General features: G+C 63.8%; 119 protein-coding genes, 1 tRNA gene and 1 pseudogene (1 of these 121 running past the window's edge). 49 read left to right on the plus strand and 72 right to left on the minus strand.

Annotated features, from left to right (window positions below; all coding sequences use genetic code 11):
- Positions 1-9 precede the first annotated feature (9 nt).
- From GIW57_RS05930 to otsA, 4 genes are all read left to right on the plus strand, one after another.
- Positions 10-2,442 carry a TonB-dependent receptor gene (locus GIW57_RS05930; protein ID WP_236509523.1) on the plus strand — a complete coding sequence of 811 codons (2,433 nt, stop codon included), beginning with the start codon at positions 10-12 and terminating at the stop codon, positions 2,440-2,442.
- Positions 2,443-2,562: 120 nt separating this feature from the next.
- Positions 2,563-3,321 (plus strand): trehalose-phosphatase, encoded by a 759-nt coding sequence (gene otsB, locus GIW57_RS05935; RefSeq protein WP_099820904.1) that lies wholly within the window; start codon positions 2,563-2,565, stop codon positions 3,319-3,321.
- 38 nt (positions 3,322-3,359) lie between these two features.
- Complete coding sequence (locus tag GIW57_RS05940) at positions 3,360-5,141, plus strand: glycoside hydrolase family 15 protein (RefSeq protein ID WP_236509448.1); 1,782 nt, start codon at positions 3,360-3,362, stop codon at positions 5,139-5,141.
- Positions 5,138-6,502, plus strand: a complete 1,365-nt coding sequence (gene otsA, locus GIW57_RS05945) for an alpha,alpha-trehalose-phosphate synthase (UDP-forming) (protein ID WP_180165720.1) — start codon at positions 5,138-5,140, stop codon at positions 6,500-6,502. Before GIW57_RS05940 ends, otsA begins: the two co-directional genes overlap by 4 nt.
- A 127-nt stretch (positions 6,503-6,629) precedes the next feature.
- On the opposite strand, the gene GIW57_RS05950 is transcribed toward otsA, so the two are convergent.
- From GIW57_RS05950 to rluD, 3 genes are read right to left on the minus strand one after another with little or no spacing between them, the layout of a single operon-like run.
- Entirely contained in the window at positions 6,630-7,055 is a 426-nt protein-coding gene (locus GIW57_RS05950) for a thiol-disulfide oxidoreductase DCC family protein (protein WP_236509450.1), read from the minus strand.
- On the minus strand, positions 7,055-7,822 hold the full coding sequence (pgeF, locus tag GIW57_RS05955) for a peptidoglycan editing factor PgeF (RefSeq protein WP_236509451.1): 768 nt from the start codon (positions 7,820-7,822) through the stop codon (positions 7,055-7,057). Before pgeF ends, GIW57_RS05950 begins: the two co-directional genes overlap by 1 nt.
- The gene (gene rluD, locus GIW57_RS05960; RefSeq protein ID WP_099820878.1) at positions 7,822-8,811 is read right to left on the minus strand and encodes a 23S rRNA pseudouridine(1911/1915/1917) synthase RluD; all 990 of its coding nucleotides are present in this window, start codon (positions 8,809-8,811) and stop codon (positions 7,822-7,824) included. Before rluD ends, pgeF begins: the two co-directional genes overlap by 1 nt.
- A gap of 113 nt (positions 8,812-8,924) precedes the next feature.
- On the opposite strand from rluD, the gene GIW57_RS05965 reads away from it, so the two are divergent.
- Both GIW57_RS05965 and GIW57_RS05970 read left to right on the plus strand, forming a co-directional pair.
- Entirely contained in the window at positions 8,925-9,809 is an 885-nt protein-coding gene (locus GIW57_RS05965; protein WP_099820877.1) for an outer membrane protein assembly factor BamD, read from the plus strand.
- Positions 9,810-9,961: 152 nt separating this feature from the next.
- Positions 9,962-11,161, plus strand: a complete 1,200-nt coding sequence (locus GIW57_RS05970) for a lipase family protein (RefSeq protein WP_236509453.1) — start codon at positions 9,962-9,964, stop codon at positions 11,159-11,161.
- A gap of 99 nt (positions 11,162-11,260) precedes the next feature.
- Here GIW57_RS05970 and GIW57_RS05975 read toward each other — a convergent pair whose 3' ends face one another.
- The 3 genes from GIW57_RS05975 to sucC all read right to left on the minus strand — a co-directional run bounded on the left by GIW57_RS05975 (position 11,261) and on the right by sucC (position 15,194).
- A complete protein-coding gene (locus GIW57_RS05975) occupies positions 11,261-12,895 on the minus strand; it encodes an NAD+ synthase (RefSeq protein ID WP_205406018.1) in 1,635 nt (544 codons plus the stop codon).
- 232 nt (positions 12,896-13,127) lie between these two features.
- Positions 13,128-14,003, minus strand: coding sequence for a succinate--CoA ligase subunit alpha (gene sucD, locus GIW57_RS05980; RefSeq protein ID WP_017356169.1), 876 nt, complete (start codon positions 14,001-14,003; stop codon positions 13,128-13,130).
- A gap of 21 nt (positions 14,004-14,024) precedes the next feature.
- A complete protein-coding gene (gene sucC / locus GIW57_RS05985) occupies positions 14,025-15,194 on the minus strand; it encodes an ADP-forming succinate--CoA ligase subunit beta (protein WP_025874298.1) in 1,170 nt (389 codons plus the stop codon).
- A gap of 377 nt (positions 15,195-15,571) precedes the next feature.
- On the opposite strand from sucC, the gene GIW57_RS05990 reads away from it, so the two are divergent.
- Together GIW57_RS05990 and GIW57_RS05995 are read left to right on the plus strand one after the other, a co-directional pair.
- Entirely contained in the window at positions 15,572-17,185 is a 1,614-nt protein-coding gene (locus GIW57_RS05990; RefSeq protein WP_229979552.1) for an ATP-binding protein, read from the plus strand.
- A gap of 54 nt (positions 17,186-17,239) precedes the next feature.
- Positions 17,240-18,613 carry a sigma-54 dependent transcriptional regulator gene (locus tag GIW57_RS05995; RefSeq protein WP_100460162.1) on the plus strand — a complete coding sequence of 458 codons (1,374 nt, stop codon included), beginning with the start codon at positions 17,240-17,242 and terminating at the stop codon, positions 18,611-18,613.
- Positions 18,614-18,717: 104 nt separating this feature from the next.
- Here the strand turns inward: GIW57_RS05995 and pilB are convergent, their stop codons facing one another.
- The 3 genes from pilB to GIW57_RS06010 all read right to left on the minus strand — a co-directional run bounded on the left by pilB (position 18,718) and on the right by GIW57_RS06010 (position 21,591).
- Complete coding sequence (gene pilB, locus GIW57_RS06000) at positions 18,718-20,445, minus strand: type IV-A pilus assembly ATPase PilB (protein WP_108265607.1); 1,728 nt, start codon at positions 20,443-20,445, stop codon at positions 18,718-18,720.
- Positions 20,446-20,663: 218 nt separating this feature from the next.
- Complete coding sequence (locus tag GIW57_RS06005; protein ID WP_236509524.1) at positions 20,664-21,071, minus strand: pilin; 408 nt, start codon at positions 21,069-21,071, stop codon at positions 20,664-20,666.
- A gap of 97 nt (positions 21,072-21,168) precedes the next feature.
- Positions 21,169-21,591 carry a pilin gene (locus GIW57_RS06010; RefSeq protein WP_236509455.1) on the minus strand — a complete coding sequence of 141 codons (423 nt, stop codon included), beginning with the start codon at positions 21,589-21,591 and terminating at the stop codon, positions 21,169-21,171.
- Positions 21,592-21,945: 354 nt separating this feature from the next.
- Here GIW57_RS06010 and GIW57_RS06015 point away from each other — a divergent pair, with 354 nt between their 5' ends.
- From GIW57_RS06015 to coaE, 3 genes are read left to right on the plus strand one after another with little or no spacing between them, the layout of a single operon-like run.
- Entirely contained in the window at positions 21,946-23,205 is a 1,260-nt protein-coding gene (locus GIW57_RS06015; RefSeq protein ID WP_236509462.1) for a type II secretion system F family protein, read from the plus strand.
- Positions 23,206-23,212: 7 nt separating this feature from the next.
- Positions 23,213-24,076 carry an A24 family peptidase gene (locus tag GIW57_RS06020; protein WP_089236602.1) on the plus strand — a complete coding sequence of 288 codons (864 nt, stop codon included), beginning with the start codon at positions 23,213-23,215 and terminating at the stop codon, positions 24,074-24,076.
- An 11-nt stretch (positions 24,077-24,087) separates the two neighbouring features.
- Positions 24,088-24,699, plus strand: coding sequence for a dephospho-CoA kinase (coaE, locus tag GIW57_RS06025; RefSeq protein ID WP_236509464.1), 612 nt, complete (start codon positions 24,088-24,090; stop codon positions 24,697-24,699).
- A gap of 146 nt (positions 24,700-24,845) precedes the next feature.
- Here coaE and GIW57_RS06030 read toward each other — a convergent pair whose 3' ends face one another.
- The 18 genes from GIW57_RS06030 to GIW57_RS06115 all read right to left on the minus strand — a co-directional run bounded on the left by GIW57_RS06030 (position 24,846) and on the right by GIW57_RS06115 (position 41,556).
- On the minus strand, positions 24,846-25,232 hold the full coding sequence (locus GIW57_RS06030) for a hypothetical protein (RefSeq protein ID WP_100553386.1): 387 nt from the start codon (positions 25,230-25,232) through the stop codon (positions 24,846-24,848).
- Between the two features lie 505 nt (positions 25,233-25,737).
- Positions 25,738-27,108 carry a HAMP domain-containing sensor histidine kinase gene (locus GIW57_RS06035; protein ID WP_100460170.1) on the minus strand — a complete coding sequence of 457 codons (1,371 nt, stop codon included), beginning with the start codon at positions 27,106-27,108 and terminating at the stop codon, positions 25,738-25,740.
- Entirely contained in the window at positions 27,071-27,748 is a 678-nt protein-coding gene (locus GIW57_RS06040) for a response regulator transcription factor (protein ID WP_025874286.1), read from the minus strand. Before GIW57_RS06040 ends, GIW57_RS06035 begins: the two co-directional genes overlap by 38 nt.
- A gap of 8 nt (positions 27,749-27,756) precedes the next feature.
- Positions 27,757-28,230: a hypothetical protein gene (locus tag GIW57_RS06045; protein ID WP_236509466.1), complete on the minus strand. Its 474-nt coding sequence runs from the start codon at positions 28,228-28,230 to the stop codon at positions 27,757-27,759.
- Between the two features lie 89 nt (positions 28,231-28,319).
- The gene (locus tag GIW57_RS06050) at positions 28,320-28,796 is read right to left on the minus strand and encodes a hypothetical protein (RefSeq protein ID WP_236509467.1); all 477 of its coding nucleotides are present in this window, start codon (positions 28,794-28,796) and stop codon (positions 28,320-28,322) included.
- 386 nt (positions 28,797-29,182) lie between these two features.
- Positions 29,183-29,428: a DUF2274 domain-containing protein gene (locus GIW57_RS06055; RefSeq protein ID WP_019043472.1), complete on the minus strand. Its 246-nt coding sequence runs from the start codon at positions 29,426-29,428 to the stop codon at positions 29,183-29,185.
- Positions 29,425-30,702 carry a TrbI/VirB10 family protein gene (locus GIW57_RS06060; protein ID WP_019043471.1) on the minus strand — a complete coding sequence of 426 codons (1,278 nt, stop codon included), beginning with the start codon at positions 30,700-30,702 and terminating at the stop codon, positions 29,425-29,427. The genes GIW57_RS06055 and GIW57_RS06060 overlap by 4 nt, the downstream gene beginning before the upstream one ends.
- A 2-nt stretch (positions 30,703-30,704) precedes the next feature.
- Positions 30,705-31,709, minus strand: a complete 1,005-nt coding sequence (trbG, locus tag GIW57_RS06065; RefSeq protein WP_023083099.1) for a P-type conjugative transfer protein TrbG — start codon at positions 31,707-31,709, stop codon at positions 30,705-30,707.
- The gene (gene trbF / locus GIW57_RS06070; RefSeq protein WP_019043469.1) at positions 31,706-32,410 is read right to left on the minus strand and encodes a conjugal transfer protein TrbF; all 705 of its coding nucleotides are present in this window, start codon (positions 32,408-32,410) and stop codon (positions 31,706-31,708) included. The genes trbG and trbF overlap by 4 nt, the downstream gene beginning before the upstream one ends.
- A gap of 17 nt (positions 32,411-32,427) precedes the next feature.
- Positions 32,428-33,816, minus strand: a complete 1,389-nt coding sequence (trbL, locus tag GIW57_RS06075) for a P-type conjugative transfer protein TrbL (RefSeq protein ID WP_019043468.1) — start codon at positions 33,814-33,816, stop codon at positions 32,428-32,430.
- Entirely contained in the window at positions 33,813-34,127 is a 315-nt protein-coding gene (locus GIW57_RS06080; RefSeq protein WP_023083100.1) for a hypothetical protein, read from the minus strand. Before GIW57_RS06080 ends, trbL begins: the two co-directional genes overlap by 4 nt.
- A 12-nt stretch (positions 34,128-34,139) precedes the next feature.
- Entirely contained in the window at positions 34,140-34,883 is a 744-nt protein-coding gene (trbJ, locus tag GIW57_RS06085) for a P-type conjugative transfer protein TrbJ (protein WP_023083101.1), read from the minus strand.
- Positions 34,880-37,330 (minus strand): conjugal transfer protein TrbE, encoded by a 2,451-nt coding sequence (trbE, locus tag GIW57_RS06090; protein WP_019043465.1) that lies wholly within the window; start codon positions 37,328-37,330, stop codon positions 34,880-34,882. Before trbE ends, trbJ begins: the two co-directional genes overlap by 4 nt.
- Before the next feature lie 12 nt (positions 37,331-37,342).
- Positions 37,343-37,612, minus strand: a complete 270-nt coding sequence (locus tag GIW57_RS06095) for a VirB3 family type IV secretion system protein (RefSeq protein ID WP_019043464.1) — start codon at positions 37,610-37,612, stop codon at positions 37,343-37,345.
- On the minus strand, positions 37,609-38,001 hold the full coding sequence (locus tag GIW57_RS06100; protein WP_019043463.1) for a TrbC/VirB2 family protein: 393 nt from the start codon (positions 37,999-38,001) through the stop codon (positions 37,609-37,611). The genes GIW57_RS06095 and GIW57_RS06100 overlap by 4 nt, the downstream gene beginning before the upstream one ends.
- On the minus strand, positions 37,998-39,068 hold the full coding sequence (gene trbB, locus GIW57_RS06105) for a P-type conjugative transfer ATPase TrbB (protein WP_019043462.1): 1,071 nt from the start codon (positions 39,066-39,068) through the stop codon (positions 37,998-38,000). Before trbB ends, GIW57_RS06100 begins: the two co-directional genes overlap by 4 nt.
- Positions 39,065-39,553 carry a CopG family transcriptional regulator gene (locus tag GIW57_RS06110; protein ID WP_024570448.1) on the minus strand — a complete coding sequence of 163 codons (489 nt, stop codon included), beginning with the start codon at positions 39,551-39,553 and terminating at the stop codon, positions 39,065-39,067. The genes trbB and GIW57_RS06110 overlap by 4 nt, the downstream gene beginning before the upstream one ends.
- Positions 39,550-41,556: a conjugal transfer protein TraG gene (locus GIW57_RS06115; RefSeq protein WP_019043460.1), complete on the minus strand. Its 2,007-nt coding sequence runs from the start codon at positions 41,554-41,556 to the stop codon at positions 39,550-39,552. Before GIW57_RS06115 ends, GIW57_RS06110 begins: the two co-directional genes overlap by 4 nt.
- Positions 41,557-41,591: 35 nt before the next feature.
- Here GIW57_RS06115 and GIW57_RS06120 point away from each other — a divergent pair, with 35 nt between their 5' ends.
- Positions 41,592-41,825, plus strand: coding sequence for a hypothetical protein (locus GIW57_RS06120; protein WP_127913711.1), 234 nt, complete (start codon positions 41,592-41,594; stop codon positions 41,823-41,825).
- Here GIW57_RS06120 and GIW57_RS06125 read toward each other — a convergent pair.
- The 13 genes from GIW57_RS06125 to GIW57_RS06185 form a co-directional block, all read right to left on the minus strand.
- Positions 41,792-42,058, minus strand: a complete 267-nt coding sequence (locus tag GIW57_RS06125; protein ID WP_024570447.1) for an EexN family lipoprotein — start codon at positions 42,056-42,058, stop codon at positions 41,792-41,794. The two genes, GIW57_RS06120 and GIW57_RS06125, sit on opposite strands and share 34 nt — an antisense overlap.
- Before the next feature lie 33 nt (positions 42,059-42,091).
- On the minus strand, positions 42,092-43,003 hold the full coding sequence (locus GIW57_RS06130; RefSeq protein WP_023083103.1) for a LysR substrate-binding domain-containing protein: 912 nt from the start codon (positions 43,001-43,003) through the stop codon (positions 42,092-42,094).
- 241 nt (positions 43,004-43,244) lie between these two features.
- Entirely contained in the window at positions 43,245-44,108 is an 864-nt protein-coding gene (locus GIW57_RS06135) for a universal stress protein (RefSeq protein ID WP_019043457.1), read from the minus strand.
- 14 nt (positions 44,109-44,122) lie between these two features.
- Positions 44,123-45,601, minus strand: a complete 1,479-nt coding sequence (locus GIW57_RS06140; RefSeq protein WP_019043456.1) for a SulP family inorganic anion transporter — start codon at positions 45,599-45,601, stop codon at positions 44,123-44,125.
- Between the two features lie 312 nt (positions 45,602-45,913).
- Positions 45,914-47,902, minus strand: coding sequence for a relaxase/mobilization nuclease and DUF3363 domain-containing protein (locus GIW57_RS06145; RefSeq protein ID WP_019043455.1), 1,989 nt, complete (start codon positions 47,900-47,902; stop codon positions 45,914-45,916).
- Positions 47,903-48,350: 448 nt separating this feature from the next.
- On the minus strand, positions 48,351-48,938 hold the full coding sequence (locus GIW57_RS06150; protein ID WP_019043454.1) for a S26 family signal peptidase: 588 nt from the start codon (positions 48,936-48,938) through the stop codon (positions 48,351-48,353).
- Positions 48,935-49,459: a DUF2840 domain-containing protein gene (locus GIW57_RS06155; RefSeq protein WP_019043453.1), complete on the minus strand. Its 525-nt coding sequence runs from the start codon at positions 49,457-49,459 to the stop codon at positions 48,935-48,937. The genes GIW57_RS06150 and GIW57_RS06155 overlap by 4 nt, the downstream gene beginning before the upstream one ends.
- The gene (locus GIW57_RS06160) at positions 49,456-49,725 is read right to left on the minus strand and encodes a hypothetical protein (protein WP_019043452.1); all 270 of its coding nucleotides are present in this window, start codon (positions 49,723-49,725) and stop codon (positions 49,456-49,458) included. The genes GIW57_RS06155 and GIW57_RS06160 overlap by 4 nt, the downstream gene beginning before the upstream one ends.
- Positions 49,722-50,360 carry a ParA family partition ATPase gene (gene parA, locus GIW57_RS06165; RefSeq protein WP_019043451.1) on the minus strand — a complete coding sequence of 213 codons (639 nt, stop codon included), beginning with the start codon at positions 50,358-50,360 and terminating at the stop codon, positions 49,722-49,724. Before parA ends, GIW57_RS06160 begins: the two co-directional genes overlap by 4 nt.
- 265 nt (positions 50,361-50,625) lie before the next feature.
- Positions 50,626-51,471, minus strand: a complete 846-nt coding sequence (locus tag GIW57_RS06170) for a replication initiator protein A (protein ID WP_019043450.1) — start codon at positions 51,469-51,471, stop codon at positions 50,626-50,628.
- 26 nt (positions 51,472-51,497) lie between these two features.
- Positions 51,498-51,788 carry a helix-turn-helix domain-containing protein gene (locus GIW57_RS06175; protein WP_024570164.1) on the minus strand — a complete coding sequence of 97 codons (291 nt, stop codon included), beginning with the start codon at positions 51,786-51,788 and terminating at the stop codon, positions 51,498-51,500.
- Between the two features lie 83 nt (positions 51,789-51,871).
- Entirely contained in the window at positions 51,872-52,621 is a 750-nt protein-coding gene (locus GIW57_RS06180) for a DUF2285 domain-containing protein (protein WP_019043448.1), read from the minus strand.
- Positions 52,622-52,963: 342 nt separating this feature from the next.
- Positions 52,964-53,311, minus strand: coding sequence for a DUF2958 domain-containing protein (locus GIW57_RS06185; RefSeq protein WP_019043447.1), 348 nt, complete (start codon positions 53,309-53,311; stop codon positions 52,964-52,966).
- 223 nt (positions 53,312-53,534) lie between these two features.
- On the opposite strand from GIW57_RS06185, the gene GIW57_RS06190 reads away from it, so the two are divergent.
- The 3 genes from GIW57_RS06190 (at position 53,535) to chrA (ending at position 55,631) form a co-directional block, all read left to right on the plus strand.
- On the plus strand, positions 53,535-53,828 hold the full coding sequence (locus GIW57_RS06190; RefSeq protein WP_024570163.1) for a helix-turn-helix transcriptional regulator: 294 nt from the start codon (positions 53,535-53,537) through the stop codon (positions 53,826-53,828).
- 274 nt (positions 53,829-54,102) lie between these two features.
- Complete coding sequence (locus tag GIW57_RS06195; RefSeq protein ID WP_019043445.1) at positions 54,103-54,405, plus strand: PadR family transcriptional regulator; 303 nt, start codon at positions 54,103-54,105, stop codon at positions 54,403-54,405.
- Positions 54,402-55,631: a chromate efflux transporter gene (gene chrA, locus GIW57_RS06200; RefSeq protein ID WP_019043444.1), complete on the plus strand. Its 1,230-nt coding sequence runs from the start codon at positions 54,402-54,404 to the stop codon at positions 55,629-55,631. Before GIW57_RS06195 ends, chrA begins: the two co-directional genes overlap by 4 nt.
- Before the next feature lie 58 nt (positions 55,632-55,689).
- On the opposite strand, the gene GIW57_RS06205 is transcribed toward chrA, so the two are convergent.
- Positions 55,690-56,646 carry an IS110 family transposase gene (locus GIW57_RS06205; RefSeq protein WP_024570162.1) on the minus strand — a complete coding sequence of 319 codons (957 nt, stop codon included), beginning with the start codon at positions 56,644-56,646 and terminating at the stop codon, positions 55,690-55,692.
- 409 nt (positions 56,647-57,055) lie between these two features.
- Here GIW57_RS06205 and GIW57_RS06210 point away from each other — a divergent pair, with 409 nt between their 5' ends.
- Positions 57,056-57,724: a hypothetical protein gene (locus tag GIW57_RS06210; RefSeq protein ID WP_019043442.1), complete on the plus strand. Its 669-nt coding sequence runs from the start codon at positions 57,056-57,058 to the stop codon at positions 57,722-57,724.
- A gap of 175 nt (positions 57,725-57,899) precedes the next feature.
- Here the strand turns inward: GIW57_RS06210 and GIW57_RS06215 are convergent.
- From GIW57_RS06215 to GIW57_RS06225, 3 genes and pseudogenes are all read right to left on the minus strand, one after another.
- Positions 57,900-58,105, minus strand: a pseudogene (locus GIW57_RS06215) (hypothetical protein).
- A 61-nt stretch (positions 58,106-58,166) separates the two neighbouring features.
- The gene (locus tag GIW57_RS06220; protein WP_019043441.1) at positions 58,167-60,215 is read right to left on the minus strand and encodes a ParB N-terminal domain-containing protein; all 2,049 of its coding nucleotides are present in this window, start codon (positions 60,213-60,215) and stop codon (positions 58,167-58,169) included.
- A 65-nt stretch (positions 60,216-60,280) separates the two neighbouring features.
- Positions 60,281-61,108, minus strand: a complete 828-nt coding sequence (locus GIW57_RS06225) for a DUF932 domain-containing protein (protein ID WP_024570161.1) — start codon at positions 61,106-61,108, stop codon at positions 60,281-60,283.
- Between the two features lie 300 nt (positions 61,109-61,408).
- Between GIW57_RS06225 and GIW57_RS06230 the strand changes: the two genes are divergently transcribed.
- The 4 genes from GIW57_RS06230 (at position 61,409) to GIW57_RS06245 (ending at position 65,679) form a co-directional block, all read left to right on the plus strand.
- On the plus strand, positions 61,409-62,215 hold the full coding sequence (locus GIW57_RS06230; protein WP_019043439.1) for a TIR domain-containing protein: 807 nt from the start codon (positions 61,409-61,411) through the stop codon (positions 62,213-62,215).
- 31 nt (positions 62,216-62,246) lie between these two features.
- Complete coding sequence (locus GIW57_RS06235) at positions 62,247-63,866, plus strand: CBASS cGAMP-activated phospholipase (protein WP_072270846.1); 1,620 nt, start codon at positions 62,247-62,249, stop codon at positions 63,864-63,866.
- Positions 63,867-63,946: 80 nt separating this feature from the next.
- Positions 63,947-65,089 (plus strand): toll/interleukin-1 receptor domain-containing protein, encoded by a 1,143-nt coding sequence (locus GIW57_RS06240; RefSeq protein WP_080375558.1) that lies wholly within the window; start codon positions 63,947-63,949, stop codon positions 65,087-65,089.
- A gap of 2 nt (positions 65,090-65,091) precedes the next feature.
- Complete coding sequence (locus GIW57_RS06245; RefSeq protein ID WP_019043436.1) at positions 65,092-65,679, plus strand: hypothetical protein; 588 nt, start codon at positions 65,092-65,094, stop codon at positions 65,677-65,679.
- A 74-nt stretch (positions 65,680-65,753) separates the two neighbouring features.
- Here GIW57_RS06245 and GIW57_RS06250 read toward each other — a convergent pair whose 3' ends face one another.
- The 9 genes from GIW57_RS06250 to GIW57_RS06290 all read right to left on the minus strand — a co-directional run bounded on the left by GIW57_RS06250 (position 65,754) and on the right by GIW57_RS06290 (position 73,092).
- A complete protein-coding gene (locus tag GIW57_RS06250) occupies positions 65,754-66,416 on the minus strand; it encodes a uracil-DNA glycosylase (RefSeq protein ID WP_060446450.1) in 663 nt (220 codons plus the stop codon).
- Positions 66,413-67,549: a nucleoside triphosphate pyrophosphohydrolase family protein gene (locus GIW57_RS06255; RefSeq protein WP_029158621.1), complete on the minus strand. Its 1,137-nt coding sequence runs from the start codon at positions 67,547-67,549 to the stop codon at positions 66,413-66,415. The genes GIW57_RS06250 and GIW57_RS06255 overlap by 4 nt, the downstream gene beginning before the upstream one ends.
- A 6-nt stretch (positions 67,550-67,555) precedes the next feature.
- Positions 67,556-68,182 (minus strand): hypothetical protein, encoded by a 627-nt coding sequence (locus GIW57_RS06260; protein WP_080375559.1) that lies wholly within the window; start codon positions 68,180-68,182, stop codon positions 67,556-67,558.
- On the minus strand, positions 68,182-68,631 hold the full coding sequence (locus GIW57_RS06265; RefSeq protein WP_236509469.1) for a TIR domain-containing protein: 450 nt from the start codon (positions 68,629-68,631) through the stop codon (positions 68,182-68,184). Before GIW57_RS06265 ends, GIW57_RS06260 begins: the two co-directional genes overlap by 1 nt.
- Positions 68,632-68,741: 110 nt before the next feature.
- Positions 68,742-69,047, minus strand: a complete 306-nt coding sequence (locus tag GIW57_RS06270; protein WP_019043431.1) for a DNA-binding transcriptional regulator — start codon at positions 69,045-69,047, stop codon at positions 68,742-68,744.
- Entirely contained in the window at positions 69,028-69,411 is a 384-nt protein-coding gene (locus GIW57_RS06275; protein WP_019043430.1) for a type II toxin-antitoxin system RelE/ParE family toxin, read from the minus strand. The genes GIW57_RS06270 and GIW57_RS06275 overlap by 20 nt, the downstream gene beginning before the upstream one ends.
- Positions 69,412-69,545: 134 nt before the next feature.
- Positions 69,546-70,751, minus strand: coding sequence for a site-specific integrase (locus GIW57_RS06280; protein WP_024570156.1), 1,206 nt, complete (start codon positions 70,749-70,751; stop codon positions 69,546-69,548).
- 340 nt (positions 70,752-71,091) lie between these two features.
- Positions 71,092-71,970 (minus strand): 30S ribosomal protein S6--L-glutamate ligase, encoded by an 879-nt coding sequence (gene rimK, locus GIW57_RS06285; RefSeq protein ID WP_236509471.1) that lies wholly within the window; start codon positions 71,968-71,970, stop codon positions 71,092-71,094.
- A 96-nt stretch (positions 71,971-72,066) separates the two neighbouring features.
- The gene (locus GIW57_RS06290) at positions 72,067-73,092 is read right to left on the minus strand and encodes a helix-turn-helix domain-containing protein (protein ID WP_100460174.1); all 1,026 of its coding nucleotides are present in this window, start codon (positions 73,090-73,092) and stop codon (positions 72,067-72,069) included.
- Between the two features lie 90 nt (positions 73,093-73,182).
- Here GIW57_RS06290 and GIW57_RS06295 point away from each other — a divergent pair, with 90 nt between their 5' ends.
- The 3 genes from GIW57_RS06295 to GIW57_RS23680 are packed head-to-tail and all read left to right on the plus strand — an operon-like array spanning position 73,183 to position 76,318.
- Positions 73,183-74,394 (plus strand): YbfB/YjiJ family MFS transporter, encoded by a 1,212-nt coding sequence (locus GIW57_RS06295; protein ID WP_236509473.1) that lies wholly within the window; start codon positions 73,183-73,185, stop codon positions 74,392-74,394.
- Positions 74,395-74,426: 32 nt separating this feature from the next.
- Positions 74,427-74,852 (plus strand): thioesterase family protein, encoded by a 426-nt coding sequence (locus GIW57_RS06300; RefSeq protein WP_100460176.1) that lies wholly within the window; start codon positions 74,427-74,429, stop codon positions 74,850-74,852.
- Positions 74,846-76,318, plus strand: coding sequence for an acyl-CoA dehydrogenase family protein (locus GIW57_RS23680; RefSeq protein ID WP_268927243.1), 1,473 nt, complete (start codon positions 74,846-74,848; stop codon positions 76,316-76,318). Before GIW57_RS06300 ends, GIW57_RS23680 begins: the two co-directional genes overlap by 7 nt.
- A 119-nt stretch (positions 76,319-76,437) precedes the next feature.
- Here GIW57_RS23680 and GIW57_RS06310 read toward each other — a convergent pair whose 3' ends face one another.
- Positions 76,438-76,818: a DUF805 domain-containing protein gene (locus GIW57_RS06310; protein ID WP_236509475.1), complete on the minus strand. Its 381-nt coding sequence runs from the start codon at positions 76,816-76,818 to the stop codon at positions 76,438-76,440.
- Between the two features lie 543 nt (positions 76,819-77,361).
- Between GIW57_RS06310 and GIW57_RS06315 the strand changes: the two genes are divergently transcribed.
- Positions 77,362-77,670 (plus strand): hypothetical protein, encoded by a 309-nt coding sequence (locus GIW57_RS06315; protein WP_093818767.1) that lies wholly within the window; start codon positions 77,362-77,364, stop codon positions 77,668-77,670.
- A gap of 27 nt (positions 77,671-77,697) precedes the next feature.
- On the plus strand, positions 77,698-78,411 hold the full coding sequence (locus GIW57_RS06320) for a hypothetical protein (protein WP_100460180.1): 714 nt from the start codon (positions 77,698-77,700) through the stop codon (positions 78,409-78,411).
- A 316-nt stretch (positions 78,412-78,727) separates the two neighbouring features.
- Here the strand turns inward: GIW57_RS06320 and GIW57_RS06325 are convergent, their stop codons facing one another.
- The 3 genes from GIW57_RS06325 to GIW57_RS06335 form a co-directional block, all read right to left on the minus strand.
- Positions 78,728-79,240, minus strand: a complete 513-nt coding sequence (locus GIW57_RS06325) for a hypothetical protein (RefSeq protein ID WP_236509526.1) — start codon at positions 79,238-79,240, stop codon at positions 78,728-78,730.
- A gap of 180 nt (positions 79,241-79,420) precedes the next feature.
- A complete protein-coding gene (locus tag GIW57_RS06330) occupies positions 79,421-79,594 on the minus strand; it encodes a hypothetical protein (protein ID WP_236509477.1) in 174 nt (57 codons plus the stop codon).
- Positions 79,595-79,975: 381 nt separating this feature from the next.
- Entirely contained in the window at positions 79,976-80,590 is a 615-nt protein-coding gene (locus GIW57_RS06335) for a hypothetical protein (RefSeq protein ID WP_021203823.1), read from the minus strand.
- Positions 80,591-80,652: 62 nt separating this feature from the next.
- Here GIW57_RS06335 and GIW57_RS06340 point away from each other — a divergent pair, with 62 nt between their 5' ends.
- Positions 80,653-80,943, plus strand: coding sequence for a hypothetical protein (locus tag GIW57_RS06340; protein ID WP_021203822.1), 291 nt, complete (start codon positions 80,653-80,655; stop codon positions 80,941-80,943).
- Here GIW57_RS06340 and GIW57_RS06345 read toward each other — a convergent pair.
- Entirely contained in the window at positions 80,925-81,374 is a 450-nt protein-coding gene (locus GIW57_RS06345; RefSeq protein ID WP_236509479.1) for a BLUF domain-containing protein, read from the minus strand. The two genes, GIW57_RS06340 and GIW57_RS06345, sit on opposite strands and share 19 nt — an antisense overlap.
- A gap of 443 nt (positions 81,375-81,817) precedes the next feature.
- Here GIW57_RS06345 and GIW57_RS06350 point away from each other — a divergent pair, with 443 nt between their 5' ends.
- A complete protein-coding gene (locus GIW57_RS06350; protein ID WP_236509481.1) occupies positions 81,818-82,483 on the plus strand; it encodes an SOS response-associated peptidase in 666 nt (221 codons plus the stop codon).
- A gap of 52 nt (positions 82,484-82,535) precedes the next feature.
- Here the strand turns inward: GIW57_RS06350 and GIW57_RS06355 are convergent, their stop codons facing one another.
- The 4 genes from GIW57_RS06355 to GIW57_RS06370 all read right to left on the minus strand — a co-directional run bounded on the left by GIW57_RS06355 (position 82,536) and on the right by GIW57_RS06370 (position 88,381).
- Entirely contained in the window at positions 82,536-83,219 is a 684-nt protein-coding gene (locus tag GIW57_RS06355) for a hypothetical protein (protein WP_236509482.1), read from the minus strand.
- 1 nt (position 83,220) lies between these two features.
- Positions 83,221-83,520: a hypothetical protein gene (locus GIW57_RS06360; protein WP_236509484.1), complete on the minus strand. Its 300-nt coding sequence runs from the start codon at positions 83,518-83,520 to the stop codon at positions 83,221-83,223.
- A 51-nt stretch (positions 83,521-83,571) separates the two neighbouring features.
- Positions 83,572-87,480 carry a hypothetical protein gene (locus tag GIW57_RS06365; protein ID WP_236509486.1) on the minus strand — a complete coding sequence of 1,303 codons (3,909 nt, stop codon included), beginning with the start codon at positions 87,478-87,480 and terminating at the stop codon, positions 83,572-83,574.
- A gap of 358 nt (positions 87,481-87,838) precedes the next feature.
- Positions 87,839-88,381, minus strand: coding sequence for a hypothetical protein (locus GIW57_RS06370; RefSeq protein WP_236509488.1), 543 nt, complete (start codon positions 88,379-88,381; stop codon positions 87,839-87,841).
- Between the two features lie 161 nt (positions 88,382-88,542).
- Between GIW57_RS06370 and GIW57_RS06375 the strand changes: the two genes are divergently transcribed.
- A complete protein-coding gene (locus GIW57_RS06375; protein ID WP_111187851.1) occupies positions 88,543-88,761 on the plus strand; it encodes a hypothetical protein in 219 nt (72 codons plus the stop codon).
- Here the strand turns inward: GIW57_RS06375 and GIW57_RS06380 are convergent.
- Positions 88,739-88,906, minus strand: coding sequence for a hypothetical protein (locus GIW57_RS06380; protein WP_180849099.1), 168 nt, complete (start codon positions 88,904-88,906; stop codon positions 88,739-88,741). The two genes, GIW57_RS06375 and GIW57_RS06380, sit on opposite strands and share 23 nt — an antisense overlap.
- Position 88,907: 1 nt before the next feature.
- Positions 88,908-89,369, minus strand: coding sequence for a YdaS family helix-turn-helix protein (locus tag GIW57_RS06385; protein ID WP_111187850.1), 462 nt, complete (start codon positions 89,367-89,369; stop codon positions 88,908-88,910).
- A 461-nt stretch (positions 89,370-89,830) separates the two neighbouring features.
- On the opposite strand from GIW57_RS06385, the gene GIW57_RS06390 reads away from it, so the two are divergent.
- The 6 genes from GIW57_RS06390 (at position 89,831) to GIW57_RS06415 (ending at position 91,878) form a co-directional block, all read left to right on the plus strand.
- On the plus strand, positions 89,831-90,262 hold the full coding sequence (locus GIW57_RS06390; protein ID WP_236509490.1) for a hypothetical protein: 432 nt from the start codon (positions 89,831-89,833) through the stop codon (positions 90,260-90,262).
- Between the two features lie 165 nt (positions 90,263-90,427).
- Positions 90,428-90,622, plus strand: a complete 195-nt coding sequence (locus GIW57_RS06395; protein WP_180849097.1) for a hypothetical protein — start codon at positions 90,428-90,430, stop codon at positions 90,620-90,622.
- Entirely contained in the window at positions 90,619-90,834 is a 216-nt protein-coding gene (locus GIW57_RS06400) for a hypothetical protein (protein ID WP_236509492.1), read from the plus strand. Before GIW57_RS06395 ends, GIW57_RS06400 begins: the two co-directional genes overlap by 4 nt.
- Positions 90,831-91,325 carry a hypothetical protein gene (locus GIW57_RS06405; RefSeq protein ID WP_180832849.1) on the plus strand — a complete coding sequence of 165 codons (495 nt, stop codon included), beginning with the start codon at positions 90,831-90,833 and terminating at the stop codon, positions 91,323-91,325. Before GIW57_RS06400 ends, GIW57_RS06405 begins: the two co-directional genes overlap by 4 nt.
- A complete protein-coding gene (locus GIW57_RS06410) occupies positions 91,322-91,651 on the plus strand; it encodes a hypothetical protein (protein ID WP_236509493.1) in 330 nt (109 codons plus the stop codon). The genes GIW57_RS06405 and GIW57_RS06410 overlap by 4 nt, the downstream gene beginning before the upstream one ends.
- Positions 91,652-91,701: 50 nt before the next feature.
- Positions 91,702-91,878, plus strand: coding sequence for a hypothetical protein (locus tag GIW57_RS06415; protein ID WP_236509496.1), 177 nt, complete (start codon positions 91,702-91,704; stop codon positions 91,876-91,878).
- A gap of 115 nt (positions 91,879-91,993) precedes the next feature.
- Here GIW57_RS06415 and GIW57_RS06420 read toward each other — a convergent pair whose 3' ends face one another.
- Positions 91,994-92,455, minus strand: coding sequence for a hypothetical protein (locus tag GIW57_RS06420; RefSeq protein WP_236509498.1), 462 nt, complete (start codon positions 92,453-92,455; stop codon positions 91,994-91,996).
- Positions 92,456-92,756: 301 nt separating this feature from the next.
- Here GIW57_RS06420 and GIW57_RS06425 point away from each other — a divergent pair, with 301 nt between their 5' ends.
- The 7 genes from GIW57_RS06425 (at position 92,757) to GIW57_RS06455 (ending at position 96,594) form a co-directional block, all read left to right on the plus strand.
- Positions 92,757-93,260, plus strand: coding sequence for a hypothetical protein (locus tag GIW57_RS06425; RefSeq protein ID WP_236509499.1), 504 nt, complete (start codon positions 92,757-92,759; stop codon positions 93,258-93,260).
- Positions 93,257-93,505, plus strand: a complete 249-nt coding sequence (locus GIW57_RS06430) for a hypothetical protein (RefSeq protein ID WP_236509501.1) — start codon at positions 93,257-93,259, stop codon at positions 93,503-93,505. The genes GIW57_RS06425 and GIW57_RS06430 overlap by 4 nt, the downstream gene beginning before the upstream one ends.
- Positions 93,502-94,086 carry a hypothetical protein gene (locus GIW57_RS06435; RefSeq protein WP_236509503.1) on the plus strand — a complete coding sequence of 195 codons (585 nt, stop codon included), beginning with the start codon at positions 93,502-93,504 and terminating at the stop codon, positions 94,084-94,086. Before GIW57_RS06430 ends, GIW57_RS06435 begins: the two co-directional genes overlap by 4 nt.
- Positions 94,083-94,376 (plus strand): hypothetical protein, encoded by a 294-nt coding sequence (locus GIW57_RS06440; RefSeq protein WP_236509505.1) that lies wholly within the window; start codon positions 94,083-94,085, stop codon positions 94,374-94,376. Before GIW57_RS06435 ends, GIW57_RS06440 begins: the two co-directional genes overlap by 4 nt.
- A 1-nt stretch (position 94,377) precedes the next feature.
- The gene (locus GIW57_RS06445; RefSeq protein WP_005418789.1) at positions 94,378-94,575 is read left to right on the plus strand and encodes a DUF4224 domain-containing protein; all 198 of its coding nucleotides are present in this window, start codon (positions 94,378-94,380) and stop codon (positions 94,573-94,575) included.
- 1 nt (position 94,576) lies between these two features.
- Positions 94,577-95,617, plus strand: coding sequence for a tyrosine-type recombinase/integrase (locus GIW57_RS06450; RefSeq protein ID WP_236509507.1), 1,041 nt, complete (start codon positions 94,577-94,579; stop codon positions 95,615-95,617).
- A gap of 119 nt (positions 95,618-95,736) precedes the next feature.
- The gene (locus tag GIW57_RS06455; RefSeq protein ID WP_236509509.1) at positions 95,737-96,594 is read left to right on the plus strand and encodes a DUF2971 domain-containing protein; all 858 of its coding nucleotides are present in this window, start codon (positions 95,737-95,739) and stop codon (positions 96,592-96,594) included.
- A gap of 59 nt (positions 96,595-96,653) precedes the next feature.
- On the opposite strand, the gene GIW57_RS06460 is transcribed toward GIW57_RS06455, so the two are convergent.
- Together GIW57_RS06460 and GIW57_RS06465 are read right to left on the minus strand one after the other, a co-directional pair.
- Positions 96,654-96,727 (minus strand) — tRNA-Gly (locus GIW57_RS06460).
- 106 nt (positions 96,728-96,833) lie between these two features.
- On the minus strand, positions 96,834-98,678 hold the full coding sequence (locus GIW57_RS06465) for an autotransporter domain-containing protein (protein ID WP_236509510.1): 1,845 nt from the start codon (positions 98,676-98,678) through the stop codon (positions 96,834-96,836).
- A gap of 206 nt (positions 98,679-98,884) precedes the next feature.
- On the opposite strand from GIW57_RS06465, the gene thiS reads away from it, so the two are divergent.
- The 4 genes from thiS (at position 98,885) to GIW57_RS06485 (ending at position 102,603) form a co-directional block, all read left to right on the plus strand.
- Positions 98,885-99,085 (plus strand): sulfur carrier protein ThiS, encoded by a 201-nt coding sequence (gene thiS, locus GIW57_RS06470; RefSeq protein ID WP_025874279.1) that lies wholly within the window; start codon positions 98,885-98,887, stop codon positions 99,083-99,085.
- A gap of 114 nt (positions 99,086-99,199) precedes the next feature.
- A complete protein-coding gene (locus tag GIW57_RS06475; RefSeq protein ID WP_089236612.1) occupies positions 99,200-99,994 on the plus strand; it encodes a thiazole synthase in 795 nt (264 codons plus the stop codon).
- Entirely contained in the window at positions 99,994-100,728 is a 735-nt protein-coding gene (gene trmB, locus GIW57_RS06480; RefSeq protein WP_089236613.1) for a tRNA (guanosine(46)-N7)-methyltransferase TrmB, read from the plus strand. The genes GIW57_RS06475 and trmB overlap by 1 nt, the downstream gene beginning before the upstream one ends.
- Before the next feature lie 27 nt (positions 100,729-100,755).
- The gene (locus GIW57_RS06485) at positions 100,756-102,603 is read left to right on the plus strand and encodes an SLC13 family permease (RefSeq protein ID WP_089236614.1); all 1,848 of its coding nucleotides are present in this window, start codon (positions 100,756-100,758) and stop codon (positions 102,601-102,603) included.
- Positions 102,604-102,964: 361 nt separating this feature from the next.
- Here GIW57_RS06485 and GIW57_RS06490 read toward each other — a convergent pair whose 3' ends face one another.
- A complete protein-coding gene (locus GIW57_RS06490) occupies positions 102,965-103,300 on the minus strand; it encodes a Rieske (2Fe-2S) protein (RefSeq protein ID WP_049469607.1) in 336 nt (111 codons plus the stop codon).
- Positions 103,301-103,478: 178 nt separating this feature from the next.
- Between GIW57_RS06490 and GIW57_RS06495 the strand changes: the two genes are divergently transcribed.
- The 4 genes from GIW57_RS06495 to GIW57_RS06510 all read left to right on the plus strand — a co-directional run bounded on the left by GIW57_RS06495 (position 103,479) and on the right by GIW57_RS06510 (position 106,671).
- Positions 103,479-103,760: a hypothetical protein gene (locus GIW57_RS06495; protein WP_089236615.1), complete on the plus strand. Its 282-nt coding sequence runs from the start codon at positions 103,479-103,481 to the stop codon at positions 103,758-103,760.
- A gap of 70 nt (positions 103,761-103,830) precedes the next feature.
- The gene (locus GIW57_RS06500) at positions 103,831-104,547 is read left to right on the plus strand and encodes a fumarylacetoacetate hydrolase family protein (RefSeq protein WP_236509512.1); all 717 of its coding nucleotides are present in this window, start codon (positions 103,831-103,833) and stop codon (positions 104,545-104,547) included.
- 56 nt (positions 104,548-104,603) lie between these two features.
- Positions 104,604-105,008, plus strand: coding sequence for a large-conductance mechanosensitive channel protein MscL (gene mscL / locus GIW57_RS06505; protein WP_006387613.1), 405 nt, complete (start codon positions 104,604-104,606; stop codon positions 105,006-105,008).
- Between the two features lie 241 nt (positions 105,009-105,249).
- Positions 105,250-106,671: a M28 family peptidase gene (locus GIW57_RS06510; RefSeq protein ID WP_236509514.1), complete on the plus strand. Its 1,422-nt coding sequence runs from the start codon at positions 105,250-105,252 to the stop codon at positions 106,669-106,671.
- 63 nt (positions 106,672-106,734) lie between these two features.
- Here the strand turns inward: GIW57_RS06510 and GIW57_RS06515 are convergent, their stop codons facing one another.
- From GIW57_RS06515 to GIW57_RS06530, 4 genes are all read right to left on the minus strand, one after another.
- The gene (locus GIW57_RS06515; protein WP_236509516.1) at positions 106,735-107,568 is read right to left on the minus strand and encodes a TrmH family RNA methyltransferase; all 834 of its coding nucleotides are present in this window, start codon (positions 107,566-107,568) and stop codon (positions 106,735-106,737) included.
- Positions 107,561-109,078: an alanine/glycine:cation symporter family protein gene (locus GIW57_RS06520; RefSeq protein ID WP_089236620.1), complete on the minus strand. Its 1,518-nt coding sequence runs from the start codon at positions 109,076-109,078 to the stop codon at positions 107,561-107,563. The genes GIW57_RS06515 and GIW57_RS06520 overlap by 8 nt, the downstream gene beginning before the upstream one ends.
- A gap of 180 nt (positions 109,079-109,258) precedes the next feature.
- Positions 109,259-109,798 (minus strand): GNAT family protein, encoded by a 540-nt coding sequence (locus GIW57_RS06525; protein ID WP_180165763.1) that lies wholly within the window; start codon positions 109,796-109,798, stop codon positions 109,259-109,261.
- Positions 109,791-110,243, minus strand: partial view of an efflux RND transporter permease subunit gene (locus GIW57_RS06530; RefSeq protein ID WP_236509518.1) — the 3' end only. It continues 2,673 nt past the right edge of the window; only the last 453 of its 3,126 coding nucleotides appear in the window; its start codon lies off the right edge, out of view — the gene reads right to left on this strand; its stop codon occupies positions 109,791-109,793. Before GIW57_RS06530 ends, GIW57_RS06525 begins: the two co-directional genes overlap by 8 nt.

The raw sequence follows: 110,243 nt of genomic DNA on the forward strand, positions 1-110,243 counted from the left end.
GGAGTCCGCATGTCCCCCCGCCTGTCCGCGTCGCCGCTCGGCCTCGCCATCGCGCTCGCCCTGTCCCCCGCCCTGGCTTCGGCCCAGGACGCCGCCACCAACCTGGACACGGTGATCGTCACCGGCACCCGCGCCGCCGACCGCACCGTGCTTGAATCCACTTCGCCGGTGGACGTGCTGACCGCCGAGGACATCCGCAAGGCCGGCGTGGTCAATGGCGAGCTCGGCAGCGCCCTGCAGGCCCTGCTGCCCTCGTTCAACTTCCCGCGCCAGTCCAACTCGGGCGGCGCCGACCACGTGCGCGCCGCGCAGCTGCGCGGACTGTCGCCGGACCAGGTGCTGGTGCTGATCAACGGCAAGCGCCGCCACCACACCGCGCTGGTCAACACCGACAGCAAGATCGGCAAGGGCACCACCCCGGTCGACTTCAATTCGATCCCGGTCAGCGCCATCAAGCGCATCGAAGTGCTGCGTGATGGTGCGGGTGCGCTGTACGGCTCCGATGCGGTGGCCGGCGTGATCAACGTGATCCTCGACAACGGTGGCGACGGTGGCGAGATCGAAGCCAGCTACGGCGCCAACCACACCGATCTCAAGCCGATCGGCCGCACCCTCACCGATGGCCAGACCGGCAACATCAGCGCCAAGGTCGGCACCTCGCTGGGCGAGGACGGCGGCTTCCTGCGCGTGGGCCTGGAGTACAAGAAGCGCAACGGCACCAACCGCGCCGGCTTCGACCAGATTCCGCCGTGGGACCAGACCGAGGCCAATCTTGCCCTGCAGGGCAAGCGCAACTACGTGCTCGGTGATGGCGCCAGCAAGGACATCAACCTGTGGCTGAACACCGAGATTCCGGTCGGCAAGACCGCGACGTTCTATGCGTTCGGCACGTTCAACCAGCGTGACACCGAAGGCGCGAACTACTTCCGCTACCCCGACGGCGATGCCAACTGGAAGCAGGTCTATCCCAATGGCTACCGGCCGATCTCCGAAGGCGAGAACCGCGACGTGCAGGCGGTGGCCGGCGTGCGCGGGCAGTGGGGCGAATGGGCTTACGACGGCAGCCTGGATTACGGCCAGAACGACTTCACCTACCGCCTGCGTGATTCGCTGAACGCCTCGCTGGGCCCGACCAGCCCGACCCGCTTCAAGACCGCCGACTACGAGTACGCGCAGACCGTTGGCAACTTCGATCTGAGCCGCGTGTTCTCCCAGTCCGACAGCATCAGCCACACCCTGGGCCTGGGCGCGGAAGCCCGCCACGAGCGCTACCAGACGCGTCCAGGCGACCCGGCCAGCTACGCCGCCGGCCTCTACACCGATCGTCCGACCGGCTCGCAGGCGGGCGGCGGCCTGACCCCGCAGGACGCGGCCACCCTGTCGCGTGATGTGGCCAGCGCCTACGCCAGCCTGTCCAGTCAGTTCGGCGAGAAATTCTCCACCGATCTGGCCGCGCGCTACGAGCACAGCGATGACTTCGGCGGCGAACTGACCGGCAAGCTCGGCCTGCGCTACGAGTTCACCCCTGCATTCGCCCTGCGCGGCGCGATCTCCAACAATTTCCGCGCACCGTCGCTGGCGCAGATCGGCTACGAATCCACCTCCACCGGCTACAACGCCGGTGGCCAGCTGGTGCAGGGCCGCCTGCTGTCGGTCAACAACCCCATCGCCCGTGGCCTGGGCGCGCAGGACCTGAAGCCGGAGAAGTCGCTGAACACCTCGCTCGGCTTCACCAGCCGCATCGGCGAGCACTTCGACCTGTCACTGGACTTCTTCCAGATCGACATCGATGACCGCATCGCACTGTCGGAGAGCATCACCGGCGATGCGCTGACCGACTACGTGGCCGCCAACTACGGCGTCAGCGGCCTGCAGAGCGCCAGCTTCTTCGTCAACGCCGCCGACACGCGCACCCGCGGTGCCGAGCTGGTGAGCAACTGGCGGCAGTCGCTGGGCGATGGCCAGCTGCTGCTGACCGGCACCTACGCCTACACCAAGACCACATTGAAGAACGTATTGGCCACGCCCGCGCAATTGCAGGCACTCGACCCGGACTACGTACTGTTCGGCATCGAAGAGACCAATACGCTGACCGATGCCACACCGCGCACCCGTGGCAGTTTCGCGGCCAGCTGGAGCAACGACCGCTGGTCGCTGAGCAGCCGGGTGAACCGCTACGGCAGCGCGACCCGCGTATTCAACTTCGGTGATGGCTACATTCCGCGCCAGACCTACCAGGCCGAGTGGCAGCTGGATGCGGAAGTGGAGTACCGCATCACGCCGCAGTGGAGCGTGGCCATCGGTGGGCAGAACCTGACCGACAACTACCCGGATCGCTCCAACGAGGACATCCACTACTTCGGCAACCTGCCCTACGACGTGCTGTCGCCGATCGGCAGCAACGGTGCGTATTACTACGGGCGCGTGCGTTACACGTTCTGATTGCTCTGGGTGTGATTGCCTTGGGTGGGTGCGGACCGTTGGTCCGCACAGCCGGCACGAACCACAGCCGTAGCCTGACCTCGACCCCACGTACACGCTGGCGCTGGCATGGTGGTCGCCATGGCTGAACCGCTCCCCCTGCGTCCGCCACCTCCATTGCTGGACGACGCCTGCGCGTTGTTCCTCGATGTGGACGGCACCCTGATCGAATTCGCTGCACGCCCCGACGCCGTGCAGCTTCTCCCCGATGTGCGTGAAGCCATCGGCCGCATCAGTGATCGACTGGAAGGTGCCGTGGCACTGGTCAGTGGTCGCCCGCTTGAACAGCTGGACCAGTTGTTCGCGCCACTCAAGCTTCCCGCCGCGGGCCTGCATGGCCACGAGCTGCGTGCACAGGACGGGCACGTCATACGCGATGAGCATGGCGACGACACCGCCGACTGGCTGCATGCCCTTCATCAACAAGCCATGCGTTTCGCCCATGGCCACCCCGGCGTACTGGTCGAGAACAAGGGCGTAGGCCTGGCCCTGCACTGGCGTGGTGCACCGCATGCAGCCAACGACGTGCGTGCCTTCGCCGACCGCCACATCCGCGGCCGTGCCAGCTACCGCCTGCAGCCGGGCGACCATGTCGTTGAATTCGTTCCGGTGGCTACCAACAAGGGCCGGGCCGTACGTCGGCTGATGCAGTACCTGCCGTTCCGTGGTCGTCTGCCGGTGTTCCTCGGTGATGACCTGACCGATGAATTCGGCTTCGATGCGGCCAACGGCCTGCACGGCTGGAGCGTGCTGATCGGCGAACGTGAACCCAGCGCGGCGGTGTTCGCGCTGCCCGACATACGCAGCGTGCACGCCTGGCTGCGTGAGAATGCGTATTGACCCCGGCCCCCACGGCCGCAACCGAGATGTACCGCGTGATGACCCAACCCGATCTTGATCTGGGCGTGGTCGGCAACGGCAGCTTCGGCGCCCTGGTCGACAAACACGCCCGTGTTGTCTGGAGTTGCCTGCCGACCTTCGACGGCGACCCGACCTTCTGTGCCCTGCTCAGCCCCAACCAGCAGACCGGCGGCGACTTCGCCATCGAGCTGGAGGACTTCGCCGACAGCGAACAGGAGTACCTCACCAACACCGCGATCCTGCGCACCGTGCTGCGCGATGCGCATGGCGGCGCGCTGGAAATCCTCGATTTCGCCCCGCGCTGGCGCCAGAACGATCGTTTCTACCGGCCAGTCAGCCTGATCCGCCAGGTGCGTCCGCTGTCCGGCAGCCCGCGTATCGTGATCCGCGCGCGTCCCCTGGCCGACTGGGGCGCACGCGTGCCCGAGTCCACCTGGGGCAGCAACCATGTGCGCTGGATCCTGCCCGAGCATGTGCTGCGCCTGACCACCGACGTTCCTGTGCGCTTCGTGCGTGATGGCCTGCCGTTCGTGCTCAACCACCCCATCCACCTGATCCTGGGGGTGGATGAATCGCTCAACCGCTCCATCAGCGGCTACGTGCAGGAAGCCTTCCAGCGCACCCGCGACTACTGGCGCGAATGGGTGCGTTACCTGTCCATTCCGCTGGAATGGCAGGACGCGGTGATCCGCAGTGCGATCACCCTCAAGCTCTGCCAGTACGAGGACAGTGGCGCGATAATCGCGGCGATGACCACCTCGATTCCGGAGGCGCCCGGCAGCGTGCGCAACTGGGACTACCGCTACTGCTGGCTGCGCGACGCCGCCTTCGTGGTGCGCGCGCTGAACCGTCTGGGCGCCACCCGCACGATGGAGCAGTTCCTCGGTTACATCTTCAACCTGGCCACCACCGACGGCACCCTGCAGCCGCTGTATGGCATCGGCTTCGAAGCCAAGCTGGATGAGGATGAAGTACCCAGCCTGTCCGGTTACCGCGGCATGGGCCCGGTGCGGCGCGGCAACCTGGCCTGGGTGCAGCGCCAGCACGATGTATACGGCAGCGTGGTGCTGGCCTCCACCCAGCTGTTCTTCGACCGCCGCCTGCAGGATCCCGGTGACAGCCATACCTTCGCACGGCTGGAACCGCTGGGCGAGCAGGCCTTCGCCCTGCACGACGTGCCCGACGCCGGCCTGTGGGAATTCCGCGGCCGCACCGAAGTGCACACCTACACCAGCGCGATGTGCTGGGCGGCGTGCGATCGCCTGTGCAAGATCGCCGTGCGCCTGAAGCGTGATGACCGCGCGCAGTACTGGCGCGAGCGTGCCGACACCATCCACGCACGCATCATGGAAAAATCCTGGAGCGAGGAGCTCGGCCACTTCACCGATACCTTCGATGGCCATCGCCTGGATGCCTCGTTGCTGCTGCTGGCCGACATCGGCTTCATCGACGCCAACGACGCACGCTTCGTCGCCACCGTCGAGGCCATCGGCCGCGACCTCAAGCATGGCAACGCGCTGTACCGCTACATCGCACCGGATGATTTCGGCGAGCCGGAAACCAGCTTCACCATCTGCACGTTCTGGTACATCGATGCGCTCGCCGCGATCGGCCGCATGGACGAAGCGCGCGAGATGTTCGAAGCGCTGTTGCAGCAACGCAATCATCTGGGCCTGCTGTCGGAGGACCTGGCCTTCGACGGTGGTGAAGCCTGGGGCAACTTCCCGCAGACCTACTCGCATGTCGGCCTGATCACCGCAGCGATGCGCCTGTCGCGGTCCTGGCAGGAGGCCTCGTGAGCCGTCTTGTCATTGTTTCCAACCGCGTTGCCGTCCCCGGCGAGAACCGCGCCGGCGGCCTCGCTGTCGGCCTGCTGGCGGCATTGAAGGAACGCGGCGGGCTGTGGTTCGGCTGGAGCGGCAAGAGCGTGCGCGAGGCCAGTGGCGCGCTGCACGAACAGCGCGACGGCGATATCCAGTACGTCACCATGGACCTGGCCAAGCGTGATGTGGACGGCTACTACAACGGCTTCGCCAATCGCACCCTGTGGCCCCTGCTGCACTTCCGCCTGGATCTGGTCGACTACGACCGCGGCACCCGCGAGACCTACCACAGGGTCAACGCGCTGTTCGCCGACAAGCTGGCGCCGCTGCTGCGCGAAGACGACATCGTCTGGATCCACGATTACCACCTGATTCCGCTCGGCGCGATGCTGCGCGAGCGCGGCATCGGCTGCCGCATCGGGTTCTTCCTGCACATCCCGATGCCCTCGGCCGATCTGCTGCAGGCGATGCCCGACCATCTGCGGCTGTTCTCGGCGCTGTATGCCTACGACCTGGTCGGCTTCCAGACCCAGCGCGATGCCGATCGCTTCCAGACCTACCTGCGCCTGTTCGGCGGCGGTCGGGTGCTTGACAACGGCAACCTCGAAGCACCCGGTGGACGTCACTTCCGCGCCGCGGCGTTCCCGATCGGCATCGACACCGAGCTGATCGCCCGCCAGGCCAGCACCGCCGCCAGCAAGGCGGCAGTGAAGAACCTGCGCAGCAGCCTGCGCGACCGCCAGCTCGCCATCGGCGTGGACCGCCTGGACTACTCCAAGGGCCTGCCCGAGCGTTTCCTTGGCTTCGAACGCTACCTGCAGCGCCATCCCGACCAGCGCGGCTCGCTCACCTACCTGCAGATCGCGCCGGTCTCGCGCGGCGATGTCACCGAGTACCGGCAACTGCGCAGCCAGCTGGAGCAGATCGCCGGCCACATCAACGGTGGCCACGCCGAGCCCGACTGGACCCCGCTGCGCTACGTCAACCAGAACTTCACCCACGCCACGCTGACCGGTTTCTACCGTGCCGCCGCTGTCGGCCTGGTCACCCCGTTGCGCGATGGCATGAACCTGGTCGCCAAGGAATACGTGGCCTCGCAGGACCCGGAAGATCCGGGCGTGCTGGTGCTGTCCCTGCTGGCCGGCGCCGCCGATGAACTGAAGCAGGCACTGCTGGTCAACCCGCACGATCTGGATGGTGTGGCCGATGCCATCGCCACCGCCGCGACGATGTCACTGCGCAAGCGCCAGGAACGCTGGCACGCGATGATGGAACACCTGCGCACGTACGACATCAACCACTGGCGCCGCAGCTACCTCGAGGCGCTGGAAGGCTGAGGCAAGCGCTCCTGTAGAGCCGAGCCATGCTCGGCTGGCTCTTCCGTGGAGTCGAGTGGAGCAATCGAGCATGGCTTGACTCTACAAAAGCCAGCCGAGCATGGCTCGGCTCTACAACAACAGGCGATCAATCGAGGAAGCGCGCGGCCTGTGCCGGCGTCGGCAGGAAGCAGGCGTCATGCCGCCCGAACCAGCGATAGCGGTTGCGCGCCAGCACGCGGTACGCACCATCGCGCCAGCGCCGTGGCAGCACGCGCAGCACGGCCGCCAAGCGCCAAGCACCGCCCAATGCCCGCAGAACGCGCAGGATCGCATCGGTATCGGTCCACGCGCCCTGCGCGTCCAACAGCAGGAACGAGGTCGGGTCGTGCGCGTCCAGGCCGTGCACCCGCAACAGCGCGCTGCCCTGCGCGCCCTGCATTGCCGCGAAGCGAAAGTGCTCCTGCCGGTCGAACCGCAGCAGAAAACGCACCCAGCGGCTGCACAGCGCGCAGACGCCGTCGAAGACGATCACGCCGCCAGGTTCTGCCCCCGCAACGCGATCGCTCCGCATCAGTCCATCCACACCAGCGTCGCCATCCGTCCGGTACGGCGGTCGCGGCGATGCGAGTACAGGTCTGCATCGGCCATGGTCGAGACCGTGCCGCCATGGATGTTGCCCAGCTCCATGCCCGCCGCCTGCAGGCGCTGTCGCGCCAGCGCGAACAGGTCCACTTTCCAGTGACCGGGGCGGGTCGCTACGAAGGCCGCCGCAGCGGCCGCGTCGTGGCCGACGAAGGCGTGGTACACCTCTTCGCCGATCTCGTAATCGGCCGGCCCCGCTGCCGGGCCCAGCCACGCGCGCAGCTGTGCCGGCGGCGTCTGCATGGCGGCCACGGTGGCCTCCAGCATGCCGTCGGCCAGGCCGCGCCAACCGGCATGGGCAGCGCCCACCTCGCTGCCATCGACGGCGGCGAACACCACCGGCAGGCAGTCTGCGGTGAGGATCGCCAGCACCACGCCAGGTACCGAGGTCACCGCGGCATCAGCCACCGGCTCGCTGGCTCCATCCACCGGCGGCGCGCCAAAGCGCAGCACGGTGCTGCTGTGCACCTGGCGCAGCCAATGCGGCGCCGACGGCAGTGCCAGCCCCTGCTGCAGCAACTGCCGGTTGTGCTCGACATTGGCCGGCGTGTCACCGTCGGCCGCGTGCCGGTTGCCCAGGTTGAACTGGGCGAACGGCTCCGGCGAGACGCCTGCGCCGTGCCGGCGCGTGGTCAGCGCATGCACACCCGGGGGCGTCGGCCAATCGGCCTGCAGCAGCGGCAGCGCGGTCGTCATTACCAGCGGTTCCGCTCGCGCTCGGCGAAGGCAGCGCTGTCTTCGCGCAGCACCTTCATCAGGTGCAGCATGTCGGCCGGCGCCGGCGCGGTATTGCGCACCGGCTCACCGCTGATCGGATGCACGAATTCCAGGGTCTCTGCATGCAGGGCCTGGCGCTTGAAGCCGCGCAGCGCGGCCACCAGCTCGTCGCTGGCACCCTTGGGCAGCTTCAGCGCACCGCCGTACAGCTGATCGCCCACGATCGGATGACGCAGGTGCGCCATGTGCACGCGGATCTGGTGGGTGCGCCCGGTTTCCAGGCGGCATTCCAGCGCGGTATGCGCGCGGAAGCGCTCGCGCAGGCGGTAATGGGTCACCGCTTCCTTGCCATCCTCGCGCACGCCCATCTTCAGGCGGTCGCGCGGGTGACGGTCGATCGGCGCATCGGCCGTACCACCGGCCACCAGCGCGCCCATCACCACGGCCAGGTACTGGCGGTGCACGTCACGGGCGGCCAACTGTTCGACCAGCGCGGTCTGCGCTTCCAGCGTGCGGGCCACGACCATCACGCCGCTGGTGTCCTTGTCCAGGCGATGCACGATGCCCGCGCGCGGCAGCACCGCCACCGACGGGTCGCGGTACAGCAGCGCATTGACCAGCGTGCCGCTGTGGTTGCCGGCACCGGGGTGCACGACCAGACCAACCGGCTTGTTGATCACCAGCAGGTGCTCGTCCTCGAACAGCACGTCCAGCGGGATGTCTTCCGGCTCGGCGGTGGTCTGGGTCTCCAGCACCACCTGCAGGGTGACCACCTCGCCACCGCGCAGTGCATCGCGCGGGCGCGCCTGCGCGCCGTCCAGCAGGACGTCGCCGGCCTTGATCCACTCGGTCAGGCGGGAGCGGGAGTATTCGGGGAACAGCTCGGCCACGACTGCGTCGAAACGACGGCCGGCGGAGGTGTCGGGGACAATGGCCTGGCGGGCCGATTCGGAGGGTTGTTCAGACATGGCAGGGGGCATCTTTGAAATTTTGGGGTCCCGGCGAGCCGGTTTCAGTCGCTGGACAGGACACTAGGCTATCATCGACCCTTCGTATTCCAGCCGCGTCCCGCATTGACCCCATGATCCGACGCTCCGTCCTGCTCTCCGCGCCCGTCCGCCTCACCGCCCTTCTGCTGGTGCTGGTCATCGTCGCCACCGGCTGCAACCGCGGCACCAAGGGCGATCGCCCTGATGAAGGCACCCCGGTCGAACAGCTCTACGAAAAGAGCCACAAGCTGATGCAAGGCGGCAACTGGAGCGGCGCTGAAGCCAGCTTCCGCCGTCTGGTGGCGCAGTATCCCTACGGCCCGTACACCGAGCAGGCGATGATCGAATCGGCCTATGCCCAGTACAAGGCCGGCAAGCACGATGACGCCGTGTCCAGCATCGACCGCTTCATCCGTACCTACCCGACCCACCGCAACATCGCGTACCTGTACTACCTGCGCGGCCTGGCCAACTCCAACCGCAATACGGTTTTCCTTCGTCGCGTATGGTCGCTGGACGCAAGCCGCCGCGATCTGTCCACGCCGCACCAGGCGTATTCAGACTTCAACATCGTGGTCGACCGCTACCCCAACAGCCGCTATGCCGCCGATGCGCGCCAGCGCATGCTGGTGCTGCGTGACGTATTCGCCCAGCACGAACTCGACAACGCGCTGTACTACATGCGCCGTGGCGCCTACGTCTCGGCCGCCGGCCGCGCCAACTACCTGCTGGAAACCTACCCGCAGAGCGCGTTCCAGAACGATGCCGTGGCGGTACTGGCTGACTCCTACACCCACCTGGGCAACAAGACCCTGGCCGACGACGCCCGCCGCGTCCTGCAGCTGAACCAGCCGGACCACCCGTGGCTGGAAGGCAAGTGGCCGAAGTACCCGTGGATGATCCGCAAGCTGAACCCGTTTGCCGGCGAGAAGTCCGCCGCCACCGGCCAGCGCAACGCGCGACTGGAAAAGAAGTAAGAAAAAAGGCCCCGCAAGGGGCCTTTTTTTGCCTGGCGTCATCGCTAGGAATTCTCCGAATCCGCGATCGCTGCGACGTCCGTCCCAGTCAGCGCGAAGGGCAGCTTCCAGACTGCGGCGCAAAGGCCATCCCGGCCTGCATGGAGCGCCACATGTCCTCATCGTCCCTGCGGTTCCGACCCCGCCCGACCCTGCTGGTCACGGCCCTGCTCGCTCTGGCCGCCAGCCCCGTTGCCGCCCTCGCGGCGCAGCCGGGCGACCTGCTCTCAGCCTCGCCCTACCGCGCCAGCTGGGTGCCCTCCAAGGCCGCCCAGGCCTACAAGCTGGCCTACCGCACCCCCGATCATCACGGTGGCCTGGCCCAGGCCACCGGGCTGGTCTACCTGCCCGCTGGGCCTGCGCCGGCAGGTGGCTGGCCGGTGGTGTCCTGGGCACACGGCACCCAGGGCATCGCCGACCACTGCGCGCCTTCGGTATCCGGCCCCTATCAGCCCGAGCGCGACGGCCGCTTCCTCGACCAGTTCCTGGGACAGGGCTATGCCGTCGTTGCCGCCGATTACCAAGGCCTGGGCAGCCCGGGTGACCATGCCTACCTGCACGTGCGTACCTCCGCGCGCAACGCCATCGATCTCATCAAGGCCGGCCGCCATTTCCTCGGCACTGCCACGCTGTCGCCGCGCTGGGTCTCCGTGGGCCACTCGCAGGGCGGCGCCGCCGCGCTCACTGCCGGCCATCTGGCACCGTCCTATGGGCCCTCGCTGCAGTACCGCGGCAGCTTCACCACCGGCACGCCCACGGCCGTCGAACTGACCGCGCTGGTCATGAAGCCCGACAACCGCACAGCCAATCCCGGTGCAGTCAACGCCTATCACGCCTACCTGCTCGATGGCCTGCTGCAGGTGGAGCCGCGCATCGCGCAGGTGCTCAGCGATGAAGGCCATGCTCGGGTCGCGCTGGCACGCCAGCAGTGCCTCGGCCCATTGGCTGCCACCCTGGAAGGCGCCAACACAGGAGAAATGTTCAGCGCGCCGCTGACCTCGGTACCGGGCATCTGGGCACTGCTGCATGACTACCTGGGCGTGCCACGGCGGGGCTTCAGCCAGCCGCTGATGCTGGGCCACGGCAGCCAGGACCGCGACGTGCCCTATCTGACCACCCTGCTGTATGCGGTCGGCCTGGCCCTGCGCGCCGAACCGGTGGCATTCCGCCGATACCCGGTCGACCATCGCGGCACACTCGACGCCGCGGCGGCCGATGGCCTGGCATTCGTTCGTGCGCGGCTGGGCAACGACTCCTTCAACGAGGCCGCTGAAACCGCAGGCCTGGAACAGCTGCTCAACGAAGCCCAGTAGATCCACGCCATGCGTGGATGGGCGGTACACGCGGTTGCCGGCCAGCGGCCGGCACTACCTATCGTTTGGTAGCGCCGGGCCATGCCCGGCGACCGCCCCTCAGCTCTTGTAGCCGTTGCTGATCGGGTAGCGGCGCTCACGCCCGAACGCGCGGCGCGAGACCTTCGGGCCCGGCGCGGCCTGGTGGCGCTTCCACTCGCTGATGCGCACCAGCCGCAGCACACGATCCACCACCGCTGGGTCATAGCCGGCAGCGACGATCTCCGTGCGCGATTGCTCCTGGTCGATGTAGCGATACAGGATGCCGTCCAGCACATCGTAGGCCGGCAGCGAGTCCTGGTCGGTCTGGTTCTCGCGCAGTTCGGCCGAGGGCGGGCGGCTGATCACTGCCGGCGGGATCACCGGTGCGCCACCCACCGTGTTGCGCCACTTGGACAGGCCGAACACCTCGGTCTTGTACAGATCCTTCAGCGGCGCGTAGCCGCCACACATGTCGCCATAGATCGTGGCGTAGCCCACCGCGTACTCGCTCTTGTTGCCGGTGGTCAGCAGCAGGCCGCCGAATTTATTGGCCAGCGCCATCAGGATCACGCCACGGCTGCGCGACTGCAGGTTCTCTTCGGTCACATCCGGCGTGGTGCCCTCGAACATCGGTGCCAGCGCCTGCATCAGGCCCTGGAATGCCGGCTCGATGGAAACGGCCTCCAGCTTCACGCCCAGTGCTTCGCACTGCTCGGCGGCCAGGTCGTTGGACATGCCAGCGGTATAGCGCGAGGGCAGGCGCACGGCGGTGACGTTCTCCGCGCCCAGCGCATCGACCGCCATCGCCAGCACGATCGCCGAGTCAATGCCGCCGGACAGACCCAGCCACACCTTCTTGAAGCCGTTCTTGCTGCAGTAGTCCTGGATGCCGCGGGTCACCGCGCGCCAGGCCAGCGCATCCATGCTTTCGTCGCCGTCGTCCATCCACACGTGCGGCATGAAGCGGCGCGTAGCGCCGTCGTACTCCACCACCAGCCACTGGTCGACGAAGGCGGCGGCGGCGGGGTGCACCGTGCCATCACCGTCGGCCACCACCGATGCACCATCGAACACCAGGGCATCCTGGCCGCCCACCACGTTGAGGTAGGCGATGGCCGCGCCGCTTTCGCGGGTACGTGCAGCCAGCACCGCATCGCGCTGGGCATGCTTGCCGCGCTCGTAGGGCGAAGCGTTGGGCACCACCACCAGCTGCGCACCGGCACGCACCGTATCGGCCAGCGGCTCGGCGAACCACAGGTCTTCGCAGATCAGCAGGCCCACCGGAATGCCATCAACCTCGAACACGCAGCTGCCACCGTCCGGGTCGACATCGAAGTAGCGGCGCTCGTCGAACACCGCGTAATTGGGCAGCTCGCGCTTGCGGTAGGTCTGCTCCACCAGGCCATCACGCAGCACGCTGGCCGCGTTGTAGACCACCGCACCGGCCGCCTGCGGCCAACCGACCACAGCAGTGATGCCACGGCACGCCGCGGCAATGCGGGTCATCGCCTGCTCGCACTCGTACAGGAAGCCCGGACGCAGCAGCAGGTCCTCCGGCGGATAGCCGCTGACCGCCAGCTCGGGGAACATCACCAGCCCGGCGCCGTACTCGTCGCGCGCCTGGCCGATCATCTCGATGATGCGCTCGGTGTTGCCGGCGACATCGCCAACCGGGAAGTCGAACTGCGCCATCGCGATGCGGATCGAAGCCATGAGGGTCCAGCCTGTGGTTGCAATGGGCACATTGTAACGCCGCGCCATCTGCGCGCCGGGCGCTCCCACTCCGTGGACAGGCCCTGCTCAGTAGATCCACGCCATGCGTGGATGGGGTTCAGCGGGTCGCCGATGTCCAGACGCAGAAAGGCCGCCCGGAGGCGGCCTTTCTGTTTGAAGCAGCCGAGCGTTGGCTCGGCTCTACAGAATCGTCTGCCGGAGGCAGTCGATCTTATTTCACCAGCTTGGCGATGGCAGCGCCCAGGTCGCCCGGCGAACGCACGGTGACGACGCCAGCAGCTTCCATTGCAGCAAACTTGCCTTCGGCAGTGCCCTTGCCGCCCGATGCGATCGCACCGGCGTGGCCCATGCGCTTGCCGGCCGGAGCCGAAGCACCGGCGATGAAACCGACGACCGGCTTCTTCACGTGGTTCTTGATGTACTCGGCACCGGCTTCTTCAGCGTCGCCGCCGATTTCGCCGACCATGATGATGCCTTCGGTCTGCGGGTCTTCGTTGAACAGCTTCAGGCAGTCGACGAAGTTCAGGCCGTTGATCGGGTCACCACCGATGCCGATGCAGGTGGACTGGCCCAGGCCGACTTCAGTGGTCTGCTTGACCGCTTCATAGGTCAGGGTGCCCGAACGCGACACGATGCCGATCTTGCCCGGCTTGTGGATGTGGCCCGGCATGATGCCGATCTTGCACTCACCCGGGGTGATGACGCCCGGGCAGTTCGGCCCGATCAGCACGGTGTCCGGATGCGAACGGGTCAGCACGTTCTTGACGCGCAGCATGTCCAGCACCGGGATGCCTTCGGTGATGCAGACGATGACCTTGATGCCGGCAGCAGCGGCTTCCAGGATCGCGTCAGCTGCGTACGGCGGCGGCACGTAGATGACCGAAGCGTTGGCGCCGGTGCTCTGCACGGCGTCGGCAACGGTGTTGAAGACCGGCAGGTCAATATGGGTGGTGCCACCCTTGCCCGGGGTCACGCCGCCAACAACCTGGGTGCCGTACTCGATCATCTGAGTGGCGTGGAAGGTGCCCTGCTGGCCGGTGAAGCCCTGCACGATCACCTTGGTGTTCTTATTGATCAAAACTGACATTGGATTTCCTTCGGTGTCGGATCAGGCGGCGTTCTTGACAGCTTCGACGACCTTCTTGGCACCGTCGTTGATGTTGTCGGCCGGGATGATGGCCATGCCGCTGTCACGCAGCAGCTGCTTGCCTTCTTCCACGTTGGTGCCTTCCAGGCGCACCACGACCGGAACCTTGACGCCCACTTCCTTCACAGCAGCGATGATGCCTTCGGCAATCATGTCGCAGCGGACGATGCCGCCGAAGATGTTGACGAAGATGCCTTCGACCTTGTCCGAGGACAGGATCAGCTTGAATGCTTCAATGACGCGCTGCTTGTTGGCACCGCCGCCCACGTCCAGGAAGTTCGCCGGCTCGCCGCCGTTGAGCTTGATGACGTCCATGGTGGCCATGGCCAGGCCTGCGCCGTTGACCATGCAGCCGATGTTGCCGTCCATGGTGACGTAGTTGATGTCCAGCTCCGAAGCGATCACTTCGGTCGGATCTTCCTGGGTCTTGTCGCGCATGGCGACCAGCGCCTTCTGACGGAACGCGGCGTTGTCGTCGCTGTCGAACTTGCCGTCCAGCGCGTACAGGTTGCCGTCGTCCAGGATGGCCAGCGGGTTGATTTCAACCAGCGCCAGGTCCTTTTCGTTGAACAGGCGGTACAGGTTCACCATGATGTTGGCGAACTGGCCGGCCTGCTTGGCGGTCAGGCCCAGCTTGAAGCCGAAATCACGACCGTGGTAACCCTGCACGCCTTCGACGAAGTCGACGTTCAGCGAGTGGATCAGCTCCGGGGTTTCAGCGGCGACCTGCTCGATCTCCACGCCGCCTTCCGAAGAAGCGATGTAGGTGATGGTCTTGGTGCCACGGTCAACCAGCACCGACAGGTACAGTTCCTTGACGATCTCGCCAGCGGTGGTCACCAGCACCAGGTTGACCGGCAGTTCAACGCCAGCGGTCTGGTAGGTGGCCATCTTGGTGCCGAGCATCTTGGCCGCAGCGGCCTTCACGTCGTCGGTGGTCTTGCAGAACTTGACGCCGCCAGCCTTGCCGCGGCCGCCAGCGTGGATCTGCGCCTTGACCATCCAGGGGCCCTGGCCCAGGGAGTTGGCAGCGGCAACAGCTTCGTCCGGGGTCGCAGCGACCTTGCCGGCCGGGACCGGGATGCCGTACTCGGCAAGCAGTTGTTTTGACTGGTATTCGTGGAAATTCATGCGTCACCGTGGGAATAGGAACGACCGCACGCAATTCCTCAGGGCCCCGGCGGGGCGCCGGCATGGACCGCGGCGGGCCCACTATTGTGGCCGAGCCAGCGCCGGGGCGCAAAGAAGTATGGACAAAAGGCCGGAACCGGCCAGATTTCCACGGTCATTCAGGCAGTTGCGGCACGGCTTGGACCACGCCCCCCGGGCCGGCAGCGGCCGATTGCGCAGCCCAGCCCGCTGCAGGCGCCCTATACTGGCCCCGTAAATTCGAGCCCACGGTGCCGGCAACCGGGCAGCGAGCAGATCCGACGATCGGGGGACGTCGGGCAGGTTCGGCCCACCGCCGGCATGATCCAGTTCCAGGCAGCCAGAAGGGGAGTTCCGGCGTGTCACCCAGTGCTTCATTGATCGACCGCATCGAATCGATACCGCGGCGAGAGCTGTATTTCTTTGCCCTGTACCGGGTGCTGATCGCCTCGGTCATCGCCGCCCTGCTGTACAGCCCGCTGTCGGCCATGGTCGGCGAAGCCCACCACCCTCGCCTGGCCAACAGCGTGGGCGCGGCTTACCTGCTGCTGTCGCTGTTGTGGCTGGTGATCGGCCGCAACGAGCGCTGGCTGCGGCAGATCGTGGTCGGCGGCGTGCTGCTGGACATCGTTGCCGCCAGCCTGCTGGCACATGCCCTGCCCGGCGCCAGCGCCGGCATCTCGATGTCGCTGCTGTTCAACATCGCCGCCGCTGCCACCCTGCTGCCGCTCAGCTGGGGCCTGCTGCTGGCGCTGGCCGCCAGCGTCGCCACGGCCGCCGAATACCTGTGGAAAGTGCTGGAAGGCGGCGATCCCACCCGCACCCTGGCCGAACTGGCGATGTTCGCCACCAGTTACCTGGCGCTGGCCTTCATCAGCTACCAGGTCGGCAACCGCGCACGCCGCAACCAGCAGTTGGCCAACCAGCGCGGCGACGAAGTGGCCAACCTGTTCCAGATCAACGAACTGATCATCCGCCGCATGCGTACCGGCGTGGTCGTGGTGGACGCCGACAACCGCATCACCCTGGCCAACGAAGCCGCCTCGATCCTGCTGGGCGACAGTGATGGCAACAGCGATTCCGGCCGCCTCGACCTGGCCAGCGTCGCCCCCGAACTTGCCCGACGCCTGCAACGGTGGCGCAACGGCTGGGCACAGGATGAAATGCCACTGCAGCTCAACCCCGACCAGCCGGAAGTGCAACCGCGCTTCGCCCGCCTGCTGGCCGGCAGCGACCTGGTGCTGGTGTTCCTGGATGATTCCAGCGTGGTCTCGCGGCGCGCCGAATCGCTCACCCTGTCGGCGATGGGGCGCTTCTCGGCCAGCCTCGCCCATGAAATCCGCAACCCGCTGGCGGCCATCAACTACGCTGTGCAGCTGCTCGAGGAAGGCACCGGCTTCAACGAGAGCGACCGCCGTCTGCTGCAGATCATCCACCAGCAGTGCCAACGCACCAACGGCATCGTTGAAAGCGTGCTGGGCCTGGCCCGGCGCGAACGCGCCAATCCGGAAAACGTCGACCTCGCCGCCTTCGTGCGCCGCTTCGTGCTGGAGTACAAGCAGGGGCAGACGCTGGAAACGGACAGCATCGAGCCGATCATCAACGACACCTCGGTGCCGGCCCAGGTCGACCCGCGACACCTGTACCAGGTGCTGACCGTGCTGGTGCACAACGCCCTGAAGTACGGCCGCATCGGCGAGCAACCCGCGCGCGTGCGGCTGCGCGTGGCCCAGCACGAACGCAGTGCGGTGATCGACGTGATGGATCGTGGCCCCGGTATTCCCGAGACCGTCGCCGCGCAGCTGTTCCGCCCCTTCTTCACCACCTCCGAGCACGGCACCGGTCTGGGCCTGTATATCGCCCGCGAACTGTGCCGGGCCAACCAGGCGCGGCTGGATTACATTCCCGTCCCCGCCGGCGGCTCCTGCTTCCGCCTGGTTCTGCCCGGCCCGCACACCCTGCTTCCACACTGATTCCGTGCGTCAAGCATTTGTCGCATTCCACCCCCTCGGCTATCTTTCCCACCCATGAACGAAACCCGCAGCGCCCTGGTCGTCGACGACGAACGCGATATCCGCGAACTGCTGGTGTTGACCCTCGGCCGCATGGGCCTGCGCATCAGCACCGCCGCCAACCTCGCCGAAGCCCGCGAGCTGCTGGCCAGCAATCCCTATGACCTGTGCATCACCGACATGCGCCTGCCCGACGGCAACGGCATCGAACTGGTCAGCGAGATCGCCCAGCATTACCCGCGCACGCCGGTGGCGATGATCACCGCCTTCGGCAGCATGGACCTGGCCGTGGAAGCGCTGAAAGCCGGTGCCTTCGATTTCGTCAGCAAGCCGGTGGACATCGCCGTGCTGCGCGGCCTGGTCAAACATGCGCTGGAACTCAACAACAGCGAACGCCCCGTTGCCGGCCCAGCTGCAGAACAGGCGGCGCGCCTGCTCGGCGAATCGCCGGCCATGGACGTGCTGCGCGCCACCATCGGCAAGGTCGCGCGCAGCCAGGCGCCGGTCTACATCCTGGGCGAGTCCGGGGTGGGCAAGGAACTGGTCGCACGCACCATCCACGCACAGGGTGCACGCGCGGCCGGGCCGTTCGTGCCGGTCAACTGTGGCGCCATCCCCACCGAGTTGATGGAGAGCGAGTTCTTCGGCCACCGCAAGGGCAGCTTCACCGGCGCCCACGCCGACAAGCCGGGGCTGTTCCAGGCCGCGCACGGCGGCACGCTGTTCCTGGATGAAGTGGCCGAGCTGCCGCTGCAGATGCAGGTGAAGCTGCTGCGTGCTATCCAGGAGAAATCGGTGCGCGCGGTTGGCGCGCCCAGCGAAGAACCGGTGGACGTGCGCATCCTCTCGGCCACCCACAAGGATCTGGCCGAGCTGGTCGAAGACGGGCGTTTCCGCCACGACCTGTACTACCGCATCAACGTCATCGAACTACGTGTGCCGCCGCTGCGCGAGCGCCGCCAGGACCTGCCTGCGCTGGCCGCATCGATCCTGGCGCGGCTGGCCCGCAGCCATGGCCGCGCCACCCCGCTGCTGGCGCCCTCGGCGCTGGACGCGCTGGCCCAGTATGGCTTCCCGGGAAATGTGCGCGAGCTGGAGAACATCCTGGAACGCGCGCTGGCGCTGGCCGAGGAAGACTGCATCGGTGCCGACGACCTGCGCCTGCCTCAGCACGCGCCGCGCTCACCGGGCAGTGCCGCCCATGCCGAAGCTGTGGTTGATCTGCACCCCGGCAGCGCCGCCCTGCCCTCGTACATCGAGCAGCTTGAGCGCAGTGCGATCCAGCGTGCGCTGGAAGAGAACCGCTGGAACAAGACCCGTACCGCCGCGCAGCTGGGCATCACCTTCCGCGCGCTGCGTTACAAGCTGAAGAAGCTGGGGATGGAATAGGTAGTGCCGGCCGCTGGCCGGCAACCTCATGCGCCGCGCATCCACGCATGGCGTGGATCTACTGGACGCTGACCGCCATCCACGCATGGCGTGGATCTACTGCATCAATCCTTGGTGACGCGGTTGATCTCGGCCAGGCTGGTCACGCCCGCGGCCGCCTTCTTCAGCGCCGACTGCCGCAGATCGTGCACACCGATCGCCTGCGCGGCCTCGGCAATCTGCAGCGCGTTACCGCCCGCCAGCACAATGGTGGCGATCTCGTCGGTCATCGGCATCACCTGGTAGATGCCGGTGCGGCCCTTGTAGCCTTCGGTGCATTCATCACAGCCAACGGCTTCATACAGCTCGATGCCCGCATCCAGCTGCGCCTGGGTGAAGCCCTCGGCCAGCAGCGCATGCTCCGGTAGCTTTGCAGGGCGCTTGCAGTTGCCGCATAGGCGGCGCGCCAGGCGCTGGGCGATCACCAGCGTCACCGAGCTGGTGATGTTGTACGGCGCGATGCCCATGTTCATCAGGCGCGCGATGGTCTGCGGCGCGTCGTTGGTATGCAGCGTGGACAGCACCATATGGCCGGTCTGCGCTGCCTTGATCGCGATCTCGGCGGTTTCCAGGTCGCGGATTTCGCCGACCATGATGATGTCCGGATCCTGTCGCAGGAACGAGCGCAGCGCGGCGGCAAAGGTCATGCCGCGCTTGTTGTTCTGCTGCACCTGGTTGACGCCGGGCAAACGGATTTCCACCGGATCTTCAGCGGTGGAAATGTTGCGGGTCTCGTCGTTGAGGATGCCCAGCGCGGTATACAGCGACACCGTCTTGCCCGAACCGGTCGGGCCGGTCACCAGCACCATGCCGTAAGGCTTGTGGATCGCGTCCAGGAACAGCTTCTGCTGGTCCGGCTCGTAACCCAACTTGTCGATGCCCAGCTTGGCCGCGCTGCCATCGAGGATACGCAGCACTACCTTTTCACCAAACAGCGTCGGCAGGGTACTGACGCGGAAGTCGATCTGCCGGGTCTTGGACAGGTTGAGCTTGATACGGCCATCCTGCGGCACGCGCTTCTCGGCGATATCCAGCTGCGCCATCACCTTCAGGCGCGCGGCAATGCGCTGGTTGAGCTTGTTCGGCGCGCGCGCGACCATCTTCAGCAGGCCGTCGATACGCAGGCGGACGCGGTAGTCGTCTTCGTAGGGCTCGAAGTGGATGTCCGACGCGCCCTTGCGGATGGCATCGACCAGCACCTTGTTTACGAACTTCACCACCGGGGTATCGTCGCCCTTGGCGTCGATGCCGCTGTCGGTGCTGGCCATGTCGTCGTCGCCACCGCCAACATCGAGGTTGGCCATGCCGTCCTCGTCGCCACCCAGCGCATCGCCCATGGTGTCGTGGCTGGCATGCCACTGCTCCAACGTGCGGCGGATCTGGTCCTCGTCTACCAGGATCGGTTCAACCACCAGATTGGTGTGGAACTTGATCTCATCCAGCGAGTGGGTGGGGTTGCTGGTGCCGACGAACAACTTGCCGCCGCGTTTGAACAGCGGCAGCACGTTGTGCTTGCGCAGCAGCTCCTCGCTGACCAGGCTCATCGCGTTCTGGCTGCTGTCGAACGTGGACACGTCGAACAGCGGCATGCCGAACTCAACCGCGTTGGCGGCCGCGAGCTGGGCAGCGCCGACCACCTTGTTCTGGGCGAACCAGGTTGGCAGCGGCTGGCGCGCAGCGGTAGCCTTGGCCATGGCGTCGCGGGCGGCGACCTCATCCAGCGCGCCGTCCTGGACCAGGCGGCGGGCCAGCCCGGTGATGCCGACGAGATTGGCGGTGGTAACGGCGGTCATATGAATCCTTGGCTCATGGGTCTGGCGGTGCAGTGCGCCCTCCGAAGGCGCAGCGCGGGGTAGCAGAACCTGTCGCGCCCCAACGGCCGACGGCATCGCCAATCCATGAGCAACGGCCCTGCCCGGCGCTTCTGCCCGGCAGGCACGATCCTGACTCCCCCGGGGATGATAGCCCCGTCAACGGTCCGCCGACATCCTATTGGCGGTCCGTAACTGAATCAGCAGCCAACTGGTCGGTAGCGCGCTTCGAAGGCGCTGCCGTCGCAGGTCCAGGTGCCATCGGCTGCGCGGCGGAGAATAAGATCTTTGCTAGCTACTTGCGGACCGCCCACAAGCGTACAAGTGATACTCGCAACGCCGTTGCCATCAAGCTCAGCGTGGACATCCGAACAGCGTGCAGAACTTTTGAGTCCAATATACTCAGCATCGACAAGAGTGCTATCTCGACTGTCCTGAACAACAGTTTCAACCATCGTTTTTCCTGGTCGAATGTCGGCAAACGCCGCCGCTAACTGTGATTTGGCGGTGTAGTCCTGATACATCGGCACAGCTATCGCGGCCAAGATTGCGATGATGGCCACGACAATGAGCAGCTCTATCAACGAAAAACCTTGAGCCTGTCGCATATGGAACACTCCCCAGTAGTTCCTTGAATAAGCCCCCCATGGCATCAAAAAAGAGGCCCCGACATGCGGGGCCTCCTTCTAGGCAAGGAAGGAACGATTAGGCTGTCTTGCCGGTGCAGCCAGTCGGAATGTACTTGGTCTCGGTCGAAGCGATATCAGTGCTGCAGGTCCAAGTGCCGTCGTCGGCACGCTTGACGCTGATCTTCTTACCCTTGATCTTGGTGTTCCCCTTCAGGGTGCACTCAATCGATCCGGTAGCGCTCAGCGCAGTGATCGGGGTAATCGTGCAACGTTCGGAATCCTTAAGGCCCAACTCTGCAATGTCGGCTACCGTAGTCTTGCCTTCGTTCAGGGCAACTTCGTACTGCGTCTTACCCGGGGTGATTTCGGCCAGACCGGCGGTGACCTGCGACTTGGCCACGTAGTCCTGGTACATCGGCAGGGCGATGGCGGCCAGGATGGCGATGATCGCAACGACGATCATCAGTTCGATAAGGGTGAAGCCCTTCTGGTTCTTCATTTGATACATCCCCAAGATAGTGGTGGTTGATTTCAGGGCACAAGATCGGTCTGGCCAGCGGCCAGCTGAGCGGGTCCTGCGCCCTGCGGGTGGATCAACGCAGGTTGCGTGCCAACCCCGGCACGCCTCCCCCTGGATTTCCCCGCGCCCATGATGGCAGCTATTTCACGGATGGGAACCCCCGGAGTACGAATCTGCGATGGACGCGGCAATGTGACGCAGTGCGTCACCTTTGGTCGGCACCCGGCACGAATTCGCATGATTGGCCCTCTGGCAACTGCCCAGACGGGCATGAACCCGCTACCATCAACGGCTAGATGCCCGCCTGGGGATGGTGGGTCTTGGGGAGCCGATATGTCTGTCAGTCGCAGTGCGATCAAGAAGGAGCCCGTGGCGCGTAGCACCACGGAGCTGCAGCCGTTTGTCTGGATGGGGACCGACAAGCGGGGCGTCAAGATGAAAGGCGAGCAGGTCGCAAAAAACGCGAGCCTGCTGAGAGCTGAGCTACGCCGCCAGGGTATCAACCCCGGCATGGTCAAGCCCAAGCCAAAACCATTGTTTGGTGCCGCCGGCAGCAGGATCACACCAAAGGACATTGCATTCTTCAGCCGGCAGATGGCCACCATGATGAAGTCAGGGGTCCCGATTGTTGGCGCCTTGGACATCATCGCCAGCGGGCATAAGAACCCGCGCATGAAGAAGATGGTGGATTCAGTCCGAACCGATATCGAGGGTGGCTCGTCGCTGTACGAGGCTGTCAGCAAACATCCGGTGCAGTTCGACGAGCTCTACCGCAATCTGGTCAAGGCAGGCGAAGGCGCCGGTGTACTGGAGACAGTGCTGGACACCGTCGCCACCTACAAAGAGAACATCGAGGCACTGAAGGGCAAGATCCGCAAGGCAATGTTCTATCCAGCCATGGTGCTAGCAGTTGCACTGATCGTCAGCGGGATTCTGCTGGTGTGGGTGGTTCCGCAGTTCGAGGATGTGTTCAAGGGTTTTGGCGCAGACCTGCCTGCCTTCACCCAGATGATCGTCAATCTGTCCCGCTTCATGGTTTCCTGGTGGTGGCTGATCCTGTTTGTGATCATAGGGTCCATCATTGGCTTCATTGCCACGTACAAAAGATCTCCCAAGCTGCAGCACAGCATGGACCGGCTGGTCCTGAAAGTGCCGGTGATCGGCCAGCTCATGCACAACAGCGCCATCGCCCGTTTTGCCCGCACGACTGCGGTCACATTCAAGGCAGGCGTTCCGCTGGTGGAAGCGCTGGGCATCGTCGCTGGTGCCACTGGCAATACGGTTTATGAAGAGGCCGTACTGCGCATGCGCGATGACGTCTCGGTGGGTTACCCGGTGAATGTCGCAATGAAGCAGCGCAACCTGTTCCCGCACATGGTCATCCAGATGACCAGCATCGGTGAAGAGGCGGGCGCGTTGGACGCCATGCTCTTCAAGGTCGCCGAGTACTATGAGCAGGAGGTCAACAATGCCGTTGATGCCCTGAGCAGCCTGCTGGAACCGTTCATCATGGTGATCATTGGTACCATCGTCGGCGGCATGGTCATCGGCATGTACCTACCCATCTTCAAACTTGCCGCCGTTGTCGGATAATTACTGAATGGCATTTCTCGACCAGCATCCCGGCCTCGGCTATCCCGCCGCGGCCGGCCTGGGACTGCTTCTGGGCAGCTTCCTGAACGTCGTCATCCTGCGCCTGCCCAAGCGGCTGGAATGGCAGTGGAAGCGCGATGCGCGCGAGGTGCTGGAAGAGCCGGACTTCTACGAGCCGCCCCCGCCGGGCATCGTGGTGGAGCCTTCGCACTGCCCACACTGCAAGCACAAGCTGGCCTGGTACGAGAACATCCCGCTGTTCAGCTGGATCATCCAGGGCGGCAAGTGCCGCCACTGCAAGGCGCCGATCTCCATCCAGTACCCGCTGGTGGAAGCGCTGACCGCAGTGATGGTGCTGGCCTGCGTGTGGCAGTTCGGCTTCGGCTGGCAGGGCTTCGGCGCGATCGTGCTGACCTGCTTCCTGATCGCCCTGTCCGGCATCGACCTGCGCACCCAGCTGCTACCGGATCAATTGACCCTGCCACTGATGTGGCTGGGGTTGATAGGCAGCATCGACAACCTGTACATGCCCGCCAAACCGGCCCTGCTCGGCGCCCTGCTGGGCTACCTGTCGCTGTGGTCGGTGTGGTGGCTGTTCAAGCAGCTGACCGGCAAGGAGGGCATGGGCCACGGCGATTTCAAGCTGTTGGCCGCACTGGGTGCCTGGTGTGGCATGAAGGGCATCCTGCCGATCATCCTGATGTCGTCGGTGCTGGGCGCCATCATCGGCTCGATCTGGCTGTACAGCCGTGGCCGTGACCGGGCGACGCCGATCCCGTTCGGTCCCTACCTGGCGCTGGCCGGCTGGCTGTTCTTCATGTGGGGCGAGCCGCTGTTGAACCAGTATCTGGTGATGAGCGGGCTGCGCTGAGGGGAGTCCCCATGAGCCGGTATGTGGTTGGCCTGACCGGCGGCATCGCCTCGGGCAAAAGTGAGGTCACCCGGCGCTTCGAGGCGCTGGGGATTGTCGTGGCCGATGCCGACCTGGCCGCGCGCGCCGTGGTGACGGTGGGCAGCCCTGCCCTGTCCCTGATTGCAGAGCGCTTCGGCGCGGACATGCTGCTGGCCGACGGCAGCCTGGACCGTGCCCGCCTGCGCGCCCACATCTTTGCAGACCCGGCCGAGCGGACGGCGCTGGAAGCGATCACCCACCCGGCCATCCGCCGTCTGATGCAGCAGCAGTGCAAGCAGGCCGCCAGCCCCTATGCGCTGGCGGCGATCCCGTTGTTGACCGAAGTGGGCGGCCGCCAGGCCTACCCGTGGCTGGACAGGGTGCTGCTGGTGGATGCGCCCGAGGCCGTACAGCACGCCCGCCTGATGCAGCGCGACGGCATCGACGCGGCCTTGGCTCACCAGATGATCGCCGCCCAGGCCACCCGCGCACAGCGTTTGGCGCTGGCTGATGATGTCGTCGTCAATGATGGGCATCCGGATGACCTGCAAGCGCAGGTGGAGCGGTTGCACCTGCGGTATCTGGGGTTGGCTGCCGGGTAGGCCGGCAGGTCTACCGGCTCCGCGCGGACAAGCATCCACGCATGGCGTGGATCTACTTCACCTGCACCGCCCGAACAGGCATCCACGCATGGCGTGGATCTACTTCACCTGCACCGCGCGAACAGGCATCCACGCATGGCGTGGATCTACTCCAGCTGCTGGCGGGCGTAGCGGGCCAGTTCGCGCGCGGCCAGCAACAGGCCTTCCACTACGTCCGGCGGCAGTTGCTGGCCTGCACTGCCCTGCACCCGGGCCGCTTCGGCGGCGTGCAGCATCTGGATCAACGCATTGAGACCAGCCAGGGTGCGGCTGAGGCTGGCCAGGGTTACCGCTTGCGTCGGGGTGAGACCCGCGCCCTGCCGGGTCTGGCCATCGGCGTTGTCGCGGCCATCCATGCGCGCCATCAGTGCCGGTAGCAGGTCGCTGGGTTCGGCCAGCACGTCTTCGATGCGTTCGGCGATGTCGGCCGGCAACTGGTCGGCGGATTCGCCGACCAGGCGGCGCAGGTTCGGGTAGGTGGTGCGTGTAGACATGGCAGTGCTCCTCGCAGACGGCAAGGCCACCCGCAGATGCGAGGTGGCGGACGGTGCGGGTTGGCGTACCGGATCACAACAATCAACAAAACACTCCGGCGGACTCTTCGAAGTCCCCACGCACCGCCCGCCAAAGCAAGGGCATCGCGATGCATTTTCCATGACGGCCTTCGGCGCATCAGAGGTTTGTTGATTGTTGGGTCGATTTCAGGACGCCAATCCCGGCCAGGGCGATGACCCCAGCCATGCCATCTCGCCAGCTGCATGCAATGCGGTCATGAGGCGAAAACGCCATGTGGGCCAACCGTCTGCGGAATCGTGCGGTGGGACACGCGCAGGACGCGGAGTGCGTCACGCAGGTGTCGTGCTGGGCCAGAGACGCCGCGCCTTCGCGAAAACTGCATTGGCGTTGCATGCGACATTTCGCGCCGAGTGGGAGATTTCGACGACGAATGGATTCGTGCCGACCAAGGTCGGCACCTACCAAAGCGGCAGCCAGAAGGTATTACAGCGGCTTCGGCGAGAACGTCAGCGTGGCGATTACGCCGCGGGCGCCGCCCGGGCGCACGCTTACCTGCCAGCCGTATAGATCGCACAGGCGGCTGACGATCGACAGGCCGATACCGCCGCCCTGCGAGTGGCCGGCATGGGTGCCGCGGTAGCCGCGCTGGAACAGCTTGGCGGCATCTTCCTCGCTCAGGCCCGGCCCGCTGTCGGTCACCGACACGGCGTTGGCACCCACATGTACGCGCACCTCGCCATCCTGCGAATACTTCACCGCATTGCCGATCAGGTTGCCCAGCGCCACCGACAACGCCGCTTCGGGGGCGTCGATGACCAGGTCGCGTTCGCCATCCAGATGCAGTTCCAGCGGCTTGCCACCCAGCTGCGCGCGATGCGCATCCAGCAGCTGTTCGGCCACACGAGCCACATTGCTGCTGCCCTGCCCGCGCTCGTTGCGCGACAGCAGCAACAGCGCGCCGATCAGATCGCTGCACTGCTGCTCGGCACGCTGGATGCGCTGCAGGCGCTGCAGCACCTTCTCGTCCAGGCCCGGGCGGGTCAGCAGCAGCTCGGTGGCGCCACGGATCACCGCCAGCGGCGTGCGCAGCTCATGGCTGACGTCTGCATTGAACTCACGGTCGCGCTGCACCACTTCGGTCAGCCGCGAAGAATAGTCATCCAGCGCCTGGGCCAGCTGCCCCACTTCGTCATCAGGGAAGCGCGGCGCCAAAGGTTCGGGATCGCTGGTGCCGCCACGGTACGCACGCAGGCGCGCGGCCAGATCCGAGACGGGCTTCATCACCTTGGACGCCGACCACCAGCCCAGCACCAGCGACAGCAGGCTGAACACCAGCACCGACAGGAACAGCGCGCGGTTGAGCTGCTGCCCACCGCGAACGCTGTCGGTCATGTCGTAGGCAAGAAACGCCCAGGCATCAGGGGTCTTGCGCACGGCCAGCTTGTAGGAATAGCGCTCGCCGCGCTCGTCCACACCGCCCATGTTGTACAGGCCGTCCTTGAACTCGTACCAGTCCGGCTCCTCCTCGCGCAGCGCCTCGAACTTGTCCGGCTTGATCAGGCGCGCGCGCATCTGCTGCACCGGCAGGTCGGGGTTGCGGTCCGGGCTTTCGTAGTAACGCCGCACGTACTCGCTGATGTTGCGGTTCATCACGTCTTCCACCAACTGGTTTTCCACCCGCATGCGGGCCCAGTTGGTGGCAAACGCGAACAGTGTCGTCAGGCAGAAGCCCAACAACACGAACGAGACGATGATGCGGCTGCGCAGGCGCCGCCGATAAGGCGTGCGCCGGCGCTCCCCCTTGCTTGCCACAGAATCAGGCTTCCGGCGTGGCGATGCGGTATCCGATGCCATGGCGGGTCTGGATCATCGGCACTTCAAAGGGCTTGTCCACCACGGCGCGCAGGCCATGGATGTGCACGCGCAGCGAATCGGAATCGGGCAGTTCTTCGCCCCAGACACGGGTTTCCAGTTCCTGCCGGGTGACCACGGCCGGGGCCGCTTCCATCAACGCCTGCAGGATCTTCAGCGCGGTCGGGTTGAGCTGCAGCAGCTTGCCCTGGCGGCGCACTTCCAGCGTGTCCAGGTTGTATTCCAGATCACCGGTTTCCAGCACGCGGGTCTGCACGCCCTTGCCGCGACGCGACAGGGCGTTCAGACGCACTTCCACTTCCTGCAGCGCGAACGGCTTGATCAGGTAGTCGTCAGCACCGGAATCGAAGCCGGCCAGTTTGTTGTCCAGCGAATCGCGCGCGGTCAACATCAGCACCGGGGTCTGCTTGCGTGCTTCGTTGCGAAGCTTGCGGCAGACCTCGATACCGTCCATGCCCGGCAGGTTGAGATCCAGGACAATCGCGTCGAACTCGTGCACGACAGCCAGATGCAACCCGGTCACTCCGTCGGCAGCGAAGTCCACGGTGTGGCCCCGGTCCTCCAGGTAGTCGCCCAGATTGGCCGCAATGTCGCTGTTGTCTTCGATTACCAGGATTCTCACTGTCACCTCTAATTGACGAATTTACCGACGCGCTGGGCCTGGCCCATGTCGCGCTGTGCCTTGTCCTTCTGCCGAGCACGCTCGGCGACGGTCATGCATTGCGTGGACGACATGTTGGAACCGATGGCCTTCTCACGTCGGCATATTAGACGACTATCTTCACGCGCCTGTGTCAAAACGGTGTTCACGACCTGCTGATCGTTGAAGACCTCAGTTCGTACCGATTCAGGCATCGCGTCCCTGGTTGGATACTGTTCGGCGGCGGTGCGGATGCGAACCAGGGTCTCACGGACCTTGCCGCGCTCTTCCTGGCGCAGCTCGGAATAGGTTTCGCCGTCGTTGAGTTCGATCTCGATGCGCTCTACCTGTTGCAGCAGCGGCTGGCCCGGCAGGAATACCTCTTCGGCACTCTTGGCCCCTGCCGAGGCAGTGACCAGGGCCAATGCCGAAACCAGAACCGCTGATATCACTGGATGCTTCATGACAAACGAATCCCTGTTTGAGGTGAACGCCGACTGTATGCGGATGCGCGCTCTGCCAGCAAGTGCTGGCAGGCAGGGTGCAGGTGGCCCTAAAGCTTGGAATCCGGGTTCAGATTGCTGTAGGTGCGCTGGTCATTGAGCAGGGCCTTGCCCTTCTCTTCGATACGGCGCCGCTGGGCGACGGTCAGGCAGCGGCTCTTGGGCATGTTGCTGCCCGTAGTGCGCTGGTACGAGCAGATCTGCCGACTGTCGTCGTGGGCGCGCGTCAGGATGCTGTTGACCCGCTCCTGATCGTTGAAAACGTCATTCTGCGCCTGCGGCGGCAGCTCCTGGACGGTATGCCGGTCGCCCATCCGCTGGGTGATCCGCGCCAGTGCCTGCTGGACCTGACTGCGGTCCTCGGCAGAGATTTCGTTGTAATCGCCCTGCTGCAGGGCTTTTTCGACCTGGCGGACCTGCTCGGCCACCGGACTCTGGCGGTCCATCTGCACAGCCGCCTTGTCCGGCTTGGCCAGTGCAACGCCAGGCAGGCACAGCAACAGCACGATCATCGTGGTGCGGTACATCGCCAACCTCCCGATCCTTCGGAACGAAGGCCCAACTCTACGAGTGTCCCCGCGCGCCCACAAGGGACCCTTGGCAGGGGGCACCGGCCATAAAAAATGGCCAGCGTCAAGCCTTTCGTGCAAAACACGGGAGGCTTGAAACCATATATGGGGCAATAGGTTAGCTCTGTTTTATGCCGCTTGCAGGGGATGCGGTGTTGTGGACTGGGGGCCACATAAGAGCCTGTAGAAAGCAAGCCGAGTCGCGTTGTAGCGATGGAGATTGCCAAGAACTGGCAGGCCTGCTCGGTCACTTTAGCCCATTCCCTCGCAGCCTATCCAGAACGAAGAACGCGCAGCGTTGGGCTGCGCGTTCGAGTGATGGTCAATCTGGTTCCGGTGCACCTTCAGCTTGGGTTCGGCGGCAAGGACTTGTTGGCGTTTCCTTTCCTGAATCCCCGATCCCCCGCCATGAACGCCTCCAGCATGTGCGGGATCAGCGTCGAGGCATCGACCGCCTCGCCATACGCCTGCGCATGCAGCGCGGCGTAGCGGTCGAGATCGGCTTTCAAGCTGGCCGAGCAAGCGAAGGTCAGCTTGACGCTTTCGGTCTTGGGCAGCGGCCCCAGCCGCAGTTTCCTGGTCGAGCTCATCGCGAAGTCCCCTTGTTGAAGAACAGCGGCTGATAGGGCCGCAGCACCAGATCGCGGTTCACGATGATGCGCACTGGCAAGCCGGGACGGCTGGTCAGCGTGGGTTGGATGTTGAGGTTGCGCCGGGTCACTTCCTGGCCGACTTGGTTCACCGTGTCCTGCAGGCTGTCGCGCCCGGCGATGATGACGCGATCACCGTCCTGGCGGTTCTCGGGTGCGGCCAGTTCGGCACCGACGCCCAGCAGCGTCGTCAGCACGGCACCGGCAAAAATCCGATCCCAATGCCAGTCCACGTCGTCTTCCAGACCGGCATAGCCCGCCGGGTCGGTGCCGATCAGGTTGTCGAGCGTGAGCGAAGACGTGTCCGGCAGGATGATGCGGTTCCACACCACCTGCACGCGGCTCTGGCCGTAGCTGACCTGGCTGTTGTACTTGCCCAGGATGCGCGAACCCTGCGGGATCAGCAGGAACTTGCCTGTGGCCGTGTCGTAGATCGGCTCCGTCACCGTGGCGATCACGTCGCCCGGCAGGTCTGACTTGATGCCCGTCACCAGCGCACCTGCGATCACCGTTCCTGCCATGACTTGGTACGGCGATGCGGGCATTTGCAGGTTGCCGGAGTTACGGGTTTCCCTAGAGCCGCCTGTCAGGAACGCCTCTTTCTGGTCTTGCCGGTTCTGCACGGCAGTCGGATCAGCAGGCTGGGCCGCCGTCGAGGCTGGGCCAGCGGCCAGCGGATCGAAAGCGGCATTGGCAGCGAAGCCTGCCGCGGCAGCGACCTGCGACTGCGCCACGGGCGCAGCCTGCGGGGAACCCGTGCGGAAGAACACCGATGAAGCTGCCGCTGCTTCTTCTTCCTTGCGTAGCGCATCGTTGGGGTCGTAGCCGGGCGCGGCATAGGTGGCGGCAACTGGCTGCTGCGAATTGACGATGGCTGGCCCTAAATCGCCCGGCAGCGGTGGCCCGAGCTCCGGCACGTCGGGCGGCAGCGCTGGCAGCTTGGAATAGTCCGTCGGCAGCGCATCCAGCCCTTCCGACTTGGACACGCGATCCACGTTGTACAGCTCGGTAGACTCGCTCGCGCTGCGTTGCTGCGGTTGCAGCGACCAGATCAGTGCGCCCATCAGGCCGACCGACAGCCCGCCGGAGAGGATGGCCAGCGTGCGCCGGTTCAGGCGCGTGACCGGGCGCGGTTGGGCGCGCAGCGCCACCGCCTCGGGTGCCACCTTGTCCGCCTGCGGCGCGTCAAGGTCGGGGGTATCGTCCTGGCTCATGCTCAGTTCCTCCCAGCAATGCCATCCGTGCGCTCGATGCGCACCACGTCGCCCTTGTCGGCCCCTAGGCGCAGTTCGGCCGCACCGAACAGCCGATCCACGATGTAGTACGGCGAGCGGAAGCGGTAGTTCACCAGTTGCCCATGGCCCTGCGCGCCGATGACAAACAGCGGCGGCAGCTCGCCCTGGGCGATGCCTGCAGGAAACTGGATATAGACCTTCTCGCCATCGTCGAAGGCGCGCAGCGGCTTCCACGGTGGATTGCTGCCGCTGATTGCATAGCGAAACCGGATGTTCTCCAGCGACAAGCCTGCATCGACCGGCGCGGCAGCGTTGGCGGCTTGGGCCTGGCGCTGCAAGGCCAGCATTCGATCCTTGGGATAGTCCCAGGACACGGACGCCATCCATGCCTTGTCGGTCGAAGTCAGTTCCAGCAGGTACGTCCTGCGGCTGGTGGTGATGACCAGATTGGTCTTCAACCCGGAACGGATAGGCTTGACCAGCACATTGACGCGCAGATCGGCCCCGCTGCCGCTGGAGGTGTCGCCCACGATCCAGCGCACGGTATCGCCCGCAGCGACCGTCACCAGTTCCTCGCCGGGCTGGAGCGCGATCACGGTCACGCGGCCCACGGACGCATAGACCTGATACAGCGCGCCGTCAGTGAAGGGCCAGACCTGGATCGCATTGACGTAGCCCTCACGGGTCGGCGCAATGCGCGCCTCGGCATTGGCACGCGAAACGCGCACCTTCTCGTCGGCAGGCTCCGGTGAAGCCGGGGTCGCATCAACGTCCGGCAGCGGTTTCAACTGTCCGGGCAATGCCAACGGTTCGGGCACTGCCACCACTTCGATGGGCGTGGGCGGCTCGGGCAATGGCTGAGCCTGCACCGGCTCATCGAGCGAGATCACCGGCGGCGGCTTGCCCTGCGTGGCGCAGCCCGCAAACAGGACAGTCGATGCCAGCAGGATCACCGGCAATGCGGTTTTACGGAAACGTGCATTCATGGTTTGGCTCCTTCAGAAGAATCCAGTTCACGGCTCCACGACAAGCCATTGACGTAGATGCCCAGCGGGTTGCGGCGCAGGCGTTCTTCGGTGCGCGGGGTCTGCTGCACGATGGACACCACCGCCGTCCATCGCTCCAGCCCGGTCGCCGCGCCATTGACGTAGCGGCGCTCTGTCCAGCGCACGTTGAACGACGCCTCGCTGGCGCGAACCACACTGGTGATCTGCACCGTCACCGATTCCTTGCCGATGCGGGCAAACGGGTCATTCACCCGCGCATAGTCGTTGAGCACCGCCGCGCCACGATCGGTGGTGTAGTCGTAAGCATCGAGCCAGTTCTGGCGCACGACGATGGGGTCAATGGACAGCGAGCGCACCAGCGTCACGAAGCGCGCGATGTGGTGTGCCGTCTGCGCATCGGTGGGCCGATACGGCGTGGCCGCTTCGCCCACGGTGCGCACCTGGCCGGACTGATCGACCTCGATGACATAGGGCGTGACGATGGATTGGGCCGAGCGCCACACCAGGCCGCCGGCCATCAGCAATGCGAGCACCAGGCAGCCGAAGGCCATCAGCCGCCAGTTCTTGGCCTGCACGCGGGCCGAGCCGATGCGCTCGTCCCACACCTGGGCAGCGGCTTGATACGGAGTGGCAGGCTGCGGCGTATCGGCATAGCGCACCTGCGGTCGTTTGAATCGCATGGAGTTCTCCTTGAAAGTCAGCTATCGGAATCCCGCAGGCTCGGGCCTTGGCCCGAACCGCCGCCGTCGCCACCGCGCAGCGTGTGCGCGGCCGTAGTGGTGGCCTGTATGAGTCGTTGGCGGCGTTGCAGGTTTTTGGCCCAACCGGGCTGCTCTTGTTTTTGCGCGTTGGCTGTGTTGCCAGCGGCATCGCCTGCGGCGGCTGGCCCCGCAGTGCCACCGCCTGAGCCGCCATCGGCACCAGAGCCTTGCCAGCCTGCTTTGAATGGCGCTGCAGCCTTGGCCGCTGCTGCCTTGATGCCAGCACCAGCGCGCTGGCCAGCGGCCTGTGCGCCGCCCTTGGCAACACTGCCCAGCCCGGCCATCGCGCCCTTGGCTCCGCCGCCCGCAGCGGCGGAACCGGCCTGGAAAGCCGACTTCGCGCTGCCAGCCGCCGAGGTTGCAGCCCGCGCACCAGACCCGGCGAGCTTGGCGGCAGCCGGTGCCATGCGCGCACCGGCCATCACAGCACCGCCCACGCCGGTGGCTGCGGCACCTACGGCAACCGCCGCGCCTGCGGCACCAATCGCAGCACCAGCCATCGCGCCTGCGCCAAGCTGCGGTGCACCGGATACCAGCCCGGTGGCAATGCCCGGCCCGAAGATCCCCAACGCCAGCAGCGTGAGCGAGGCCAGCATGATGACCACCGCATGGTCGATGGACGGCTCGGCCGGATGCACTTGGAACTCGGCAAACAGGCCCGAGCCGATGCCAACGATGACGGCCAGCACCAGCACCTTGATGCCCGAGGACACCACGTTGCCCAGCACCTTTTCGGCGAGGAACGAGGTCTTGTTCCACAAGGCGAAAGGCACCAGCACGAAGCCCGCCAGCGTGGTCAGCTTGAACTCGATCAACGTGATGAAAAGCTGGATCGCCAGCACGAAGAAGCACAGGATCACCACGGCCCAGGCCAGGAACATGACCACGATGGGCGTCATGTTCACGAACACCTCGGGGAAGCCCGCCATGTCGCTGATCTGCTCAAGAATCGGCGCTGCCGCGTCGATGCCGGTCTTGGCCAGGCGGCCCGGTTGCAGAAATTCGCCCATGCTCATCGTCGAGCCGCTGGCCGTTAGGCCCAGGCCCGCGAACGAGCGGAAGACGATGCTGGCCAGCCAGTTGAAGTTGTTGATGATGTAGGCGAAGGCGCCGACGTAAAGCACCTTGCGCAGCAGTTTTGCGATCAAGTCATCGCCCTGGCCGGTGGCGTGGCTCATCGCCCAGTACAGCCCAGCGATGGTCATGTCGATGACGATCAGCGTGGCGGTCAGGAACGCGACTTCGCCCTGCAGCAGCCCAAAGCCCGAGTCGATGTAGCGCGAGAAGGTAGCGAGGAATCGGTCGATCACTGTCACGTCATTCATGGCACGTCCCCCTCGAAGGGCATGGCGTCCTGGTCACTGATGGGTGTGTCGAAGCTCGGTGGGATCGGCGGCAGATCGGCCAGCGTGTGGAACTCGTCAGGCCCGGTTTCACCGGCGAAGAAGCGCCGCCGGAAGGCTTCAGCCGCAGCCAGGCAAGCGTCTTCGCCTGCCGTAGCCCGGTCGGCTGCACACTGCGCACGCAAAACCTTGAGCCGCGCGGGATTGGCAGCCAAGGCTGCGGCCAGGTCTTCGGTCGGCTGCTGGCTGCAAGCGACCAGCAGCACGGGCAGCAGCAAGGAAACGCATCGCATGGCCGTCTCCCGTCAGTTGCCGTAGAAATCCACGCGCTGCGGCGTGTATGGCGTGCCGTCGCCTAGGAAGCGGCGCGTCACTTCCCGGCCGCGTTCGACAGCCGCTGCTTGGCGTGCCAGTTCCAGCGCGGCGGCGCGTTCCTGCGTGATCTGGAGCTGCTGCGCCTGGATCGACTGCTTGGCCTGCAAGGCCAGAAGCTGATTGGTCGCCTGCATGGCTTGCAGTGCGCCGGTGGCGGACTGACTCTGGCTGACCAGGTCGGACAGCGCGCTTTCGTCTTGCGCCAGGTTCTGCGACACCTGCGCCTGCATCCGCATCGCGGTATGCAGGCCGTTCAAGGTGTTCTTCCAGCGTTCCTGCGCGTCGCGCAGCATCTGGTCGCCGCTGACGGTCGCGGCGTACTGCTCCGGGTACAGCCGGGCGAAGGTGGCATCCATGCTCTGCACGTCGTAGGCCAGGCCGCGAGCCTCGGCGATCAGCCGCTCGGTGGTCGCCAGCGTCGAGCGCAGGCGATTGACGATGTTGAAGTCCAGATTCGTCAGATTGCGCGCCTGGTTCATCAGCATCTGCGCTTCGTTCTGAAGCTGGTTGATCTGATTATTGATCTGCTCCAGCGTGCGCACGGCGGTCAGCGTGTTCTGCACGAAGTTGGACGGGTCGAACACCGTCAGCGCGGATGCAGGCTGCACGGCCAGCAGCGATGCCGACAGCACGGCGGCGAGCGAGACGGACCGCAAACGGGGTTGGGTTTTCATGGTGAAACCTCCTGGGGTTGAGAAGCGAGGAAGGACGCTGCCGCCGGCGAGGACGGCAGCAGATCAGCGGCCCAATCGAGGCCACGATGACGCAGCCAGGCACCGGCGAAGCCCGGTGTGCCTGCGTCCAGCAGCACGCGATCCATGTCGCGTTGGTCTTGCGGAGTGGATGCCCCGGCGAAGGCCAAAGTTGCTGGCCCCAGGTCGAGGTCGAACAGGCGATTGCCCAGGCGCGATTGGTAGTAGTAGTCACGCTTGGGCTGCGCGGTCGCCACGATCTCGATCTGGCGGCTGTTGAGGCCGAAGCCCTCGTAGATCGTGCGGATCTGAGGCTCGGTCGCCTGTGGGTTAGGGAGAAAAATCCGGCTGGCGCAGCTTTCGATCACTGCCGGTGCAATACTTGAATCCTTGATGTCGGCCAGCGACTGCGTGGCGAAGATGACGCTGACGTTCTTCTTGCGCAGCGTTTTGAGCCACTGGCGGATGCGGGCAGCGAACACCGGATCATCGAGGAACAGCCAGGCTTCATCGAGGATCAACAGCGTGGGCGCGCCGTCGAAGCGTTCATCGAAGCGGGCGAACAGGTAGCCCAGCACGGCCAGCACTGCCGCCTTGCTGTGCATCAGCTCTTCCATCTCGAAGCCCTGCACGCTGCCGGAACCCAGCCGATCAGAATCGGCGTCCAGCAGCTTGCCGTGGGCACCACCCAGCACATAGGGCGCGAGCGCCTGGCGCAGTGCGTTCGATTGCAGCAGCACCGAGAGGCCCGTCAGCGTGCGCTGCTCCACCGGCGCGCCGGCGAGGCTGCCGAGTGCCGACCAGATCGCGGCCTTCTCGTCCGGGCCAATGGAGACACCTTCATGCAGCAGGCGGCCTTCCACCCATTCGGCGGCCCAGGTGCGGTAGCCCTCCTGGTCGATGCGGGCCAATGGCTGGAAAGCAATCGCCCCGTCATTGCCTAGGTCGTAATGCTCGCCGCCCAGCCCGAGGATTGTGGCACGCATGGAGCGGCCCATATCGAAGGCGAAGATGCGCGAGCCGGGATAGCGGCGAAACTGCATCGCCAGCGTAGCGAGCAAGACCGACTTGCCCATGCCGGTCGGCCCGGCGACCAGCGTGTGGCCCACGTCGCCGATGTGCGTGACCAAGCGAAAAGGCGTCGCGCCATCGGTGCGGGTGACGATCAACGGCGGGCCATCCAGATGCGCGTTCTTCTCCGGCCCGGCCCACACCGCTGACAGCGGCATCATGTGCGCCAGGTTCAGCGTCGAGACGATGGGCTGACGCACGTTGGCATAGGCATTGCCAGGGATGGACGACAGCCAGGCATCGACTGCATTGAGGGTCTCGGGGATGGTCACGAAGCCCCGGCCCTGGATGACGCGCTCCACCATGCGCAGCTTCTCGTCGGCTACGGCCGGGTCGGCATCGAGCACCGTCACAGTGACGGTGAGGTAGCCGAAAGCGACTTGATCGCTGCCCAGTTCCTGCAAGGCGGCATCGGCGTCGGCCGCCTTATTGCTAGCATCGGTATCGACCAGCGGGCTTTCCTGCTGGAAGATCGTTTCGCGCAACAGCGCGACGACGTTCTTGCGTTTGGCAAACCACTGGCGGCGCAGGCGGCCGAGTTCTTTTTCCGCCTCAGCTTTGTCCAGGCACAAAAAGCGCGTGCTCCAGCGGTAGCCAAAGCCCAGGCGGTTGAGGTCGTCCAGAATCCCTGGCCACGTCGAAGTCGGAAAGCCTCGCACCGACACCACGCGCAGGTGCTGGTCGCCCAGCATGGGCGCCAGACCACCGACCAGGGCGCAGTCGGCCAACAGTGCGTCGATATGGAACGGCACGTCGGGCACACCGACGCGGTAGCGCCGCATGGACACCGTGGCGTGCAGGTAGCTCAGTGTCTGGCTGTCATCGAGCCAGGCGATTTCCGGCATCACGCCGTCGAGCAAGTCGAACACGCGATCCGTTTCCGCCACGAAGGCTTCCAGCCGCCCACGCCAGTCCACGCCATCGCCTGGCGGGTTCTCATAGAGCATTTTGGCGGCGCGGGCGCGGGACTCTTCTGGTGGAAGATAGGCAAGTGTGAAGTGATAGGCACTCTCAAAATGCTGGCCGGATTCCTCGAAGGCCGCGCGGCGTTCTTCATCCACCAGCCATGACAACGGCTCCGGGAATTCGGAGCGTGGATAGCCTGCTGCCGGGCGGCGCTCGGCTTCGATGAACAAGGCCCAGCCCGAACCAAGCCGGCGCAGTGCGTTGTTCAGCCGCGCTGATGTAGCTATTAGTTCGCCTTGCGTGGCGCTGTCCAGATCCGGCCCGCGAAAGCGTGCCGTGCGCTGGAACGAGCCATCCTTGTTCAGTACCACGCCCGTCGCGATCAGCCCGGCCCAAGGCAACCAGTCGGCCAAGAGCGCTGGCCGCTGGCGGTATTCGGCAAGGTTCAGCATGTCGGCTTCTCCCTATGCGTCCAGCAGCGGCTTGTGTTTGATGTGCCGGGCGAAGACCTGCATGAACTGCGGATCGACACGCGCCCCCCAAACCGCCAGCGAATGGCCGACGATCCACATCACCACGCCGGGAATCCACAGTTGCAGGCCCAGCCCGACGGCGGCGGCTAGCGTGCCGTTGGCGATCGCTACGGTGCGCGGCGCACCGCCCAGCAGGATCGGCTCGGTCAGTGAGCGATGCAGCGGCACTTCAAACCCCGGAAGATCGGTGGCCGTGCTCATACGACGGCCCCGCCGGAGAAGCTAAAGAACGACAGGAAGAAGCTCGAAGCCGCGAAGGCGATGGACAGGCCGAAGACGATCTGAATCAGCTTGCGGAAGCCACCGCTGGTATCACCGAAGGCCAGCGCCAGGCCCGTCGCAATAATGATGATGACCGCGACGATGCGAGCCACCGGCCCCTGGATCGACTCCAAAATGGATTGCAGCGGGCCTTCCCACGGCATCGAGGAACCGGCCGCCTGCGCGGTTCCGGCCAGGAACAGCAGCAGCGCTGCCAGCAGCAGCCCTTGCCGTGCGGGGCGGGCCAGGCTACGCAGTCGTGCCAGGCTGGACAGGTGGGAAAGCGGATTTACGGAAAAGCGGAAAGCAGGAACGTGCATCTGCGTCATGGCAGTTCTCCAGGTTGGTCAGGGATCGAGGAAGGCGCAGCGGCAGCGGCTGCAAGAGGAACCGGCGGAAGCTCGGAGAACGGTGCTTCCAGCGCATCCGCCAGGCGGTAGCCCTCGCCGTCGAAACCGACGACGCGAGAAATGGTTTCGACGTGGCGCTTGCGTCCACGGCCTGCGATGTGGATCACGACATTGACCGCCTCGGCGATCAGGGCGCGGGGCGGATGCACCGCCACTTCGAGGATCAGTTGTTCCAGGCGCAGCAGCGCACCCAAGGCGGAGCCGGCATGGATGGTGGCGATGCCACCGGGGTGGCCAGTGCCCCAGACCTTCACCAGATCCAGCGCTTCGCCGCCGCGCACTTCGCCGACGATCACGCGATCCGGGCGCAGCCGCATCGTGGCGCGCACCAGCTCTTGCATCGACACCACGCCTGCGCGGGTGCGCAGCGGCACATGGTCACGGGCAGCGCATTGCAGTTCGATGGTGTCTTCGAGCACCAGTACGCGGTCGCCGGTGGCGGCGATCTCGGCCAGCAAGGCATTGGCCAGCGTGGTCTTGCCGGTACTGGTGCCTCCGGCGATTAGGATGTTGTGCCGCTCGCGCACGGCGTGACGCAGAAACTCGGCCTGCCCAGCAGTCAGGATGCCTTCGGCCACATAGCGATCCAGACCGATGATGCTCACGGCACGCTTGCGCAGCGCAAAGGCCGGGCCAGGTGCAGCGGGCGGCAAGATGCCCTCGAAGCGTTCGCCCGTCTCCGGCAGCTCGGCAGTCAAGAGCGGTTGGCCGCGATGTACCTCCGCACCGACGTGGGCGGCCACCAGGCGGATGATGCGTTCGCCATCGGCCTCGGGCAGTTCGACGCCGAGCGGCGCACGGCCAGAGGACAGCCGATCCACCCACAATGTCCGGTCGGGGTTAAGCATCACCTCCACAACGTCCGGGTCTTCCAGCGCAGCAGCGATCACCGGCCCCATCGCCGTGCGCAGCATCTGGATGCGGCGATCCTGGGACGCCTCAGCGGATGAGCGTGGATCGGGCGGGGTCTGTGGAACGGCACTCATGACGCACGCTCCGCTGTGCGTTGATGGGCTTCGGCCAACGCCGCCGCGTCGTCCATGCGCATGCCGAACTCACGACCTTGGGGGTGCAGTTCTTCCACCACGTCGCGCACCAGGTTGCGGCCACGCATCAGGTGCCGACCCAACTGTTCGACGAACTGCTCGAAACGAGCCTTGCCCTGAGCGCGAGCCGCATCCTGATGGGCTTCGGGCACCGGCGTACTGACGGTCAGGTAGTAGCGGATGAACAGCGCCAGCGTTTCGATCTGGATGTTCTGGTCACGCTCCAGACGCTCGGCCTGCCGCGACAGACGATCCAGCCGCTTGGCGATGGCGGCCTCACGCTGGTCGCCAGCATCGGGCGACAGCCAGGACGCCAAGGCAGCGGCGACGATGCTGGACTTCGAGACGCCTTTCTTCGTGGCTAGCTCGTCCAGGCGCTTGGCGTGCTCGTGCTGAATGAACAGGTTCAATCGGTATTGGCTCATAGGTTGATTCCGTCGTTGGGGTCGAGAGAAGCCAGTCGCGCCGTGCGTTGCAGTGCGGGGTCGAGCTGGTCGGGAAGCACCGGGGGCATGTCGTCGTCATCGAGCAGCGACAGATCGCTGGTCGGGGCGTCCATCTCGGGGGCATAGGCGATGGCTTCCGACAGTTCGGGCTGGCGGCGTGGGCCGCCGTCGTCAGTCGAGCCCAAGGCCTCCAGGTCATCGGCGGATGCCGTGGCCGGTGCCGCAGGAACCGCGGGTATTGCCAGGCCGCTCCAATCGTCAGGTCGTGCAGGCGGTACATCGGCGTAGGGGCCAGCCGTTACTACAGGCGGGGGCAATACCCGTTGTTTGAAATTGGCGTCGGCGAAGTAGCGCAGCTTCTTCGCCTTGATCGGTGCGACGCTGGACACCATCACCACCGCTTCATCGGTCGGTAGTTGCATCACTTCGCCCGGCGTCAGCAGCGGACGTGCGGTTTCCTGGCGTGACACCATCAGGTGCCCCAGCCACGGTGCAAGCCGGTGGCCTGCGTAGTTGCGCTGGGCGCGCAACTCAGTGGCGGTGCCCAAAGTTTCTGAAATACGCTTGGCGGTTCGTTCGTCGTTGGTGGCGAAGGTCACGCGCACATGGCAGTTGTCCAGAATCGAATGGTTCTGCCCGTACGCCTTGTCGATCTGGTTGAGCGACTGCGCGATCAGAAAGCTGCGGATGCCGTAGCCCGCCATGAAGGCCAGCGCCGTCTCGAAGAAGTCCAGACGGCCAAGCGCCGGGAACTCATCGAGCATCAGCAGCAGCTTGTGCCGGCGCTCGATACCGTCACTGCCATCGAGCGATTCGGTGAGCCGCCGGCCGATCTGGTTGAGGATCAGCCGGATCAGCGGCTTGGTGCGCGAAATGTCGGAAGGCGGCACTACCAGATACAGCGATACCGGATACTCTGCTGCGATCAGGTCGCCGATGCGCCAGTCGCAGCGCGAAGTGACTTCCGCCACGGTCGGATCACGGTACAGACCAAGGAACGACATGGCGGTGGACAGCACGCCCGACCGCTCGTTGTCCGACTTGTTGAGCACTTCGCGGGCAGCGGATGCAACGACGGGATGCTGGGCACCGCCCAGGTGCTTGGTCGTCATCATCCGGTGCAAGGTCAGCTCGAACGGGCTGGCCGGATCACTGAGGAAGTTGGCGACGCCGCGCAGCGTCTTGTCTTCCCCCGCGTACAGCACATGCAGGATCGCCCCGACCAGCAGCGCGTGGCTGGTCTTTTCCCAGTGGTTGCGTTTCTCCAGCGCGCCTTCGGGATCGACCAGGATATCGGCGATGTTCTGCACGTCGCGTACCTCATGCGCGCCGCGCCTTACTTCCAGCAGCGGGTTGTAGGCCGCTGAACTGGCATCGGTCGGGTTGAACAGCAGGCAGTGGCTGAATCGACTGCGCCAGCCAGCGGTGATCTGCCAGTTCTCACCCTTTATGTCATGGATGACGGCGGATGCCGGCCAGGACAGCAGCGTCGGCACCACCAGGCCCACGCCCTTGCCGGAGCGCGTCGGCGCAAAGGTCAGGACGTGTTCCGGCCCTTCGTGCCGCAGGTAGTGGCCGTCATGCTGGCCGAGAAAGACGCCAGCAGGCTGCGTCAGCCCGGCCTTGCGAATGTCGGCGGCATCGGCCCAGCGGGCCGAGCCATAGGTCGTCACTTTGCGCGCCTGGCGCGAGCGCCACACCGACATGGCGATGGCGACCGCCACGGCCAGCAGGCCGCTGCTTGCCGCGATCATGCCGCCGGTGTCGAAGACCTGCGGCGCGTAGGCATCGAAGAAGAACCACCACTCGAAAAGCTTCCACGGGTAATAGACCGGCTTGCCGTGGAAGTCGAACCAGGGCGAGCCCAGGCGTAGTTGGTAGCCCAAGGCTGCGGCTGTCCATTGCGTGGCAACCCACACACCGGCGATCACGATGCCGAACACGGCGGCGATCTGCCCGAACAACACACCTTGAGCCTGCATACCTTGGCCTCCGATTTCTCCTGCGCTGATTCCCCGTGGAAAACGCGGCACGAAGGCGTGCCGCAGACGTCAGGATCGGTGTCGGTTCAGTGCCGGTCAAAGACCGTTATCGGCAGCAAGGTGATGCAGAAAGCATGGTTTCATGCAGGGACAAAGCCAATAAAAACGCCGCAGGCATGAGCGCGCTGCGGCGTGTTAAGAAAGAAAAACAGGATATGCGGCAAGCCGCCAACGGTCAGAACTTCGGCGGCGTTTCCGATGGCGTGTAAGGCACCTTGCCGTCGCCGAAGAAGCGCTTGTTCGTCGCTTCGGCCACCCGGTTGCACAGCACGTCGCCCATCGTCGGGCGCTCGGTCTTGCACTGGAGGCGCAGTTCCTTCAAGCGCTCGGGATCGGCGGCCAGCTCTTCGACGGTCGGCACAATAGCTTCCTGGTTCGACGGCTCGGATGGGCCGCAGGCGGTGATTGCAGCAACCAGCAAGAACGGGGCAATCAGCTTCAAAATCATGATCCGACATCCTCTCGCAGATAGGGTTTAAAACGTGGGTTTTTCCGTCCCTTCGGGAGAGTCGATTGCGTGGACGCGCTGTTTGAATCGTGTCACCGATTCGGTGAACTCGTCCTCGCGGTACAGCACATACGTAACGAGCATGGGAGTTCGCCCTGCCAGCGAACGGGCGACTACGCCGGGTTCGCGGCTACCTGTGATATGTGGCGCTCCGGCTAAACCCAAGGCAAAGCCTGCTGCCACTAGCGCCATCATTAGGTCGAAGGACGCAACACGTTCTGCAATCAGCGGTTCCAGGCCTGCTCGCTGAAGCATGCCGTCAACCTGCCGGGCATGCCCTTCGCAAATCGAAGGATCACAAAGCACTAGTGGATGACGCAGAACCTCTTCAAGCGGAATGCGCTTGTACCTGAGCAATGGATGCCGCGCAGGCACTGCCACCATTAACGCATCACGCCACGCCGCCTCGGCTACGATACCTTGGCCGACTTTGTTCCACTGCGCAAACCCAACATCGTATAGATCGTCATGTAGCCCCTTGATCTGTTGAGAAAGCGGCACCTCGAAAAGGCGCAAATCGACTTCGGGTTCCTCCTGCCGACATAGCGCGAGTAACGTCGGTAAACGTGAAGGCGTGATGCCGTCAGACAGAGCGATGCGCAGTTGCCCATGAAAGCCATTGGCCGCTGCCTTAACGCTATCGCGAGCCTGCTGTAAGGCCGTGAAGATGCGAGGAACATGCTCGAGGAAAAGCTTCCCTGCCCGTGTCAATCGAGTGCTGCGGCTAGTACGGATGAATAGCTGCTCGCCGACATCAGCTTCTAGTTCTTTAATGGTGCGCGATAACGGCGATTGCTCGATGTGTAGTTTTTCAGCGGCGCGTGCGAAGTGCAGTTCTTCTGCGACGGCCAAGAAGCAGCGTAGATGACGCAATTCCATAGGAATCTCCCTGTCCATAGGCGCGTGGCCACCGCTCACGCGCGCCTTTCAACAAACTCTCGTCATGAACCGCCAATGTGTTGAAAACTTCTAAAAGGACAGGTTGTTATCAGCGGGACAAATCGCCTTATGCAGCGCAGATCAACTAGTTCGCTTCAAACTTCCCATCCAGATGTATTGCCGGTTGACGGTGATCGGTTTGGCTCAAACCTGACAGCCAATTAGTGGCGTTGATCAAGACTTAACGCAGTAGAAGAATTGGAATGTGTGACGAACGCAGTAATTCAGCCGTCTTGCTTCCGAACAGAAGAGCGCGCAGTGGCGAGTGACTGAATGCACCCATAATGAGCAGGTCAATTTCCTGTTCTTTCACTGCCTTTTCGACCACTGCTCCGGCATCTCCGGGCACTAGCGAAGCGGTCACTTCAGAGCTCGCTCTCGACAGAGTTTGCTTCGCCCATTCAAGCGATTTGGCTTGACCGCCAAATTGATTTCCAGACATCAAAATTCTGATGGGCAAGCCTCGCAGCAAAGGGCTGCTGGACAACATCTCCATGCCACGCCGAATTGCAGTGCCGCCATCAAAAGCGATCATGACGCGCTCAGGAGGCTTGAATTCTTCACTTACAGTAAGAATCGGAAGCTTTAAAGCGCGAATAATGTTTTCGACGTGATGGCCTAGCTCATTTTCGTGCGTTCTGGCCCCTTTGCCTCTTCGCCCCAACGCCAGCAAACGCAAGCCTTGCGCTTGCTCAATTAACGTATCTTCCAGAGAACCGTGGCGCTGTCGCACATCGACACGGGCTGCACCTGCCAAGATTGCGCGTTCGCGCAGTCGGTTCAAAAACAACCGGCCTTGCTCCCTCGCGCTCTTGGCGTGTGCTTCATCTTCTGCAGACAGATGTGCCAACAGACTCTCTTGAGCGTCGATACCGATTGCGCCGCTGTGATCGTCATCCGTTGCCCGCTCGGGATGGCTGTCGATCACGTGCAGAAGCTCCAGCGGAGCATCAATACGGCGTGCCGCCCAGGCAGCGCAGTCGGCCACATGAACCGCGTAGCGTGATTGATCGACGCAAGCAAGCACTTTATTTTCGTTTTTCATGATTTGCTCTCCTCTTAGTGGCCTGCGAGCATGTCCGCTGCGCCGTCCTTGTCGTGAATCCCGAACTTGTCCACCATCGTGGCGCTGGCCTCGTTCAGGCCAGTCACCTCCACTTCCGTACCTTCTCGCCGGAATTTGATGACTACCTTGTCCAAGGCGCTAACCGCAGTGATATCCCAGAAATGGGCGCGGCCGACGTCAATTCGCACCTTTTCAATGGCTTCCTTGAAGTCGAATGAATTGACGAAGCGTTCGGCCGATGCAAAGAACACTTGGCCGGTAATGGTGTAAACGCGCATGCGGCCTTCGTCCTCCGTGTGCGAGGAGGCATGGAAGATCCGACCGACCTTTTGGGCGAAGAAAAATCCCGAGAGCAGCACACCAACCAGCACGCCTTTGGCCAGATCGTGGGTGCCCACTGTCATAGCGACAGTCGCGAGCATCACCACACTGGAGCTTTTAGGGTGCTCTCGCAAGTTACGGATCGAGGCCCAATTAAAGGTGCCGATGGACACCATGATCATCACAGCGACGAGTGCTGCCATTGGGATACGGGCCACCCAGTCACCGATAAAAACCACCATCAGCAGAAGAAATACGCCAGCGGCCAATGTGGAGAGACGGCCGCGGCCACCGGATTTCACATTGATGACCGACTGACCGATCATCGCGCAACCGGCCATTCCGCCAAGAAAGCCGCTCGCGATATTTGCGACGCCTTGACCTACGCATTCCCGGTTTTTGTTACTGCTCGTGTCGGTGAGGTCATCGACGATGGAAGCCGTCATCATGGATTCCAACAAACCCACTACGGCCAAAGTTGCAGATACTGGGAAGATGATCTGGAGTGTCTCCAAGCTCAACGGGACATCGGGCAGTAGGAACACCGGCAGGTTGTCGGGCAACTGCCCCATATCGCCTACTGTGCGAATGTCGAGGCCGAGTAAGATCGAGACGGCTGTCAGCACCACGATGGCGACAAGCGGCGACGGTATCGCCTTAGTAACGTAAGGGAAGAGGTAAATGATGCCCAGGCCTGCAACCGTCATGGCATAGACGTGCCAGCTTACGTTCGTCAGCTCCGGCAGTTGAGCCATGAAGATCAGAATGGCCAAGGCGTTTACGAAGCCAGTAATAACTGAGCGTGAAACAAATCTCATCAGCGTGCCCAGTTGCAGCCAGCCTGCGATGATCTGGAGTACACCGGTTAAGACGGTGGCAGCGAGCAGGTACTGCAGCCCGTGCTCTTTAACGAGGGTGACCATCAGCAATGCCATCGCGCCTGTGGCTGCCGAGATCATGCCAGGGCGACCGCCAGTGAAAGCTATCACTGTGGCTATGCAGAATGAGGCATACAGGCCGACCTTGGGATCAAGGCCTGCGATAATCGAGAAAGCGATTGCTTCAGGGATAAGGGCAAGCGCTACAACAACGCCTGCTAACAGGTCGCGTCGGACATTGGAGAACCAGTCCTGACGTAAGGATTTCATCATTGATCTATTCCGGTGCAGGCTCGGCCGCAGGCTGGAACGGGACTAGGCGCGAATGCCTCTTTCCGATCCCGGAATAGAGAACAGCCCAAGACTATGGGCTGGCAAACCACAGCCAGTCATACATACAGCCTCGTGCGAGCGAAGATTGAAATTAGGAAACGGCTCGCTGCGAGACTGATAGTTACACTGGTCGATACTCCAATAGTGTTGGCTGTGAATTTGAAAATTGCTCTTGAATTGTAACCTGTCTTTGCGCGTAGCGGCAAGTTGAGAGGCATGACGACCCCATAAAAGCCATCGTCGTGAGGTGGATCACTGGCTTAACCCGCGCTGCCGCGTGAAATGCCAAACCGCCGTATCGCCCCGGACTGTCGCAGCAAGTTGCTGTCCTAGTCGCCGCTCAATCACAGGCTTCCACGGCACCAAGTTGAACCCGATCCCGTCATCGAGCACCGCGTAGCGCCCGCTGGCAAGCATGACGGATCGGCGGTAGATACCTGCTACACGTTGCCCGTCTGTGGTCGGGCGGTGCTCCAGGCCGGTTTCGGCGGCAATGTCCTTGGCGACCTGCGCCAGTTCTCGATTGCGCAGCGTGCCCAGCAGATTCCGGGCGAGGATCACATGCTGTCCCCGCCGCTCGGCCAGCCCCTGTTCTTCAAGGAAGTCGGCGCGCTGCTGCATGGCTTGCTTGGCGTCACCGCCAAAGCCCGAGTCGCCCAGCCCCTTGCCGCCACCGATCAGTTGTTGGTCGAGCCAAGTGGCGCCAATCACGCGTGCCTGCCGCTCAATCGGCAGATGAGATTTCAGCTCTACGGCCACGCCGCCCAGCCGTTGCGAGTCGTACTGGCGGCCACGTTCGGCCAGGTCGTCCGGCACCCTCCATAAGCCATCGGCCACGCGCTCCACGATGCCGGCCCGGCGCAGGGCTTCCAGCCGGCGGACGTGGGCCGCGACGACCTCCTGCGGGTCGCGGCCGGGCTCAGCTCGGCCTTGCTCGATCGCCAGGTGATGATCGGTGCGGTAGAGGCCATCGCTCGCCAACGCGGCGATGTTCCTGTCGGCCGCCCGCACCACGGCGGAACCGCGTACCTCCACCACGGCTCCGGTGGGATAGTTCGCCAGCTCGTCGCGGGTGTTCAACGCGACGTAGTGGGCCTTGCCGTCCACGCCGTCGATGACCAGATAGCCGCGGTCGTGCAACTCGTCGGCCAGCCCCTTGGCGGCCACGCGGCCGATGACGGTGCGGCCGTCGTCGCCGGGCTCGAACACCGCCAGCTCGCGCGGCTGGCCGCTCATGGCCCGCTGCATGGTGCGGATGATGTCGCCGCGCTCGCCCAGGGCGCGCAAGGTCTTCTCGGCATCCGCATGGACGGCCCAGGTGCCGGGCTGCGTCTCGTCGGCCAGGCCCATGCGCTGCAAGCGTTGCAGGCGGCCGATCAACAGCAGGCGCTGGCGTTGCAGCTTTGGTTCATTGAAGCGTTCGATCTGCACCCGGCCATCCTCGCCGGCCTCGCGTTGCAGCGTGCAGTCGAGGCTCGTCCACCGCTCTTGTTCCACCTCGCGCTGCAAGGTCTGCTGGATCTCCAGTTCAGTGCGCGGCCCCAGCCATTCCGTCGCCAGCTCGGCGGCCCGGTGGCGGAAGCCGTGGGCGATGTAGTCGCCCGCGATGATGAGGTCTTTGCCGGTGTCGTCGCGTCCGCGCACGATCAGGTGGGTGTGCGGGTTGTCGGTGTTCCAGTGATCCACCGCCACCCAATCCAGCCGCGTGCCCAAGTCAGCTTCCATGCGGTTCACCAGATGCCGCGTGTAGGTGCGCAGGTCGTCCAGTTCGGCGCCATCCTCGGGCGAGACGATGAAGCGGAAATGGTGCCGGTCATCGGCACAGCGTTCCTTCAAGGCTTCAAGGTCGGCATCGTCGGCCTGCGCCCCGTAGGCCAGACCCGGCTCGCCATCGCGGCCCGCACCGTCGCGCTCGATGTAGCGCAGGTGCTTGGCGAGTGACTGCGGGCTGGCCCGTTGGTGATTGACCAGCAGCGTCTTGATGGTCACGCGCCGCGACATGGGCGTCAGCTTCGCCCCGGCGAAACGCGCCGCCGTGTGGCCGCGCCCCAGGCGCGAGCCGGGCCGCTGGCCTGCGCGCTGGCCGCCGGACACGGCGGAATGGCGTATCGAGGACTTGCCGCCGCTGGCCTTGCCCGCCTGCTTGAGCACCTTGGAAACGAAGCTCTGGCCCTGGCCCTTGCCCCGGTTCTTCGGGGCGCTGGGACGCACGCGGAAATCGTCGTCGCGGTGGTCGGTCATGGATGCGCTCCCCGCAAGCTACGGCGTGTCCTGTCGTGCAAAGCACGCGGACATGCCTGCGTTGGCGCGGGCCTCGCGCCCCACGCGGCACGGTGGCGAAGCCGCTCCGTGCCGCGCCACCCCCATGTGCAGACAGGCTTTGGGCGCGGCCCGGTGCCGCGTCCTTTTGTCTTGCCTTCCGCATTTGCCTCCCGCATCCGCTCCCGGCAATTGCGGCCCGGTGGCAAGGCTGCACCAGCAGCCAGCGCACCGGCGAACACGGCGATGGCCGCAGGCCAGCCGTGTTCGAGGCAAGACGCCTGCACGTGGGACGGCTGCGCCTGAGACAGCGCGAAGTGCGGTGCGAATGCACACGCACTGCATGCGCGACGACACGGCGACGAACAGCGGAACGACACGCCCGATGGCACGATGAGATGCATGGCGACGTACAGCGAATCGGCGGCCATCATGGGCGCGACTCCAGCCAAACCGGGCGCGCAACGCCGATCACGGCGGCTGCGCTGACCGGCCCGAAATACCGGCTGTCGAACGACGCCGGATTGGTCACGCTGAGCAGGAACAGCTCGCCAGGCTGAAGGCGACGGCACTGCTGCCAGGATGGCAGCGGCCGGCCCCAGCGATCGGCAGGCAGCACGGCGGCTGAAGGCACGCCGTCGATGCGGACTTTGCCGTCAGCGATACACACCTCTTGCGGCGCCATCGCGCCCACGCGCTTGAGCAACGGGATGCGCGTCGGCAGGTAGCCGCGATGCGCAGCGAGGGCGGCAGCCTCTGCGGGCATCGGCACCAGCACGATGCTGCCCACGGACAAAGGACGTGGCAGCGAGCTGGTGCGATGGTCGAGCGGATCGACGCGATACCAGCCGACCGCCACGCTGTCGGACGGGTTGTAGGTCAGGCGCGGCAGTGGATGCACGAAGGACGCCCAGGCCAGCGCAGCGAGGCCGCAGGCGGACAGGCCCGCCAGCATGAGGCGGGCGCGCAGGCGCGAGTGTGGATGCGTGAGAGCAGTGGGAACAGAAATCGTGGTCATGACAGCGCCCTCCCGGCCAGCCAGGCGGCGTGCCGCTCGGCGCTGTATTCGGGCAACGGCAAGCGCGCCGCGAGCCGGTTGCCCAGCGTGCGCCAGTACGCGGGCGAAGTGCCAGCAGGTGCGATGCTCAGCGCCTCAATGGCGTCGATGCGTGCCAGCACGGCACGCACCGATTGCTCACCCTCGACGTGCAGCAACAGGCGTGCGCCTGGTTGCACGCCGGGGATGCGCTGCGCGCCATCCATCGGCATGCAAGCCTGCATCACCATGAGCTGCCAGCGGATCGTGCCGTAGTCGTTGGCCTGCCAACGGATGCGGCATAGAACCGCGTTCGGTGTGAACACCGCGCAGCGGCGCCAGCGGTCGAACCGGATGATGCGAGCAGGATCACCGAAGCGCAGGTAGAGGTCGAAGCGTTGGTCGATGTATGCGAGCGCAACGCGCGTCAGCGGCACGCCGTCGGCCACGCCGACAGGCGGGATGGACGGCGGTGCCGAAGCCGTCGAGGCGGGTGTGTTCATGAGGACTTCTCCGGGAATTCCCGCTCCAGCAGCGCGCGCAACAGATCGGCCACCGTCACGCCTTGCGTGAAGGCCGATACCTTGATGCGCGCCCGCATGGCGGGCGTGATGTCGAGGGTCAGGCGGGCCGTGTAGAGGTCGCCTTTCTGGAGGTCATCGGCACTGCCCTGGCGAATCCACGCCTCGGCGTGCGGATTCGCGGGCGGACGCGCGCCGATGCCGATGCCGATGCGCTTGCCCGTGCGCTTGCTGGCAGGACTGCTCATGACGGCCACCGCAGCAGTTCATCGACCAGCGCAGTGATTTCGCGCGCGGCGGCGCTGTCTGGCGCCATCTCGCGCGCAAGCCGGCCAGCGGCCACACTGTCGGCGAACACGATGCGCTGATGCACTTCCGAGTGCAGCGCAGGAAGTGGCTGATCGGCCAGCGCGCCGCGTGCTTCACGCCCGATCACGGTGGTGCTTACGCGCCGGTTGATGACGAAGGCCGCGCGCAGCGCAGGCCGAAACACCTGCGCCTCGCGGATCAGCGCCACCATCTCGGCGCTGGCCCACAGGTCGTAAGGGCTGGGCTGCACCGGGATCAGCACGCGTTCGGCTGCCATCAGCGCGGAGCGCGCCAAGGCGGCGATGCGCGGTGGCCCGTCGATGATGACGTGATCAGCCCGCCTGGCGAGTTCTGGCGCCTCCTGGTGCAGCGTTTCGCGTGCAAGGCCCACGGCGCTGAACAGCCGTGGCAAACCTTGCTGGCTGCGGCGCTGCGTCCAGTCCAGTGCGGAGCCTTGCGGGTCGGCATCCAGCAGGATGACCGACTGCCCGCGCATCGCCAGCTCGCCGGCGATGTGGGTGGCGAGCGTGGTCTTGCCGACGCCGCCTTTCTGGTTGAGCAGCGCGACGATCATAGCCTGGCCCTCCCTGCTGGAGAGCCCGGCTGTCGCTGCTGGTTTTCGTGCCCTTCGCTCGCCGGTTGGGTGGTTGTCCACCGAGACGCGGCGCTTCTACTAAAAGTTAGAGAATTTAAGTTAGGGAAGTTAGGAGAGGCCGAAACCCGCGCCATCATTGGCTTGGCGGCCGATTTTGTTGCCTGATAGCACGAGGATTCGTTGCCTGATAGCACGATACCTCTGTTGCCTGATAGCACGAGTCCGTCCACAGGCTGCGCAGCAGTTATCCCCGTGCCGTGGACGGCACGGGCCGGAACGTCAGCAGCGGCGAGGCAATGCCCGAGACGTACTCGATGCCCAACTGGTAGCCAGGCAAGGCTTGCCGCGCCACCAGTGCCCGCAGGTCGGCGGCGAAGTCGTAGTACCGCGCCACGCTGCCCGACTTGCGGTACAGGTGCTGGAAGTCGAACTGCCAGCCGCCAGGCTGTCGCCCGCCGTGCTTGCGCACCAGTCGGTACAGCCACCGCTCGATCCCACCGGTCAGCCGGAAATACGCTGGGTCGATGGTCAGCACCAGCGCAGCATCCATGACGCCCGCGTAAAACCAGTCCGGCAGGATCAGCTCCAGCCCCAAGGGTGTGCCCTGGGCATCGGCCAGCTCCTTCCACTCGTTGATCCACGAGAAGCGGTGCAGCCGCCTTCCGGTTGTCTCCCGGATCGACGTGGCCACCGTGGTGGACTGCAGGCGATCCAAGGCCGCCTTGAGGCGCTGATAGTCGCGCAGCGACGTACCGCGCCCGATAAAGCGCAGGATCTCGTAGGGTGTGGCCTGCATCAGCCGCGACGGGCGCAAGCCCGCATCGCGCGCTTCCACGATCTGGCTGGCGGCCCAGATCAGAACGTCCGCATCCCAGATCGTGGCGATGCCATGCTCCTGCGTGCCCTCCACGCGGATCGTGATGCCGCTGGCGCGGAAGTCGATCGGCTCCGTGCGCCGCGACTTCGCCAGCGAGAAGAACGGAAAGGCCATCAGGTCCTGGCTGTCGCGCGGCGCCATGTCGCCCGGCAGGGCACGGAACAGATCGAGCTGCTCGCGTTCCTGCCGAACTTGCCCCAAGGGGCTGGACATGGCGATGGCCTCCGGCGCTCCAGCGGTCAGCGCGCACGGCTGTCCGCCGAGTGCTGCTCGGCGTATTCGGGATCGGACGTGCTCTCGAAGCTGCGCTCGGAAGCCCAGGCATCGAGGTCGGCCACGGCGTACATGACGCGCCGGCCGAACTTGCGGAACTTGGGGCCGCCACCCAGCACGCGCTGCTTTTCCAGCGTGCGCGGCGACAGCCGCAGGTAGTCGGCGGCCTCGTCGTTGGTCAGATAACGCTGCGGTTGCGCGGCAGCGGCCGGGGTGGTTGCGGGTGCGGCGGCAGGCCGCAAGGGAGCAGGACGCATGGTGAGAACCTCCATCGGTTGCAGGGCTCCGGCCACACAGCGCAACCGGATGGAGGCAGTCTCAGAAAACGAAGCTCTCCTGCTCAGGGTCGTTTTGCGTGGCCTTCAAAACGGCCCTTCTCAAGCGGCGCAAGCTGTGCTAGGCGTCGATAGCCGCCGCGCATCAGCGCATCGCCGCGCCGCACCAGGCGGCGCACCTTGGAGCGCAAGCCGCCATCGCTGTACCAACCGGCCGCGGTATCCGCGCCGAACAGGCCTTCAGCCACCTCGCGCAAGGACGCGCCCGCCAGGGTCGCATCGAGCGCCTGCAGGGTGTGCAGCTCCATCAACGCGGCAGGGGGCGGCCGGGGCCGAGCCATGGGTGCTGGCGTGTCAGGCACGTGGGTGGCCCCACGGCCACGGTAGGCATGGGCCACGGCCATGCCGTCCTCCAGGCCAGGCGCCAGCGCATAGCGCAGGCAATGGCCGGGGCTGCGCGCGATCAGCGCCAGTCCCTTGCCGTCATGCAACAGTTGCTTGTGGCCGGGAATACGCCAAAACGCGAACGGCTCGGCATCCGGTGGCGGATCGGCATCGGGGTGGAGTTGCACCACGGCCTCATGGCCGGGGAGCCAGGCCGGATGCGCGTCACGCGCATCCAGGGCTGGGTCTTCCAGCAGACGCATGCCCCAGCGATGCGCAGCATCGGGGCGGTGCGCACGGCGCAGCCAGTCGAGCTGGTAGTCAGGATGGCGGCGCAGGTATTCCCAGGCCAGCGCCAGCGTGTCTAGGCACAGCACGTAGAGGTAGGCGGCAGTCGGATACCAGTGCGCGAGGTGGTGCGGTTCGGCCATGACGCAAGCTCCCGTAGAGCAGGACGGCCGTCACCGGTTTCACACGCAAACGTCACCGCATCGAACTAGCATCCAATCGTGAATAAGCTGGTAGCTTAGTAACTTGCGTGTCAAGACGAAATGCATCCGATGGGTTGCATGGATCGTCTGAATGCGACGGTGGCGCGCGAGAACATGCGCGCCTCCTGCGATATCCACCGTGCCCGATGGCACGGCCGGCATCATGACCGTTTACGTCACGATGGCACCGATTTGGTGCAACAGTGCGGACTAAGACCTGACGGGTCTGGAGCAAGACCGAAATAGTCTCAATGCGCCCGGCTTGGCTTGGGCGCGAACGGCTCAATCGAGGATGGAACCATTCTCCTGAGCCAGCCGCAGGTACTCCGACAACGGGCGCACCGCCCGGAAATACCGGTCCCGCATCACGGGCTGTTTGCTCGGCCCGACGATGGATGTGAGGTCGGACAGCTTGATCTCGCACAGCTCGGGCATGCCGATCCCCAAGTCGATCAGGCCATGGGCCGTATCGCCGTCGGCGGGGTCGAGCGATACCAGCAGCCAGGTGGCGTGTGCGTCCGGCGTGAACAGCCGCACCACGGGCAGCGGGTCGATGGCCCGGCCAGCGGCGCGGGCCTGGCCGTGTTCCAGCAACAGCCTGCGCTCGTCCTCGGTGATGAGCTGGTTCATGGGCGTCCCCTCATTCGCACAAAACCGCCGAAGCGTGAAAGCGCAAAACCGCATCGGCGGGTTTGAGGAAAGACACGGATGCGGCTTTGCGCTTCTGTGAGAAGCCACAGATACGGATTTCCGTAAAAGCACGAAAGCGGCAGGCGAGCATAGTTGAACACTATAGATTGTAGTCCTATAGGGCGCAATCGGCTGTCATCTTGGATTTTGGGGAGATCCAAGGTTGGCAGCGAAACATACATTGTCGGAGGCACTAAAGACCATCAGGAAAGCGCGTGGATTGAGCCAGGAGGCGTTCTCCGACGTGTCCAGCCGCACCTACATGAGCACGCTGGAGCGCGACCTCAAAAGCCCCACCTTGAACAAGCTGGCCGAGCTGTGCGAGGTCATGGAGGTGCACCCGCTCACGCTGCTGACCCTGGCCTATGCCTGCGACGACCTGCAGCAGGCCGACCAGCTGCTGGCGCAGGTGCGCCAGGAGTTGGAGACTGTGGCGAAGAAGAGTGACACGCCATAGCGCGCGTCGGCGCTGGCATGGCCGATCCGGCGCCGCCGGTTCGAGGTATGCAGGGGCGCCAAGCCTGCGCGGCGGGGATAGCCCGCAGGGCTTTCCCCTGGAGGCAAACAAAGCGCGCAGCGCCGTTGGCGCGAAGACGTGAGCAACTGTCTTGAAAGTCAAGCCTCCCAAGCGCGCCCGAAGAGGCGCGCCTCTTCGGGGCATCTGCGTGCCGTGATAATATCGACTTTCGTTATCGTTATTCGATATGAAAGAGCAACCAACACCCCGCGCCATGGAGCACCACGACCTGCTGTCAGGGCTGATCCGCCTGCATGTGCTGCACCACGCGGCCGAGCAGGAGATCTATGGGCAATGGATGATCGACGAGTTAGCCCACCACGGCTACCGCCTGTCTCCTGGAACGCTGTACCCAATGCTGCACAAGATGGAGCGCGACGGATACCTCGTCTCCCGCCAAGAGCGTGAGGGGCGCACCGTGCGCAAGCTCTACACGATTACACCCAAGGGCAATGAAGGCTTGGCGCTGGCCAAGGAACGCATCCGAGAATTCACCGGGGAGGCGATGCACAGATGACAGATTCCACCAACACCTTGCAGCATGAGGCCGCAGCCGCACGTGGCTCACCCGTCGAAGTCTTCGGCGCCTTCCTCAAACTGGGACTGACCTCCTTCGGTGGACCGATCGCGCATCTGGGCTATTTCCGCTCGGAGTTTGTCGAGCGCCGCCGCTGGCTGGACGACCGCAGCTATTCCGATCTGGTCGCCCTGTGCCAGTTCCTGCCAGGGCCGGCCAGCAGCCAGGTGGGCATGGCGCTGGGGCTGGGCCGCGCGGGCTGGTTGGGGCTGCTGGCGGCCTGGGCGGGGTTTACCTTGCCGTCGGCGATTGCGCTGATCCTGTTCGCCTTTGGCATCGCCGAGTACCACGGGCTGGCCCAGTCCGGCTGGATCCATGGGCTCAAGGTGGTAGCCGTGGCCATCGTGGCGCAGGCCGTATGGGGCATGGCCAAGTCGTTGTGTCCTGACCGGCCCCGTGCCGCCCTGGCCATTCTGGCGGCACTGCTGACCATGATCATGCCCTCAGCCGCGGGACAGCTTGCCGCCATCGCGGCGGCGGGATTCCTGGGCTGGTGGAGATTGAAGATCGCGCAACCTGGCGGCGGCCAGGCCCACAGCTACCCGGTTTCGCGCAAGCTGGGCATCGTGGCGCTGCTGCTGTTCGCAGTGCCACTCGTCGGGCTGCCCCTGTGGGCCGCTGCCACGGGCTCGTCCACGGTCGCGCTGCTGGAAGGGGTGTACCGCTCTGGTGCGCTGGTCTTTGGCGGTGGGCACGTCGTGCTGCCGCTGCTGCAGGCCACCGTGGTGCCCAGTGGCATGGTCAGCAACGCTGACTTCCTCGCCGGCTACGGCGCGGCGCAGGCAGTGCCGGGACCGCTGTTCACGTTCTCGGCCTATCTCGGCGCGGTCGCCCACGGGCCGCTGCATGGCTGGATCGGCGGGCTGGCCCTGCTGGGCATCATTTTCCTCCCGGCCTTCTTCATGCTGGTCGGCGCGCTGCCGTTCTGGGAAGGGCTACGCCACCGCGCGGGTATCCAGACGGCCATGGCAGGCATCAATGCTGGCGTGGTCGGCATTCTGGTGTCGGCCCTGTACGACCCTATGTGGACCAGCGCCATCCACGGCAAGGCGGATTTTGGGCTGGCGCTGCTTGCGTTCGGGCTACTGACGGTGGGTCGCGTGCCTCCAGCGCTCGTGGTGCTGCTGGCCGGGCTGGCGGGCTGGGTCATGGCGATCGGTATCTGAAGCCAGTCGGCGCAGTGCGCAGGCCGGGCATGGTGACTACCGCCCACCATATAGAAAGTCACGCCGGAGCAGGCTGGTCATTCCATGGCCGCCCGGTTTTGACCATGGCATTCATGATGATCAGCAGCTTGCGCATGCAGGCCACGATGGCAACCTTCTTCGGCTTGCCAGCCGCCAGCAGGCGCTCATAGCAACGCCGTATCACGGCGTTGTGCCGCATGGCAACGATGGCGGCCATGTATAACGCGCTCCTGACCGTAGCCCTCCCGCCGCAAATGATGCGTTTACCGCGAGCCTGGCCTGAGTCCCGGTTCATCGGTGCGACACCTACCAGCGCGCAGATCTGCTTGGCCTTGAGCTGGCCAAGCTCCGGCAGCTCGGAAATCAGCGTCGCAGCCGTCGCCGGGCCAACTCCCTTGACACTCTTGAGCAATGTGGCCAGATCGGACTGGTATTGAGCCAGATGCTCCGCAATCCTTCGATCCAGCGCCTCAAGCTGCGTCGCGAGCATATCCATCAGTTCCGCAATATCTTGCACGACCTCCGGATGCGCCATGTGTTTGCGTTGGCGCTCGCTGACCAGCAAGCGTACCAACTGCCGCCGTCGAAGCACCAGTGCATGCAGGTGTTGTTGTACCTGGTCTGGCATCGGTTTGATGAAGCGATCTCGATCAGGACGCTGGTTCAGCACCTGCGCCAGTTCAGCCAGCATCCTGGCATCCACGCTGTCGGTCTTGACCAATCGCCCCATGGCCTTGGCGAAGTCCCGGGCCTGCCGAGGGTTGATGACAATGACAGCGAATCCCGCAGCTTGTAGAGCGCAAGCACAGGCCAGTTGGTACTGTCCAGTCGCCTCCATCACGATCAGCGAGACCGGATGGTTCTTCAACGCTGCGATCAGCGCTTGGTGCCCAGCACCATCGTTACTGAATATGGCCGTGGACTGCTCGTGCCCGATGGCTACATCCATGGTCTTCTTGGAGATGTCGATACCGACTGCAACTTGATTGGCCATGATCTCCGCGTCCCTTCCTTGCAAATGCGAACGGCGTTCACGCAACTGTTCGGGCTTTCAGAGATCGGGCGCGAGCATGCGCCCAGGACTCACGCACGGGCTCAAGTGGCACCGAGGGATGACGGGCTACATGCTGCGGCCAACCCCGAACCCTGGCAGGTCCGGGCGTGACGGCATTGCCGAACACGCACTTCAAAGATACAAGGGATCGAAGCCGAATGGCCGTGACAGCGAAGTCGGCACGGGGCGCAGCCCGAGAGCTTGGCGGCGCTAGCGTCGACACGCCAAAACCCAGCAAAACCTCCCCCATCCTTGGCGATCCACATGAATTAGACATAATTTGCACAAAACATCAATTTTATGCGAAACTCATCAACATCGCGCATAAATCAGGAAAGACGGTTCTATCATGGCATTTCGAGCAGACGAAGCGGCGCAAGCCGGGTACGAAGAAGTGGAGAAATACCTTGTCCTGCGCCCCCGGGATGCGGACGAATCTGAAAGAGCGCGAAGCAAGCAAGCGCTGCAGGACATCGTGGATGAACTCGGGCCGGTGGTTGACAGATACCCTTCATGGCACCCACTGGTGCGCAACCACGATAGCCGCCACCCCGTCACCACACCGAGTGATCGCTGCGGCTACAAAGGCCTCGACCACACGCGGTACTTCGCCAATGGATTCATCACCTGTCCCTATGGCGATGGTCAGGAGGTCTTGGACTCGGTTCTAGCCCTTCCTCGCCACCACGCTGCTTACATCACAGCGGAGAAGCTGGATGTGCAGTTCTACAACCCAGAAGCCACCCCGATACTGGTCAAGTGCAACTGGGAAGAGCCCTTACCGATGGACAAGATGATCCCGCTGTCCATCGCAGTGCCTTTGATCCTGGAGAAAGAGGTTCCGTGCTGGACCTGGTCCCAGGTCGCGGAGACATGGGAGTCGATGCGCTCGTATTTCCTGGGCGCCCCCCATGGCGCGCGATCGTCGCTGTTCGTGAGCCAGGAGACCGGACAGGGGATCAAGAAGGTTTGGGAAACGCTGATCTACACGGGGATGTTTGGCCCGATCAAGGTGTGATTGCGCCTTCGCGCCATCTGTATCAACGCGCCAACACCGCAGCCGGGCCTGCAAAGGCGGCGGCGTTCTGATTGGGCTGTCGGCTCTCAACACCGGGCGCGGCCACCGCCGCGCCCGGATTTTTGAAGTTCACCGCGCCCAGGGCGGAACGGCCTGGGCGCGGTGTCGACGACGGTTATTCCTTCGTCTCGATGATCCACCACACGGCCCGCGCCAAGGCACGGCCCGTGATGGGATGAATGTCCGTGAGGTCGGCGCGTGCCGTCCAACCCGAGGGCGGACGATAGCCGCGCACGTCGCCCTCGCCGTGCCAGCGGCGGGGCGCACGGTGCCGGGGGCGTAGATTGCCGCCATGCGCGGGCGGCTGGTGGTGTTGATGATGGGCATGGTTCGGCTCCCTGCGGCAAAGCGCCCCGGGCGGGGCGCTTGCCTTCGGCGTGGGTCAGGCGGTCAATGCCTCGGCAGGTTCATGCGTCACGGTGGCGGCTGCTTCCGCGCCGTCCTGCGCCGCATCCTGCAGGCCTTCCTCGGGCGCGTCTGCCGTCTTGAAGATGGCAGGCATCCAGCCCTTGCCGTTCACCAGCCGCTCGGCCTCACTGGCAATGTCGGCCTTCTTGAGCTTCGCCAGCCGGTTGACGCTCTCGGGCACCAACTCGCCCACGGCTTGCAGAATCGCTGCCTTCGGAACGTGCTTGAAGTAGCCTTCTGCGGTCGGCCTCCACCATGCGGCCATGTCGAGGCCCACAGCCTGCACCAGTTCCGCGCCCGGCTGCTGTACCGTGGCACGCGGCGTCACCACGTCCACGGTCGAAGCCACGCACACGGCCAGCAGCTTGACCAGTTCGCCTTGCTCCATCGCCAGCAGCGCGGCGAACAGTTCGGCGCTGTCGTCGGGCAGCTTGCCGCCCCACGCCTGCTGCAATTCGCGCAGCGCCACGGCGGCGGGTGAATCGGGCCAGTCCGGGGCCATGCCTTCCAGCCGGTCTTGCACCGTCAGGCGCACGCCCAGCGGTAGATCATGACCGTAGTAGCGGCCCTGCAAGAGGGTCTGCACCATGCCATGCACCAGCGCGGCCAGCGCCACCTGTGGATGCCGGGCTACCTCGATTTGCAGTGCAGCGGTGCGATGGGCGCTCAGGCGCTGAGCCAGTCGGTCGGAAATCGCTGCTGTCTTGGGCGCTTCGTCTTCCTCGCCTTCGTCATCGTTCGCGGCGTCCGGGTCGCTGAAGCCTTGGCGCAGCTTTTCGAGCGTGCGCAGCGCCTTAGCTTCGGCCTCGCGCAGCAGCCCGCGATGAATCACGACTTCGCCGTTGCGGTCGATGGTCACAATGGCACCGGCTGCGGCCTTCACGTTCGCGCCGTATCCCCGCAAGCCTTCTTCCAGCGCCTGCAACTGCTCGCCCAGGGCTTCGCCTTCCTCCTGCAAGGCGTCGGCCTTCTCCTCGTCCTCGGCATCCATCGCGGCGTCCACGGCTTCGCCAATGGCGCGCATTTTCTCTTGCAGCTTCTCGATGCGCTGTGCTTCGCGCTTGTTGGGTGCGCGCCGCTCCCTCGGCGCACGCTGAAAGGCGTGCAGGTCGGCATGGGTCATGCCGGGCGTGGCATCGGCCCAAGCCCAGCCCTCGGCCTTCACCTCGGCGGCGATGCCTGCCAGCTTGTCTTGCGCCAGCCGTTCCAGCAAGGCGGCGTCGCTCAGGTACACGCCCGCGTCATCCTCCGCGAACAGGTCACGGCGAACTCCGCCGCCTGCCTGCTCGTAGGCATCCAGCCCCACGAAGCGCACGAGCGGATGGCGGTAGGCGTCAATCTCGCGCTCGGTCAGGCGTTCGCGCAGCGCGGAGGGGCTGCGTTGCCACAGCGGCGCATCGTAGAACGCACGCTCCTGCGCGGCGTGATCGTCGGTGATGGAGAGCGCCATCAACTGATCGAGCGTCACGGCATCGGCCCTGTAGTCCGCCATCAGGCGCGGCGAGACGTTCGCCAGCTTCAAGCGGCGCTGCACCACCAGCGGCGTGACGGAAAAATCCGCTGCAATGTCTTCGATGGGGCGGCCTTCGGCCACCAATGCCGCAAACGCTTCAAACTGGTCTGCCGGATGCATGGCTTCGCGCTGCACGTTCTCGGTGAGGCTCGCGGTACGGGCCGTGCCATCGGCCACTTGCAGGCAAGGCACCTGCCAATCCTTGGCGATGCGGTGTTTCTTCGCCAGCAGCTTGAGGGCCGCAAGGCGGCGACCACCGGCCACCACCTCGTAATGCTCGCCATCGGCAGCGGGAATCACGATCAGGTTTTGCAGCAAGCCCACGCGCTGGATGCTCGCGGCCAGTTCGGGAATGGACATGCGCGGGGTCTTGCGCACGTTGCGGCCCGTGGGGCGCAGCACCAGCCGCGACAGGGGAACCAGAATCATGTGCTTGCTCGGGTCGGCGGCTTGCAGCACGTTGGCGCGGGTGTCGAGGGCTTGGGCTTCGGTGTAGGTAACGGCGTTCATGGTGAATCTCCAATCGAGTGAAACAAGGGAATGGAGGGGAACCGCCCCTCCGGCGGGGGAACGGTTCAGGCCTTGAGCTGACGCATGCCATCGGCCAGCAGCCACAGGGCGCGGTTCAGGCGAATGTCGGAATCGATGCCCTGCACGGGCCGGGTCCGCTGCCTGCGGCCATTGGCGGCGCGGCCAGCCAATCCGCCCTTGGTCAAGTTCTCCTGCGTGCGGTTGAACACGCTCCACAGGTCGGGGCGGCGGTCATCGAACCGGCGCGGCATCAGGATTTGCGATTCCGTGATGGGCGCGGGCTTGGTCGGGTCGTCGTACTTGAGGGCCAGCGCAGCGCGGGCGAACACTTCCGATTCCCCTGCATCCAGCGTGATGGCCTGCATGGATTCGCGCGATTCCTGCGCATGCTCGAAGCCACCTAGCACCTGATAGGCGCCCTCGATGACATGCCCGGCCACGTCGCCTTTGTGGGGCACGCGCACATCGCCCATGGTGTCGCCGCAGACAAGGCCATTGCTGCAAACGAAGCGGAACATGCCACCCAGTAATTGATAGCTGCTCGTGCCGTCGTGCGAGTTCAGCAGGATGATTTCATTGGCTTCGCGGGCGTTGATCTGGTTGGAGTGGCGCAGGCGCAGCATGTGTTTGGTGTGCTCGCGCCGGCCTTCGTTGCGCACGCGGGTTTGGCACACCATGAAGGGCTGGAAACCCTCCTTGCGAAGCTCGGTCAACACGGCGGCGGTGGGGATGTAGCTGTACCGCTCGGAACGGCTCTCATGCGGAGCGTCCGCGAAGATGGACGGGGCCACCCTGCGAATCTGGTCATCGGACAGCGGGGTTTCGCTGCGCAATGCGGGGGAGTGGTGAGCGAAGCGGGATGCGAGTTGCATGGTCTTTCTCCTGAGGCTGTTGAAGAAAACCGCACACCGGATTCCTAGATTCGGAGCCCAGCCTTTCGGCTGTTCGGTGCGGTCGGCACGAGGAACCCGGTTGGCCCTGTTGCCACCGTCTTTCCTGAGTTCATCGCCCGCGGCCAAAGGAGCGCGCGGACGGGGGCCGTCAAGGAAACAAGCGCAGGGTGGGTGCGGCCCGCAGGCGCAGCCGAGGACACGGCCCTGCGCGCCTTGACGGCCTACGGGAGCGGGCTACGGTCGCTGACAAGGTGATGGAGTCAGGGAGGACGGCTGGACATGGCAACGGCCCTCCCTGTGTGCCGACCGCACGGCAAGCGCAAGCGCGCAGGCCCGGATCTGGAAGCCGGGCCGGAGGCGTCAGCCAAGCGGAGCGAGGGAACGATGGAAGCCCGAAGGGGGCGAGACGCCGTGGCCGAAGGGTGCGGCGGCTCGATGCGCTACGCGCACGACAGCGCGACCGGCCATGTCCACTTGGCCGGGGATGCCCACGCAAGTCACCCCAAATTTCAACAAATGAAGATACTTGTTGTAAATTGTGACTTGGATGGAAATCGTATCTTTAGCCGCAAAGAAGCATCAGGAGAAAAAATGACGCGTAGAGCCTTTTACAGCTTTCACTACCAGCCAGACAACTGGAGAGCTGCCCAAGTCAGAAGCATGGGTGTTATAGATGGAAACAAGCCCGCTTCCGATAACGACTGGGAAGATGTGAAGGCAGGCGGAGATGATGCAATTCAAGAGTGGATTGATGAGCAATTAAAAGGAAAGACGGTTGCAATCATTCTTGTTGGAGAGAATACGGCTGGGAGAAAATGGATTAACTACGAAATAAAGAAAGCGTGGAAGGATAAGAAGGGGGTGCTTGGGATCTACATCCACAATCTCAAGGATAGCGACGGAGATCAAGCGGAAAAGGGAAGCAATCCATTTTCAAAATTCACTATAAATGGTGTCTCCATGGATGAAATCGTAAAAACTTACAATCCGCCATATTCCTCCAGTACTAATGTGTACAGTCACATCAAGGAAAACCTTGAGGACTGGATCGAAAAAGCCATTGAGATCAGGGGAAATTACTCGTAATTTAATCGTTCCAGCCAACCAGGTTTAACGCATGATTCCAAGACAACCTCTTGCAGGGGTGCGAATTCACCTCTCAGGATCTGCTCCAGATGAGCGGCAAGAAGAAATATGCTTGTTTGTGAAGGCACTAGCATCGCGAATATTTAGCGAGGGAGGTTCAGTGATTCATGGCAGTCACCCGTCCTTGTCTAAACCATTAGAAGATGCCGCGAGAGATTTTCTTCATGCGGGAGGTGAGGTAGGAGCCTTAACATTGGTTCGTGCTCAAAAATTTGCCGAAACAGATGAACAAATTGCAGAAATAGAAATCCAACGCCAATTCGCAGCGGTGCAAATAGTTCCCGCAGAAGCTGATGGAGTAAGCAATAGTGATTTAACTCCAATGCGAGACTGGATGGCCGAGCGATCGGATGCGGTTGTCTGCGTTGGAGGTAAGTGGTGGGACATAAATAAGGCCAAAGCAGGGGTCCCCACTGAGCTTGATGCGATGCTAGAACTCGGAAAGCCAGGTTTCGTTGTTGCAGGATTTGGGGGAGCAATTGCGGGTTATCTAAAGGACAACCCGAGCTTGCCTTCAAGATTGCAAAATGGACTATCTGAGAATGCAAACCGAGAAATTGCGAACGATACGTCTATCGAACGTATTGTAGAAACCATTGTCAATCAGCTAAAGCTTCTGCCGCTCGTGCGGCGCAGTGTTTCACGGGGGCGTAATTTTCGAATTCTTGCTCTTGATGGGGGAGGATTGCGAGGGACGTTTACTGCCGCCGTCTTGGCTAAGTGGGATGACATGCTCAGGAGTGGTGGCGGTAACAATCTAGTATCGCATTTCGATTTAGTGGCTGGCACATCGACAGGTGCAATACTCGCAATCGGGCTTGCCCTCGGAATAGCTCCGCGCGATATATTGAAATTCTACCAAGAGCAAGGACCGTTAATTTTCCCAAAAGATAGGAAGCTTCGACATTGGTTGAAATCCAAGCACGAATCTTCCACGCTCCGAGATTTACTGTGCAAAGTGTATGGTGATAGGAGAATAACTGATGCCTCATGCTGCAGGCTCGTTATTCCTACAGTAAGAGCCAAACATGGACAAGCTGAAGCTATTGTCACAGCCCATACCCCAGATAGAACAGCATTTCGAGATATCTCAGCGGTCGATGCCGCACTTGCATCTTCAGCTGCCCCTACATATTTTGACGAATCTGTCTGGGATGGGCCGGTTGCGCCTGAATCTTTTCTTGATGGTGGTGTTTGGGCGAACAATCCAATTCTCCCCGCACTGGCAGAAGCTGTTCGCTATCTAAAAATACCCTTGGATCGAATAGATGTTTTAAGTGTCGGCACAATGGGCAGTGAAAGCGATTTCACGGAGTCCCTTGGAAAAGGGAAAGCTGGATGGGCACCCAATAGTGCCGATCTCTTCTTTGCTGCCCAGGAGCATGGGGCACTAGTTTTGGCCGATGGTTTTTTAGGCCCAACACGCCATCTTCGGATTAATCAACAGACTCCGGTAGAAATTAAACTTGATGATGCAGAAGCGATTGAAGATATGGCCGTGCGGGGAAATGATGTAGGCAAGGATTCTTTTGTTTCCGTTCGATCTAGATTCTTGGATGGACTGTTGGCTCCAGAATGGCAACGGTATTAATTTGCCTGGAGGCCCACAGGAATCGTGCCTGAGTGGGATGCTTTCGCCCGATTTCTAAAAATTATTCGACTAAGGTAAACATGCCTTCTCTATATCAGCTTGCAATACTTGGGGCACCAAGTGCTGCTCAGATTTCTGAGCTTGAGAATATCGTGGCTCACGCCGTAGGCATGTTCAATCTGAGGCTGGGTCATGAGGTCGGATGGGATATTTGTCCCGAATCGTTCGAGCCGCCGCAGCAAAGATCAGCCGCCGCAGTTTTTTTTGGAGGTGAGAATGCTCCTATTGCCAATGTTGCAAAGCTGTTAGAGCGTGGCATCCCATTGCTGCCGGTGGCGTCGGATGTCAGTAGAGTCAGCGCAGAGATTCCTGCAATGTTGCAACCGCTCAACTGCCTAGCGTATGCAGCAGGTGGTGCACAACGCGTTGCGACCGCATTGCTGGAATGTGCAGGATTACTCCCTCGGCAGCGGCGGGTTTTTGTGAGCTACCGCCGAGGTGAAGCCCGAGAAGCTGCTTTGCAACTGTTTGACGCTTTGTCAGTTCGACTTTTCGACGTATTCCTCGACACGCACGGCATTCCACCTGCGGAGGACTTCCAGACCATGCTGTGGCATCGGCTCTGCGATTCTGATGTGCTCGTGATGCTCGACACGCCAGGTTATTTCGAAAGTCGCTGGACGAGCGCGGAGTTCGGACGCGCGTTGGCCAAGGGCATCAGCGTTCTTCGGGTCGGCTGGCCGGATGCCACACCTTCTGCGCGCACAGCTACTGCAAGCCGGGCAGAACTATTGCCCGAAGAAGTAGACCCGGGCACAGGGCGTCTGGCCGACGGGGCGGTAGAGCGCATCTGCTTGCAACTTGAGGAAGTCCGCAGTCAGAGCCATGCCGTGCGTTCCGTCAATCTTGTGAGCAATCTGCGAAATGCCATTCAAACGATCGGTGGTCAAGTAATCGGAGTGGGGAGTAACAGGGCCGTTCATATCCGACTGCCAGATGGTCGGGCAGTGGTGGTGTATCCCACGGTTGGTGTTCCTACATCGACAACACTGCATGAGGCCTCGACAAATTCACCTGATCAGTCAGTCGCCGTTGTCTACGATCACGTCGGCTTGCATCCTCGATGGCTAGGACATTTGGACTGGCTTGGCCAGTACATCCATTCCGCACGATGGGTCAAGTCGAGCGAGGCAGGTTGGCAATTTGCAGATTGGGTGGCTTGAGCATGAGCGCCATCTTCCTTTCGGCCAGCGTGCCGCTTGTTGGCCGAGGCACTTATCATGAAACGGCTAATCCGTTCCTTATCCAATGTGCAGTACGAGAGTTGGCAATGGCTGTGATTCGTCGGCACAAGATTGTCTGGGGCGGCCATCCTGCCATTACGCCGATGATCTGGACAATCTGTGAAGACTTGGGTGTGGACTACTCCCAGTCAGTGATCTTGTATCAGAGTAGATTCTTTGAGGACCGCTATCCCGAAGAGAACAAGCACTTCCAGAATGTCGTTTATACCGAAGCGATTCCCAATGAGCGGGAAGCGAGCCTGTTGATGATGCGCGAGCAAATGCTGTCACGTGAAGACTTAGTTGCGGCAGTATTCATCGGGGGCATGGAGGGCGTAGAGGCGGAGCACGAACTGTTCAGACACTTTCACCCAGCCGCCAAGGTATTGCCTGTCCCTTCACCGGGGGGAGCGGCGTTGAATCTCTCCAAGGATCGAGGCTACTTCGCCGATGGAGATCTTGCCGACGTGGACTTCGCTCGGCTCTTTCACACTCACCTCACGATGGCCATCGATGATAAGGGACGCTAGCCATATCCGCGACAATGTGATCAGCTGGCTCGCAGCATCGATTGCAACTGGTTAAAGAAACCGCCAACGCCCGTTCAAAAAAGTGATTGATTCCGTAGTGGGTATCCATAGAGTTCCGAAATTTGCTCCTGAAACTGTGTTTGGCCACCGTAACTCGGATGCCTCACACAAATAACGGGCACCGTATCCGTGATGCGATGAGCTGCTGCGGCAGCGTCATTTCCTATGGCAACGATGCGGGATGGCTGCAATAGGTCAATAAGTTGCTGCAGCAATTCTTCGCCCGCACGTCTTTCACGAGCATTGTGCTGCCGGTTGGTAAACGGATCACCCGATTCGTGCGGATGAAGTGGGAAGACGTTCCAAAGGAAGATACGAGCATCAATGTGCTCCAGCATGTTCCATATGACTGCAGCAGTTCGCTCAGCCACTGCGCTTCCTACGGTAGGTCGTTCTGCAACTAAATCGAGGTCCCAACGCTTGGCATGATGGGTCATGTGAACGTCATCAGTCAGGGCCAGCCCCGTGCGGCGCCCCCCACGGTATCCAAGGTCTCGGCCAATCCATATTGCATCGACCGGTTCCTCCAGCGCGCAACGCAGCATGGCAGAAAGCGCCGCAGTTCGGCGCCGAGGTGCATCGCGACGGTCATGCACTTCGCAACGATCTGAATACGGGTTAAAACAGTTTTCAAACTGCAGCGAGGCCACCGCCTCGACAAAAGGGTGAGTCTTCATTTCTCAAGCTCCAGCGGCATATATTTGATTGTGCGCTGTTCACGGTCGCCAATGATCCAACCTCCCTGATTTTCTTTGAGCTGCCGAAAAACGGCATACCCGTCAAGGATAGCTTTCTCCCACAACTTCAGCGGACACTTTTCCACTTCATAGCCGCTAACAAATTCACCAATGGTTTTCAGAATTCCCAGAGAAATCTTCTCCTGCTTCTCGAAGAAATTCAATTCCTTTGCTCTAGAAAAAATCCAGGCAGTAAGGCCTTCTTCAACAACAATGGCTCGACCACTATCCTGCTCCTCATCGTACTTCGGCTTGCTTTTTCGTTTATGCTTGATCAATGCCCGAATCACGGGTGACCAATGTAGTACGGCCGCATATGAAAAATGGAAGACGTCGTGAAATCGATAACCATCGCGGTCAGCAATATTGTCAGTCAGAGGGTCTCCTATAAATACCCCATTCCATTGAAGATAGCTCTTTCCGCTTCCTCGTTGATTGACTCTAATTTTGAAATTTCTGGGCAGTTGTTCTTCATCCCCGAAATCGCTATCGAAATCAAGACCAATTAAATCAGCAGGTTGTGGCTCTAAAAAGGCCCCGCGAGCTTTCCGAAGATTGCCGCGCGCCACTTCTGAAAATATCAATTCGGCAGCACGAATGGCGTCCAAATAAGCTCGTGCAAAGGAAACTAGATCACTATGCGTAGGGGAACTACCCAACAATGCTGCGGCTGACTGACCTAAACGTACCAGCGTGGTATCCACCGAACCCGGTTCAGCAATTGGCATGGCAATGTAAGCCAACGCGCCCTCGGCCATGTCGCTGGCGGCTCCCACGTTCTTAAAATCCCCATGGTTCGCTGCCTCGGCAAAAACCTCTTCAAGGGGAATTTGCATACGCCTGCAGAGCGCTGCCAGATACCAGAGAGTGTCGCCAAACTCTTCTTCGGCCGCCTTCTTAAACCCAGGATAGGCGGATTTCTCCCGAATATGCTTTTTTGCCGTAGCCATAATTCCGCCTATTTCCCCATATAAACCTTGAAGAACTGGGGAAAAATCGGTCGGATTGAGCACATCGGTAGCTGCAATTTCTGCTGCATAATCCGAGAGCAGAAGAGATCCTTCTTTTTGCATGTCAAATTATCCGCGAAGAGTGAGCCATTCGAATGGGGGCCCTTGATAGCCGGCAACACCCAAACTACGTATCCATTTCTCTAGATTGGCAAGCAGTTGAGGATCATTAAAGCAAGTCAACCCTATGCCACTTTTGCACAGAGGTCTACCATTTCGGTCTTGCAGTTCTAGAGGGAACTTTGGCCCCGTCCCTCCGAAATAAACAAAGTCATTGCTGACCAAAACCCTGTTTACTCCAGTGTCGCGCTGTACGTGCTGAGGATTAAGTGTTCCGTCTTCCCGGGAGTGAAAAGAATCTCGTTGCTGCCAAGCTGCCTCAGGCCCATCTCTAAAGTAGATGTTGTCTCCACAACTTTGCTTCCGGCTTCCGTTGCGAAAAGGTTTTTTCGATTCAAACCTGGGATTCAGCGCATATTCGTCGAGTGTCATTACCTCGGTAACGCGCATGCCGTACACAAGATGTCCACCTCGACCCACGCCATGGGCATTGCTGCCGCTGCCGATGACCCAGTCACCAACTTCGGCACTGCGGCGAATACCTGGCTTACAGGTTACTAGCGTACAGTGACCATAAAACGGATTGGGTGCAAAACCACTGTCGTAGCGCACCACGTAGGAGTGAATGCGAGCCATCAGCAGGGGTGTCGCTTAAGGGGAACAGTGCTGCAGGAACCACCATCAGGCTTTTCCCATGTGTCTTTGCCATTAATCGCATCAATGATTGCATCGCCGTTCCAACCAACCAAGGCGTCAGCGTATTCCTTCAAGGCATCGGGAATATCACATTCTTTTTCACCATGTTCCCAAACGCCCACAATGCGTTTGCCCTGCTTTGCAGCATATTCAATCTCCCAGTTAACCCAATCGCTATCTTTTGTCTGGGGAGAAACGTAGCAAATGAAGACGCCAGCCCAGTTGATCGCAGGTGCCAGAATTTGGGTCTTTATGTAGTGCTCATCAGTGGCGTTGTTGAACTTCCCTGTATGAATCGAGGAGTCTCTGACATCCAGACCCTTCGGAGCCAGTAGATCTTTGAGCTTCTGGAGTCCATGATCGTCCTTATGGACATGGCTGATAAACACGTTTCTCGTCTCCGCCACCCGTTACCTCCATAGATGTTTTTACAACCGTTAAACATCGTAACTTCATTTGAGGCAGATGTCTGCGGGAAGTGCAGACCTATTTGTCTTGATCAAAGGATTGCCTGCAGCCCCTTGTTCGCGATGACATTGAGCAGTTTGAGGGCTGGCCCTGCAGGATGGGTGTCGCCTTGCTCCCACTTGCGTACCGTGGATGCCGTGGTGTGCAGGTGCAGTGCGAACACCGGCTGGCTGAACTTCAGTTCCTCGCGCAGCCGCTTGATGTCGGCCGCGCTGAACTCCCGTACTGGCGGCGGGCAGATGGCGTCGAACTCGCGCATCGTCACCTTGCCGATCGCGCCGGCATCGTGCAGCGCGGCCAGATCGCCGCGCAGGGATTCAATGAGCTTGCTCGTCACAACACACCTCCAATAGAACGCCTATCTGCAGCGCTTTCATCAAGTCCTCTGCCGATAGCTCCAGAAACACCTTTCCGGCGAACTGCAGCGCCTTCCTTTCGTCCTGCGTGATGTTCGCCTTATCGCTTTTTGGGAATCCATGCAGAAACACATAGCGGCTACCGATTCGCGCTGACAGCAGCGTTCGATAACCGCCGCTCTTGCCGCCACCAAGACGGGCCACCCGCTTTTTGTAGAGGAAGCCGCCCAGGTCAGCATCAATCAGGCCAGCCTCCATCTCGTGAACCGCCCGGCACAAGGCGGCATCGGGCAGCTTCTCGCCCGCCTGCCACCGTGCAAAGTCCTTGCGCTTGAGGACATTCATGTCAGGCAACCTCTAAAGTATGCCCGAAACGGGCATACTTTTCCAGTCCCGCAGCCGGCCAAGGAGGGGACCCTGAAATTGTCGTGACAGTGTCGCGACAATTCCGGCAGCAGAAGCCATGTGTTGGAACCTGCTCATGCTGCCACCTCTACCGGGCGCTGCGCCCCGGTGATCGCCTTGCGCCGGTTCGCCACCAGTTCGGCCGCCTCGCGTACCGGTTTGTCCTCGGTGTGGACGTAACGCATGAACATTGCCACGGTCTTGTGCGCCGTCAGCGCCATGCCGACCTTCACCGGAATCCCCGAGTTAGCGATGTCGGTGGCCGAACGGTGGCGGATGCCGTGCGTGCCCACGTGGGTCACGCCGGCGCGCTTGAGGATGCGCGTCCAGCCGCTGTAATACTCGCCCGTGGTCAGGTGCTGCCCCGGATGATTCGGGGACGGGAACACGTGCGGGCAACCGTCCTGGTGCGGCGCGGTGGAAAGCAGGCGGTAGGCTTCCTCGCTTAAGGGCTTGGACATGCCGCCGGTCTTGCTGTCGGGCCAGACCACGCGCCGGTTCTCCAAATCCACCCAATCCCATTGCAGGGTGACGATCTCGGAGCGGCGGCCCGCGAACTCGAATTGCAACCGGATGGCCAGCGGAAGGATCGCATGATCCAGCCCCAACCCATCGGTTTCCAGATAGTCGAGATACCGGAACAGCTTGCCCATCTCCTCGTCGCTGATGAGGTGCGTGGCCTTGCCGTTGGGGTACATCGGGACATGGCGGCACGGGTTGGTGCCGTCCGGCCGGTAGCCCCAGACTTCGGCCAGGTTGAACATCTTGCGCATCACGCTGAACGTGCGGTTCGCGTCCGCGGGCTTGTGCGCCATCTTCTTCATCGCCCCGGCCACGTCCGGGCGTTTCACGTCCTGCACCTTCATGCGGCCCAGCATCGGGATGATGTTACGGGTGATGCACTTTTGGTAGCCGGCCTGCGTGCTGGGCTTGTTGCGCTGCTTGGAGTGGTCCTCCATGAACTTCACACACAGTTCAGCGACGGTCGGGGCCTTGCGCGCGGCGGTCTTGGCCGCACCGGGGTCACCACCCCGACGGACCTCGGCCAGCCACTCCTGGGCAAGGGAACGGGCTTGTTCGACGGTGAGTTCCCCATAGAGGCCCAAGGCGGGCTTGCGGCGTTCGCCGGCGTTCGTCCGATACTGGAGCATGAACACCTTGCGGCCTGCTGGCGTAACCTTGCACAGGAAGCCGGGCACCAGCGTGTCCCGGAATTCGACGGCCTGCGCCTGAGGTTGTGCCGCATCGACTGCGGACTTGGTGAGCTTGATTTTTGCCACGATGACTCCTCGGAAAGACCCGGTTTCCAGGAGCCTCATAGGGGTCAGCAGAGGGGAAGCCGGGTCAGGTTTCGGAAAGCACCGGCATATGTTGAACTCGCCTAAGTTATTGATAAACCTGCTGTATCGGGCTTGGGCGTAGTCCAGCGAAATGCGGTGCTGGAGTCATGGTGAAATAAAAAAGACCCAGGCGGTGCACCCGCCTGGGCCTGAAGTTGTATCCCGATACCGATCCTGCTGAGAGGCAGAGCTGCGGTCCGTTGAAGGCTACGCCCAGGGCGATTAAAGCGGTGTTAAACCCGCCAACCCCGCCTGAATTAAATCTCAAGCCACTGAAATATCAGGATTTTTTGATTTTCTCGACATGCGCGATGATCCGCGCCGCCACGTCCACCCCGCAGGCAGCCTCGATCCCTTCCAGGCCCGGGGTGGAGTTCACCTCCAGCACCAGCGGGCCGCGCTCGGAGCGGATCAGGTCCACCCCGCAGACCCCCAGCCCCAGCGCCTTGGCCGAACGCACCGCCACCTGCTGCTCGGCCCGGCTGGCTTTGGACGCCACCGCAGTGCCGCCAGCATGCAGGTTCGAGCGGAAATCCCCTTCCGGGGCCTGCCGCTGCATCGACGCCACCACCTGGTCGCCGACCACGAAGCAGCGCAGGTCGGCCCCCTTGGCCTCGCCGATGAACTCCTGCATCAGGAAGTTGGCATACAGCCCACGCAGGGCTTCGACGATGCCGCGCGAAGCGCTGGCCTTCTCGGTGAGGATCACACCGCGGCCCTGGGTGCCTTCGTTGAGCTTCACCACGTGCGGCGGCGGGCCGAGCATGGACAACAGGTCGACGGTGTCATCCGGGTTGTCGCCAAAGACGGTGACCGGCATGTCGATGCCCTTGGCCGCCAGCAGCTGGTGCGCCCGCAGCTTGTCGCGCGAGCGCAGGATCGCGTCGGACGGGTTGGGCGTGCGTGCGCCCATCAGTTCGAACTGGCGCAACACGGCCGTGCCATAGCGGGTGACCGAAGCGCCGATGCGCGGGATGACCGCGTCCACGCCGGTCATCGGCCGCCCCTTGTAGTGCATGGAGAAGCCATCGGCGGCGATGCGCATGTAGCAGCGCAGTGGATCGAGGATGCGTACGGTATGGCCGCGCGCGCGCGCGGCCTCGACCAGCCGACGGGTGGAGTACAGCCGGGTGTTGCGGGACAGGATGGCGAGCTTCATCGCAGTGGGATCGGTCGGCAGGCGCGCAGCATAGCGTGGCGACGTTGCGTCTGGATGATGTGCAGGTGCCTCAGCCTCCGGTGCGTGCCAGCGGCATCAGAGCTGCCTGCGCAGCAACGCCGGCGTCAACCGGGTCATCTTCAGGGTCAGTTTGCGCAGCGATGTCGCATTGGCATAACCGACCCGTTCGGCAACGTCATCGATGGACAGGTCGGTCATCTCCAGCAGGCGCTGCGCCATGCGCATGCGCACCGCCTGCACCAGCACCCGCGGCGAACTGCCGGTGACCCGATGTACCCGTCGCGCCAACGTGCGGGTGGTCAGATGCAGGCGTTGCGCGGCCTCTTCCATGCCCAGCGGATGCGGCAGACTGGTTTCGATCAACGATTCGAAACGGCGCACAGTGTCATCGTCATGGTCGGCACCCTGCCACGCCATGTAGCGCGCCTGCGTGCTGCGGCTGTCGACCAGCAGGAAACGCATGACCGCTTCGGCCACTTCGCGGCCCGCGTACTGCCGTACCAGATGCAGCATCAGGTCCATCTGCGCCATCGCCGCGCCGGCGGTGGTGAGGCGTCCGTCCTCGACCACCATGCAGGCCGGGTCCAGCCGCGCGCGCGGGAAGCGACGACGCAGCAGGCTGGACAACGCCCAGTGGCTGGTGATGCGACGCCCGTCCAGCAACCCAGCCTCGCCCAGCACCAGCACGCCCGAGCAACTGGCGCACGTACGTCCACCGCGCTCGTGGAACTGCCGGGCGAGCCGTGCCAACTGCTGCGCATCGACCATCGCCAGGCGACGCAGGGCGATGCCATCTGTGTAGCGCGCGTCCAGTCCGCAGGGCTCGTGTCCGTTGACGTCGAGCATGCCGTCCAGGCCGAGGCTGGGAATCACCAGCACACCAGGGTCACCGTCGCCGATGCTCGACAGCGGATCCGCGCGCAGGGTCATGCCGTTGCTCAGGCGCAGATGGCGGCGGCTGCCGACGACCCGCCAACGCAATGCCGGTCGGCCCAGCCGCTCGGCCGAGCGGTTGGCGAAGTCAAGCACGTCCAGGGTCGCGCCGACGCTGGCTGCAAGGGTGCCGTCGAGGACGGCGATGACGAATTCGGGCGTGTCCATTCCGGATTCTTTTTTGTCAATCAGGACACCTCGCAGTCTAGGCCAAGACCGTTCTAATGGGGGACGCACTGATCAGGAGACGCCAGCAACATGCATTCAGGGCCACATGCCACTGTCCTGGCGTCAGCGCGCAGCGCGCTGCCCTCGCTGTGGCCCGCCTTCGCCCTGTGCCTGTCGATGGCGGTGGCCAACGGCCTCGGCCGCTTTGCCTACGCGCTGCTGCTGCCGGCCATGCGCGAGGACCTGCACTGGAGTTACGCGCAGGCCGGCTGGCTCAACACCGCCAATGCACTGGGCTATGTGCTGGGAGCCGCCTCGGCCTATGCCCTGCTGCACCGGGTCAGCGCACGCCGCCTGTTCCAGGTGGGGCTGGGCCTGTGCCTGTTCACCCTGGCCGCAACCGGCGCCAGCGGGGCGCTGCCATGGCTGAGCAGCCAGCGCGCGCTGAACGGCATCGGCGCGGCCTGGGTGTCGGCGTGCGGTAGCACCCTGGTGCTGCTGCATTACCGCCACGCACCGGCACGGCGCGGTGCGGCCACCGGGCTGTTCTTTGGTGGTGCAGGCATCGGCATCGTCGCGGCCGGGCTGGCAGTGGCGCCGCTGCTGGCACTGCGCGGCCCTTCGGCATGGCCGCAGGCGTGGCTGGCGCTGGGCGCGGTGGGACTGCTCGCCTCGCTGTGGCCATTGCGGCTGGCCGGCCAGGTGCAGGAAGCGGCAGCCACGGCCGAGGTGGATCGCAGCGGACCACTGCCACTACAGCACCTCGGCGTCTGCCTGGCCGCGTATTTCTGCTGGGCCGGCGGCTACATCATCTACCTCACTTTCATCTTCGCCTGGTTGCGCGAACACGGCCTGTCCTGGCAGTCGGGTGTGGCGGTGTGGAGCGTGCTGGGCGTCGCCATCCTCGGTTCGGGCCTGCTGTGGCGTCGCGCGCTCGGACAGTGGCCCGGTGCCTACACGCTGTCACTGTGCTGCGCGATTTCGCTGCTGGGTACGCTGGCGCCCCTGCTGGGCAGTACCGCCAGCCTTTTCGTTTCAGCGGCCGTGTTCGGATCCAGCGTGTTCATCGCTGCGGCTGCGATCGCGGTGCTGGTCCGGCAGAACCTGCCCGCAGCACGCATCGGTCGCGCGATGGCGCTGTTCAACCTGGCCTTCGCTGCAGGTCAGGCGATCGGTCCGGTCGCCGCCGGCGCGATCGCCGATCGCATCGGCCTTGATGGCGCGCTCTGGCTCAGCGCCGCGCTGCATCTGGCCGCTGTCCTGCTGCCGTGGGCGGCACGCGCTCCGCGGCACGCGGGCTAGCGCCCGCATCCCTTCCCCCTCCGAGGCCAGCCATGCGCATTTCCATCTCGCCCCGCTTTTCAGAAGTCGACGTGCTCGGCCACGTGACCAACACCGCGCTGCCGGTCTGGTTCGAGCACGGGCGGCTGCCGATCTTCCTGCAGTTCAGCCAGAGCGAAAACATGCGCGACCTGAGCCTGATCCTGCGCCGCTACGAGATCGACTTTCTCAAGCAGATCCGTGCCAGCCACGACGTCGAGATCGAGACCCGTATCGATGCGATCGGCCGATCGTCGCTGTCGATCGTGCAGAGCGCGCTGCAGTACGGGCAGCTGGTCGCCAGCGGCCGCTGCGTGATGGTGCATTTCGACTACGCCGCCAACACCACACGGGAGATCGACAGCGCACGCCGCCAGGCGCTGTCGATCTTCTTCACCGAAGCGTACGCACAGTCATTGGCAATGAGGGAACCATGCTGACCAGGACACACCGCGATACCGAAACCTTCCTCCGGCAGATCCAGGATGCGCTGCCGGCGTTCGACAGCCGCGTGCTGCCGCAACAGCCACTGCCGAAGGAGCGCTGGACCGAACTGATGGACCAGGGCATCTGCCTGCCGGCGATTCCGGCTACGCACGCCGGCCGGCACAGCCATCGCGAGATGTGCGAGGTGATCGAGATCGTTTCCGAGTACAACCTGCCCTTGGGCATGTACACGATGATCGTCACCGTGCTGTTCCTGCGCAACGTGGCACTGTCCGGATCACCGGCACTGCAGGAAGAAGTCTTCGACGACTTCCAGGAGAATCCGGTGATCGGCGGCATCGCCTTCACCGAGCCGGAATTCGGTTCGAGCCTGGCGCGGATGAAGACCACCTACGAAGAAACCGATGCCGGTTATCACGTGCGTGGCAGCAAACACTGGCAGGCATTCAGCGCGCAGGCCGACTGGTGGATCGTATGCGCGCGGCAGTACGCCGGCAAGGAATTCGGCTACTTCGTCCATCGGCGTTCGGACGGTGGCTTCGTGACCACCGAGGTATACGACAGCCTGGGCCTGAAGAACCTCGGGTATGGCCTCAACGACATCGACATTCTGGTACCGGCGCAGCGGCGGCTGGACAAGCGCCGCAGCGGCCTGGGCGATACCGCCGAGATCCTGTGCGCCTCCCGCTTCAGCAAGGCGGCGATGTCCAGCGGCTTCCTGCGCAGGCTGTACCGCGAGGCACTGGCGCAGACCAAGGGGCGGCAGATCGGCAAGGGTTGCCTGTACGACATCGACTATGTGCGCTACAAGGTGTCGCGCATCCGCAACCACTACGTGATCTGCAACGCGCTCTACCATCACCTGCTGCTGGAAGAGGACTACCGCCACGACATCGCTGGCAGCATGTTCGCATCGCTGGCGACCAAGGTACTGTCATCGGAACTGATGCTGGAATCGGCCATCGACTACCAGCAGCTGTGCGGTGGCGAGGGCTATCGCACCGGCGCGGACAACATCGCAGCCAACGCCCTGCTCGATGCCCGGGTCTATACCCTGTTCGACGGCACCAACGACCTGCTCTGCCAGCACCTGGCCGACATCGCGCTGCGCGAGATGCACGTCGGTGGCCTGTCGGGCCTGGGCGAGGTACTGCGCGAGAACCCCCACACCCGCCACGCGGCAGCGCAGGTGCGGCAGCTCGATGGCATCGACACCGACAACCTGGGCCAGGCCGGACGGGTGATCCTCGGCCGCATGCTGTCACGTGTGTTCGGGCTGGATTGCCTGGTCCGCCGCGCGCAGCGCCTGCACCTGATGCCAGGCGCCGGCCTGGTTGCCCGCGACCACGAATCGCAGGCGCGCTATGACCGTCGCGACATCCGCCTGGCCTCGAAGCTGCTGATGCTCAACCTCAATGCGTTGCGGGAAGAGCTGGAATACGTGCAGAACGAGGACTGAGCACGGAAAAGGCCGCCCACGGGCGGCCTCAGGCCCATCCCATCCGGGCTGTCAGCCTGGAACGTGCGATGGGAATCCAATCCCAACCCGCCCAATCGAAGCGGCAGGGTCCATGGTGGTCAACCAAATCTATTCTCTTCCTCGCTGCCGGGGAGAAGCATCACCGGAAACAGAACGAACACCCCTAGAGGAACCAACGCAATCACAACGAACCATCCAGACTCATCAATGTCGTGCAGTCTTCGGACGGTCAGCGCGAGCATTGGCAGAGGGAAAAGCATGAGTGCAACCAACGCTACCACCCATCCCACATTCCCGAGAAGCGAGGACAGTTCCCAGCTGTGTAGATCGGTGCCGATCATCCAGTACCCGGCATTGTCCAAGCTGTAGCTGAGCGCCGCGACGAGAGCAGCAAGCAGAAAGAACGACCAGAATTCTGTCCGGTTGGATCGCCCTGAAAAATCAAAGCACCGTCTGATTGGCACAAGTGCAGCGATCATTCGCGCTCCGGACAACGGATGATGAAAACCTCTAGCTAACGATCTTTTAGCATTTCCAAACCAAGCAACAACTGAACCAACGGCTCGACAGGAACCGGAAGGCCGAAGGCGGGCGAAGGGGATTTTCAGTTCCGCGATCTCCACGCCAAGACGGCGCAGACGGGACCTGTTTGGCAAACGACATTCGCAAGCAGCAGGAACACGGCATCCTCCTGCTCGTCATCTGCGAGCTCCATCCCGAGCTCTTCTCGCAGCTCTTGGGCCAACAACTTGGCATGCGACCCAAGACGTCTCCGGAAAACAGGGACTTGATACATGCCGCACATTCCGCACATTCCTGCCTCAGACATACTCACATTGACTTAATGAGTTTCGCCTATGCTTGCGCACTAAATGCACAACATGGTTAGATCGCGGCTCATGGATGGACACAAGAGACCCGTTGTGGACATGTCACTCAAGAAGCCACGCCGACCTGCATTCAAGGCAATGGCAATGGTCGTGCTTTTCGTCATCGCCCTTCCCGCATGCTCAGGAGCAAGGATGAATCCGGTTTATTCGCAATCGATGGTCGAGCCCATCAGCGTTCAAGAGCACTCAGCGACCGAGATCGTGCTGCGTTACAAGGTCCGGCCTGAAAGCAGCCACTACTCCGGCGGCGTGGATTACGAGCGCGTCGGCGACACGTTGCGCGTGGTCATTGGACGCTGCGCAGTGGGTGCCCCCTGCGAACCCATGGCCAAATCGGTGATCCCACTGGATGACTCGTGGCAGGCGGAAGTGCACCTCCCCTACGACGGATCACGTGTGGTCGTTGTGCATTCCGACGGCGAAAAACAGGTCTATCCCTGATCACCGCGCACACGCAGGAGGATACGGATGTCTGATCACGAGAAGCAACCCGAAGAGCGCGCGGTACTGGGCATTCATACGAACACGGAGCCCGGGGCCCCCCTGATTGATGGGCACTCCTGGCTCACCATCACCCGTGACGGCAAGACCGAGGCCTACGGGCTCTGGCCCGCAGACCATCCGCGCTTCAGCAAGGAGACCGCGCCGCCCGCCACCGACATCCGTCGCGGCATCGAGAACAACTTCGAGGCAACAGCAAGCCGCTATTACTCCTTGTCCCCCGAACAGTTGCGCGAGTTCGAGGCAGCATCGCGTGAAAAGGTAACCTGGGGTTATACGAATACCTGCGCATCGTGGGCCAGCGATACGGCGTATCGCGTTACCGGCGAGCGCGTGAACGCGTCCGAGCTTGGTGGACTGACCGACACACCACGGGAAATCCGCGAAAGCATCGACAAGCTCGAGCGCCAGCAGAACACGTCCCGTGATGCACCCCGTGAACCTGTCGATGTACCGAAGGAACGTGGTTCGTCATCCAGCTCACTTTCCATGGAAGAAGGACGCGACCCGCAGGTCAATGCACTGCTGGCCAACGCCGGAGACCCAGAGCGCCTGCAACAGGCCGTGGAGCGCCTGCAGGAATCTGCGCGAGGCCAAGCCTTTGCCGACAGGGCCGCAGAACATACCGCGCAGCTCAACAGTGCAGAACAGGCACGCGGCCAGATGGACCGCTCAGTCTAGTGAGGCGCAGCTGGCTGAGAAAGATCGAGACATTCGGAGGATGCACAGGCTATCCAGGCGGCCTTGGACCAGGAATGACCGCAGATTGCGGAGCGCCTCGGATATTGGGAGCGCCTGGATGCGGCGCAAAGCCTTGCGGCACATGGAGCGGGCGAAGGGAATCGAACCCTCGTCAGTAGCTTGGGAAGCTCGTCAGGAATACATGCGTTTCAATGGGTTATTCCTGATTTCCGCTCCGCAATGCGCCCCGTTGCAGGGTCATTTTTACCGAGAGAAACACAACATCCGCAGCAATTGCGGAGCGCGCCCGGACCTCTCAGACGCTCCGCCGAAGCTGCTCCAGTCCTGCCCTCACCCACGCCTTGGTGCGGACGTCCCTCGCTCGGGGTTTCGTCTCTGCCGGCAGCTTGCGCGGCTCAAGCGCCGCCTTGATCCGCTCGATTTCCCTCGCCCCGGCCTCAGCCAGGCGCCGGGCCTGTTGCCGCTGCTCGCGGGTCGGAGGCAGGCCGGGCAGTGGCGGCTCCGGTTGGATCGGGGTGCTGTCGGTCAGCCGGGCGACGGCCTCACGCAGCGGGAGCTCGGGGTAGAGCCTGGCGGCGCACCAGCGCTCGGCATACCGCTTCGCCTGCCGGACGTTGGCGGCGCGCACTTCCTTCACCTGCCACATCTTCTGGCCTTCCATACATAGCCTGACGCCAGGGCCACCATCTGGCGTGACGCTGGCCGTCTCCCGGCCGTTGTACCAGAGCGCCCAGCGCTCACCGGTCTGGACCCAGCCAGAGGGGATCGGGGCGGTGCGGAACCCTTGGTAGCCGTGCGAGGGAAGCATGGCCGGAAGGATACGGCCGGGCGTCGCAGATCCTGCGAACGCGGCGGCGACCTGGCTGAATCGTTCGAGGAAGGAGTTGTTAAGCACTGCATCGGCGGTTTGACGAAATCGGCAATTTTCCCGAACTGCAGGGCCGAGCCTTGCTCGGCCCCCTCCGTAATCCGTCACTGCTTGCGCGGCTCAGGCTTGCAGCATCTGTTGCGCCCGGTCCAAGAAGTATTCGCGGACGGAAGGGTCATGGATCTTGTCAGCGGCGTGGAAGCTGGCATCTGCCAACCGGGCCTCGTTCGCGACCAGGCTTGCCAGGAACTCGTCAGCGATTTGGCGACTGTGGATTTCAAACTTTTCGATCATCTGCATGCTCCGTGTTTGGGAGCGCAGAACGTAGACCCAGCAAACTCGCGAGTCAACGAAAATTCCATTATTTCTCTATATTTTTCAATGTCTTGTAACTCAACCATACCAACAGTGTTATGCGCGCAGGACGGAGCCGTAACGCCGGCGCTGGAGGCTATACACGCCTTGAGCACGGCAGGCCGGGCTACCCTCCGGCCATGTGCGGCCGATTCGTCCAGCTCCCCGTTGTCGACTTTGGCCAGCCGGGGCTCGCTGACCTTGCCCCCGGCCTGGCCGAGATTCAGCCCAGCCACAACCTCACGCCGACACGACGCTGCTCACGTGCCACGAGTTGAGCTTCCTGCCACCCAGGAACTTGCAGGACTCACGCCCAAGGACTTAGATCTGACCTAAGTCCTGGGTCACCACCTGCCCTTCCCGAAGCACGGTAGCAAGAAGCCGCCCCCCGGCCACCTGCCGCCCCACCCGCTTATTAAGCCATGCCGCTTGGATCTTGCCAGCTGCGAGCACATCAGCCGGAGCGAAGCTATCTGGCCTTCCGGCAAGAGGCTCTCCGGGCGAAGCTAAGCCACCCTCCAGCGGTTGCACAATTGCTGGCCTAGAGCTGTCGCTCTTGGCATACGCAGTAGCCACCATCCGGCCGCTCTTTGGCGACCAACCGCCCAGCACCAACTCCGTGCCCAACGCGTCCATTTGCAGACTCGCCTCGGCAGCCGCTCTCTCATAGCTTGGCCACAACTTGTCGATCACAAGCCCGAGCTCCTTTGTCAGCTGCTCCATTGTGAAATCGGCCCGGAAGCTTGCCTGGAGCGCGAGCTCGTAGATGCGAAGAAAGAACTGAGTGGACCCACGTGCCGCCAACACCAAGTTGTACTGAGGGATCAGCAGCATCTTTGCGCCGGACGAATGCGCTCCGGTGCGGGCGTCCTCCGCGAGGGTATCGACCGCGACCAGGAGCTGGTCAGGGCGTAACAGAACGTTGAGGATGCTCATAGCGGACTCGCTCAGAGGTCGCCAGACTATCGCCTTCCCCACCCCCAACTGTCGAGACCGTCATGACGACCGAAATCACGGAAACCCTCGATCGCCTCCACGCATGCGAGTCAGAACTTCAGATGCACCGCGGCTATCTCAAGGCAGCGGAATACGCGCTTCGAGTACTCACGCTGACTCACCCAGCACCCGAACGGCTCTCCGGTACTTGGCTGAGTCTTTTGCCCAGCATCGCCTCTAAGCACAGGCAAAGCGACGGCGATCTGTTCGCCGCCGCTTTCCAGCAGTCACTCACCGTGCTCACCGAGCAGATCGGGGAGCATCGCCAAGGGGATCAGGCGGCCACAGCGTAAGGCTCAACCAGCGAAGCTAGGAGATCCATAGCCGCTGGGTTTGCATCCTCGGCGTCGCCGCGCTGATTGAATCGAGTCCAGTCGGCTTGAGCCAACCGCTTCAGCTCTACCGGTTCTACCGGAAGCCATTTCATCGGCCAGAACGGCAGGCGGCGTTGCCCCACCCGGCCCCGCTGCAGTTCCACGATTCCGTTGTGGCTGCTCGCGCCCAGCACGCGGGAGTACGCCACTGACAACCCATCTTCCGGCCCCTCCAGGTACTGGAGGAAGCGTTCGCCATCGAAGAGGAGCACCCCCGTAACCCCAGCATTAAGGTTGAACCGGGCCGCGTCGTCCACAATCTGATCCAACTTTCCGTTGGACAGGCCCAGCTTGTCGCCGGCGATCTCCCCACCAGCACTGCTCACGTATACAACCGCCGTGATGGGCATTGCGCACCTCCTTGATGAGGCACGACCCTAACAGACGCGTGAGAACGTTTACGTGAGGTGGCGACCACTTGCACAACAATTCAGGAACGCGTGATGCTGAATGCGGACCTTCATCACAAGACGGAGGCAGCGATCAGGGCAGCATCCCCAAAAATTCTTGGTACACCGCAATGCCCGATACAGGCCTTTTCTACGTTCTCGATCTTGATGCAGTACGCGACCGCGATGGCAACCTCCACCGAGTCAGCGCAATCAGCGTCCGTTGCAACCACTGCAAGCACATCACCCATTCCAAGGCGCCGCAGCTGGAGACCATGCCAGGCGGCACCCTACTCGCGTGCGCCGGATGCGGCGAGCGTCAAGCCGTCAGCAATGCTCGCCTGGTTGAGTGCGACCACGTGCTGGGGCACACGCTACCCCAAGCGATGCCGGCCTGACTTGCCATGTGCGGCCGATTCGTCCAGCTGCCCGTTGTCGACTTCGGCCAGCCGGGGCTGGCTGACCTTGCCCCCGGCCTGGCCGAGATCCAGCCCAGCTACAACCTCGCGCCGACACAGCGGGCCTCGGTAATCCTGGACCGGGGCGAAGGCCGGCAGGTAACCCGCTTGGCGTGGGGGCTGCTACCGTTTTGGGCCAAGGCCAAGGGCCTGCAGGGCTCGACCATCAACGCCCGAATCGAGACGGTGGCCACCAAGCCGGCGTTCCGATCGGCGTTCAAGAAGCGCCGGTGCGTGATCCCCATGGCAGGGTACTACGAGTGGTCAGTGAGCCCGATTGACGAGAAGAAGGATCCCTGGTTCATCCACGCCACCGGGCCGCTGCTGGCCGCTGGCCTGTGGGAGGACGCCAGCCCCCTGCTGCCCGAGGGCAACCTGGGCACCTTCACCATCATCACCGGCGACAGCAGCGGCGTCTCGGCCGACATTCACGACCGCATGCCGGTGTGGCTGCAGGCAGGCCAGATCGATGAGTGGATGGCCGCTAGTCCGGACGATGCGATGGCGATGCTGCTGGCCAGCGAGCCGCCTGCGATGGAAGCCTATCGGGTCACCCGGGCGGTGAACACGCCGCGGAACGACCGCGAGGATCTACTGCAACCCGTGGCATAGCGCTCAACCGAAGTACGACGGAACCTGCGGCTGGACGCTGCCTGTACGAAGTTCAATGTCCGGTCACGTCGATCAGCACGAAGTGGCCGGATGCACTGAACTGCGTGGCGTTGTCTGACTGCGGTATCAGGGCAGTCGCGCCGGCATAGTAGAAGCGTCCCGACCCCGCTGCGCCCGTTCCATCGCCCTGCGGCCCGGTCAACCGGAACCCCACACCACGCTCGATCCGCTGGCACGAACGAGACGAGATCACCGCGTAGCGCCGACCGGCCGGGACTTGCATGTAGGCGCCCTCCGCCGCCCCGAACGGGGCAGTTGTCACGCCTACGATCCGAAGGGGCTTTGCCCAAGAAGCGAAAGCCAGCTCGCCGGTGTGCTCTCGGTAGACCTCGATGCCGGTCTTGCCCGGCGTTCCAGTCACAACCGAGTCGTATACCCACACCGTGCCGAACACAATCGATGAGCCCGTGTAGGCTGACACGCGCCAGTTGTTGCCGCCGAGATTGGTCAGAATCACGCTGAGCCCGAAGTTGTTGTTCGGACCCGTGACCGCGACCACCGGGCTCTTGGCCTGGAAGTCACGCGTGACGTACCGGGTTACTACGATCCCCGACACCTGGTAGGCAACGGCGCCCGCCTCGTTGATATCGAACTTGTGGCGCAGGTGGAAGTTGAGCAGGTCGCTGCGGACCTGCACTGTTCCAGATGGGGTGTACGCCTCAAAGCCTGCTGGCATATCAGTGCACTCCGTACAGCACAGTTGCAGGGACCAGGGAGAAGACTGGTTGCCCGTTGGCATCCACATCCGTTCCCCAGGAGACCCGGCCATCCGAGTACCAGACGGTTGGCGTGCGGCCAGGCTGTGCAGGCGGAGGCACCACGTAGAAGAGGAAATCCCCAGGTGGCAGCGGCCCTACCCACGTCGAATTGCCGTGCACGGAGTCGGTCTGAATCGTGCCGATGAAAAGCCCCAAGCGGGTCGTGTAGTCGATCTCCAGCGACCCGTCGAGATTGAAGGTCTGGATGCCTGCCGGCATGCGATGCTCCCTAATGATTGGCGGGAGGGCCTTGGCGCCTCCCGCCCTTTGCTACTGCCACCAGCCCATGCGCGTGGCGAGCTGCCCGTTCGGGTAGTAGGTGCGCCAGTGCCCGTCGCTGTACTCCGTGCGCTGGCCACCCGAAGAGGACGAGACGCGGAACATATCTGCCAGCACATCGAACGAGCTGATCTCTCCCGTTGCTGCCAAGGCGATGCCTGCGATCTTCTTGTCCGCTCGAACGTCCACGCCCCAGCGGGCGCTGGCTTCGTTGCCGCCCGGTGACCATGTGGGCGGCTGGGTTGCACCCTCGGCCACTTCGGACAGCATCGGCCGCATGATCCAGAAATAGGGGTCTGCCTGCCCCATTCCCTGGATGCGCAGGCGCACCACCATCGACACGGTTCCCGATGGTGCCTTGGCGATGCCGAACCCGCGCGGGAAGGTCGAGATAGGCCCGCTGGTCAAGCCTGCAGGTTCCATATTCGGCGTGCCGACGCTGCCGATGATCTGCCCCAATCCGTTGAGAAACTCGGCATAGAACAGCACCCGGCAACGGTGCGAGTTGACCACCGCCGAAATGCAGTAGGTCTTTCCCGCCTCTGCCGGCAGGGTATCTCCAGCGGTGGCAAAGGCGTTCGAACCATTTGCCCACATCCCGGGCCGCATCGCCGACAGCGCGCTGGTCATCCCCTGCGGAATGTAGTTCGCGTTGCCTGAAGTGTTTCCGAAGTTGCCAAACCCCTCCGGTGCCAGCCATGCCCACGGCGTCGCCGTCCAGTTAGGGAAGGTGGAATTGGACAGGAGGTTGCCGCCCGAACCCTGGTTCCGAACCTGGACTTCCATGGTCTGCACCACGGCAGCGTCAGCCTTTTCACCGAGTCCCGCCCGCACCCCTTGGATCGCGATTGCATTGGCGTTGATCTTCCCGTCGTGCTGCTGCACGGTCGACTGCATCTGACTGAAGGCCGTGGCGTTGACGTCCCCCACCTGCGTCTTCAGGCTCACCAGGTCCTGCGCAGTCGCATCCAGCTTGCTGCCCTGCTGGTTCACCGCCGTGGTCAGCCCGGCCGTCGCCGAAGCATTGGCGCTGATCAGTAGCTCGTCGGTCACGTCGTAGAACTCAATGCGATCGACAAGGACCGTTGCGTCGCCAGTTCCGCGGTTGGTGATCCACACCTGGCTCATTACCTCAGTGCGAGCGTCGCCCAATGGGTGCTCCAGCACAAAACGCTGCCAGGAACTCGTGAGGTTCGGTGTGGTCTGGTCGTTGTTGCCCTCGCCTGTGGTATCCCGAGCCCGGCAGCGCGCGGTCAGCGTTGCACCACCGGTCACAACCTTGGCGACGATCACCGTGCGCAGCTTGCGACCGGTGCGCCCCGTCTTCAGTGGAACCCAGCGACCGCCGTTGGCGTAAACGAACGGCGAACCGGCTGCACCGGCCTTGTGCACCATCTGGATTGCGCTGCCCTGCTGCCCCCCACCAGAGATCCAGGTCACATCACCGTTCTGCTGGTTGCTGTTCCCCTTGACGAACGGCGCCATATCTCCGTCGAACATCGCGTTGACGTTGAGGTTCTCGCCGCGGTTGAAGGACGCATTGACAGTGCTGGACAGCACGGTGAGCTGGCTTGCAGTGCTGGCCAGCGTGCCTTCTGCGTTCGCAACCCTCGTGGTGAGCCCGGTGATGGCTTGCGTGTTCGCCTCCGAAGCCTGCTGTCCGGCATATGCCTCAGTTACGTCGGTGATGACTATGTCATCCAGCAGCAGAATCGACCCGATCACGCGCTGGGACTTCGGGTCGGTTGCGTGGCCGGGCAACGAAATGAACAAGCGCCCCTGTGCCGCAGATGCATTGGTCGTCACATACCCGCTCACCTTCGTCCACGAGGTTTTCGACAGGCTGGCGACCCCCCAATTCACAGTCGTCCAAACATTGCTCGTACCGCCAACACCTGCAGCAGAGGTCTGAACGCCAATGCGCAGATAGCTCTTGTTGTCGGGCGGAATCTCAGCACTACCAGAGGAAAGTGCTGCCCATGCCTCGACGTACAGGCGTCGAACTCCGACGAGGGGAATGAACTCGGTGACCGGATAGCAATCGGCATTTATATCAGGGCGTGCGTCAGAGGGCACCTGAATCAACAGGCCGCGATTTCCATTGCGCTTTGCCGACGTGTTGACGGTGAACGTCGTGCCATAGCCTTGGGACAGCAGATAGCCATCCGCGAACTGCTCAAACGTCCCCGATGGGAACATCCCACCGCCACCGGCCAAACTGGCTTTCATCTCTGACTGAAGCTTGGTGACACTGGTTGTGGTCGACTCGATCTTGCCCTCAGCCGTCGTCACCCGGGTCGTCAGGTTCTGCAACGCCGACGCATTGGCATCCGTCTTGCCGGAAACGTTCGTCAAGTCGCTGCGCAACGCCGTCAACAGCCCAGCTTGGGAGTCCACCGTCGATCCGAGCTGGTTCACAGTCGTGGTCAAACCCGACAGGGCAGAGGCCGTGGCATTGATCGTTCCTTGCAACTCAGTACCGCTGGGCATCCAATTGGTTGCTATCTCCCCCTGCTGGAACATCACGTTGTCGATCGCGATAGCCAGCCACTGCCCTGCCGCAGTGCCGGCCGCACGGATAAAGATGCGCACGCTGACAGCATTGGCAGGCGCAGTGAACGTCCCGGTGTACCGCGTCATGACGTCGGTCATGTCGACAATCGGAGCGTATTGCCCCGGTCCGATTCCTGCGCTGGCGTTGTCCAACCACTGCACCACCAACTGAATCCGGCCCACGCTGGCAGTCATTCGGCATGCCCACGCCGACAGCGTGTACTTGGCCCCCGGCACGGGCTTCGGCCTGTTGGCAGTCGCCACTTCAACGCCGATGTACTGGCCGGCGGCTGTGAGGGCGTTGGTCGAACCGATCTGGATGGCCCGCGCAGATCCGGTCACTGCATAGGTTGCGCCATAGCTCACCGTCTGCGCGATGCTGTTGGACGCGAACCAGTCGGGAAGTGTGCTGTTCGGTGATTGGCTGGTCTCAAAACTGCTGTTCGGCAGCAGATTGTCCCCGCCGATGTTCTGGAGGGAGACGTTGATGTTGGTGATCGACTGCGCCAACGCGTTTGTGGTGGTGGCGGTAGCCTCCTGCAGTGCCGTCACTGATGCCGCGGTTGCCAGGGAACCGGCACCGGCAGGCATGCGGGCCTCCATCGTGCTGATGCGCTGCACCTGCGCCGAGTCGGCAGCCACTCGGGCTTTCAGCTCCTCGTAGGCCAGCCCTGCAGTCAGCTGCAGCGGATCGGTTCCGGTGTAGTTGCCTCGCATCTGAACGGCCAGCGTGTTGCGCTGGAGAGCTTCGGCGGCGTCCGCGGTGATACGCGCCTGGGTTTCTTCCTGTACCAACGCCACCGACGCGCCGGGCTGCGGACGCCCGACGGCGATGTAGTCGATCAGGTAGTAGTTGGCGACGGTCTGCGCCGCCCCCAGCTGCAGGCGAATCGCATCCACCGTGGCCGGCCACCACGCAATGTCCTGCACGTCGACGGTGGCCACGCCGTTCACGTCCCACGCCGGTTCCGGGATGGCCACACGCTTCTGCGTGTTCCATGCCTGGTCCGTGGTGATGATCCACTGGAGGAATCCGTTCCACGTCGGCGAGCCAACGCGCTTCACGCGCAGCTTCACGAAGCGGTATGCGCTGCCGTCTACGGCCAGGGCCACCGGCGACTGCACCCAGGGCGCGGTGGCGTGGTTGGCGGGCCGCAGCCAGCCATCCACGAGGGTTGGCGCACCGTTGCCCGTCCACCCTTCAATGGTCTGGTTGAACGGCCAGAGCTTGATGCTGTCGAACTGCGTCCCGCTGCCGGCCGCGACCTCCGACACCGCGCGCGCCAACGATTCATCGGCGCTCTGCCGCAGCTGCTCCTCGCGGCTGATCGCCGCCTCGCGCGCCATCTTCTCGTTCAGGAAGCGGCCAGCACTGCGACATGATGATGGTCGACATGTCAGAGCCCCGGGTCCAGGTTCTCGCCCGGAGCGACCGGCCACCAGGTGCAAGCGCTACCGTCGCCGCTGGCGCAAGGCGCCTTCGGGCCTCTCCACACGCGGCCCTGTTTCTCCAACTCAGGCAGGCGACGGGCGATCATGTGTCGGTCTAGCCCAGTAAGGGTCGCAAGGTGCAGGCTGCTCTGGCCCGGGTAGCGCCTTACCGCTGCCTCGGTCGTTGCCTGTTGGGCACGCTGTTTGCCACTGACCACCAAACGGCTCGCAGCTTCATGGCTGGTGCTGGGATCAGTGGAGCGAGCGGGATGGTTCATCGGGCCGTCTCCAGTCCCATGGCGCGGATGACGGCCTTGCGGAAGGTCAACGCGCTGATGACCATGTCATCGCACTCGTTGATGATCTTGTGCCCGTGGGGACGGTCCTTTTCATCAATCACACCGTCGGCAACCGCAGGGCTGATTGCGGCGCACAAGTCACCGAAATCCTTCATCAGCTGGCCAACGCCGGTCGTATCGGCTACCGTTTCTATGGCATCCATGCGGATCGGCAGGATCCCGCGCCGCCGGGCAAGCTCACGCTCACAACTGCTGCGGTACGGCTCCGGCAGGCTCAGCACCCACGCGTCCTCCAGGTCGGCCGGCAGAGTCTTCACCACGCCGTCGAGGTAGCGGCCGAGGATCTGGCCGTTGTGCTTCTTGTCCGCGTCACCATCGCCGCCGAGCGTGATGCGGAACGGAACCTCACGGTCGTCCTCGCCTAGCAGCGACAGGTAGGTATCGGCCACCGCCATCGCAAAACTGCGGCGGTTGGAGCCGGTGTCGCGCAGCATCTGCTCGGTGAATCCGTAGATCACCGTCTGGCGCTTGGGCAGGAAATGGGGCTTGGGCTTCATGACAGGCTCTCAGGGGTGGCGCACGATGGGCGCTATGGAGATCAACAACTCACGGACGACGGGCGTCGCCCTCCTTGCGCTACGCTGGATGTGCCAACAACACAGCCCGCAAGGAGGGCGACATGGAAATCGAACTACTGGAAGACATCAGGACGCTGTTGATCCGGAATCGAGTGGGGGAAATCAGGCTCAACATCGAACGGGCAGAGAGCGAGGCCGATATCGAGGAGGTTCACCTAAACGGGGAGACTCACAAGGTTCTGACCAGACCGGCGGCCTTCCGGATCGCGGTGAGCGAGCTGAAGCAGGACAAGGCATTCATTCGGAGCTTGGTGGGTTAGCCTTGGCGTTGGCGGCTTCGGCGCTGCCAACTTGCGCGCGCAGCGCACGTTCCAGCGCCAGCCGCCTCTTCAACTCCAGCAGCTCCAGCAGCTCTGGCAACTCCGGCAGCAGCTGCCTGCGAATCCAGGTCTTCAGCGCGCGCATTTCAAGCCACCTCAATAGGACCGATGCGGTCTGCATCGGGGTCGTCGTTTGCCGGCTTGGCCGGCTCCTGCTGCTCGGAGTGCCCAAGCAGTTGAAGTACCTGGGGCAAGGCCGGGACCATGTCCTCGTCCTCCCAGGCGCTCACTTCTTCCACAGGCAGCTGCAGCACCTTTGCCAGCTGCTTGTCGGTGCTCAGGCCCAGCTTTGCGCGGAGCGCGCGTTTGGTGGCACCACTGCCGGTTACTTGGCGCTCCTCGGCGGCCTCGCCTTCACCAAACACATCCGGCCGAAGCACATGCCGCGATACTCCGGCCGCAGCTTCGATAGCCAGAATGTGCCTTGCAGCCACTGGCCGACGGCCCGTAGCCCATTGGGACACGAGCGCCGGATGCACGCTGAGGGTTCGGGCCATGGCGGCTTGTCCGCCGAGCACTTCAATTGCCTTGAGGATTGGCGTCGTCATGCGTCAAACATAGCAGTGCTATCTAACCATGTAAATAGCACTGCTGATCGCGACTCCGAACCTAGTCAAATAGCATTGCTATATGCCTAGGCCAGCCAATCCCAAAACTCCCGAAGGGCTTGCAATCACTGGCGCGCTCGCCGCGTCAGGTCATACGCAAGCTGCTGTGGCTGAGCGCCTGGACGTGAGCCCCGGCTTCATCTCTCAGTTCGCGAGCGGCCATCGCCCGGTCCCTTGGGACAAGGCCGAACTCCTAGCGGCTGTCATAGGCTCCGAACCTCATTTGGTCAGCGCCGAGTACGCACGACTTCGTGAGCACTTTCAGGTGTCGCAACCATCGCGACTGAACGAAGCTATCGTTCTCAACGCGATCGGCATTGCACGGAAAGCACTGGGTCTGGCCATCGGCGAGAAATTCGACGTTGAGCAGGCTCCAGACCTTTTCGCCCAAGCAATCCGAGTTGCGCTTGCTGCTGAAATGCGAAAGGAAGGGGGAGCTGTTGATGGATCTGGATCGGGAGATGGACAAGCTGGCGGAACTGATCGCTTTGCGCGCCCAGCGAAAGCTGGGGGTAAAGCCGAAGCTGGCAGCGGTAGGAAGCGCCGCACGGCCTGACAAACTCAGCGCCGCGCAAATGCTGGCGGAAGCACAGACCAGAATGGATGTGATGGTGCGCGAGTCCCACTGCAGGATGATTCGCCACTTGGTGCGCCGCTGGGGCGGGCAAATGCAGGTTATTGTCGATCAAGCCTGCTTCGGACTCGCGGGTATCGAACAGCTCCCTGACGAAGATCTCATCCAGCTCCACAAGGACTTGGAGCGCGCTCAAGATTGCATCCGCGATGGCGTTTCGTTTGAGGATGCCGGCCTGCTACGGAGTCGATACGGGTAACGACTGGGGCGAGTCGCCAGCCGCTCGCTCCGGCAAAACCTGAACCGGTTAATTATAAGATCGAAGTTTAGATAGCATTGCTGTTGACGCATGTAGATAGCGTCGCTATTGTTACCCTGCCGCCCAACACCGCCCCATCCCGGGGCCCGGCGCAGGAGATCACGCATGGCCACGCTCGCTCTTGGCGTCTTCAAGGACCTCACCCCAGCCGCCTTCGCACTGCTCCCGCTGGGCCGGGTGAAGGCCCAATTCGGAAACGTAAGCGTCCAGATGGATGCCAGCGAAGCCGAACAGCTCGCTCAACAGCTACAGGCTGCAGCCAACCAGCTGCGCGCCGCGCAGCAAGGCGCCGCCGCATGAGCGCCGCCCTCGCCAACCACTCCAGCGCTCAGCGAGCCGCTGCAGCCGCCGGCATCGTCGCCCGAGCCGGGCGCCGCTGGGGCCTCCTCCCCCACCAGGTCGTCATCGCCTCCAGCTTCGCCGCCAATGCCGTCCTGCGGCAGGGCAAGAGCGCGGCAGGCGCTGTCGCTGCGGCCCGACGCGCAGCGCGCGCACAGGCAGGTGCCGCATGAGCTTCTACAAGACCAACGATCCCGCCGTGCTGGAAGCCTACGAAAAGGAGCGCTCCGAAAAGGCGATGCTGCAGGCCGAGGTCGATGCCTTCGCTGCTCGCTTTGGTGGCAAGGGGCTGGTGTACGCGGATCCGGCGCGCCTGGCCGGCATCAGGTTCACCCCGGCCAAGCCGCGCGAGCTGTGGCGTTCACCCGACGCAAACGGTTTGCAGTGGCCACGTAGCGCGCCGCTCAACGGCGCAACGGCCGAGACCAAGGCCGCGCTCAAAGCACTCCAGGCCGAGTGGAACGAGCATATGCCTACTCGAAAGATCGACACCAATGCCGTGATCCGCGCGCTCGGGTTCAGCAGCAGCTGCGACTTCTTTTTCGAGGGCCTGACGCTGTTCCGCTCCAACGGGTTCGTCTACGCCTCCACGAGCAAGGCCATGCCCCGCATGACCGAGATCCTGGGCAGCGAGTACGAACAGGCCAAGGCGGCGCGCGCATGACCGACCACGACTTCTTCGCCGCCATGGCCGTCGGCATCCCGCCCATCACCCCGCCAGGAGCAATCCCCGTGACCCAGCTGAAAGCCTTCTACGTCGACGATATGCCGACGATCTACGCCGCCGCGACGCCGGAAGAGGCCGCCCGTCTGTATGAGGAAGACGTGGGCGATGTCTGTGGTGAAGGCTACCCCCGCGAGGTGTCCGCCGCAGAGCTCGATCGCTCGATCCCTGAGTTCGGGGAAGACGAGCAGCCGACCGGCGAGATGACAACCATGCGGACGTGGCTGGAAGAAGCCAGTCCGGGCTTCCTGTGCGAGGCCGAGTGATGCGCCACCTGGTCCTGCCCTTCTTCTGCGCCGTGATCGTCTGAGCCCTGATGGCGCTGCTCGCGCGCGCCATCTACACCGGCGCCGCTTCCTTCGTACTGATCGCCCTGGCCGGCATCGCCTACTTCGGCTGGCACGACGCCCGCTGCGGCTGGCCCGCCTTCCGCGCCGAAATGCAGCGCCGCACCGCGCGCCGCCGGGCAATGCCCACCGACGACACGCACTGAGCAACCGCCCGCCCGGCCCACCGGGCGCCGCCGCCGACCGGACTTCCACATGTCGGCTCCCTGTTTAACCGACATATCGACCACAACAATGCCTAAGCCCATGCGTCAAAACAGCTCAATTCGCGTTCTTGCTCAGGGCGCAGCCGCTGTAGTCGTAAGGTTCGATTCCGACGAAAGCGCGGAATTCGTTGGCGAAGGGAATCGCCGCCTCTTGGAACAACTCGATGTAGGAACGTACCGATCCCACTTCCATCAGGAGGGCGTTCTGTGCCTGGGCGGGGTTTACCGTTCGCTGCGTAGCATCAAGACAGCGCTGTGCGAGATGGTTAAGCGTTCTGCTGTACCCGATCAAGGAGGCAAGGTCGTCTCCGATTTTGTTAGGCAGGTGGTGCAGCCGATCCTGAAGCTTTTCAGCACCAGGCAGAAAAGAGGAGCAAGTTCTACGCACAGCGTCGGTGCGGACCTCCATATCGGGTTCGGGGAACTGGCCATCGTAGATCCGAGGTTTATTCCTCTCCATCGCCTTGTATTGGTCGGCAAGTTCGTAGGGCAGGCGAGAGACCTCGTGCAGCAGCATGCGCCCTATTATTCGGGCGCTTGCGCTCCGAGCGTCAACCGTCTCTTTGTGCTGCTCGCTCGCGATATGCACTGCTCTTGCCGAAGTTTTCTGCGCTGCAATAGCCACAAAAACTGTCGCTCCAGCGGCGACCCAAGCGCCGACTGCGGCCCATGCGTCCCACCACACGACGCAATTGCCGATCCCTGGCTCCATGCAAGGGCTAATTCCATTCCACACCGCACTAAGCCAGTTCATTCCCTGATCCCCCTGTGGACTCGCCGGCATTCTGCCATGCCGGTGCGGCGGGCGGAGAACTGCCATGGCTGACCAGCTGCTCACCGCTGCAATCGACCACCCCGAGGTCGGCCGGCAGCTGGCCAGCATGTCCGGGGTCGAGCTGGACTTAATCGCACCCCAGGATGCTCTTCTGTGGGAGGCTCGCGGCCAAGCGCTGCAGGCGCTCGCTGCCGGCGACATGGCCGCCGCGCTGCGCACCATGGGCATGGTGTCCTCGCGGATCATGGACCGAGACGAGGCATGGGAGATCGCATCGAACGCGGTAGCCGTCCGCATTGCCGCCGGCTGGACGCGCGACATGCTGGACAGCAGCACCGAGGCCGGCCGCGCGCCGTGTGGTCGCGGCTACTACCTGTTCTGCTCCGGTGCGATCGCGGTCTGCTACTTCCCGATGGTCTGCATCACCGACATGAACGGTCGCGGCTACCACTTCCATATTGCCCTGGACCTGCTCAACGAACGAGATCCCAGCCCCTACGCAATCCGTCGTCCGGCCGTTCCGCAGCAGTTGGAGATGTTCCGATGATCGCCGCTGGGTTCCCGCTCGCCCGCCACAGGTTGCTGATCTTCATGCGGCAGCACTTGGCACTCGCGCGGCGCGTACGTCTTCAGGGCCCAGGCAATGGCGGCCTGATGGATCCGCCGTTCTGGCACTGCATGGACCTGGCCGCCGCAGATCGCGCGCGCCTGCTGCATCTGATCGCCGTTGAACGATCAGCAGTGCCTGCCCCATCTCCGGCACTGCCGGCCCAACTGGATCTGTTCACATGACCGCACCACTTCCTGTTTCCCCGGCCACCGTTGTCGAGGCCACCAAGGCATCGTCGCCTGTCGCCGCGGTTGTCTCTGCCATGCGGCGTGTCGATCCGGCCACCGCTGTCGACGGCCGCGAGGTGCGCGCCTGGGCTGACACCCTGCTGAAAGCGCTCTACACCGCTCAGCCAGTGCGCTGGGAGTACCGCCACAAGGACGATCACCGGCCTGGCTGCTGGATGCAGGCGGACGCCGGCCACGTCTACGCCGCCCACCAGCGTGGGCTCGTTGTCCGCGCACTGTTCGAGACACCGCGCGTTATCCAGCCCGAGAAGGTCCACGACTTCCAGCGGCGCGTCTGCACGCGCTGCGGCATGAGCGAGGACTGGGCAGGGCCGGATTGCTTCCCACCCGACAACAAGCCCGACCCGCGCAAGCTGCTGCCTGTCGACCCGAGCTGGTTCCTTGAGCCGCTGAAGTGGATCCGGGACGCCGGCCCGGCACCGGTCAGCACGCACGAGCGCCGCCGCAGGGCCACCGAAGCCACCTTCCTGATTGAACAGCTCGAAGCCCACATCGAGGAGTGCAACAAGCCATGACCCAGGAACATATCAGCCACCCGGAAGGGTTGCCGAACTGCGCCGCAGGCCACCGCGCGCGCCACATCCACGACAAGCGCTGCGCCTCCGCCGGCGGCGGCCACCTGGTCGAGTGCGCCTGCAGGTCGACCAGCAAGCATGCCGATCCCGACAAGGCCATCGAGGCGTGGCGCCGGCTCAATCGTCCGGCGCGCAGCGCGCGGGCACCGTCGCCGGCAGCTGTTGCCGACAACGTCGTACAGATGCGCCTGATGATGGCAGGCGGAGGGAAGGTGGCCAGTGCCGTCTGACATGTACCTTTCGCGAGACGAGATCACCGGCCTGTGCCGTACACCACAGCGCGCGCGCCAGGCGGCATTTCTCCGCAAGAACGGGATCAAGCACTACCTGGACGCGCACGACTGGCCGGTCGTGCTGCGCTCCAGCGTTGAGGGAACGGCGCATGCACCAAAGGCGCCGCCGACATGGACTTCCAGCAAGGTCGCTTGAAATGGGACGGAAACCGAGTAAGCCGGGGGCAATCCCCCGGTTCAGGCCACGCAAGCAGAAATCGGGCGTTACCCATTACTACTATGACCACGGCGGCAAGCCGAGGCGCGAAACACCCCTCGGCAGCGACTACGGCGTGGCCATCAAGCGATGGGCCGAGATCGAACACGCTAGCACGATCCCCGCAGCGGCCGTCGTGACCTTCCGGCACGTTGCCGATCGCTACCGCGCCGAGGTGGTTCCTACCAAGGCCGTCACCACCCAGCGCCTCAACAATCGCTGTATCACCGCGCTGCTGAGCTACTTCGACGCGCCGCCGGCGCCGTTTGAAGCCATCCGCCCGATCAACATCCGGCAGTATCTGGATTGGCGGAAGGCGAAAGTGATCGCGAACCGGGAGGTGTCGCTGTTCTCGCACATCTGGAACTGGGCACGGGGCAAGGGAATCACCGATCTACCTAACCCATGCGAGGGCATTCGTCGCAACAAGGAGACCGGCCGCGACGTGTACGTGGACGATGACTCTTTCCGGGCCGTCTATGCACACGCCGACGCAGCTCTGCGTGACGCTATGGACCTGGCCTATCTCACCGGTCAGCGCGTCGGCGACGTGTGGTCCATGGACGTGCGTCAGGTAACAGCGCGCGGCCTCATCATCCAGCAGTCGAAGACCAGCAACCGCGTCACCATGGAGATCACGGGCGAGCTGGCTGCACTGCTCGAGCGCATTGCAAAGCGTAAGGGGGAGAAGTGCCCGAACGGGCGAGAGAAGGTCTACAGCACGCGACTGATCGTGGACGATGACGGCCTAGCGCTCGGCCGGGCGGCACTCCGCTATCGGTTCGACAAGGCTAGGGAGGCGGCGGGCATTGCAAAGGGGGAGTTCCAGTTCCGAGATCTCCGCGCCAAGGCGGGTACAGACAAGGCCGATTCGGCCAAGGATATTCGCGAGGCGCAGGCCCAGTTGGGGCATTCGTCGGTCACAACAACTGAGATCTACGTTCGAAAGAAAAGAGGATCGAAAGCAACTCCGACTCGCTGACCATCTAAAGCATGCCCCCCGGAAAAAATCGGCACGAAAACACCTTGCGCCCTCCGTTATGGGGCAACAGACTGTCCTGACGCATTCGGCGCGATGGGATCAACGAAATGGACGTTCACTTGGAACTGCCCCGCACTTACTTTCCCGCTGTGGGCTCCATGCTCTACCACTACTGCTCTCCTGAGACGTTCCTGGCAATTTGCACCGGGAAGAAGCTTCGCTTTTGCGATATCTACTCGATGAACGACTATCTCGAGATGCACTGGGGCTACCAAGCATGGGAGAAAGCTGCAACGCAACTGCTAGACCAGGTGGGAGTCGACTTCTTGAATCGAATTGACGCCATTCTGAGTGGATCAGGCAGGGCTGCGCTGCCGCTTGCATCTTGCCTTTCAACTGACGGAGACACGCTTAGTCAATGGCGCGCCTACTCACAGGACGGGTTGGGATTCTGCATCGGGTTTGACGCGGAAATGATTCTGAGATTGCCTGTCACGCCGCTTCGAGTCTGCTATAGCGAAGTGGAGCAAGTCACCGAGATCGCTGATTTCATCTTGGAACTGCACAAACGTGAAAAACAAGGGCCCATCGATGACGACACCTTCTTCGCACACGCTTTCAAACTAGCCATGGACCTCAGCGCCTACAAAAATCCGGCGTTCGGCGAGGAAAAAGAGGTGCGGCTGATCCATCTTGTTGGGCTGGAGGAAAGTGGTAGAAGCCATAGATTAGTCGATCAACCGGGCAGGGCCTTCGGCTGCGAGCACGGGCCTCTCCCGGTGAACTTCATGATGAAGCAAGGATCACCGGTGCCCCATCTTGACCTGAGCTTCATCGGCCCCACCGGACAGAGCCCCATTCGTCAGGTCATTGTTGGCCCAAAGAATCAGAGCCTGCTCACATCGATCTCGATCATGCTGGAGACCCTAGGCATACCAGGAGTGGATGTGATCAGGTCGGCCGCTTCCTACCGCTAATTGCGGAGCGGCTCTGATATTGCGGAGCGCCTTCATATGGCGCAAACCGTTGGGAGATATGGAGCGGGCGATGGGAATCGAACCCACGTCAGTAGCTTGGGAAGCTACAGCTCTACCATTGAGCTACGCCCGCGTTGCCCGACAAGTCTATGCGGGGCACGTGTTCAAACGCAACGGGCAGGCCCTTGCAGCCTGCCCGTTGAGTGGACGGCAGGCCCGCAGGCCTGCCGTCGTGTGCATCAGAAGCTGCCGCTGAAGCTGGCAAACAGCGTCGCGTCCTGCGCACGCTTCTGCAGGGTGGTGGCGCTCAGGCCGATGTTGCTCTGCAGGCCGAACAGTTCCATGCGCGCGCCCAGGATGGCGGTCGCATAGTTCTTGTCGAAGTCCATGCCCGGCACGCGGTACATGCCCACGTCCGGCAGGCTCTGCACCCAGGCGCTGGCCTGCTTGGTGTCTTCGAACTCGTGGTCGTAGGTCACCTGCACGTACGGCTTGACGGTGCCGCCGTCGAAGCGGGCCTGCCAACCGATACGGCCCACGGTGGAATCGACATCCTGCTTGCCGTAACCCAGCGCGGTGGCGAGGGTGCCGGCATCGGCACTTTCGGTGTAACCGTCGATCTTGACCTGCTGCCAGATCACCGAGGCGATCGGACCGTGGCGGAAGCCGCCTTCGGTGCCGAACTCGTAACCGGCGTTCAGGGCGGCGGTCAGGTTGCTGCCGTCCGGCGAGCCGCTGTGCTCACGGGTTGCCGGGCCGAGCTGGACCTTGCGGTTCACGTCATAGGACAGCCAAGTGTAGCTGACCTGGCCATTGACCCAGATGCGGTCGCCGTACCAGCCAGCGAACAGACCTGCGGTCGTGTCCTTCTGGGTGAAGTCGCCACGGCTGTTGCCGAAGTCGGCGTTCAGACGGCCAAAGCCGGCGAAGCCGCCGAAGACCATGCCGTCACGCGCCCAGTCGATACCGAACAGGCCGGCCGGGGCCAGACCGTCGTACAGATCGGCGTGGTCGTAGCGCTGCATGTCGCCACGCACGCCGCCCCACCACGACAGACCGTCAGCCGGGCGACCCGCCTGGTGCAGGCTGACCTGATCGGCACGCGAGCGGCCGATGGTCTGTGCCGAATGGCTCAGCACCTGCTGCAGGCGCGGACCTTCGAGGATCGACACCGCGTACTGGCCCAGCAGCGCATGGCCGGCGGTGGTCGGGTGTACGCCGTCGGCGAACAGGTAGGCAGTGGCCGCATCCGGGCTGACGTAGCTGGTCGGGTTGCAGGTGAGGATGCTGGTGGTGGTGTCAGCAGGGTTGATCCTGCAACCGGTGTCGGTGACGTTGCGGAAACCGTACATGGCCGGGTTGGCCGCCACTTCACGCAGCACGGTGAAGGTGTCGAGCGGGATGAACTCGATGCCGGCCTGCTTCAGGCCGCCATACAGGGCCTTGTTGTAGCCGGCCGCCAGCGCGGTGGCCTGCGCGGCACCGGCCGGGCCCAGCGAACGGAACTGCGGGGCAATGCCGACGTCGGGCAGGTTGGGGACGAGCACGTACTCGGCACCGGCCTGCTTGAGGGTGCCCACCAGGGCCACCTGGTCGGTGACAGCCGCGCCGATGATGGCCTGCGCCTGGGCCGGCGCACGCGCTGCGGCGAACAGGTCGTTGGCACCGCCCCAGACCGTGTACAGGGCATTGGCGTCAGCCTTGCCGCCATTGGCAGCCAGGTAACGGGCCGTCTGGCTCTTCAGCGATGGGATGGTGCCCAGTGCACTGGCCACGTCGACACCGACACGAGCACCGCCGACAGCGTAGTTGTCGCCGTTCTGGCCGTTGCCGTTGGCAGCGCCGTTGAGGCCGTAGTAGTTGGCCACCTGCTGCGACCACACCCAACCCGGGTTGGTGGTGAACTGGCCAGTGACCGGGCGCACGTCGGCCGGCAGCAGCGGACGGAAGTAGCCAGCGTCGGTCAGGCTGTCGCCGAAGAAGACAGCATGGCTGTAAGGGGATTCGCCTGCCATGGCCGGCAGCGCGGCCAGCGCGATCGCGGCCGCCATGAGGGAGCGGATCGGGCGTTTGCTGAGCAGCATGTAAAAACTCCTGTGGGGATATCGTTGAGGATCCGACGCACGTACGCCGGCGCACGGTGAATGGTTTCACTGCGCCGCCAATTGCTCACGCTGCGCCGCCGCATGGATTGTCGCCCGAGCCAGGCCTGGTGGGCTTTGCCGGTGCGGGCGTGGCGCGCAACTTGCAACGGTTCCGATGCGAACCGGCGATCAGCGACAATGGCCCCATGAACATCCAGCTCAATGGCGAACCCCGCACCCTGCCCGCTTCGGCGACCCTTCTGGACCTGCTTGCAGCCGAGCAGCTGCTGCAACGCCGGGTGGCGGTGGAGGTCAACGGCGAGATCGTCAGCCGCAGCCGTCATGCCGAGCATGTCCTGGCCGAGGGCGATGTGGTGGAGATCGTGCATGCGCTGGGCGGTGGTTGAAGCAAAGCCCACGCCCTGCGCTCGCCGGGCACGGCCCGGCGCTACCCGTTCTCACGTCTCCGGCGGGGTCGACACGACGACCCCATCTTCAGGCGGATAAGCGATAATCGCGCCATGAACGCTCATGTCTCCCCCGATTCGCTGGTGATCGCCGGCAAGACCTACAGCTCGCGGCTGCTCACCGGCACCGGCAAGTTCAAGGATCTGGAAGAAACCCGCCTGGCCACCGAGGCCGCAGGCGCCCGGATCGTCACCGTGGCCATCCGCCGCACCAACATCGGCCAGAACCCGGGCGAGCCGAACCTGCTCGACGTGCTGCCGCCGGACCGCTACACCATCCTGCCCAACACCGCCGGCTGCTACACCGCCGAAGATGCCGTGCGCACCTGCCGCCTGGCCCGCGAACTGCTGGACGGCCACAACCTGACCAAGCTGGAAGTGCTGGGCGACCAGAAGTCGCTGTACCCGGACGTGGTGCAGACCCTCAAGGCCGCCGAACAGCTGGTCAAGGACGGTTTCGAGGTGATGGTCTATACCTCCGACGACCCGATCCTGGCCAAGCGCCTGGAAGAGATCGGCTGCGCTGCGGTGATGCCGCTGGCCGCGCCGATCGGCTCGGGCCTGGGCATCCAGAACAAGTACAACCTGCTGCAGATCATCGAAGACGCCAAGGTGCCGATCATCGTCGACGCCGGCGTGGGCACCGCTTCGGACGCGGCGATCGCGATGGAGCTGGGCTGCGACGGTGTGCTGATGAACACCGCCATCGCTGGTGCGCGCCACCCGGTGCTGATGGCCAGCGCGATGCGCAAGGCCGTGGAAGCAGGCCGCGAGGCGTTCCTGGCCGGCCGCATTCCGCGCAAGCGCTACGCCAGTGCGTCCTCGCCGATCGATGGGTTGATCGGCTGATGACCAATCCATTCGACAGCGCCGGTTCGAAGGCGCCGCCCAAGCCGTTCACGGTCAACGAGGGCCGCCGTGAGGTGCGCAGCTTCGTGCTGCGGCAAGGCCGTTTCACCCCTGCCCAGCAGCGCGCGTTCGACGAGCGCTGGCCGCGTTTCGGCCTGGATTTCAGCGGTGAACCGCGTGATCTGGATGCCACCTTCGGCCGCGATGCGCGCAAGGTGCTGGAAATCGGCTTCGGCAACGGTGCCGCGCTACGCTTTGCCGCACAGCACGACCCCAGCCGCGATTACATCGGCCTGGAAGTGCACGCGCCCGGCGTCGGCCGCCTGCTGAACGCGCTGGCCGACGATAACGCCGACCACGTGCGCCTGTACCACCACGACGCGGTGGAAGTGCTGGAAAAGGAAATCGCCGATGGCGCACTGGACGAAGTGCGCATCTATTTCCCCGACCCGTGGCACAAGAAGCGCCACAACAAGCGTCGCCTGATCCAGCCGGGCTTTGCCGAGCTGCTGGTGCGCAAGCTGCGCTCCGGCGGCCGTCTGCACTGCGCCACCGACTGGGAGGATTACGCCGAGCAGATGTGGGACGTGCTGGATGCCACCCCCGGCCTGGTCAACCGTGCCGGCCCGCGTGGCAGCGTGCCGCGCCCGGACTGGCGCCCGCAGACCCACTTCGAGACCCGCGGCCAGAAGCTCGGCCATGGTGTCTGGGACCTGTTGTACGACCGCACCTGATGAACGCCTGAGGACGCCGCGCCCGACATGGATACCGCGCTGACGCTGACCACTGACATGAAGCTCGTGCTCGGGCTGGTCGGCTTCACAATGGCGATGTTCCTGTTCGAGCGCATCCGCGCCGACGTGGTCGCGCTGGTGGTGCTGGTGGTGCTGGGCGTGACCGGCCTGATCGCGCCGGAGGAAATCTTCGGCGGCTTCTCCGGCAACGCGGTGATGAGCATCATCGCCACCACCATCCTCGGCGCGGGCCTGGACCGCACCGGTGCGCTGAACCGCCTCGCGGCCTGGCTGCTGCGGCGCGGGCATGGCGTGGAGCAGCGGCTGCTGATGATGACCACCGCCATCGCCGGCCTGAACTCGTCCTTCATGCAGAACCCCTCGGTGATGGCGCTGTACCTGCCGGTCGCCTCGCGCCTGGCCGCACGCACCGGGCTGACCATGCAGCGTCTGCTGCTGCCGATCTCGGCGGCGATCGTGATGGGCGGCGCGCTGACCATGGTCGGCAACTCGCCGCTGATCCTGCTGAACGATCTGCTGGCCTCGGCCAACAACAACCTGCCCTCCGGCCTGGCCACCATCGAGCCGCTGCGCATGTTCGCGCCGCTGCCGATCGGCATCGCCCTGCTGATCGCCTCGCTGCTGTATTTCCGCTACTACGGCGACCGCAAGCTGGTGGAAGAGGAAAGCCTGGTCAACGACGGCACCACGCCGGCCCGCACCGAGAGCTACTTCGCCAAGACCTACGGCATCGAAGGCGATGTGTTCGAGCTGGTGGTCACCGCCGAGAGTCCGCTGGTCGGCATGACCCTGGGCGAAGCGGAGAACCTGCACGATTCACCGCTGCTGCTGGCGCTGAAGACCGGCAATGACACCCGCCTGGCGCCGCCAGCGGAAATGCGCATCTGGGTGGGCAGCGTGCTGGGGGCGATGGGCCCGCGCGAGCAGATCCACGATTTCGCGCAGAACCAGTTCCTGCGCATGTCCTCGCGCCTGAAACACCTGGGTGACCTGTTCAATCCCAGCCGCGCCGGCATTTCCGAAGCGGTGGTGCCGCCGACCTCGAACGTGATCGGCAAGAGCGCGGCCGACCTGCGCCTGCGCAAGGAGCGCGGCATCAGCCTGCTGGCGATCAACCGCGACAAGCAGGTGATCCGCGAGGATGTACGCGATGTGCAGCTGCGCGCCGGCGACATGCTGGTCTTCCACAGCATCTGGACCGACCTGGCGCAGGCCGCCAAGAGCCGCGACTTCGTGGTGGTGACCGACTACCCCACCGGCGAGCAGCGCCCGCACAAGTTCAAGATCGCCATGGCGATCTTCGCGCTGACCATCCTGATCGCGCTGACCAGCAAGCTGCCGGTGGCGCTGACCCTGATGACCGGCGTGGCCGGCATGCTGTTGACCGGCGTGCTGCGCATGGACGAGGCCTATGCCTCGATCAACTGGAAGACGGTGTTCATGATGGCCGGGCTGATTCCGCTCGGCTGGGCGATGGATTCCAGCGGTGCGGCGGCGTGGGTGGCCGGCCATACCATCGACAAGCTGCCCACCGGCATTCCGATCTGGGTGCTGGAGCTGGCGCTGGCGCTGCTGACCACGGTGTTTTCGCTGGTGATCAGCCATGTCGGGGCGACGATCGTGATGGTGCCGATCGCGGTGAACCTGGCGCTGGCGGCAGGCGGTAATCCCACGGCCTTCGCGCTGATCGTGGCGCTGTCAGCGTCCAACAACCTGATGACGGCGTCGAACCCGGTGATTTCGATGATCACCGGCCCGGCCAACTACACCCCGCGCGAGATGTGGCGGGTTGGCGGCCCGCTGTCGCTGATCTACACCTGCGTGGTGGTGGTGATGATCAACCTGATGTTCTGAGGGTTGGGTTTGTTGGCAGGGCTGCGCCCTGCACCCGCCGAGGCAACGGCAACAGCCGGAGCAACAGCAACGGCAACAGCAACAGCAACAGCCTGCTATCCGTGGGATGGCGGGGTGGGTCCGGTTGCGGGGGACGCTGCAAGTACGTCCCTGTAAGCTCGGTCGCCGCATCCATGCGGCTCACGCCCCCGCAACCGGGCCCACCCCGCCTTCGACGGATTCCCGCGAGCTGTCGGAATGGCATGGCCTGCTTCTGGTGGGTGTCGACCTTGGTCGACACGGTAGATCCGCGCCGTGCGTGGATGGATCTGGATACCTGTTGATCTGGTGGGTGCGGACCGTTGGTCCGCACACCGATGCATCAGGCCAGGTAGACCTGCCCGTCGCGTACGTCCACCGGCACGGCGCGCAGGCGGTCGCCCTTGCAGGGGCCGGCGATGCAGTCGCCGCTGTCCAGCGCGAACGAGGCGCCGTGGGCGGCGCAGACCAGGTGGCCTTCGCGGCTCTTCAGGAATTGACCGGGTGCCCAGTCCAGGCGGCGGCCCGCGTGCGGGCAGATGTTCAGGAACGCGCGCACCTGTTCCCCGTCGCGGTACAGCAGCAGCGACTCGGCATCGCCATCGACCACCGCTTCAACCTCGGCAAACGCGCCATCGGCAATGGCATCAAGGGTGATCAGGGCGACAGCGGCAGTCATGGCGAAGGCTCGGACGGAATCGCGCATTGTCGCATGCCTGGTCATGTGACTAGCTGCGACATGAACACAAGTCATTGATCCGTAATAAGCCAAGGCTATATTTAACGAGTTTTTCACTCAATGACAGTGGTAGCTGCCGATACTCATGGCTCGCTGATCTCCAGCCTATCGAGCCACCATGTTCAATCGCGATTTCGCCTTCAACCAGTTCCGCACCCTGTTTGCCCCGCGCAAGCCGCGCCATCCGCTGGTGCGTGTTGCCGTGGGCCTGCTCGGCCTGGCGATCCTGGCCGCGATGGTGTTCATCGGCGTATTCGTCGGTGCGGCCATGATCCTGGTGGGCCTGGCGTGGAAGCTGCTGGCTTCGCGCAAGCCCGGCCCGAGCCGCCCGGCCGATCCGAACGTGGTCGAGGGTGAGTACCACGTGGTGCGCAAGTCGGCGCTGCCGGCCTCGCGCTGATCGACCCTGCCCGCTGACGGCGGGCCTCGCTGCGTTCTAGACTGCGGGCACTCCCTTCCTGGATGCCCGTATGTCCGATGTCTCCGATGTGATCCCTGCTGCAGCCACGCCGCGTGTACCGGTCGTGGGTGGCGGCAGTTTTCCCGTGCACCGCATCTACTGCGTCGGCCGCAACTTCGCCGACCATGCGCGTGAGATGGGTGCTGCCGTGCCTGCAGCAGACGATCGCGGCCGCCCGATGTTCTTCACCAAGCCGGCCGACGCCATCGTGGTCGGGCACGATGATGTGATCCCCTACCCGCCTGCCACCCGCAACCTGCACCACGAGGTGGAACTGGTGGTGGCGATCGGCCGTGACGCGCCCGCCGGCGAGCTGGCCGTAGCCGATGCCGAGGCACTGGTCTACGGCTACGCCGTGGGCCTGGACCTGACCCGCCGCGACCTGCAGGCCGCCGCCAAGGAGAAGGGCCATCCGTGGGACTCGGCCAAGGGCTTTGATGCCTCCGCGCCGATCAGCGAGATCGTGCATGCCGGTGAAGTCGGCGACCTGGCTGCGCTCAACCTGTCGCTGGAAATCAACGGCGAAGTACGCCAGCAGTCCCTGCTCGACCAGATGATCTGGAACGTGCCGGAGATCCTGCACGAGCTGTCCAAGCTCTGGCAGCTGCGTGCCGGCGACCTGGTGTTCATGGGTACGCCTTCCGGCGTAGCCGCGCTCAACCCCGGCGACCGTTTCAGCGCACGCCTTGAGAACGTGGCCGAGCGCCACGGCGTGATCGCCGGCTGACATCACCTGCGCTACCCTGCGCGCTGTCCCCCCTCGCCCTCAGGAGAAAAACAACAATGGGAATGCTCACCGAGTTCAAGGAATTCGCGATGCGCGGCAACGTCATCGACCTCGCCGTCGGCGTGGTCATCGGCGCGGCCTTCGGCAAGATCGTCACCGCGCTGGTGGAGAAGATCATCATGCCGCCGCTGGGCATGCTGATCGGCAAGGTCGATTTCTCGCAACTTGCGTGGACGCTGTCGCCGGCCAGCATCGGCGCCGATGGCAAGGAAATCCCGGCGGTGGTGATCGGCTACGGTGATTTCATCAACACGCTGATCCAGTTCGTGATCGTGGCCTTCGCCATCTTCCTGGTGATCAAGGTGATCAACCGCCTGTCGCGCAAGCAGGAAGCGGCACCGGCAGCGCCGGCCGAAGAAGTGGTGCTGCTGCGCGAGATCCGCGACAGCCTGAAGAAATAAGGTGTCGGGCGCCGTTGGCGCCCCCGCCGCCTGTAGAGCCGAGCCCACGCTCGGCTGATCTGGAAACGGCAGCCGAGCATGGGCCCGGCTCTACATGAAACGCGAAAGCCCCGCTCCGGCGGGGCTTTCGCTTTGCAGCATCTGGCGGAAAACAGCATCCGCAGCGGCCATGACCTCCCGCCCATGCGCGGCGCTGAACGACTGTTAAGCTCCAAGGCTTACACCCTTCCCGGAGCTGTCCATGCGTCGCCGCGTCCTTGCCATCGCATCCTCCCTCGCCCTGCTGGCCGCGCCGGCCTTCGCGGCCCCGCATGCCACCACCCTGCCGCCGGCCTCGCTGGCCACCGCCGCGCAGCTGCGCGACCAGGCGCTGGCCGATGACACCGGCTGGAAGGTGGTCGAATCGCTGACCACCGAGATCGGCCCGCGCATTGCCGGCAGCGAAGCCGACGCCCGTGCCGTGGCCTGGGCCGAAGCCAAGTTCAAGGCCCTGGGCTTTGACAAGGTATGGAAGGAACCGGTGACCTTCCCGAAGTGGGAGCGCCGCAGTGAACACGCCGCCGTGACCGGCAGGAACCCGCAGCCGCTGCAGATCACTGCGCTGGGTGGCAGCCCGGGCGGCACGGTGGAAGCCGAGGTGGTGCGCTTCGCCGATCTGGCCGCGCTGCAGGCCGCACCGGCTGGTTCGCTGAAGGGCAAGATCGCCTTCGTCGATTACCAGATGCTGCCGTTCCGCGATGGCCGCGACTACGGCCGTGGCGGCGCGATCCGCAGCAAGGGCCCGTCCGAGGCCATCCGCAAGGGCGCCGTAGGCTTCCTGATGCGCTCGGCCGGTACCGATTCGCACCGCGTGCCGCACACTGGCATCACCCGCTTCGATGACGGCCTGGCGCCGGTACCGTCGGCGGCGCTGTCAGTACCCGACGCCGACCAGCTGGCACGCCTGCTCGCCCGTGGCGCAACCACGGTGAAGGTGGCGCTGGACTGCGGCTGGGACGGCACCGCGACCTCGTACAACGTGATCGGTGAGATCACCGGCCGCACGCTGCCGAAGGAAGTGGTCGTCATCGGCGGCCATCTGGATTCGTGGGACCTGGGCACCGGCGCGGTCGATGACGGCGCAGGCGTGGGCATCACCATGGCCGCCGGCCATCTGATCGGCCAGCTCAAGCAGGCACCTAAGCGCACCATCCGCGTGATCGCCTTCGCCAACGAAGAACAAGGTCTGTACGGCGGCAAGGCCTACGCCGAGGCACACGCCAAGGACGTGGCCCTGCATCAGCTGGCCGCCGAGAGCGACTTCGGTGCTGGCCGCATCTACGCCTTCAACACCGGTTCGCCGAACCCGGAAGGCTCGCGCGACGCAACGAAGCAGATTGCCGAGGTGATGAAGCCGCTGGGCATCGAGTACCAGGCCGACAAGGGTGGCCCGGGCCCGGACGTCGGCCCGCTGGCGGCCAAGGGCGGTGCATGGGCGTGGCTGGCGCAGGATGGCTCGGACTACTTCCACCTGCACCACACCGCCGACGACACGCTCGACAAGATCGACCCGAAGGCGCTGGCGCAGAACGTGGCGGCCTACACCGTGTTTGCCTATCTGGCCGCCGAAGCCGATGGCAGTTTCGGCAGTGAAGCAAAAGCGACCACGCCGCCGAACGAGTGATGCGGTGACACAGTGAGGTCAGAGCCCTCGCCGTGGGCGAGGGCTCTGACCCCGGTCAGGGGCTCAGCCGCGCTGGCTGGCCCACTGCGCCAGCAGCACGGCCGTGGCCGAGGCCACGTTCAGGCTTTCCACCGCGCCGCTGCCGGGAATGGAGACCTGCAGATCACACTGGCTGGCCAGGCCGCGATCCATGCCCTCACTTTCCGCGCCCATCACGTAGACCAGGCGGGCCGGCAACGATGCGCGGAACACGTCATCGCCACCCTCGACCAGGGTCGCGGCAAGGCCGAAACCGGCCGTGCGCAGCTGCGCCATCGCTTCTGCGTCATCAGGCAGCTGCACCAGCGGCACCGACTCTGCACCGCCCTCGGCCACGCGTGCGGCCGCGCCGGACAGTGCCAGCGTGCTGCTGGCAGGCAGCAGCAGCGCCTTGGCACCGAAGTGCGCGGCCGAGCGCAGGATCGCACCGAAGTTGTGCGGATTGCCGACGCCATCCAGCCACAGTGCCAGCGCCGGGCCCTCGTCCAGTTCGGCCAGCCACTGCGCCAGCGGCAGCACCGGCGCACGCAGCACGTCGGCCACCAGGCCTTCGTGATGGGTGGTGGCGGCAAGCTTGTTGAGGTCGCCCTCCTCCACCACGCGATAGCCCACGCGGTTGGCCACGCACCACTTCAGCACCGGCTGCATGCGCGGAATCAGCGACTCCACCAGGTACAGCTTGCGCAGCGCCTGCGGACGCTTGGCGAACAGGGCCTGCACCGCGTTCCAGCCATACAGGCGCAGTTCGTCGTTGCCACGCCCCGGTGGCGGCGGGGTGCCGCCCTCACGCGGTGGCAGCGGGGTGGCCCGCGGCGGTCGCGACGACGGGCGGCGGGCATTCTTCCAGGGATCATTCACTACGGGACAACTCCAGCTTGCGTTGACGCCAGAAATCGGCGTTCTTGATGCCCAGGGCATCGGGGTCGAAGATCGGATCCAGGCCGAGCTTCTTCTGTCGTTCGTAATCGCGCAGGGCCAGCATGGCCGGCTTCTGCACGATGAGGATGGCGATGATGTTCAGCCAGGCCATCAGGCCTACGCCGATGTCGCCCAGCGCCCAGGCCAGGGTGGCGTTGTGGAAGGCACCGAACACCACCATGCCGATGATGCCCAGGCGCAGCAGCAGCACGGTGAACGGCCGCTTCCTGTTGTGGTTGACGTAGGTCAGGTTGGTTTCGGCCATGTAGTAATAGGCCATGATCGTGGTGAAGGCGAAGAAGAAGATCGCCACCGACACGAACGCCGAACCCCAGCCCGGCAGCACCGCTTCCACACCCGCCTGCGCGTAGCCCGCACCTTCTGGAATGCCGGCCAGGCCCTGGAAGATCGGCTCGGCACCCGCGACCGGCGAATACACGTTGTAGGTGCCGCTGGCCAGGATCAGGAAGGCGGTGGCGGTGCACACCATCATGGTGTCGAAGTAGATGGCGAAGGCCTGCACGTAACCCTGCTTGGCCGGGTGCGAGACCTCCGAAGCCGCCGCAGCGTGCGGACCCGAACCCTGACCGGCCTCGTTGGCGTAGATGCCGCGCTTGATGCCCCACTCCACTGCCAGGCCCATCATCGCGCCGAACGCGGCGTGGGTACCGAAGGCGCTCTTGAAGATGATGCCGAACATTTCCGGCACGCGGTCGTAGTTGATGATCATGATGACGATGGCCATCAGGATGAAGCCGGCCGCCATGAACGGCACCACCACTTCGGCGAAGTTGGCGATGCGCTTGACGCCACCGAAGATCACCACGCCCAACAGCAGGGCGACGACGATGCCGATGCCCAGCTTCAGCGCCTGCACCGATTCCATGCCGAAGGACTGACCATCGAGCGGACCGCACAGCGCGGTGCCACGGCAGGCATTGATGATGCTGTCGGCGATCGCGTTGGCCTGCACTCCGGGCATCAGGAAGCCGGCGGCGATGATCGTGGCGATGGCGAAAGCCATGGCATACCACTTCAGGCCCATCGCCTTTTCGATGTAGTAGGCCGGGCCACCGCGGTAGCGGCCTTCGGCATCCTTGGTCTTGTAGATCTGCGCCAGGGTGCATTCCACGTACGAGGTGGATGCACCGAGGAAGCCCATCACCCACATCCAGAAGATCGCGCCGGGACCGCCGAAGGCGATGGCGGTGGCCACGCCGGCGATGTTGCCGATGCCCATGCGGCCGGCCATCGACATGGCCAGGGCCTGGAACGAGGACACGCCGGCGTCGGATTTCTCACCGGACACGGTGAGGCGGCACATCTCGACGAAACCACGGATCTGCATGAAGCGGGTGCGCAGGCTGAAGAACAGGCCGGCGGCCAGGCACATGAAGATCAGCGCCTTGCTCCAGATGATGCTGTTGATGAAATGTACGGTAGCTTCCACGCGCGCTCTCTCCAGTCGGCGGGTTGTGAGGACGTCCCGTCGGCTGGAAGGGACCGGTCGATTCTCCCTGATCGACGGTCGCTGCGATAGCGCTGTTTTGTAGAGCCGAGCCCATGCTCGGCTGCCGTCAGGGGCCCAAGCCGAGCATGGGCTCGGCTCTACAGTGGCCAGCCCGCGTGCTCAGGGCAGCTGGGTGCGCACCCGGGCGAAGCGGCGCAGGTCATGCAGGACGCCGCGCTTGTAGACGGCGCAGCGCTCCACGCCCTCTTCCTGGAAACCGTTCTTTTCCAGTACCCGGGCCGAGCCCAGGTTGAAGTCGACCACCGTGGCCTGCAGCCTGAACAGGCCAAGCTCGTCCATCACCCAGGGCGCGAACAGACCGACCACACCGGTCATCAGGCCCCGCCCCCAATGGGCCTGGCCGAGCCAGTAACCCAGTTCAGCGGTATGCCCGCGCTCGGCCACACCCTGTTGGGCGCCCACGCTGCCGCAGGCCTGGCCGTCGATCTCGATGGCCAGGTTCAGCGTGCCGGGGGCCAGCACGCGTCCGCCCAGGAAGGCTTCGCCATCCTCACGGGTGTACGGATACGGGAAGCGGTCACGCAGTCCACGCGAGACGTCCGCGTCGTTGGCGTGGCGCAGCAGGGACTCCAGGTCATCGCTGCGCCAGGGCCGCAGGAGGAAGCCTTCGCCCTGCAGAATGCGCGCCGGCTCAGGCATGACCACCGACCGACGGCGAGTCGGCCTCCTGCTTCTCCAGCTCGCGCTTCACCGCCTCTGGCGAGCGGGTATACGGGGCCAGCCGCGCGTAGAACGCCGGCACCACGAACAGCGACAGGAAGGTGGACAGGGTGACGCCGAAGATGATCACGATGCCGATGGTGCCACGGCTGGCCGAACCCGGGCCACCGGCCACCACCAGCGGAATCGCGCCGACCACGGTGGCGATCGAGGTCATCAGGATGGGACGCAGGCGCACCATCGCCGATTCGATGATCGCTTCGCGCACGGTTCGCCCGTCATCGCGCAGCTGGTTGGCGAATTCGACGATCAGGATGCCGTTCTTGGCCGCCAGGCCCACCAGCATGACGATGCCGATCTGGCTGAACAGGTTCACCGTACCCCCGCTCAGCCACAGGCCGACCAGCGCACCGAGCACACCCAG

The organism is Stenotrophomonas sp. PA-6-5C, from assembly GCF_021605635.1.
Classification (GTDB): domain Bacteria; phylum Pseudomonadota; class Gammaproteobacteria; order Xanthomonadales; family Xanthomonadaceae; genus Stenotrophomonas; species Stenotrophomonas lactitubi.

Coding starts and splice junctions, on each gene's coding strand:
- GIW57_RS05930 (WP_236509523.1), top strand. CDS start 10: ATGTCCCCCCGCCTGTCCGCGTCGCCGCTCGGCCTCGCCATCGCGCTC.
- otsB (WP_099820904.1), top strand. CDS start 2,563: ATGGCTGAACCGCTCCCCCTGCGTCCGCCACCTCCATTGCTGGACGAC.
- GIW57_RS05940 (WP_236509448.1), top strand. CDS start 3,360: ATGACCCAACCCGATCTTGATCTGGGCGTGGTCGGCAACGGCAGCTTC.
- GIW57_RS05950 (WP_236509450.1), bottom strand. CDS start 7,055: ATGCGGAGCGATCGCGTTGCGGGGGCAGAACCTGGCGGCGTGATCGTC.
- pgeF (WP_236509451.1), bottom strand. CDS start 7,822: ATGACGACCGCGCTGCCGCTGCTGCAGGCCGATTGGCCGACGCCCCCG.
- rluD (WP_099820878.1), bottom strand. CDS start 8,811: ATGTCTGAACAACCCTCCGAATCGGCCCGCCAGGCCATTGTCCCCGAC.
- GIW57_RS05965 (WP_099820877.1), top strand. CDS start 8,925: ATGATCCGACGCTCCGTCCTGCTCTCCGCGCCCGTCCGCCTCACCGCC.
- GIW57_RS05970 (WP_236509453.1), top strand. CDS start 9,962: ATGTCCTCATCGTCCCTGCGGTTCCGACCCCGCCCGACCCTGCTGGTC.
- GIW57_RS05975 (WP_205406018.1), bottom strand. CDS start 12,895: ATGGCTTCGATCCGCATCGCGATGGCGCAGTTCGACTTCCCGGTTGGC.
- sucD (WP_017356169.1), bottom strand. CDS start 14,003: ATGTCAGTTTTGATCAATAAGAACACCAAGGTGATCGTGCAGGGCTTC.
- sucC (WP_025874298.1), bottom strand. CDS start 15,194: ATGAATTTCCACGAATACCAGTCAAAACAACTGCTTGCCGAGTACGGC.
- GIW57_RS05995 (WP_100460162.1), top strand. CDS start 17,240: ATGAACGAAACCCGCAGCGCCCTGGTCGTCGACGACGAACGCGATATC.
- pilB (WP_108265607.1), bottom strand. CDS start 20,445: ATGACCGCCGTTACCACCGCCAATCTCGTCGGCATCACCGGGCTGGCC.
- GIW57_RS06005 (WP_236509524.1), bottom strand. CDS start 21,071: ATGCGACAGGCTCAAGGTTTTTCGTTGATAGAGCTGCTCATTGTCGTG.
- GIW57_RS06010 (WP_236509455.1), bottom strand. CDS start 21,591: ATGAAGAACCAGAAGGGCTTCACCCTTATCGAACTGATGATCGTCGTT.
- GIW57_RS06015 (WP_236509462.1), top strand. CDS start 21,946: ATGTCTGTCAGTCGCAGTGCGATCAAGAAGGAGCCCGTGGCGCGTAGC.
- GIW57_RS06020 (WP_089236602.1), top strand. CDS start 23,213: ATGGCATTTCTCGACCAGCATCCCGGCCTCGGCTATCCCGCCGCGGCC.
- coaE (WP_236509464.1), top strand. CDS start 24,088: ATGAGCCGGTATGTGGTTGGCCTGACCGGCGGCATCGCCTCGGGCAAA.
- GIW57_RS06030 (WP_100553386.1), bottom strand. CDS start 25,232: ATGTCTACACGCACCACCTACCCGAACCTGCGCCGCCTGGTCGGCGAA.
- GIW57_RS06035 (WP_100460170.1), bottom strand. CDS start 27,108: ATGGCATCGGATACCGCATCGCCACGCCGGAAGCCTGATTCTGTGGCA.
- GIW57_RS06045 (WP_236509466.1), bottom strand. CDS start 28,230: ATGAAGCATCCAGTGATATCAGCGGTTCTGGTTTCGGCATTGGCCCTG.
- GIW57_RS06050 (WP_236509467.1), bottom strand. CDS start 28,796: ATGTACCGCACCACGATGATCGTGCTGTTGCTGTGCCTGCCTGGCGTT.
- GIW57_RS06055 (WP_019043472.1), bottom strand. CDS start 29,428: ATGAGCTCGACCAGGAAACTGCGGCTGGGGCCGCTGCCCAAGACCGAA.
- GIW57_RS06060 (WP_019043471.1), bottom strand. CDS start 30,702: ATGAGCCAGGACGATACCCCCGACCTTGACGCGCCGCAGGCGGACAAG.
- trbG (WP_023083099.1), bottom strand. CDS start 31,709: ATGAATGCACGTTTCCGTAAAACCGCATTGCCGGTGATCCTGCTGGCA.
- trbF (WP_019043469.1), bottom strand. CDS start 32,410: ATGCGATTCAAACGACCGCAGGTGCGCTATGCCGATACGCCGCAGCCT.
- trbL (WP_019043468.1), bottom strand. CDS start 33,816: ATGAATGACGTGACAGTGATCGACCGATTCCTCGCTACCTTCTCGCGC.
- GIW57_RS06080 (WP_023083100.1), bottom strand. CDS start 34,127: ATGCGATGCGTTTCCTTGCTGCTGCCCGTGCTGCTGGTCGCTTGCAGC.
- trbJ (WP_023083101.1), bottom strand. CDS start 34,883: ATGAAAACCCAACCCCGTTTGCGGTCCGTCTCGCTCGCCGCCGTGCTG.
- trbE (WP_019043465.1), bottom strand. CDS start 37,330: ATGCTGAACCTTGCCGAATACCGCCAGCGGCCAGCGCTCTTGGCCGAC.
- GIW57_RS06095 (WP_019043464.1), bottom strand. CDS start 37,612: ATGAGCACGGCCACCGATCTTCCGGGGTTTGAAGTGCCGCTGCATCGC.
- GIW57_RS06100 (WP_019043463.1), bottom strand. CDS start 38,001: ATGACGCAGATGCACGTTCCTGCTTTCCGCTTTTCCGTAAATCCGCTT.
- trbB (WP_019043462.1), bottom strand. CDS start 39,068: ATGAGTGCCGTTCCACAGACCCCGCCCGATCCACGCTCATCCGCTGAG.
- GIW57_RS06110 (WP_024570448.1), bottom strand. CDS start 39,553: ATGAGCCAATACCGATTGAACCTGTTCATTCAGCACGAGCACGCCAAG.
- GIW57_RS06115 (WP_019043460.1), bottom strand. CDS start 41,556: ATGCAGGCTCAAGGTGTGTTGTTCGGGCAGATCGCCGCCGTGTTCGGC.
- GIW57_RS06130 (WP_023083103.1), bottom strand. CDS start 43,003: ATGGAATTGCGTCATCTACGCTGCTTCTTGGCCGTCGCAGAAGAACTG.
- GIW57_RS06135 (WP_019043457.1), bottom strand. CDS start 44,108: ATGAAAAACGAAAATAAAGTGCTTGCTTGCGTCGATCAATCACGCTAC.
- GIW57_RS06140 (WP_019043456.1), bottom strand. CDS start 45,601: ATGATGAAATCCTTACGTCAGGACTGGTTCTCCAATGTCCGACGCGAC.
- GIW57_RS06145 (WP_019043455.1), bottom strand. CDS start 47,902: ATGACCGACCACCGCGACGACGATTTCCGCGTGCGTCCCAGCGCCCCG.
- GIW57_RS06150 (WP_019043454.1), bottom strand. CDS start 48,938: ATGACCACGATTTCTGTTCCCACTGCTCTCACGCATCCACACTCGCGC.
- GIW57_RS06155 (WP_019043453.1), bottom strand. CDS start 49,459: ATGAACACACCCGCCTCGACGGCTTCGGCACCGCCGTCCATCCCGCCT.
- GIW57_RS06160 (WP_019043452.1), bottom strand. CDS start 49,725: ATGAGCAGTCCTGCCAGCAAGCGCACGGGCAAGCGCATCGGCATCGGC.
- parA (WP_019043451.1), bottom strand. CDS start 50,360: ATGATCGTCGCGCTGCTCAACCAGAAAGGCGGCGTCGGCAAGACCACG.
- GIW57_RS06170 (WP_019043450.1), bottom strand. CDS start 51,471: ATGTCCAGCCCCTTGGGGCAAGTTCGGCAGGAACGCGAGCAGCTCGAT.
- GIW57_RS06175 (WP_024570164.1), bottom strand. CDS start 51,788: ATGCGTCCTGCTCCCTTGCGGCCTGCCGCCGCACCCGCAACCACCCCG.
- GIW57_RS06180 (WP_019043448.1), bottom strand. CDS start 52,621: ATGGCCGAACCGCACCACCTCGCGCACTGGTATCCGACTGCCGCCTAC.
- GIW57_RS06185 (WP_019043447.1), bottom strand. CDS start 53,311: ATGAACCAGCTCATCACCGAGGACGAGCGCAGGCTGTTGCTGGAACAC.
- GIW57_RS06195 (WP_019043445.1), top strand. CDS start 54,103: ATGGAGCACCACGACCTGCTGTCAGGGCTGATCCGCCTGCATGTGCTG.
- chrA (WP_019043444.1), top strand. CDS start 54,402: ATGACAGATTCCACCAACACCTTGCAGCATGAGGCCGCAGCCGCACGT.
- GIW57_RS06205 (WP_024570162.1), bottom strand. CDS start 56,646: ATGGCCAATCAAGTTGCAGTCGGTATCGACATCTCCAAGAAGACCATG.
- GIW57_RS06210 (WP_019043442.1), top strand. CDS start 57,056: ATGGCATTTCGAGCAGACGAAGCGGCGCAAGCCGGGTACGAAGAAGTG.
- GIW57_RS06220 (WP_019043441.1), bottom strand. CDS start 60,215: ATGAACGCCGTTACCTACACCGAAGCCCAAGCCCTCGACACCCGCGCC.
- GIW57_RS06225 (WP_024570161.1), bottom strand. CDS start 61,108: ATGCAACTCGCATCCCGCTTCGCTCACCACTCCCCCGCATTGCGCAGC.
- GIW57_RS06230 (WP_019043439.1), top strand. CDS start 61,409: ATGGCAACGGCCCTCCCTGTGTGCCGACCGCACGGCAAGCGCAAGCGC.
- GIW57_RS06235 (WP_072270846.1), top strand. CDS start 62,247: ATGATTCCAAGACAACCTCTTGCAGGGGTGCGAATTCACCTCTCAGGA.
- GIW57_RS06240 (WP_080375558.1), top strand. CDS start 63,947: ATGCCTTCTCTATATCAGCTTGCAATACTTGGGGCACCAAGTGCTGCT.
- GIW57_RS06245 (WP_019043436.1), top strand. CDS start 65,092: ATGAGCGCCATCTTCCTTTCGGCCAGCGTGCCGCTTGTTGGCCGAGGC.
- GIW57_RS06250 (WP_060446450.1), bottom strand. CDS start 66,416: ATGAAGACTCACCCTTTTGTCGAGGCGGTGGCCTCGCTGCAGTTTGAA.
- GIW57_RS06255 (WP_029158621.1), bottom strand. CDS start 67,549: ATGCAAAAAGAAGGATCTCTTCTGCTCTCGGATTATGCAGCAGAAATT.
- GIW57_RS06260 (WP_080375559.1), bottom strand. CDS start 68,182: ATGGCTCGCATTCACTCCTACGTGGTGCGCTACGACAGTGGTTTTGCA.
- GIW57_RS06275 (WP_019043430.1), bottom strand. CDS start 69,411: ATGAATGTCCTCAAGCGCAAGGACTTTGCACGGTGGCAGGCGGGCGAG.
- rimK (WP_236509471.1), bottom strand. CDS start 71,970: ATGAAGCTCGCCATCCTGTCCCGCAACACCCGGCTGTACTCCACCCGT.
- GIW57_RS06290 (WP_100460174.1), bottom strand. CDS start 73,092: ATGGACACGCCCGAATTCGTCATCGCCGTCCTCGACGGCACCCTTGCA.
- GIW57_RS06295 (WP_236509473.1), top strand. CDS start 73,183: ATGCATTCAGGGCCACATGCCACTGTCCTGGCGTCAGCGCGCAGCGCG.
- GIW57_RS06300 (WP_100460176.1), top strand. CDS start 74,427: ATGCGCATTTCCATCTCGCCCCGCTTTTCAGAAGTCGACGTGCTCGGC.
- GIW57_RS23680 (WP_268927243.1), top strand. CDS start 74,846: ATGCTGACCAGGACACACCGCGATACCGAAACCTTCCTCCGGCAGATC.
- GIW57_RS06310 (WP_236509475.1), bottom strand. CDS start 76,818: ATGATCGCTGCACTTGTGCCAATCAGACGGTGCTTTGATTTTTCAGGG.
- GIW57_RS06315 (WP_093818767.1), top strand. CDS start 77,362: ATGAATCCGGTTTATTCGCAATCGATGGTCGAGCCCATCAGCGTTCAA.
- GIW57_RS06320 (WP_100460180.1), top strand. CDS start 77,698: ATGTCTGATCACGAGAAGCAACCCGAAGAGCGCGCGGTACTGGGCATT.
- GIW57_RS06325 (WP_236509526.1), bottom strand. CDS start 79,240: ATGCTTCCCTCGCACGGCTACCAAGGGTTCCGCACCGCCCCGATCCCC.
- GIW57_RS06330 (WP_236509477.1), bottom strand. CDS start 79,594: ATGATCGAAAAGTTTGAAATCCACAGTCGCCAAATCGCTGACGAGTTC.
- GIW57_RS06335 (WP_021203823.1), bottom strand. CDS start 80,590: ATGAGCATCCTCAACGTTCTGTTACGCCCTGACCAGCTCCTGGTCGCG.
- GIW57_RS06340 (WP_021203822.1), top strand. CDS start 80,653: ATGACGACCGAAATCACGGAAACCCTCGATCGCCTCCACGCATGCGAG.
- GIW57_RS06345 (WP_236509479.1), bottom strand. CDS start 81,374: ATGCCCATCACGGCGGTTGTATACGTGAGCAGTGCTGGTGGGGAGATC.
- GIW57_RS06350 (WP_236509481.1), top strand. CDS start 81,818: ATGTGCGGCCGATTCGTCCAGCTGCCCGTTGTCGACTTCGGCCAGCCG.
- GIW57_RS06355 (WP_236509482.1), bottom strand. CDS start 83,219: ATGCCAGCAGGCTTTGAGGCGTACACCCCATCTGGAACAGTGCAGGTC.
- GIW57_RS06360 (WP_236509484.1), bottom strand. CDS start 83,520: ATGCCGGCAGGCATCCAGACCTTCAATCTCGACGGGTCGCTGGAGATC.
- GIW57_RS06365 (WP_236509486.1), bottom strand. CDS start 87,480: ATGGCGCGCGAGGCGGCGATCAGCCGCGAGGAGCAGCTGCGGCAGAGC.
- GIW57_RS06375 (WP_111187851.1), top strand. CDS start 88,543: ATGGAAATCGAACTACTGGAAGACATCAGGACGCTGTTGATCCGGAAT.
- GIW57_RS06380 (WP_180849099.1), bottom strand. CDS start 88,906: ATGCGCGCGCTGAAGACCTGGATTCGCAGGCAGCTGCTGCCGGAGTTG.
- GIW57_RS06385 (WP_111187850.1), bottom strand. CDS start 89,369: ATGACGACGCCAATCCTCAAGGCAATTGAAGTGCTCGGCGGACAAGCC.
- GIW57_RS06395 (WP_180849097.1), top strand. CDS start 90,428: ATGGCCACGCTCGCTCTTGGCGTCTTCAAGGACCTCACCCCAGCCGCC.
- GIW57_RS06400 (WP_236509492.1), top strand. CDS start 90,619: ATGAGCGCCGCCCTCGCCAACCACTCCAGCGCTCAGCGAGCCGCTGCA.
- GIW57_RS06405 (WP_180832849.1), top strand. CDS start 90,831: ATGAGCTTCTACAAGACCAACGATCCCGCCGTGCTGGAAGCCTACGAA.
- GIW57_RS06410 (WP_236509493.1), top strand. CDS start 91,322: ATGACCGACCACGACTTCTTCGCCGCCATGGCCGTCGGCATCCCGCCC.
- GIW57_RS06415 (WP_236509496.1), top strand. CDS start 91,702: ATGGCGCTGCTCGCGCGCGCCATCTACACCGGCGCCGCTTCCTTCGTA.
- GIW57_RS06420 (WP_236509498.1), bottom strand. CDS start 92,455: ATGCTGCTGCACGAGGTCTCTCGCCTGCCCTACGAACTTGCCGACCAA.
- GIW57_RS06425 (WP_236509499.1), top strand. CDS start 92,757: ATGGCTGACCAGCTGCTCACCGCTGCAATCGACCACCCCGAGGTCGGC.
- GIW57_RS06430 (WP_236509501.1), top strand. CDS start 93,257: ATGATCGCCGCTGGGTTCCCGCTCGCCCGCCACAGGTTGCTGATCTTC.
- GIW57_RS06435 (WP_236509503.1), top strand. CDS start 93,502: ATGACCGCACCACTTCCTGTTTCCCCGGCCACCGTTGTCGAGGCCACC.
- GIW57_RS06440 (WP_236509505.1), top strand. CDS start 94,083: ATGACCCAGGAACATATCAGCCACCCGGAAGGGTTGCCGAACTGCGCC.
- GIW57_RS06445 (WP_005418789.1), top strand. CDS start 94,378: ATGTACCTTTCGCGAGACGAGATCACCGGCCTGTGCCGTACACCACAG.
- GIW57_RS06450 (WP_236509507.1), top strand. CDS start 94,577: ATGGGACGGAAACCGAGTAAGCCGGGGGCAATCCCCCGGTTCAGGCCA.
- GIW57_RS06465 (WP_236509510.1), bottom strand. CDS start 98,678: ATGCTGCTCAGCAAACGCCCGATCCGCTCCCTCATGGCGGCCGCGATC.
- thiS (WP_025874279.1), top strand. CDS start 98,885: ATGAACATCCAGCTCAATGGCGAACCCCGCACCCTGCCCGCTTCGGCG.
- GIW57_RS06475 (WP_089236612.1), top strand. CDS start 99,200: ATGAACGCTCATGTCTCCCCCGATTCGCTGGTGATCGCCGGCAAGACC.
- trmB (WP_089236613.1), top strand. CDS start 99,994: ATGACCAATCCATTCGACAGCGCCGGTTCGAAGGCGCCGCCCAAGCCG.
- GIW57_RS06485 (WP_089236614.1), top strand. CDS start 100,756: ATGGATACCGCGCTGACGCTGACCACTGACATGAAGCTCGTGCTCGGG.
- GIW57_RS06490 (WP_049469607.1), bottom strand. CDS start 103,300: ATGACTGCCGCTGTCGCCCTGATCACCCTTGATGCCATTGCCGATGGC.
- GIW57_RS06495 (WP_089236615.1), top strand. CDS start 103,479: ATGTTCAATCGCGATTTCGCCTTCAACCAGTTCCGCACCCTGTTTGCC.
- GIW57_RS06500 (WP_236509512.1), top strand. CDS start 103,831: ATGTCCGATGTCTCCGATGTGATCCCTGCTGCAGCCACGCCGCGTGTA.
- mscL (WP_006387613.1), top strand. CDS start 104,604: ATGGGAATGCTCACCGAGTTCAAGGAATTCGCGATGCGCGGCAACGTC.
- GIW57_RS06510 (WP_236509514.1), top strand. CDS start 105,250: ATGCGTCGCCGCGTCCTTGCCATCGCATCCTCCCTCGCCCTGCTGGCC.
- GIW57_RS06525 (WP_180165763.1), bottom strand. CDS start 109,798: ATGCCTGAGCCGGCGCGCATTCTGCAGGGCGAAGGCTTCCTCCTGCGG.